Annotated in this window: 98 protein-coding genes and 2 pseudogenes (1 of these 100 only partly in view); 45 read left to right on the top strand and 55 right to left on the bottom strand. The window is 42.5% G+C overall.

Going from position 1 to position 115,343, the window contains the following annotated elements:
• Positions 1 to 104 precede the first annotated feature (104 nt).
• The 13 genes from rraA (at position 105) to HBH39_RS02155 (ending at position 11,833) form a co-directional block, all read left to right on the top strand.
• Positions 105 to 590 carry a ribonuclease E activity regulator RraA gene (gene rraA / locus HBH39_RS02215; RefSeq protein WP_167675209.1) on the top strand — a complete coding sequence of 162 codons (486 nt, stop codon included), beginning with the start codon at positions 105 to 107 and terminating at the stop codon, positions 588 to 590.
• A 93-nt stretch (positions 591 to 683) separates the two neighbouring features.
• Positions 684 to 1,718, top strand: a complete 1,035-nt coding sequence (locus tag HBH39_RS02210) for a formimidoylglutamase (RefSeq protein WP_167679927.1) — start codon at positions 684 to 686, stop codon at positions 1,716 to 1,718.
• A 280-nt stretch (positions 1,719 to 1,998) separates the two neighbouring features.
• The gene (gene ubiE / locus HBH39_RS02205) at positions 1,999 to 2,754 is read left to right on the top strand and encodes a bifunctional demethylmenaquinone methyltransferase/2-methoxy-6-polyprenyl-1,4-benzoquinol methylase UbiE (protein ID WP_167675206.1); all 756 of its coding nucleotides are present in this window, start codon (positions 1,999 to 2,001) and stop codon (positions 2,752 to 2,754) included.
• Complete coding sequence (locus HBH39_RS02200; RefSeq protein WP_167675204.1) at positions 2,754 to 3,374, top strand: ubiquinone biosynthesis accessory factor UbiJ; 621 nt, start codon at positions 2,754 to 2,756, stop codon at positions 3,372 to 3,374. Before ubiE ends, HBH39_RS02200 begins: the two co-directional genes overlap by 1 nt.
• Positions 3,371 to 5,020, top strand: a complete 1,650-nt coding sequence (gene ubiB / locus HBH39_RS02195; protein ID WP_167675202.1) for a ubiquinone biosynthesis regulatory protein kinase UbiB — start codon at positions 3,371 to 3,373, stop codon at positions 5,018 to 5,020. Before HBH39_RS02200 ends, ubiB begins: the two co-directional genes overlap by 4 nt.
• A 109-nt stretch (positions 5,021 to 5,129) precedes the next feature.
• The gene (gene tatA / locus HBH39_RS02190; RefSeq protein ID WP_167675200.1) at positions 5,130 to 5,360 is read left to right on the top strand and encodes a Sec-independent protein translocase subunit TatA; all 231 of its coding nucleotides are present in this window, start codon (positions 5,130 to 5,132) and stop codon (positions 5,358 to 5,360) included.
• A 6-nt stretch (positions 5,361 to 5,366) separates the two neighbouring features.
• A complete protein-coding gene (gene tatB / locus HBH39_RS02185) occupies positions 5,367 to 5,777 on the top strand; it encodes a Sec-independent protein translocase protein TatB (RefSeq protein WP_167675198.1) in 411 nt (136 codons plus the stop codon).
• A 3-nt stretch (positions 5,778 to 5,780) separates the two neighbouring features.
• Complete coding sequence (gene tatC / locus HBH39_RS02180) at positions 5,781 to 6,530, top strand: twin-arginine translocase subunit TatC (protein WP_167675196.1); 750 nt, start codon at positions 5,781 to 5,783, stop codon at positions 6,528 to 6,530.
• Positions 6,531 to 6,576: 46 nt separating this feature from the next.
• Positions 6,577 to 7,158: a hypothetical protein gene (locus HBH39_RS02175; RefSeq protein ID WP_167675194.1), complete on the top strand. Its 582-nt coding sequence runs from the start codon at positions 6,577 to 6,579 to the stop codon at positions 7,156 to 7,158.
• Between the two features lie 21 nt (positions 7,159 to 7,179).
• Positions 7,180 to 7,980 carry a TatD family hydrolase gene (locus HBH39_RS02170; protein WP_167675192.1) on the top strand — a complete coding sequence of 267 codons (801 nt, stop codon included), beginning with the start codon at positions 7,180 to 7,182 and terminating at the stop codon, positions 7,978 to 7,980.
• Positions 7,981 to 7,986: 6 nt separating this feature from the next.
• Positions 7,987 to 9,933 carry a sensor domain-containing diguanylate cyclase gene (locus HBH39_RS02165; RefSeq protein ID WP_244325721.1) on the top strand — a complete coding sequence of 649 codons (1,947 nt, stop codon included), beginning with the start codon at positions 7,987 to 7,989 and terminating at the stop codon, positions 9,931 to 9,933.
• Complete coding sequence (gene hemB, locus HBH39_RS02160) at positions 9,930 to 10,940, top strand: porphobilinogen synthase (protein ID WP_167675190.1); 1,011 nt, start codon at positions 9,930 to 9,932, stop codon at positions 10,938 to 10,940. Before HBH39_RS02165 ends, hemB begins: the two co-directional genes overlap by 4 nt.
• Positions 10,941 to 11,281: 341 nt before the next feature.
• Positions 11,282 to 11,833 (top strand): thioredoxin family protein, encoded by a 552-nt coding sequence (locus HBH39_RS02155; protein ID WP_167675188.1) that lies wholly within the window; start codon positions 11,282 to 11,284, stop codon positions 11,831 to 11,833.
• Positions 11,834 to 11,907: 74 nt separating this feature from the next.
• On the opposite strand, the gene HBH39_RS02150 is transcribed toward HBH39_RS02155, so the two are convergent.
• Positions 11,908 to 12,834, bottom strand: coding sequence for an exopolyphosphatase (locus tag HBH39_RS02150; protein ID WP_167675186.1), 927 nt, complete (start codon positions 12,832 to 12,834; stop codon positions 11,908 to 11,910).
• Entirely contained in the window at positions 12,835 to 14,142 is a 1,308-nt protein-coding gene (gene rhlB / locus HBH39_RS02145) for an ATP-dependent RNA helicase RhlB (protein WP_167675184.1), read from the bottom strand. It lies immediately after the preceding gene.
• A gap of 332 nt (positions 14,143 to 14,474) precedes the next feature.
• Here rhlB and trxA point away from each other — a divergent pair, with 332 nt between their 5' ends.
• From trxA to HBH39_RS02130, 3 genes are all read left to right on the top strand, one after another.
• Positions 14,475 to 14,801 carry a thioredoxin TrxA gene (trxA, locus tag HBH39_RS02140; protein ID WP_167675182.1) on the top strand — a complete coding sequence of 109 codons (327 nt, stop codon included), beginning with the start codon at positions 14,475 to 14,477 and terminating at the stop codon, positions 14,799 to 14,801.
• Between the two features lie 211 nt (positions 14,802 to 15,012).
• On the top strand, positions 15,013 to 16,278 hold the full coding sequence (gene rho / locus HBH39_RS02135; protein ID WP_167675181.1) for a transcription termination factor Rho: 1,266 nt from the start codon (positions 15,013 to 15,015) through the stop codon (positions 16,276 to 16,278).
• 312 nt (positions 16,279 to 16,590) lie between these two features.
• On the top strand, positions 16,591 to 18,318 hold the full coding sequence (locus tag HBH39_RS02130) for a tannase/feruloyl esterase family alpha/beta hydrolase (protein ID WP_167675179.1): 1,728 nt from the start codon (positions 16,591 to 16,593) through the stop codon (positions 18,316 to 18,318).
• 188 nt (positions 18,319 to 18,506) lie between these two features.
• Here the strand turns inward: HBH39_RS02130 and rhlP are convergent, their stop codons facing one another.
• The 5 genes from rhlP to HBH39_RS02105 all read right to left on the bottom strand — a co-directional run bounded on the left by rhlP (position 18,507) and on the right by HBH39_RS02105 (position 24,192).
• Positions 18,507 to 19,379, bottom strand: a complete 873-nt coding sequence (rhlP, locus tag HBH39_RS02125; RefSeq protein WP_432280133.1) for a rhombotarget lipoprotein — start codon at positions 19,377 to 19,379, stop codon at positions 18,507 to 18,509.
• A gap of 218 nt (positions 19,380 to 19,597) precedes the next feature.
• A complete protein-coding gene (locus tag HBH39_RS02120) occupies positions 19,598 to 20,338 on the bottom strand; it encodes a fumarate reductase iron-sulfur subunit (RefSeq protein ID WP_167675175.1) in 741 nt (246 codons plus the stop codon).
• On the bottom strand, positions 20,335 to 22,323 hold the full coding sequence (locus HBH39_RS02115) for a fumarate reductase flavoprotein subunit (RefSeq protein ID WP_167675173.1): 1,989 nt from the start codon (positions 22,321 to 22,323) through the stop codon (positions 20,335 to 20,337). Before HBH39_RS02115 ends, HBH39_RS02120 begins: the two co-directional genes overlap by 4 nt.
• Positions 22,324 to 22,343: 20 nt before the next feature.
• Complete coding sequence (locus tag HBH39_RS02110) at positions 22,344 to 23,087, bottom strand: fumarate reductase cytochrome b subunit (protein ID WP_167675171.1); 744 nt, start codon at positions 23,085 to 23,087, stop codon at positions 22,344 to 22,346.
• Positions 23,088 to 23,298: 211 nt separating this feature from the next.
• The gene (locus tag HBH39_RS02105) at positions 23,299 to 24,192 is read right to left on the bottom strand and encodes a LysR family transcriptional regulator (protein WP_167675168.1); all 894 of its coding nucleotides are present in this window, start codon (positions 24,190 to 24,192) and stop codon (positions 23,299 to 23,301) included.
• A 205-nt stretch (positions 24,193 to 24,397) separates the two neighbouring features.
• Here HBH39_RS02105 and prmA point away from each other — a divergent pair, with 205 nt between their 5' ends.
• The 3 genes from prmA to fis all read left to right on the top strand — a co-directional run bounded on the left by prmA (position 24,398) and on the right by fis (position 26,802).
• A complete protein-coding gene (gene prmA, locus HBH39_RS02100; RefSeq protein ID WP_167675166.1) occupies positions 24,398 to 25,279 on the top strand; it encodes a 50S ribosomal protein L11 methyltransferase in 882 nt (293 codons plus the stop codon).
• Positions 25,280 to 25,510: 231 nt separating this feature from the next.
• The gene (gene dusB / locus HBH39_RS02095) at positions 25,511 to 26,473 is read left to right on the top strand and encodes a tRNA dihydrouridine synthase DusB (RefSeq protein WP_167675164.1); all 963 of its coding nucleotides are present in this window, start codon (positions 25,511 to 25,513) and stop codon (positions 26,471 to 26,473) included.
• Positions 26,474 to 26,496: 23 nt separating this feature from the next.
• Positions 26,497 to 26,802, top strand: a complete 306-nt coding sequence (gene fis, locus HBH39_RS02090) for a DNA-binding transcriptional regulator Fis (RefSeq protein WP_011635942.1) — start codon at positions 26,497 to 26,499, stop codon at positions 26,800 to 26,802.
• A gap of 220 nt (positions 26,803 to 27,022) precedes the next feature.
• Here the strand turns inward: fis and HBH39_RS02085 are convergent, their stop codons facing one another.
• Both HBH39_RS02085 and HBH39_RS02080 read right to left on the bottom strand, forming a co-directional pair.
• A complete protein-coding gene (locus HBH39_RS02085) occupies positions 27,023 to 27,373 on the bottom strand; it encodes a hypothetical protein (protein WP_167675162.1) in 351 nt (116 codons plus the stop codon).
• Positions 27,374 to 27,453: 80 nt separating this feature from the next.
• Complete coding sequence (locus tag HBH39_RS02080) at positions 27,454 to 28,788, bottom strand: amidohydrolase (protein ID WP_167675160.1); 1,335 nt, start codon at positions 28,786 to 28,788, stop codon at positions 27,454 to 27,456.
• 234 nt (positions 28,789 to 29,022) lie between these two features.
• On the opposite strand from HBH39_RS02080, the gene HBH39_RS02075 reads away from it, so the two are divergent.
• From HBH39_RS02075 to HBH39_RS02065, 3 genes are all read left to right on the top strand, one after another.
• Positions 29,023 to 30,900 carry a mechanosensitive ion channel family protein gene (locus tag HBH39_RS02075; protein WP_167675158.1) on the top strand — a complete coding sequence of 626 codons (1,878 nt, stop codon included), beginning with the start codon at positions 29,023 to 29,025 and terminating at the stop codon, positions 30,898 to 30,900.
• Positions 30,901 to 30,994: 94 nt separating this feature from the next.
• Positions 30,995 to 31,630: a flavin reductase family protein gene (locus HBH39_RS02070; protein ID WP_167675156.1), complete on the top strand. Its 636-nt coding sequence runs from the start codon at positions 30,995 to 30,997 to the stop codon at positions 31,628 to 31,630.
• Between the two features lie 29 nt (positions 31,631 to 31,659).
• Positions 31,660 to 32,691 (top strand): phosphotransferase, encoded by a 1,032-nt coding sequence (locus tag HBH39_RS02065; RefSeq protein WP_167675154.1) that lies wholly within the window; start codon positions 31,660 to 31,662, stop codon positions 32,689 to 32,691.
• A 26-nt stretch (positions 32,692 to 32,717) separates the two neighbouring features.
• On the opposite strand, the gene HBH39_RS02060 is transcribed toward HBH39_RS02065, so the two are convergent.
• Positions 32,718 to 33,623, bottom strand: coding sequence for an AraC family transcriptional regulator (locus HBH39_RS02060; RefSeq protein ID WP_167675152.1), 906 nt, complete (start codon positions 33,621 to 33,623; stop codon positions 32,718 to 32,720).
• A gap of 201 nt (positions 33,624 to 33,824) precedes the next feature.
• Between HBH39_RS02060 and exaC the strand changes: the two genes are divergently transcribed.
• The 3 genes from exaC to ushA all read left to right on the top strand — a co-directional run bounded on the left by exaC (position 33,825) and on the right by ushA (position 37,809).
• Positions 33,825 to 35,345 carry an acetaldehyde dehydrogenase ExaC gene (gene exaC / locus HBH39_RS02055; protein ID WP_167675150.1) on the top strand — a complete coding sequence of 507 codons (1,521 nt, stop codon included), beginning with the start codon at positions 33,825 to 33,827 and terminating at the stop codon, positions 35,343 to 35,345.
• A gap of 90 nt (positions 35,346 to 35,435) precedes the next feature.
• A complete protein-coding gene (locus tag HBH39_RS02050; protein WP_167675148.1) occupies positions 35,436 to 35,804 on the top strand; it encodes a response regulator in 369 nt (122 codons plus the stop codon).
• A gap of 292 nt (positions 35,805 to 36,096) precedes the next feature.
• On the top strand, positions 36,097 to 37,809 hold the full coding sequence (gene ushA / locus HBH39_RS02045) for a bifunctional UDP-sugar hydrolase/5'-nucleotidase UshA (protein ID WP_167675146.1): 1,713 nt from the start codon (positions 36,097 to 36,099) through the stop codon (positions 37,807 to 37,809).
• Positions 37,810 to 37,875: 66 nt separating this feature from the next.
• Here the strand turns inward: ushA and HBH39_RS02040 are convergent, their stop codons facing one another.
• Positions 37,876 to 38,247, bottom strand: a complete 372-nt coding sequence (locus HBH39_RS02040; RefSeq protein ID WP_167675144.1) for a hypothetical protein — start codon at positions 38,245 to 38,247, stop codon at positions 37,876 to 37,878.
• Positions 38,247 to 39,833 carry a S41 family peptidase gene (locus HBH39_RS02035; RefSeq protein ID WP_167675142.1) on the bottom strand — a complete coding sequence of 529 codons (1,587 nt, stop codon included), beginning with the start codon at positions 39,831 to 39,833 and terminating at the stop codon, positions 38,247 to 38,249. Before HBH39_RS02035 ends, HBH39_RS02040 begins: the two co-directional genes overlap by 1 nt.
• A 152-nt stretch (positions 39,834 to 39,985) precedes the next feature.
• Here HBH39_RS02035 and HBH39_RS02030 point away from each other — a divergent pair, with 152 nt between their 5' ends.
• A complete protein-coding gene (locus HBH39_RS02030; protein WP_167675140.1) occupies positions 39,986 to 40,717 on the top strand; it encodes a sulfite exporter TauE/SafE family protein in 732 nt (243 codons plus the stop codon).
• Between the two features lie 14 nt (positions 40,718 to 40,731).
• Here HBH39_RS02030 and dgt read toward each other — a convergent pair whose 3' ends face one another.
• Positions 40,732 to 42,228, bottom strand: coding sequence for a dGTPase (gene dgt, locus HBH39_RS02025; protein WP_167679925.1), 1,497 nt, complete (start codon positions 42,226 to 42,228; stop codon positions 40,732 to 40,734).
• A 216-nt stretch (positions 42,229 to 42,444) separates the two neighbouring features.
• On the opposite strand from dgt, the gene HBH39_RS02020 reads away from it, so the two are divergent.
• The 3 genes from HBH39_RS02020 to HBH39_RS02010 all read left to right on the top strand — a co-directional run bounded on the left by HBH39_RS02020 (position 42,445) and on the right by HBH39_RS02010 (position 43,868).
• A complete protein-coding gene (locus HBH39_RS02020; RefSeq protein ID WP_167675138.1) occupies positions 42,445 to 42,891 on the top strand; it encodes a hypothetical protein in 447 nt (148 codons plus the stop codon).
• Between the two features lie 244 nt (positions 42,892 to 43,135).
• Entirely contained in the window at positions 43,136 to 43,549 is a 414-nt protein-coding gene (locus tag HBH39_RS02015; protein WP_167675136.1) for a hypothetical protein, read from the top strand.
• 67 nt (positions 43,550 to 43,616) lie between these two features.
• Positions 43,617 to 43,868: a DUF2999 family protein gene (locus tag HBH39_RS02010; RefSeq protein WP_167675134.1), complete on the top strand. Its 252-nt coding sequence runs from the start codon at positions 43,617 to 43,619 to the stop codon at positions 43,866 to 43,868.
• 119 nt (positions 43,869 to 43,987) lie between these two features.
• Here HBH39_RS02010 and HBH39_RS02005 read toward each other — a convergent pair whose 3' ends face one another.
• From HBH39_RS02005 to HBH39_RS01990, 4 genes are all read right to left on the bottom strand, one after another.
• Positions 43,988 to 46,018 (bottom strand): alpha/beta hydrolase family protein, encoded by a 2,031-nt coding sequence (locus HBH39_RS02005; protein WP_167675132.1) that lies wholly within the window; start codon positions 46,016 to 46,018, stop codon positions 43,988 to 43,990.
• 221 nt (positions 46,019 to 46,239) lie between these two features.
• Positions 46,240 to 46,920: a Fe2+-dependent dioxygenase gene (locus tag HBH39_RS02000; protein ID WP_167675130.1), complete on the bottom strand. Its 681-nt coding sequence runs from the start codon at positions 46,918 to 46,920 to the stop codon at positions 46,240 to 46,242.
• 14 nt (positions 46,921 to 46,934) lie between these two features.
• The gene (locus HBH39_RS01995) at positions 46,935 to 49,256 is read right to left on the bottom strand and encodes a TonB-dependent receptor (protein ID WP_167675128.1); all 2,322 of its coding nucleotides are present in this window, start codon (positions 49,254 to 49,256) and stop codon (positions 46,935 to 46,937) included.
• A gap of 296 nt (positions 49,257 to 49,552) precedes the next feature.
• Positions 49,553 to 50,755, bottom strand: coding sequence for an ammonium transporter (locus HBH39_RS01990; RefSeq protein ID WP_167675126.1), 1,203 nt, complete (start codon positions 50,753 to 50,755; stop codon positions 49,553 to 49,555).
• A gap of 393 nt (positions 50,756 to 51,148) precedes the next feature.
• On the opposite strand from HBH39_RS01990, the gene HBH39_RS01985 reads away from it, so the two are divergent.
• Complete coding sequence (locus HBH39_RS01985; RefSeq protein WP_167675124.1) at positions 51,149 to 52,819, top strand: SulP family inorganic anion transporter; 1,671 nt, start codon at positions 51,149 to 51,151, stop codon at positions 52,817 to 52,819.
• Between the two features lie 117 nt (positions 52,820 to 52,936).
• Here HBH39_RS01985 and HBH39_RS01980 read toward each other — a convergent pair whose 3' ends face one another.
• The 3 genes from HBH39_RS01980 to HBH39_RS01970 all read right to left on the bottom strand — a co-directional run bounded on the left by HBH39_RS01980 (position 52,937) and on the right by HBH39_RS01970 (position 57,172).
• A complete protein-coding gene (locus HBH39_RS01980) occupies positions 52,937 to 54,478 on the bottom strand; it encodes an NAD(P)H-hydrate dehydratase (RefSeq protein ID WP_167675122.1) in 1,542 nt (513 codons plus the stop codon).
• Positions 54,479 to 54,792: 314 nt separating this feature from the next.
• Positions 54,793 to 55,962: an MFS transporter gene (locus HBH39_RS01975; protein WP_167675120.1), complete on the bottom strand. Its 1,170-nt coding sequence runs from the start codon at positions 55,960 to 55,962 to the stop codon at positions 54,793 to 54,795.
• Positions 55,963 to 56,767: 805 nt separating this feature from the next.
• Positions 56,768 to 57,172, bottom strand: coding sequence for a hypothetical protein (locus tag HBH39_RS01970; RefSeq protein WP_167675118.1), 405 nt, complete (start codon positions 57,170 to 57,172; stop codon positions 56,768 to 56,770).
• Between the two features lie 226 nt (positions 57,173 to 57,398).
• Here HBH39_RS01970 and HBH39_RS01965 point away from each other — a divergent pair, with 226 nt between their 5' ends.
• Complete coding sequence (locus HBH39_RS01965) at positions 57,399 to 57,890, top strand: TIGR00645 family protein (protein WP_167675116.1); 492 nt, start codon at positions 57,399 to 57,401, stop codon at positions 57,888 to 57,890.
• A 163-nt stretch (positions 57,891 to 58,053) separates the two neighbouring features.
• On the opposite strand, the gene HBH39_RS01960 is transcribed toward HBH39_RS01965, so the two are convergent.
• The 3 genes from HBH39_RS01960 to HBH39_RS19730 form a co-directional block, all read right to left on the bottom strand.
• Positions 58,054 to 59,355 (bottom strand): anaerobic C4-dicarboxylate transporter, encoded by a 1,302-nt coding sequence (locus tag HBH39_RS01960; protein WP_167675114.1) that lies wholly within the window; start codon positions 59,353 to 59,355, stop codon positions 58,054 to 58,056.
• A gap of 153 nt (positions 59,356 to 59,508) precedes the next feature.
• Positions 59,509 to 59,850, bottom strand: a complete 342-nt coding sequence (locus tag HBH39_RS19735; protein ID WP_244325719.1) for a hypothetical protein — start codon at positions 59,848 to 59,850, stop codon at positions 59,509 to 59,511.
• A gap of 5 nt (positions 59,851 to 59,855) precedes the next feature.
• A complete protein-coding gene (locus HBH39_RS19730; RefSeq protein ID WP_244325718.1) occupies positions 59,856 to 60,488 on the bottom strand; it encodes a helix-turn-helix domain-containing protein in 633 nt (210 codons plus the stop codon).
• A gap of 619 nt (positions 60,489 to 61,107) precedes the next feature.
• On the opposite strand from HBH39_RS19730, the gene HBH39_RS01950 reads away from it, so the two are divergent.
• The 4 genes from HBH39_RS01950 to HBH39_RS01935 all read left to right on the top strand — a co-directional run bounded on the left by HBH39_RS01950 (position 61,108) and on the right by HBH39_RS01935 (position 64,903).
• Positions 61,108 to 62,085, top strand: coding sequence for a nuclease-related domain-containing protein (locus tag HBH39_RS01950; protein WP_167675112.1), 978 nt, complete (start codon positions 61,108 to 61,110; stop codon positions 62,083 to 62,085).
• Positions 62,086 to 62,139: 54 nt separating this feature from the next.
• Positions 62,140 to 62,730, top strand: a complete 591-nt coding sequence (locus tag HBH39_RS01945; RefSeq protein WP_167675111.1) for an excalibur calcium-binding domain-containing protein — start codon at positions 62,140 to 62,142, stop codon at positions 62,728 to 62,730.
• A 334-nt stretch (positions 62,731 to 63,064) separates the two neighbouring features.
• The gene (locus tag HBH39_RS01940; protein WP_167675108.1) at positions 63,065 to 63,715 is read left to right on the top strand and encodes a hypothetical protein; all 651 of its coding nucleotides are present in this window, start codon (positions 63,065 to 63,067) and stop codon (positions 63,713 to 63,715) included.
• Between the two features lie 150 nt (positions 63,716 to 63,865).
• Positions 63,866 to 64,903 carry an IS110 family transposase gene (locus HBH39_RS01935; protein ID WP_167675106.1) on the top strand — a complete coding sequence of 346 codons (1,038 nt, stop codon included), beginning with the start codon at positions 63,866 to 63,868 and terminating at the stop codon, positions 64,901 to 64,903.
• A 283-nt stretch (positions 64,904 to 65,186) separates the two neighbouring features.
• Here HBH39_RS01935 and tnpC read toward each other — a convergent pair.
• The 5 genes and pseudogenes from tnpC to HBH39_RS01910 form a co-directional block, all read right to left on the bottom strand.
• Positions 65,187 to 66,742: pseudogene (tnpC, locus tag HBH39_RS01930) on the bottom strand (IS66 family transposase).
• Positions 66,743 to 66,853: 111 nt separating this feature from the next.
• Positions 66,854 to 67,201, bottom strand: a complete 348-nt coding sequence (gene tnpB, locus HBH39_RS01925) for an IS66 family insertion sequence element accessory protein TnpB (RefSeq protein ID WP_167675104.1) — start codon at positions 67,199 to 67,201, stop codon at positions 66,854 to 66,856.
• Complete coding sequence (gene tnpA / locus HBH39_RS01920; RefSeq protein ID WP_167675102.1) at positions 67,198 to 67,524, bottom strand: IS66 family insertion sequence element accessory protein TnpA; 327 nt, start codon at positions 67,522 to 67,524, stop codon at positions 67,198 to 67,200. The genes tnpB and tnpA overlap by 4 nt, the downstream gene beginning before the upstream one ends.
• 294 nt (positions 67,525 to 67,818) lie before the next feature.
• Positions 67,819 to 69,459, bottom strand: coding sequence for a chaperonin GroEL (gene groL / locus HBH39_RS01915; protein WP_167675100.1), 1,641 nt, complete (start codon positions 69,457 to 69,459; stop codon positions 67,819 to 67,821).
• 57 nt (positions 69,460 to 69,516) lie between these two features.
• Positions 69,517 to 69,807 (bottom strand): co-chaperone GroES, encoded by a 291-nt coding sequence (locus HBH39_RS01910; protein WP_167675098.1) that lies wholly within the window; start codon positions 69,805 to 69,807, stop codon positions 69,517 to 69,519.
• Between the two features lie 229 nt (positions 69,808 to 70,036).
• Between HBH39_RS01910 and HBH39_RS01905 the strand changes: the two genes are divergently transcribed.
• Together HBH39_RS01905 and HBH39_RS01900 are read left to right on the top strand one after the other, a co-directional pair.
• Positions 70,037 to 71,404, top strand: a complete 1,368-nt coding sequence (locus HBH39_RS01905) for an MATE family efflux transporter (RefSeq protein ID WP_167675096.1) — start codon at positions 70,037 to 70,039, stop codon at positions 71,402 to 71,404.
• 62 nt (positions 71,405 to 71,466) lie between these two features.
• Positions 71,467 to 71,826 carry a hypothetical protein gene (locus HBH39_RS01900; protein ID WP_167675094.1) on the top strand — a complete coding sequence of 120 codons (360 nt, stop codon included), beginning with the start codon at positions 71,467 to 71,469 and terminating at the stop codon, positions 71,824 to 71,826.
• A 204-nt stretch (positions 71,827 to 72,030) separates the two neighbouring features.
• Here HBH39_RS01900 and ptsG read toward each other — a convergent pair whose 3' ends face one another.
• The 4 genes from ptsG to HBH39_RS01880 form a co-directional block, all read right to left on the bottom strand.
• Positions 72,031 to 73,773, bottom strand: coding sequence for a PTS glucose transporter subunit IIBC (gene ptsG / locus HBH39_RS01895; RefSeq protein ID WP_208764178.1), 1,743 nt, complete (start codon positions 73,771 to 73,773; stop codon positions 72,031 to 72,033).
• 56 nt (positions 73,774 to 73,829) lie between these two features.
• Entirely contained in the window at positions 73,830 to 74,957 is a 1,128-nt protein-coding gene (gene ptsP / locus HBH39_RS01890) for a phosphoenolpyruvate--protein phosphotransferase (protein ID WP_244325715.1), read from the bottom strand.
• Between the two features lie 8 nt (positions 74,958 to 74,965).
• Entirely contained in the window at positions 74,966 to 76,402 is a 1,437-nt protein-coding gene (locus tag HBH39_RS01885) for a glucose PTS transporter subunit IIA (protein WP_167675090.1), read from the bottom strand.
• Positions 76,403 to 76,699: 297 nt separating this feature from the next.
• Positions 76,700 to 77,269: an FxsA family protein gene (locus tag HBH39_RS01880; protein ID WP_167675088.1), complete on the bottom strand. Its 570-nt coding sequence runs from the start codon at positions 77,267 to 77,269 to the stop codon at positions 76,700 to 76,702.
• Between the two features lie 214 nt (positions 77,270 to 77,483).
• On the opposite strand from HBH39_RS01880, the gene cutA reads away from it, so the two are divergent.
• The 5 genes from cutA (at position 77,484) to HBH39_RS01855 (ending at position 83,898) form a co-directional block, all read left to right on the top strand.
• Positions 77,484 to 77,807, top strand: a complete 324-nt coding sequence (cutA, locus tag HBH39_RS01875) for a divalent-cation tolerance protein CutA (protein ID WP_167675086.1) — start codon at positions 77,484 to 77,486, stop codon at positions 77,805 to 77,807.
• Positions 77,804 to 79,651: a protein-disulfide reductase DsbD gene (locus HBH39_RS01870; protein WP_167675084.1), complete on the top strand. Its 1,848-nt coding sequence runs from the start codon at positions 77,804 to 77,806 to the stop codon at positions 79,649 to 79,651. The genes cutA and HBH39_RS01870 overlap by 4 nt, the downstream gene beginning before the upstream one ends.
• A 157-nt stretch (positions 79,652 to 79,808) precedes the next feature.
• Positions 79,809 to 81,455: a cation:proton antiporter family protein gene (locus HBH39_RS01865; protein WP_167675082.1), complete on the top strand. Its 1,647-nt coding sequence runs from the start codon at positions 79,809 to 79,811 to the stop codon at positions 81,453 to 81,455.
• Positions 81,456 to 81,639: 184 nt separating this feature from the next.
• A complete protein-coding gene (gene galK / locus HBH39_RS01860; protein ID WP_167675080.1) occupies positions 81,640 to 82,785 on the top strand; it encodes a galactokinase in 1,146 nt (381 codons plus the stop codon).
• Between the two features lie 84 nt (positions 82,786 to 82,869).
• Complete coding sequence (locus tag HBH39_RS01855; protein WP_167675078.1) at positions 82,870 to 83,898, top strand: aldose epimerase family protein; 1,029 nt, start codon at positions 82,870 to 82,872, stop codon at positions 83,896 to 83,898.
• Between the two features lie 350 nt (positions 83,899 to 84,248).
• Here HBH39_RS01855 and pmbA read toward each other — a convergent pair whose 3' ends face one another.
• Positions 84,249 to 85,607 carry a metalloprotease PmbA gene (gene pmbA / locus HBH39_RS01850; RefSeq protein ID WP_167675076.1) on the bottom strand — a complete coding sequence of 453 codons (1,359 nt, stop codon included), beginning with the start codon at positions 85,605 to 85,607 and terminating at the stop codon, positions 84,249 to 84,251.
• A gap of 169 nt (positions 85,608 to 85,776) precedes the next feature.
• On the opposite strand from pmbA, the gene yjgA reads away from it, so the two are divergent.
• On the top strand, positions 85,777 to 86,310 hold the full coding sequence (gene yjgA / locus HBH39_RS01845; RefSeq protein ID WP_167675075.1) for a ribosome biogenesis factor YjgA: 534 nt from the start codon (positions 85,777 to 85,779) through the stop codon (positions 86,308 to 86,310).
• A 260-nt stretch (positions 86,311 to 86,570) separates the two neighbouring features.
• A complete protein-coding gene (locus HBH39_RS01840; protein ID WP_208764177.1) occupies positions 86,571 to 87,464 on the top strand; it encodes a LysR substrate-binding domain-containing protein in 894 nt (297 codons plus the stop codon).
• A gap of 108 nt (positions 87,465 to 87,572) precedes the next feature.
• Here the strand turns inward: HBH39_RS01840 and HBH39_RS01835 are convergent, their stop codons facing one another.
• On the bottom strand, positions 87,573 to 88,742 hold the full coding sequence (locus HBH39_RS01835) for a BamA/TamA family outer membrane protein (protein ID WP_167675073.1): 1,170 nt from the start codon (positions 88,740 to 88,742) through the stop codon (positions 87,573 to 87,575).
• A 203-nt stretch (positions 88,743 to 88,945) separates the two neighbouring features.
• Positions 88,946 to 89,500 carry a phosphodiesterase gene (gene yfcE / locus HBH39_RS01830; protein WP_167675071.1) on the bottom strand — a complete coding sequence of 185 codons (555 nt, stop codon included), beginning with the start codon at positions 89,498 to 89,500 and terminating at the stop codon, positions 88,946 to 88,948.
• A 257-nt stretch (positions 89,501 to 89,757) separates the two neighbouring features.
• On the opposite strand from yfcE, the gene HBH39_RS01825 reads away from it, so the two are divergent.
• Entirely contained in the window at positions 89,758 to 90,261 is a 504-nt protein-coding gene (locus HBH39_RS01825) for a hypothetical protein (RefSeq protein WP_167675069.1), read from the top strand.
• A gap of 143 nt (positions 90,262 to 90,404) precedes the next feature.
• Here HBH39_RS01825 and HBH39_RS01820 read toward each other — a convergent pair whose 3' ends face one another.
• From HBH39_RS01820 to HBH39_RS01725, 20 genes and pseudogenes are all read right to left on the bottom strand, one after another.
• Positions 90,405 to 91,547 (bottom strand): ABC transporter permease, encoded by a 1,143-nt coding sequence (locus HBH39_RS01820; protein ID WP_167679922.1) that lies wholly within the window; start codon positions 91,545 to 91,547, stop codon positions 90,405 to 90,407.
• A complete protein-coding gene (locus HBH39_RS01815; protein ID WP_167675067.1) occupies positions 91,547 to 92,704 on the bottom strand; it encodes an ABC transporter permease in 1,158 nt (385 codons plus the stop codon). The genes HBH39_RS01820 and HBH39_RS01815 overlap by 1 nt, the downstream gene beginning before the upstream one ends.
• Positions 92,705 to 92,712: 8 nt before the next feature.
• Positions 92,713 to 93,693: an HlyD family secretion protein gene (locus tag HBH39_RS01810; RefSeq protein WP_167675065.1), complete on the bottom strand. Its 981-nt coding sequence runs from the start codon at positions 93,691 to 93,693 to the stop codon at positions 92,713 to 92,715.
• Complete coding sequence (locus HBH39_RS01805) at positions 93,680 to 95,122, bottom strand: TolC family protein (RefSeq protein WP_432280141.1); 1,443 nt, start codon at positions 95,120 to 95,122, stop codon at positions 93,680 to 93,682. The genes HBH39_RS01810 and HBH39_RS01805 overlap by 14 nt, the downstream gene beginning before the upstream one ends.
• A 257-nt stretch (positions 95,123 to 95,379) precedes the next feature.
• Positions 95,380 to 96,828, bottom strand: a complete 1,449-nt coding sequence (tldD, locus tag HBH39_RS01800; RefSeq protein ID WP_167675063.1) for a metalloprotease TldD — start codon at positions 96,826 to 96,828, stop codon at positions 95,380 to 95,382.
• Positions 96,829 to 96,852: 24 nt separating this feature from the next.
• Positions 96,853 to 97,707 carry a carbon-nitrogen hydrolase family protein gene (locus tag HBH39_RS01795; protein WP_167675061.1) on the bottom strand — a complete coding sequence of 285 codons (855 nt, stop codon included), beginning with the start codon at positions 97,705 to 97,707 and terminating at the stop codon, positions 96,853 to 96,855.
• Positions 97,708 to 97,743: 36 nt separating this feature from the next.
• A complete protein-coding gene (locus HBH39_RS01790) occupies positions 97,744 to 101,811 on the bottom strand; it encodes a YhdP family protein (protein ID WP_167675059.1) in 4,068 nt (1,355 codons plus the stop codon).
• Positions 101,811 to 103,301: a ribonuclease G gene (gene rng, locus HBH39_RS01785; protein WP_167675057.1), complete on the bottom strand. Its 1,491-nt coding sequence runs from the start codon at positions 103,299 to 103,301 to the stop codon at positions 101,811 to 101,813. Before rng ends, HBH39_RS01790 begins: the two co-directional genes overlap by 1 nt.
• A 77-nt stretch (positions 103,302 to 103,378) precedes the next feature.
• The gene (locus HBH39_RS01780) at positions 103,379 to 103,957 is read right to left on the bottom strand and encodes a Maf family protein (protein WP_167675055.1); all 579 of its coding nucleotides are present in this window, start codon (positions 103,955 to 103,957) and stop codon (positions 103,379 to 103,381) included.
• A 45-nt stretch (positions 103,958 to 104,002) separates the two neighbouring features.
• Positions 104,003 to 104,494, bottom strand: coding sequence for a rod shape-determining protein MreD (gene mreD / locus HBH39_RS01775; RefSeq protein WP_167675053.1), 492 nt, complete (start codon positions 104,492 to 104,494; stop codon positions 104,003 to 104,005).
• Positions 104,491 to 105,396, bottom strand: coding sequence for a rod shape-determining protein MreC (gene mreC / locus HBH39_RS01770; RefSeq protein ID WP_167675051.1), 906 nt, complete (start codon positions 105,394 to 105,396; stop codon positions 104,491 to 104,493). Before mreC ends, mreD begins: the two co-directional genes overlap by 4 nt.
• Before the next feature lie 81 nt (positions 105,397 to 105,477).
• Positions 105,478 to 106,527 (bottom strand): rod shape-determining protein, encoded by a 1,050-nt coding sequence (locus HBH39_RS01765; protein ID WP_167675049.1) that lies wholly within the window; start codon positions 106,525 to 106,527, stop codon positions 105,478 to 105,480.
• Between the two features lie 191 nt (positions 106,528 to 106,718).
• Positions 106,719 to 111,191: a DUF6701 domain-containing protein gene (locus HBH39_RS01760; RefSeq protein WP_167675047.1), complete on the bottom strand. Its 4,473-nt coding sequence runs from the start codon at positions 111,189 to 111,191 to the stop codon at positions 106,719 to 106,721.
• 145 nt (positions 111,192 to 111,336) lie between these two features.
• Positions 111,337 to 111,783 carry an MSHA biogenesis protein MshP gene (locus HBH39_RS01755; protein ID WP_167675045.1) on the bottom strand — a complete coding sequence of 149 codons (447 nt, stop codon included), beginning with the start codon at positions 111,781 to 111,783 and terminating at the stop codon, positions 111,337 to 111,339.
• Positions 111,773 to 112,606, bottom strand: a complete 834-nt coding sequence (locus HBH39_RS01750; protein ID WP_167675043.1) for a PilW family protein — start codon at positions 112,604 to 112,606, stop codon at positions 111,773 to 111,775. Before HBH39_RS01750 ends, HBH39_RS01755 begins: the two co-directional genes overlap by 11 nt.
• Complete coding sequence (locus HBH39_RS01745) at positions 112,606 to 113,133, bottom strand: type II secretion system protein (protein WP_167675041.1); 528 nt, start codon at positions 113,131 to 113,133, stop codon at positions 112,606 to 112,608. The genes HBH39_RS01750 and HBH39_RS01745 overlap by 1 nt, the downstream gene beginning before the upstream one ends.
• Positions 113,123 to 113,611, bottom strand: coding sequence for a prepilin-type N-terminal cleavage/methylation domain-containing protein (locus tag HBH39_RS01740; protein WP_167675039.1), 489 nt, complete (start codon positions 113,609 to 113,611; stop codon positions 113,123 to 113,125). Before HBH39_RS01740 ends, HBH39_RS01745 begins: the two co-directional genes overlap by 11 nt.
• 194 nt (positions 113,612 to 113,805) lie before the next feature.
• Positions 113,806 to 114,311: pseudogene (locus HBH39_RS01735) on the bottom strand (type II secretion system protein).
• A gap of 372 nt (positions 114,312 to 114,683) precedes the next feature.
• Positions 114,684 to 115,208 carry a type II secretion system protein gene (locus HBH39_RS01730; protein WP_167675037.1) on the bottom strand — a complete coding sequence of 175 codons (525 nt, stop codon included), beginning with the start codon at positions 115,206 to 115,208 and terminating at the stop codon, positions 114,684 to 114,686.
• A gap of 126 nt (positions 115,209 to 115,334) precedes the next feature.
• On the bottom strand, positions 115,335 to 115,343 hold the end of the coding sequence (locus HBH39_RS01725; protein WP_167675035.1) for a type II secretion system protein. Its footprint extends 504 nt past the window's final position; only the last 9 of its 513 coding nucleotides appear in the window; the start codon falls outside the window, past its right edge; the stop codon is at positions 115,335 to 115,337.

Here is a 115,343-nt window from a genome sequence, read left to right as displayed (position 1 = left end):
AACAATGTCGTGACGAATAACGCTGTTAATTTAATAAAAACCCCATATAATTCATTTAACTTTACGTTTATCAGCAATTAATTTGCAGCCCACAGGAGTTAACTATGGAATACAACACCTCAGAATTGTGCGATATGTATATAGATGTGGTCGATGTAGTCGAACCTATGTTCAGTAATTATGGTGGCTGCAGTTCATTTGGCGGCTCAATCAGTACAGTAAAATGCTTCGAAGATAACGGGCTAATTGTTGATGCTTTACAAGAAGATGGACAAGGTAAAGTATTACTGGTTGATGGCGGCGGTTCACTTAGACGCGCCTTAATTGACGCAAGTATTGCCGAGGTTGCCGTAGCAAATAACTGGGAAGGCATCATAGTTTATGGTTCAGTGCGCGATGTTGACACATTAGAAGAGTTAGATATTGGTATTCAAGCTCTGGCTTCTATTCCAGTCGGTGCGGATGGTAATGGCGTAGGTGAAGTTGAAATTCCAGTTAACTTTGGCGGTGTCACCTTCTTACCTGGCGATCATATCTATGCGGACAATACTGGGGTAATTTTATCGCCAGAACCACTCGACATTGACTAGGCTGTTACACTAAAACGATATCAGTATTTAAAGCCAGCATTGCTGGCTTTTTTATGCCAAAATTTCGCTAATTCTGTTTTTCTTGCAAAGAGGATCACCATGTTAATTCCATTTCATATCAATGATCTCAAGGCCATAGTGAATTATCGCCAAGGTGAAACAAAACTAGCGCAACACATGCAGTGCTTGTCATTTGAATCAGGTGAAAAAAACCTCGAAGCCGCATTGTTAAATGCCAAGCAGCATGGTGCAAAATTTGCGCTACTGGGAATTCAAGAGGATATTGGCCCAAGAGCTAACTTAGGCCGCGCTGGTGCCAATCAAGCTTTTAGTGCGAGTTTACGCCAATTCGCCAATTTACAATCCAATCGTTACTTGCAAGGCCAAGAGTGCCTGGTGGTCGGCCAGATAACTTTAGAAAATCAACTCGATGAACAAGCCGATCTTGAAACATTAAGACGAGCCACAGCAGAGTTAGACCATCACGTTATCACGATTTGCCAAGCGATTTTTAAAGTCGGCTTAGAGCCCATTGTGATTGGTGGTGGGCATAATAATGCTTATGGCTTACTCACTGCGGCCAAACAAGCTTTTAATAGCCCGCTTGCTGCGGTAAACCTTGATCCGCATAGTGATTTCCGACCAAGAGAAGGTCGTCATAGTGGCAATGGTTTTAGTTATGCTGCGGCTAATGGTGCCCTCAGTTATTATCATATTCTTGGTTTACATGAGCTTAAAAATAGTGAGGCAACATTAGAACAACTCAGCTTGTTTGGTGCTAGCTGGCATAGTTTTCAACAAATTTGGGTTCGTCGAGAAATCACCCTAGATGAAGCTATAAGTCAAATTTGCCAAAACTTAAATCACACTAATTTACCCGTTGGGCTTGAATTAGACGTTGATGCCATCACTAAAATGCCAAGCAGCGCTAGCTCATTCGCTGGCGTCCCCTTACTTGATGCCTGCCATTATGTGTATCAGCTAGCAAAGCAATGTGATTGCGCCTATTTACACTTAGCAGAAGCCGCACCACAGTGCCATGAAGCAGGTATAGATGCCGGCTATCGAGATGTGGGGCAAGGGATCAGCGAACTGATATACAGCTATATCCAAGGTCGATTAAATTAAAAATCTAGCACCAAGCTCGGCTAATGTTTGATACTTTGTCACAAGCTAAAGTGGTTATAGGCCTAGATTTTTATTGGTAAGTTATGCTCTAATGCGAAGCAAATTTTTGCACGCCGTAACCACATTATCTGCGCATGATTGAAGTGATCAAATTCATCTTTAGCGCGTATTCATTAAACATTGGCTTGATTGTTATCACACTCTTTGACTGAGTTGATATAGCAAGCTACGGCGTTGGTTTACACTAGCAATTCATAATCGCAATTATAGGAATATACCCATGTCTGAGGGCGAACAAAAAAACACCCATTTTGGCTACAAAACTGTTGAAGCTGAAAAGAAAGCTGACCTTGTTGCGGATGTATTCCATTCTGTTGCTGCCAAATACGATATTATGAATGACGTAATGTCATTCGGTATTCATCGTTTTTGGAAACGTCATACCATTGAAGTTGCAGCGGCTCGCCCTGGTATGAAAGTGCTTGATTTAGCTGGCGGAACTGGCGATTTAACCGCTAAGTTTTCAAACTTAGTTGGTGAACGCGGCCAAGTGATTTTAGCTGACATTAATGAGTCTATGTTAAAAGTTGGTCGTACCAAATTGCGCGACAAAGGCATAGTAAACAATGTCAGTTATGTACAAGCCAATGCTGAAGCTCTGCCTTTTCCAGACAATCATTTTGACATCATTACCATTGCGTTTGGGTTGCGAAATGTTACCGACAAAGACGCCGCACTTCGTTCAATGCAGCGTGTCTTAAAGCCTGGTGGAAAATTATTAGTGCTTGAGTTTTCAAAACCACAGCATGAAGTCATGCGTAAAGTTTATGATTTATACAGCTTTAAAGTATTACCTAAAATGGGTGCGCTGATAACCCAAGATGCAGACAGCTATGAATATCTTGCTGAGTCTATTCGTATGCACCCAGATCAAGAAACATTAAAACAAATGATGATTGATGCCGGCTTTGAACAAGTTGACTACACCAACATGACCGACGGTATAGTTGCTCTTCACCGAGGGTTCAAGTTTTAATGTCAGTAAATCACTTTGCTTTGCTAGCTTGTGCAGCCATTGAAATCGGTTTTAACCAACTGCCACCTAGCGCCAAACAAGATTACAACCGCCTTAAAAGTTTACATGGCAAAGTGATTTGCATTCAATTAAGCCAACTGAGTTGGCCTATTTACTTGATATTTGCTAAGCAAATTCAAGTGATGAGCCAATACGACGCTAAAAGTGATCTTACTGTTAGCGCCGATGTCTCAACCTTATATCAGTTACGAGAAGGCGCAAATCTCACCGAGCTTATTAAACAAGATAAACTCAGTATTGAAGGTGATACCCAGCTATTACAAACCTTCAGTCACTTTATGCAGCACATCGAATTTGATTTTGCTGAGCCGTTATCACGATATATTGGTGATGCGCCAACCCATAAACTGCTGAGCACAGGTAAACAAATTAACCAAGCGTTACGCAATGTTTTTGTTAAGACCCGTTCACACCTAGGTCAACTCACCACAGAAGAATACCGACTTGCCCCACATAAAATCGAATATGTGCATTTTCGTGATAACCTGCAACAACTTGTCACGCAAACCGAGCAAATCGAAATGCGTGTTTCCCAAATAAGAGACAAAATAACGTCATGACAATTGCTAGTATCAGGCGTGGTTACCATGTCATTAAAACCGTGCTTCAATTCGGCTTAGATGATTTACTCCCAAAACACAAAACGCCGTGGTACTTCAAATTACTTCGTGGCTGTTTTTTCTGGCTGCGCAATCGCCATAAAGATAAGAATCCTGCTGAGCGTCTAAAACTCGCCATGCAAGAATTAGGGCCTGTATACATTAAACTTGGCCAGATGCTCTCCACTCGTCGAGATTTACTTGATGATGAATGGGCATATCAACTGGCCATGTTGCAAGATAGAGTGCCTCCTTTTGATTCCGCCTTAGCTCGCATCGCCATTGAAGAAGCCTTAGAACAGCCAATTGAAGACCTGTTCGATAACTTCGACGAAACACCACTGGCCAGCGCATCTATCTCGCAAGTACACACCGCCACGTTAAAATCTAACGGCAAAGAAGTCGTGCTTAAAGTATTACGTCCTAATGTTGAAGCCAAAATAGAAGCCGACTTACAGTTGATGACCCAAGCCGCTAACTTATTGGAAATGTTATTAGGCGACGGTAATCGCTTACGCCCAGCTGAAGTCATAGAAGATTATCGCACCACAATTTTAGGTGAGCTAAATTTAAAGCTAGAAGCTTTAAACGCAATCAAACTACGTAATAACTTTTTGGATTCCGATGCACTTTATATTCCCTATGTATATGAAGAACATTGCTATAAACGCTTAATGGTAATGGAGCGAATATACGGTATTCCCGTGTCAGACACCGCTGCATTACGCGCCCAAGGCACCAACTTCAAATTACTGGCAGAGCGTGGCGTAGAGCTATTTTTTACCCAAGTATTTCGTGACAACTTTTTTCACGCCGATATGCACCCTGGCAACATCTTCATTAGTACCGACCATCCAGAAAACCCATACTACATCGGCCTTGATTGCGGCATTATGGGCACCTTAACTGAGGTAGATAAACGTTACCTTGCCGAAAACTTTTTAGCCTTTTTCAATCGTGACTATCATCGTATTGCACAACTTTATATTGAATCAGGTTGGGTATCAGAACACACAGATGTACTGGCCTTTGAGCAAGCCGTAAAAGCAGTCTGCGAGCCTATGTTTAACAAGCCATTAGACGAAATCTCTTTCGGCCATGTATTACTTGAACTATTTAGAACCGCACGTCACTTTGATATTGTCGTGCAGCCACAACTGGTGCTGCTTGAAAAAACCTTACTGTATATTGAAGGTTTAGGACGACAGTTATATCCCCAATTAGATTTATGGCAAACAGCCAAGCCTTTTTTAGAAAATTGGATGGATGAACAGGTTGGCCCTAAGGCTATGTTTAAAAAAGTAAAAACCAATGCGCCATACTGGGCTGATATGCTTCCTGAATTTCCTGAGCTGATTTACGATAACTTAAAATTAGGCCGAAAATTGCTCGGCAGTCAGCAACAAATGTTGGATAAATATCTAAGATACCAACAAAAATCTCACAAAAGTAATTATTTGCTGATCACTTCTGCCGTATTGTTGATCTGTGGCACAATATTATTCACCCAAAGCGTTACACTGTGGCCCGCCTACATTTGTATTGGTCTTGGCTGTATTTTATGGATAACAGGATGGCGATCTAGGCCAAAAAATCGCAAATTTTAGCTAGCACTAATTTATTAGAGGTTCATAATACTTAAAGAATTCGACGTTATGATGGTTTTTTAAGTTTTGTGAAACAAAACACCATTTATATTTTTAAAGAGGAAATCTCATGGGCGGCATCAGTATTTGGCAGCTTTTAATCATAGCTCTTATCGTTGTTTTATTATTCGGCACTAAAAAGTTACGTTCTTTAGGTGGCGATTTAGGCGGCGCAGTAAAAGGCTTTAAAAATGCCATGGCATCTGAAGATGAGAAAAAATCAATCGAAGATACTACTGCAAAAACCTCTGAACAGGCCGCTGAAAAGAAGCCTGAGTCTAAGGACAAAGAACAGGCGTAATTTATTATGTTTGACGGTATCGGCTTTATGGAGCTGCTGCTGATAGGTATCTTGGGGCTAGTGGTTCTTGGCCCCGAAAGATTACCAGTCGCAGTACGTTCAATTACAGGTTGGATCCGCGCGATTAAGCGTATGGCTAACTCTGTCAAAGATGAACTTGAGCAAGAGCTTAAGATTGAACAGCTACACGCTGATTTAAAAAAAGCTGAAAGCAAAGGCTTATCTAATTTGTCTCCGGAACTTCAACAGTCAATAGACGAATTAAAACAAGCTGCGCAATCAGTTAATCGGCCTTATCAAGTTGAAGATGTTAAACCATCGTCTGAAACCGCTTCTGATGCAGAATCAGCAATCGCAGATAAGGCGTCACAAACCGCAGACACCAACAACTCAAGTTCCACTAAATCCAACGGATAATTCATGTCGCAGCAGCAACCGCTTATTAGTCATTTGCTTGAATTACGTAACAAGTTACTCAAAGCGATTGGCAGTGTTTTATTAGTTTTTATTGCCACAGTGTATTGGGCAAATGATATTTATCACTATGTTGCCCTACCGTTAATGCAATCGCTTCCTGAAACCGGCAGTATGATTGCGACTGACGTTGCTGCGCCATTCTTCGCCCCTTTTAAATTAACCTTAGTGCTGTCGTTTTTTGTTGCGATACCTTATGTGTTATTTCAAATTTGGTCATTTGTGGCACCGGGTTTATATAAACACGAAAAACGCCTAGTTGTACCTTTACTCGTTAGCAGTACTTTACTATTTTATTTGGGTATTGCCTTTGCGTATTATGTTGTATTCCCTGTTGTATTTGGCTTTTTTACCAGCGTCGCTCCCGAGGGCGTTCAGGTCGCTACCGACATCAGTAGCTACTTAAGTTTCATCTTAAAACTATTTTTTGCGTTTGGTTTAGCGTTTGAAATTCCTGTGGCTGTTGTCTTATTATGCTGGGCCGGAGTCACAAGCCCTGACGAGCTAAAACAAAAACGCCCATATATTGTGGTTGGTGCCTTTGTGATTGGCATGCTATTAACTCCTCCTGATATTATTTCACAAACCATGCTAGCAATACCTATGCTGCTATTGTTTGAAGGTGGTTTATTAGCTGCTAAACTGTACACCCCAAAAGAAGAAGACGTGCCAGAGAATGAGCACGCAGATAGCTAATCGCTAACCTGCAAAGTGATTAGTTAACAATAACAAGGAATAAATCATGCGCTTAACTTGGATAACGGCTAGCCTTATTTTGGCTTCTACGGCTGTACAAGCCAACAATGGATTAGAACAACAATTATCATTATGTGCGGTTAAAGCCGATAAGCTTGACCGCCTAATGTGTTATGACGATTTAGCGGCCAACCTTAAATCGACAACTAGTGCCATTAAAGCCGAAGCCGTTACCACTCCTGTGATGGTATCAGCGCCAATAACTGCAACCTCTGTGCCTGCTGTAACAAAAAATACTACTCCTGCTACGTCTCCAATTTCCTCAGCAACTCAAACAAAAAACATTCAATCACAAAACTCTAGCCAAGCTGAATCCTTTGGGCTGCAAAAAAGAGTCGATGAAGAAGTGATTGAGCAGCTTTATTACCAAGTGGCAGAAGTCGATAAAGACCCTTACGGCGCGTTAATTGTTACTTTGACCAATGGTCATGTTTGGAAACAAACCGGTAATGAGCGTTATAAAGTAAAAAAAGGCCAAACTATCTTTATTAAAAAAGGGGCGTTGAGCTCATTTTTATTAGGTAGCGACGATCGCAACTCTACAACACGTGTTAAGCGTGTAAAATAGCTCGTTATCAAAACACCTGACATGATCCAGCATATTGATATTGCTGTTAATCTATTAAGTGCCAACTTAATAGACAACTGCCACGACATCATCCAACAAGCGGCGAAACAAGATGTTTCGCCTTTAATTGTTATTGGCAGCGAACTTGAAGAAAGCGCGCAAGCCATTAATGTGTGCCAGCAATATCCTCAACAGCTTTTTTGCACCACAGGCGTTCACCCTCATTATGCTCGTCACTGGAATGAACATAGTGCAGAGACACTGAAACAGTTAGCCAAACACCCAACGGTTGTTGCCATTGGCGAATGCGGTCTTGATTATAATCGCGATTTTTCTCCCCGAGACCAACAGCGTCATGCATTTGCCCAGCAACTCGACATTGCCTGTGAGCTAAACATGCCTGTATATATGCATTGCCGTGATGCGCACGATGATTTTATCGACATTGTAAATCGCTACCGCCAAGATTTACCCAAAGCGGTTTTACACTGCTTTACCGGGAATAAAGCTGAGTTAGACGCATGTTTAGCCGCTGATTTATATATTGGGATTACAGGTTGGATTTGTGACGAACGTCGTGGGCAGTCTTTAGCCGAGCTGGTTAAATACATTCCCAATAATCGGCTGATGGCTGAAACCGACGCCCCCTATTTACTGCCACGCAGTATGCGCCCTAAACCTAAATCCAGTAAAAATTTACCGGAATACCTACCCTATATTGTGCAAACCATGGCCAAACTTCGCCAACAAGAATACGCCGAGTTAGCGGGCCACTGTTATCAAAACAGTGTCGACTTTTTTAACCTATCAAGCCATGGATAAGGCCCAATGAAGAAAAGTTATTTTTGCTTATTGGTCGGCTTGCTGATCGCCATGTTGACGTTAGTCAACTCAGCACAAGCTAACTCAGAGGCACTCACAGCAAATGCGTCTACGCCACAAGTCAACGAGCAGCAAACTCCACTTCGTTTAACCAAAAGTTCAATTTCAAAAATTGATTTGTTCGATTGGCTCTATATTCAATCCCAGCGCAATATTAAACAACTTGAACAAGTAAAACTTCAGCCCAACCAGTCATGGCGAAAACTTTCAAAGCGCGATTTACAGTTAGTGGGTGCTAGCGATCTATGGTTAAGCTTGAGTATCTTTTCGCCGACAGACTACCAAACCAAAATTATCGCTCTGGATAACCCATTACTTGATAGCGCCGTGATCTACCATCACATTAATGGCCAATTAATTAAAACCACCAAATGGGGAGATACGTTACCCTTTTATTATCGACCATTAGAGAGCAACACCTTTTTGTATTCTTTTGATTTAAAACCGAATGAAATGCATCAGTTTTATATCAAAGTCGATACCCACGGCAGCCGACAATTGCCACTGACCTTGTGGTCGCCAAATGATTTAACCCAAATGATTGAAACCAAAAACTTGGGTTATGGATTACAAATTGGTTTATTAGTCGCCATTGGTTTATTTAGTTTATTTATTGCTTTAGCGACTCATTCTTACAGTTACTCTTACTACACGGGATATGTGCTTGGGTTAGCGCTGTTAATTTCAACAATACATGGTGTTGCCTTTCGCTATTTGTGGCCAAATATGCCCATGTTACAGCAAGTGATATCGCCCATTTTAATCCCATTTATTATGGGCTTTTCCCTCATGTTTACCGAAAAGGTATTACTGCTCAAATATAACAACCTATCTATGCTTAGGATCTGTAGAATACTTGCGGCACTATGCTTTAGCTTAAGTTTTATTTTGCCTTTTATTAATTACAACCTCGCTGTGTATATCCTTTTTGGGGTTATTACAATTGTTTGTGTCATGCTGGCGGTATTTTCAATTAGTCAAATGTGGGCAGGTAAACCTTATGCCAGATTGTATGGCTTAGGCAGAATAACCCTCTTACTCAGCTGTATCCTTACTGGCATGCTCTACATTGGCATGATCAATTTAAACATGGATATTCAAACCCCTGTCATGCTCGGTTTAACCGTTGAGGTTATTACCATGGCGGCAGTGCTTGCGATCCGTTATCACGATGAACGCAAGTCAAAGATGAAAATTCAACAGCAAGCATTAGAACAAGCTGAACGGCTTAGAGAAAGTCGTGAAGAATCTTTAAGGGCAGAAGCTGAAGCGAATGAACGCCTAGAACAAATGGTGCAAGAGCGTACATTAGAGCTAGAAATCACTCTACGTGAGCTAAATGAAGTGAATCAAAAACTCACTGAGCAAACCACCACAGATAGCTTAACAGGAGTAAAAAACCGTGCCATGTTTGATCGTCGTTTGATAGCCGAAGGCCGGATCAGTCGTCGTCAACAAACCCCTATGGCTTTGCTGATGATTGATATAGACAGATTCAAAAATATTAACGATAAACATGGTCACTTAGCCGGTGATTATGCTATTAAAACCATCGCGCACGCGTTATCTGAAAATTTAAAGCGCCCAACCGATCTGGTGTCACGTTTTGGTGGTGAAGAGTTTGCTATCATCTTACCTAATACTGATGAAACTGGCGCATTGCAAGTAGCTGAAGTCATTCGCAATGCAGTAGACTCATTTACAATCCATTGGGACAACAATGATATTCCTCTTACAGTCAGTATTGGTGTAAGTGTGGCAGTTATTGAATCAGATAAACACCCAACAGCATTATTAGAGCATGCTGACAAAGCCCTTTACCTTGCAAAACGAAGCGGTCGAAATCAAGTGTGTATGTACCAGCAAGAAACAGATGAGAATAAGATTACATGAATATAATTACTAGTGCTTTTCCACAGCGCAGAATGCGCCGCATGCGTAAACATGAATTTAGCCGTCGTTTGATGTCTGAAAATCAACTCAGCGTTAATGATTTGATTTATCCGATGTTTATTCTTGAAGGCGAGCAACGCACAGAAAAAGTCGCATCCATGCCAGGCATTGAGCGCTACTCTATTGATTTATTATTAAAAGAAGCGGCTGAATTAGTTGATTTAGGCATTCCATTAATCGCCTTATTCCCTGTAACACCAGCGGATAAAAAATCATTAATGGCAGAAGAAGCCTACAATCCAAACGGTTTAGTACAACGTGCTGTGCGTGAGCTGAAACAAGCGTTTCCACAACTCGGCGTAATGACTGACGTAGCGCTTGATCCATTCACCACTCATGGTCAAGACGGCATTATTGATGATACAGGTTATATCCTCAACGACATCACAACTGATATTCTTGTTAAGCAAGCCTTATCACACGCTGAAGCTGGTGCTGACATTGTTGCGCCATCTGACATGATGGATGGTCGAATTGGCGCAATCCGTGAAGCATTAGAAGCCGCTGGGCATGTTAACACTCAAATTATGGCTTATTCGGCTAAATACTCTTCCAACTACTATGGTCCTTTCCGTGATGCAGTCGGCTCTGCGGGCAACCTTAAAGGTGGCAATAAGCACAGCTATCAAATGGACCCAGCCAACAGTGATGAAGCGTTACACGAAGTGGCATTAGACATTCAAGAAGGTGCTGATATGGTCATGGTAAAGCCAGGCATGCCCTATCTCGATATCGTTCACCGCGTCAAAACTGAGTTAGCTGTACCCACTTTTGCTTATCAAGTTAGTGGCGAATATGCCATGCACATGGCTGCCATTCAAAATGGTTGGTTAGCTGAAAAAGCCATCGTGATGGAATCATTACTGTGCTTTAAGCGTGCCGGAGCTGACGGCATATTAACTTACTTTGCTAAGCGTGCAGCGCAATGGTTAAAAGAAGATAAGTAACCTGAATTACGCAGTTCAGATTTAGGCAGTATTTTTTATGACAAGGAAGCATAACGCTTCCTTTTTTATTGCTTCAATAATAACCACTTGCCAATCACAATAAATAAGTGGACAGGGATTGCGTAGGCAAAATGCGTGATAATAAGGCAGATTTTCGATAAGTCGTTATTCTACATTCTAAAAATCTACACTGGTATTAAGTACTAGTTCACAGTTTGCTAATAAATAAAAACAAATACGTGATCAGGATAACATCAACACATTCACTGACTTAACAGATTGACTATGCCATGATTGAATAGCCTCAAAGCTATCTTTTTCTATTTCTTTGAGGTCTTATCATGCACAATAGCGTAAAAACATTATTAGCCACTACGGCAATATTCTTTAGTAGCCAACTGGTCGTTTCTAACGCTATCGCTGACAGCGGTTGTAGCTTTGATGAAGCGCCACAAGGTTTTATGGCGACTTGCAGCGAGGAGAAAAAAGAAGTGATTATTACAGGTATCGTAACAACTGAAACTCTTGCCAAAGATTTACCAGGTTACAGTGAAGAATATCAACACTATGCAACAGATGCGGCGCAAATTGCGGCATTAAAAAATGTCACCGAGCCAACTGACATTGTTGTCATTATCGGTACTTGGTGCCCAGATTGTCACCGTGAAACTCCTCGTTTTATGCGCTTAATTGAAGAAGTAGCCAACCCTAATATCAAGGTGACCTATATTGGTGTTGATCGCAGTAAAGTTGACCCAGAAGGTTTAGCGGCTAAATATGAGTTCACTCGTATTCCAACCTTTATCATTCAGCAAAAAGGCGAAGAGATTGGTCGCATTGTTGAACGTCCAACTGTGAGTTTAGAAGCTGACTTGGTTAACATTTTAAAATAATTTTACCCAATACAGATAAAAAATAGGTCGTTAATTACGACCTATTTTTTTAGTTATTACCTTAAAACAACTCACTAGGCTTGCCTATTAGCCAGCATATGCAATACCCCTTCACGCAACGCACCGCCTGCTAGATTTAAGCTATTAATCGATAACAACTCAAACAAAGCCAGCAAAATAGCAACGCCTGAAGCAAAAGTAGGTGCCTTTTCAGCACTTAACCCCTTGATGCCTGATAAGCTTTGATCGGCTTGTGACAACACTTCAGCTTTAAGTGATTGCAATACAGCCAAAGTAATCACTTCAGATTGCTTACGATGCTGCAAAACAGAGACCACAGACTGCACTACGCCTGATGCACCGACTACACAATCCCAGCCATGCGCGATTAATTCACTGATGCTCTCAGTCAAAATCAACTCAACCGCTTGCTTTGCTTGTTCAAAATCAAGCATTTGATACGGTGCTCGATTAAAAAATTGCTGATTAAAAAGCACTCCACCAAAAGGCAAACTGGTTTTAAACAGCACTTTTTTACCTTCGCCAATAATAAACTCGGTACTGGCACCACCAATATCAATCACCAAACGCTTACCTTGGCCTGCGGTGGTAGCCACCATGCCCTGGTAAATTAATTCGGCTTCGCGCAAACCAGAAATGACTTCAATTGGATGGCCTAATATCGGCAGGGAGCGTTGATGAAACTCATCAACGTTGCTGATGGTTCGCAATGCTGCAGTCGCAATGACTGCCACATTGTCAGCAGTAATCTGATGTTGTTTTAGCATCTGAGCAAACATGCTCAAGCATGCTAACCCACGTTGCATCACTTCTTCATTCAATAGGCCGTCAGCGCCGATCCCTTCTGCAAGTCGGACCTTACGTTTGTATTTAGCAATAACATGAGGTTTGCCGGCTATGGTGGATGCCACCATCATGTTAAAGCTATTAGAGCCTAACGTGATAGCAGCATAAGGTTTAGAGGAAGCAAGTTGAGGCATTTATGAATGTCTTCGTGTGTTCGCTCTATGACGAGGAGGTCTAGGACCACCGCTACGATGAGCGCCTTTATTTGCACCATCACGGGTACGAGTTGTTGGATGCTTGCGATGAATGCGCACAGGTGGCGGTAGGTCATCTAACAAAGCTTCGCGGTCATAATTAGTCACCGGAATGGTGTGAGTAATGTATGTCTCAATTGCAGGCAGATTTAATGCATATTGCTCACAAGCAAAACTGATTGAAATACCTTTTTGACCGGCACGCCCCGTACGACCAATACGGTGAACATAATCTTCACAGTCATCGGGTAAATCATAGTTATAGACATGGCTAACATCGGAAATATGTAAGCCACGCGCAGCAACGTCAGTTGCAACCAAAATATCTAAATCACCATTGGTAAACTGCTCAAGAATACGAATACGCTTCTTTTGCGGAACATCACCGGTTAATAATCCGACACGATGACCATCACCTTCAAGGTGTGCCCATAAGTTTTCACAACTATGCTTGGTGTTTGAGAAAACAATGGCTTTTTCTGGCCAATCTTCTTCAATCAAAGTCAGTAATAAACGCATTTTGTCTTCAGTAGACGGATAGAAAATTTCCTCTTTAATATTTTTCGAGGTTTTTTCTAGCGGCGCTATTTCAACTTTTTCAGGATCATTCATATGATCGTAAGCTAACTCTTGCACTTTCATTGACAGCGTGGCTGAAAACAACATATTTAGGCGAGACTTAGCATCTGGCATACGACGGAATAAAAAGCGAATGTCTTTGATAAAGCCCAAATCGAACATCCGATCGGCTTCATCAAGTACCACGGCTTGAATATGATTCAAACTGATCACGCCTTGGCGCACGTAATCAATAATTCGCCCTGTGGTACCAATGAGTATATCGACACCTTTGTCGAGTACTTCACGTTGAGTTTCATAGCTTTCGCCACCGTAAACAATACCCACTTTTAAACCAGTATGCTTAACCAATAAATTAGCATCTTTGGCTATTTGAATCGCGAGTTCACGGGTGGGCGCCATAATAATGGCTCGCGGATCGGTTGATTTTCGACCTTCTGGCTCTGCAACGGATAATAAATGATTAAACGTGGCCACTAAAAATGCCATTGTTTTACCTGTACCAGTTTGCGCCTGGCCAGCTATATCTTTTGCTTGTAATAAAATAGGAAGAGATAACGCTTGGATTGGAGTACAAAATTCAAAGCTATTCTCGTTTAAAGCTGATAATACTGCGGGTTGCAGCGGGAAATCAGCAAATTTTTGTGTTGATAAATGTGTTTGGCTCATAGCACCAGCATACCTGTTGGGGTTGCAAAAAAAGATACGATCGTTTGAAATAGCTGCATTGTTTATCCGTTCATATTCATTATGCAACGTTCAGAGCATCTCACTGCTTAGCGTTCTTTATAGGATAATCAGTATGTTACCTAAAAACACTAAGCATTGAGAAGCCCAAAAATGCACATCATCATTAATAAAAGCTGATGATGCCCTGCACATAATGTCAAAGAATAGTGTGTGCGGATATTTACACGGTCACTTGAAAAGCTTTTCAACCAACCCAATATACATGGTAAGCCATTAATAAACTAGCAATGGAACCAAATCTGGAGAACAACATGAGCGATAAAATTGTATACCTAAGCGATGACAGCTTTGAAAATGACGTATTAAAGTCTAACACTCCGGTGTTAGTTGATTTTTGGGCTGAGTGGTGTGGTCCTTGTAAAATGATTGCCCCAATTTTAGATGACATAGCTGAAGAGTATGCAGGTAAGTTAACTGTTGCTAAATTAAACGTTGATCAAAACAATGGCTCACCTGCTAAGTACGGCGTGCGTGGCATTCCAACATTATTAATGTTCAAAGGTGGCGAGTTAGTCGCAACCAAAGTTGGCGCTCTTTCTAAAACTCAATTAAAAGAGTTTATTGACGCAAAAATCTAAAAATCATTATTTGATTATGATAAATGGCACAAGTTTTAAACAATTTGTGCCATTTTTCTGCTAAAAATCTGGACGTCATAACCAGATAGTGCTAATTTATATCTCAGATTTTTTCAATTAAACCTCTTCTCGTTTATCAATCATAAATTTTTTCGAAACCCTTACTGATTGGTTGCGGTAAGCTTTGTCATGTAACACAAGACTCCCACAAATGAATTTAACAGAATTAAAAGACACGTCGATATCCGACTTAGTTTCATTAGCTGAAAGCATGAAGCTAGAAAACATGGCACGTGCTCGAAAGCAAGATATTATCTTCTCAATTTTAAAAGCCCACGCTAAAAGCGGAGAAGACATTTTCGGTGGCGGTGTCCTCGAAATCCTTCAAGACGGCTTTGGTTTTTTAAGAAGTTCTGACGGCTCATACTTAGCCGGCCCTGATGATATCTATGTTTCACCGAGCCAAATCCGTCGCTTTAACATGCGCACCGGTGACACCATTTTTGGTAAGATCCGTCCACCAAAAGAAGGTGAAAGATATTTCGCTTTACTCAAAGTGTCAGAAGTAAACTTTGACAAACCAGAAAGCTCTCGCAACAAAATTTTGTTTGAAAACTTAACCCCATTACATGCAGAAGAACGTTTACGCATGGAACGTGGTAACGGTTCTACAGAAGACATCACCTCACGTATTCTTGACCTATGTTCTCCAATTGGTAAAGGTCAGCGTGGTTTGATTGTTGCACCGCCAAAAGCGGGTAAAACCTTATTACTGCAAAACATGGCGCAAAGTATTACCTACAACAACCCTGAGGTGGTGTTGATGGTATTACTAATCGATGAGCGTCCTGAAGAAGTGACTGAAATGCAACGCATGGTTAAAGGTGAAGTCATTGCGTCTACCTTTGATGAGCCAGCAAGCCGACATGTTCAGGTGGCTGAAATGGTTATCGAAAAAGCCAAGCGTTTAGTTGAGCACAAAAAAGATGTGGTCATTTTATTAGACTCTATTACTCGTCTTGCTCGTGCATACAACACGGTTATTCCATCATCAGGTAAAGTACTGACTGGTGGTGTTGATGCTAACGCACTTCACCGTCCAAAGCGTTTCTTTGGTGCTGCACGTAATATTGAACACGGTGGCAGCTTAACCATTATCGCTACAGCGCTGGTAGATACCGGTTCGAAAATGGATGAAGTAATTTACGAAGAATTTAAAGGTACGGGTAACCAAGAATTACACCTTTCTCGTAAAGCGGCTGAAAAACGTGTATTCCCTGCGATTGACTTTAACCGTTCTGGTACACGTCGTGAAGAAAAGCTAACCACGCCTGATGAACTACAAAAGATGTGGATTTTACGTAAAATTCTTAATCCTATGGATGAAGTGTCAGGTATGGAATTCCTTATCGATAAATTGGCAATGACCAAGACTAACGATGAATTCTTTACTGCAATGAAACGTGCTAAGAGCTAATTCTCTTATCGTTTGAGTACAGTAATCTGAATAAAAAATGCCGCTAATTTATTAGCGGCATTTTTTATTCAGCAGTATTCACTTTAATTTGATATCTCTCCCGTTCTAGGCCTCTTACCTACCAGAAACACCACACTTAATGAATACAAGTTGTTAAATTTGTGAGGTAACAACCACAAGTTAAAAACTTTGCGATCAAATTCCAACTTCAACCTCCATCACATTTACTCATACATTCAAACATAATACATTTAACCTATATTTATTGTATTTGTTTTGTAACAAATATCTTCACATAGGACGTACTCTACGATGAAATCAAAAAATATTTGGTTCCCCATAATCGCGACCCCTTTATGCATCACACTTTTTGGCTGTAATAGTTCATCCGATGACAAGTCACTGCCAATACTGGCACCTGCAACTCCAGCAACCTTATCTATGTGTAACGAGCTAGTTGAACAATTTATTTATTCCGACACCAGCATTACTAAAGCAGAACTCATTGCAGCGGGTGATGTTGAATATGCTGGCGGCGAAATTTATCCAGCCCCAACACATTGCTTAGTAACGGGAATAATGAATGAGCGAGTTGGATTAGTGGATAACGCCTCATATCATATTGGCTTTGAAATGCGTCTACCCGTTGATTGGACAGGCCGCTTTTACTATCAAGCTAATGGTGGACTTGATGGCGCAGTCAAAGAAGCGGTGGGCCGCTTTATGATATCTGAAGATAAAAATGCTTCTGCATTAAATAAAGGTTTTGCGGTGATCAGTTCAGATGCAGGCCATCAAGCCCCTACGCCAATGTTTGGTCTTGATCCACAAGCACGATTAGATTACGGCTACAACGCAGTTGCTCAACTAACACCTATGGCAAAATCACTGATTGAAACCGCTTATGGCAAACAACCAGATCGCTCATATTTTGGCGGATGCTCAAATGGTGGCCGCCACACTATGGTTGCCTCTAGCCGTTTTGCCGACATGTACGATGGCTTTTTAGTCGGCAATCCCGGATTTAATCTACCAAAAGCCGCTGTGTCTCAAATGTATGGCATCCAACAATATGCAACTCTGGTCGATGTCGATGCGGTAAATGTACTAAGCTCGCTTCAAAGTGGCTTTACTCAGCAAGAATTTGCTTTGGTGTCAGCCAAAGTTTTACAACAATGTGACGCTTTAGATGGCGCTAGCGATGGCATGATCAACGATCTTATTGGCTGCCAAGAGGCTTTCGATCTCAACCGTGACGTCCCAAGCTGCAGTGGTGAACGTGATGGCAATTGTTTAACGGATGCCCAGAAAACCGTATTAACTAACATTATGTCCGGCCCTCGTAACAGCCATACTGACGAAGCTATCTATAGTAACTTTCCTTACGACGCTGGAATGGGTACCAATGATTACTATGGCTGGGAATTTTTTATGGCAATGATGCGTGATCCTGGCGCAGTGGCTTTTATCTTCTCAACCTCACCAACGCCTTACGATGGTCGCACTGAAGCAGGTAGCTTTGAATTTGTTAACTCATTTAATATGGATACCGATATAGCACGCATTTATGCTATCGATGAAAACTACACTGAATCGTCTATGGATTTTATGACTCCGCCAGATGCGACTAACCTCAGCACCATGCGAGATCGTGGCGGAAAAATGATGGTGGTCCACGGTTCATCAGATGCAGTATTTTCACCAACTGATACCATTAAATGGTTTGAGGAATTACAAGATGCCAATAACAGAGCTGCAGATGAATTTGCACGCTTATATCTTGTACCCGGTATGAATCATTGCGGTAACGGTACTGCTACCGATCAATTTGATATGCTCGATAAACTTGTTGATTGGGTAGAGCAAGGTGTTCAACCTCAAAGCGTTGTGGCAGCTGTTCGTGCTGATAACACTGAGCTACCGAGCGACTGGTCGGTAACTCGCACGCGCCCATTATGCCCATTTCCACAAATTGCAACCTATAGTGGCTCAGGCAATATTGAAGAAGCAGCCAGTTTTAACTGCGTGGCCCCTAAATAAGCTCGCAGCTTAGTGAGATAACAAGCCCCCAACTTGTTAATTTTGTAATCTGATAAACCAAACTTCATCATCTAAGATTACGTCACAGGCCGCTAAGTTAGCGGCCTTTTTTTTTCAATTGAATCATAAAACTAAAACGCCAGAAACACAGCGACAATAGCGTTTAGCAAACAGAGGTTTAAACTAACTTAGCTTCTAGCACTATTAAAAAGCCATCGATAGCCCAACAACAACCCCATCAATAACATAAAGTCAAATAGCCTCACTGAACCTGCGCCACTATAGCCTTCACTGCGGGTGATTTTTACTTGTTCAGGATTTTCTTTTACCCGCTGTTTAAAAACAGCTAATTGAGTTTTTAAATTCTCAACCATATTGATCGATGCTTGCTCAAATCCTTTTAGACTATCAGCTCTTAACTCTTCAGCTAAATTAATCGGTGTCGAACGACCAGAGACTTGGCTTGTACCGGGAGCTCTGAACAACATAGATTGACTGGCTATATCGTAAACCACTGTATCTATTAAAGTATTGGTATCATTCTTCTCGCCAGAAACAATGTACGCCCCAACAATTGTCCAATAACTTAGCGATAAAACACTTTCGTCGGTAAATTGCACTTGATCATAAGAAACGAGTGCGATGACATCAATGCCATACATTGTTTTGATCTGAGAAAGATTAGCAAAGCTGCCTCCTGCAGTTAAATAAGCTGAAGGGATCACCTCAATATTGCTGACAAAATCTAAGCCCCTAAAATTGTCGGCAACATGCTCAAGAATCTCGGTTTTCTTCGCTTCAGTTAAGCCTCCAGCATAGCTTTGTCCACTCCAAAAGTTATTGGCATATGATCGAGAATCACTCACGGGAACAAAAGCCACCCCCACCCTCAGAGGTAAATTTAAGTGCGGGATAGTTGGGGAAACCTGCATATCTGCTGATTTTGGATATAAGTAATCCATTACGCTACTTTTGGTATTCACTTGTTGACTTGCACACCCACTTAAACACAAATTCGCTAATGCACATAACCCAAGTATGGTTATCCATTTTGTTTTCAAAGTCATATCCTTTCATGCCAAAATTCAAGTGACTAAAATGCCACTGTTAATTGGTTTTAACAATCTATGTTTGCCTTTTATTGTTTAGTTTGACTTTGAGTGGCTCATCGAGCCCAATAATGGGATTTATTCAAAACTTGTTAAATTCTATAAGATTTATTGGCCTTAAAAATAAAGCCGTCTAATACAATTAAACGGCTTTATATAAACTAAGGTGATCAACAACTGACGATGGTGTGTGCCATTTTTCGGCGTAAGTAGGCAATTTGTTGCATATGAGGTAAATCTTTTGGACAGGCATCTTGGCAACCAAGTAATGTCATACAACCAAATACGCCATCTTGATTACCTATGACATGATAAAAATCTTCTGCGGTGCGAGCATCACGACTGTCTAACTCAAAGCGGGCTATTTTCATCATGCCTACTGCGCCAACAAAAGTGTCTCGCATTTGCTTGGTAGCACACGCAGACACGCAAACCCCGCATTCAACACAGCGCTCAAGCTCATAAAGCTTAGCTGCCTCTTCGGGGTCCATTGGTTTTTCAATACGGTGAATATTACTCTCAACACCATCGGGTTGTAACCATAATTGCAGGCGTTCGGCCAGTTCACGCATAAACTTGCCCGTGTTAACCGATAAATCACCAATTAACTCAAACCCCGGCAGTGGCATCAGTTTGATGTTGCCATTAGCATAATTCGCGGTAAGTGTCCGGCACGCTAAAGTTGGAATGCCGTTGATCACCATCGCACAACTACCGCAGATCCCCGCTCGGCAGACAAAATCAAATTGTAAGGATGGGTCTTGGGTTTCTCGTAATTGATTTAAGGCAATAAAGACTGTCATCCCCGGCGCTTCCGTTACCTCATAAGTCACCATTTTGGGCTTATCTTGAGGGTCTTGCGGATCATAGCGAAAGATGTCAAAGCGAATTGTTCTAGGTGTATTTATCATGCTTTGTCTCCAAAAGCCGATAGGGTGTCAGATAATCTTTCATTCTTTGGACGCAAGGCTTCTGGTAGCTCAAACGGCATAATTGCCGCTTGTTTAGCATAACGATCGACATCCCCTAACTCAGCAAGAATGGCATCAATTTGTTGCTGACGTTTTTGCGTATCAGGATGCACAATCGCATTATCAACCCCGTAACCACGATAGCCCGGTGGTAATTCCATTTTCATCACATCTAAGGCTTCATAAGTCAGCTCAGGCACTAATGCATTACTATCAGGCCAACTCGATAAGGTGCGATTTAGCCAGTCTTTATCGTTACGTTGAGGATAATCTTCACGTGAATGCGCGCCGCGGCTTTCTGTGCGCGCATTCGCACCGCAGGCCACGGTTAGTGCCACCTTTAGCATTCTTGGCACCCGTAACGCTTCAACTAACTCAGGGTTTGCATGGCGCTTTTTGGTTTTGATGCCAATATTACGTGAACGGACTAACAAGTCTGATAACTCATCAACGGCTTTTTGCAGCTCATTACCATTTCTAAAAATGCCCACATAGTCCATCATGATTTTTTGCATTGCCAGCTTGAGCTCAAACGGATTTTCGGTGCCATCGCCATCAATTAACCGATCAATTTCCTTTTGTAACACTGTGCCAAATTGCTCGATTAATGCGGTATCAACCTCTAAATGATGTTGCTCACCATAATCAGCAACATATTTACCCACTATCATTCCGCCTACAACCGTTTCTGCCAATGAATTGCCGCCTAAGCGATTAAAGCCATGCATATCCCAACATGCAGCCTCGCCGACACTAAATAAACCAGATAACTGCGGGCTCTCGCCTGTGTGTTTGGTTCGGATCCCGCCCATTGAATAATGCTGGGTAGGCCGAACTGGGATCCAATCTTTGGCGGGGTCAATACCTAAAAAGTTTTCACAAATCTCTTTCACTTCGCGTAAGTTGGTTTCAATATGCTTGCGCCCAAGTAAGGTAATATCGAGCCATAAATGTGGCCCATAGGGACTATCTGCCCCTTTACCCTTGCGCATATGTTCGGTCATACGGCGTGATACGACATCACGGGATGCCAGTTCTTTTTTCTCTGGCTCGTAGTCGGGCATAAACCGATAACCGTCTTTATCTCGCAAAATTCCGCCATCACCCCGACAACCTTCGGTGGTTAAAATCCCTACGGGCACAATCGCAGTGGGGTGAAACTGCACCGCTTCCATATTACCTAAAGTGGCTACGCCAGTTTCAAGTGCCAATGCTTGGCCAATCCCCTCACAAATAATAGCGTTGGTTGATACTTCATAAATTCGGCCATAACCACCAGTCGCGATGGTGGTTGATTTAGCAATATAGGCGCGAAGCTCACCTGTAATTAAACAGCGAGCAATCACCCCGTGACAGCGCTTGCCGTCATGGATAATTTTTAAGGCTTCCATGCGTTCATGCACCGGAATATCCATTGATATCGCTTTATTATCAACGGCATATAACAAGGAATGCCCAGTACCATCAGCGGTATAACAAGTACGCCATTTTTTGGTACCACCAAAATCACGCGCGTTAATTAATCCATGGGCTTGCTCTGCTTCGGTTAGGGTAACTTTTTCAGCATTAACAATAACTTCACGGTCGCCTTTCGTAACTCTCGACCAAGGCACGCCCCAGTTAGCCAATTCACGCACAGCTTTAGGAGCACAATGGGCAAACATACGGGCAACCTGCTGATCGCAGCCCCAATCAGAGCCTTTTACCGTGTCTTGAAAATGGACATCCTCATCATCACCCATGCCTTTAACTGTGTTGCCAAGGCTGGCTTGCATGCCACCTTGGGCGGCAGCAGAATGGGAACGTTTAGCAGGGATCAGTGATAACACTAAGGTATCAAGACCCCGTTCTTTTGAAGCGATGGCGACACGCAATCCGGCGAGGCCCGCGCCAACGACTAAGGTGTCGGTGTAGATAATTTTCATTCTAGTTATACTCCAGGCGCTTACAGCATCGGCACGTATGGCACTACAGGTAATTCAAGCGACCGCCCAATGACAATATATGCCACTAGACTGGCCACACCAATTACCATTAAATAAGCCAACATCACTTTGGCAAATTTGAGTAATGCAAATCGGCGCTCAATTAAGCCCCACTTCACGACGACACGGTACAAACCAAATACCGCATGAATCACCACAGCGGGTAACAGCAAAATATATAAAATCCACACATTCTGAACATACACCCGCTCAGCTGACAGATGCGGGCCAATTTCAGGGTTAGTGATCATGGTAAAAATATGCGTTGGCACCAAAAAGAACAGTAAGAAACCGGTGATCATCTGCCAGAACCAAATTTTAGTGTCTTCATGGGGTAAAAAACGCATTTGATTTCTTAATGCACGCCATTGGCCAATTTGAGTAGGAAAACGTCGTAAAGCAAATGCCGCATGGAGCAATACCACAACGAGCATAAACCCAGAAAATATTTGTGTAAGTAGCGGATAACCGTGGCCGGTTTCACTGAAAATGCCGCCTTCAAGAAATTGCGCAACATGATAAAAGGCTTCTTTGCCTAATAAGATGCTAGATTCGAAATGCAGATGCATAATTAAAAACACTCCCAACAACACGCCGGTCATGCTTTGTAATCTATCTGCTCTTGCTGCCCAAATCGGATGAGAAAAACCTTTGGTTGTTTGTACTGTCACCTTTGGTTTTGAGGGCGTTGGAGTATCAGCCATCTATTTACATATCCTATGAGAATACCATTATGAATAGTGACCATAACAAGTTTTTAATATGTATCAATTAGCAACACTCAATTAATCAGCATGAGTCACTGACAATCAAATAGGACTTAGAGACTGATCACACTTTGAGCGATTGACCTTGAGAGCCAAAATAATCATTGCTTCGAGTACCAACCCCATCATACATATTGCAAAACAATCGCTACGCTAATAACTGTTGGCAATGTTGGCGTAATTGATCGCGTAATAGCAACATAGCAGGGGTAACATGATCACGCCCATGACAAATCAAGCTAAGGGGAACGGGCTCGCTGGTATAGTCGGTTAAAATGGCGACTAACCTGCCACTTTTTATATCATTCACCACATCAAGAGCCGCTTTAAACACAATGCCTTGACCAGCCACTGCCCAGCGCCTTGTGACTTCAGCATCGTTACTTCTACGATTACCACTAACCCGTACTTTATATTCTTGCTGATCTCGCCGAAAATTCCACAAGTCATAATCACGCTCATCGACTTTAAAAATAAGGCAATTATGTTGCGACAACTCAGCAACTTTTTTAGGCTCCCCATGTTTTGCCAAATACTCAGGTGAGGCACATAACACGCGCTGAGTATGGCAAATATTAAAGGCAACTTGATTTGAATCAGGCGGATTACCATAACGTAACGCCATATCAATTTTGTCATGTAAAAAATGACTAAGATTGTCACCAATATCCAGCTTTATTGATAATTCAGGATAAGCATTTAAAAAGTCATCTAACCAAGGTAACAGGACATTGCGACCAAAATCAGAAGACACCGAAATATTCAAGTCACCTGATATTTTACCCTTCTCACTCAGTAGTGCTTGCTGACCTAACAACAATTGGTCTAACGCTTGGCGGCAATGGATCAAATAACGCTCACCTTGTGCCGTTAACCGCAAACTACGAGTTGTGCGAACAAATAAAATGGTATCTAATTGTTTTTCAAGACGCTTTAATGCCGCGCTGGCGGCAGCAGATGAAATATCTAGCTCAATAGCCGCAGCAGCAATACTGCCGCAATCTGCCACGCGTACAAACAAATTTAAATCATCAGTCAACATATCAGCACAAGTTTGTTGTCAGTTTCCTTATTATTAACAAAATTTTTTTGATAAATACAGGTAGATTAATCTATACATCCACCCAAACAATTCATCGTAACTGACTTTTGATTTGTATCATCACGAAAACCTGCCACCACGCAATTGCATCGGCTATAATAGCGGCCAAATTATGTCTATTGTTAAAATCAGTTAGGAAAATCTCATGGCTTGGATCCAATTACGCATTCACACCCATCGCGATCATGCCGACATGCTTGGCGAGTTATTAATGGATCAAGGTTCAGTGTCTATTACCTATGAAGATGGTCAAGACGAACCTATTTTTGAGCCAAAACTCGGAGAAACTCCGTTATGGCAAGATACCGTATTAATTGCACTATTTGACGCAGGCACAGACTTAGCGCCAACCATTGAGTTTTTAGAATCTATGCCCTTTTTAGGTAAAAACTTTACCCATAAAATTGAGCAAGTCGAAGACAAAGACTGGGTTCGCGAATGGATGGACAGCTTCCACCCCATTCAATTTGGTAAGCGTTTGTGGATTTGCCCAAGCTGGCGTGAAATACCCGATCCACAAGCAGTAAATGTAATCCTTGATCCTGGCCTAGCTTTTGGTACGGGCACTCACCCAACTACCGCACTTTGTTTAGAATGGTTAGACAGCTTAGATTTATCAGACCAAGAAGTGATCGACTTTGGCTGTGGCTCAGGCATTTTAGCCATTGCCGCCATCAAGCTTGGCGCTAAAAAAGTCACCGGAGTCGATATTGATTATCAAGCCATTGATGCTTCAAAAGCCAACGCAGAACGTAATGATGTGGCTGATAAGCTGGCGTTATATCTTCCTGAAGATCAGCCCGCAAACTTACAAGCTGATGTACTGGTAGCCAACATTCTTGCTGGGCCACTAAAAGAGCTAGCCCCCTTAATTGCAGATAAAGTAAAAACCGGTGGCAAATTAGCATTATCAGGCTTACTACAAGAGCAAGCCAAAGAAGTGGCTGACTTTTACAGTCAATGGTTTGTGATGGACCCCGTTTGTCACAAAGAAGACTGGAGCCGCTTAACTGGTATCCGCAAATAACACATTTACATTCATAAAACACCTAATAACCGAGTCCACTACCTCGCTGCAACACGCACCAACACTCGAAAGCAATAACCAATTGGTCAATTTTGTAATAAATTGACCAATTCGTTGCCTAAGATCAAAAGTCAAGTAAAAAAGTTTTGTTTAGGTCATTTATTGACCTTTTCAAGCCCGTAAAAAAGGGCTACTATAGCGCCCCTTTGAAGAGCAAGGTGAAATAGCGCAATGCAAATTGGCCCCTATCAACTGTCAAATCAGCTGATCGTGGCACCAATGGCAGGTGTCACCGATCAAGCCTTCCGCAACCTTTGTTTACGTTATGGTGCAGCCTTAGCAGTATCAGAAATGTTGTCGTCCAATCCTGAGGTTTGGGATTCGGAAAAAAGCCGCGTGCGCATGGCGCACTCTGGCGAAGAAGGAATACGCTCCGTACAAATAGCCGGTGCAGATCCTGATTTAATGGCCAACGCAGCTCAGTTCAATGTTGAACAAGGTGCGCAAATCATTGATATCAATATGGGCTGCCCAGCAAAGAAAGTGAATAAAAAGCTAGCAGGCTCAGCACTAATGCAAAGCCCCGAGTTAGTAAAAGAGATTTTACAAGCCGTGGTCGCAGCAGTTGAAGTGCCCGTTACCTTAAAAATTCGCACAGGGTGGGATCCAGATAATCGTAATGGGATCCAAATAGCCCAAATTGCCCAAGATAGTGGCATTGCTTCGTTAGCGGTTCATGGCCGCACCAGACAATGCATGTATAAAGGCTTTGCTGAATACGACACTATTAAAGCAATAAAACAGAATATCTCGATTCCTGTCGTTGCCAATGGCGATATCGACAGCCCAGAGAAAGCCAAGTTTGTGCTTGATTACACGGGTGCCGATGCGGTGATGATAGGAAGAGGTGCACAAGGAAGGCCCTGGATTTTTAAAGAAATCCAGCACTACTTGGAAACAGGTGAGAAGTTAGCGCCAATTAAGGCAGAAGAGCAACGCTTAGTGATGCTTGAACACCTTAATAAACTTTATGACCTGTATGGCGAGTACAAAGGTGTCCGATTTGCCAGAAAACACATCGGATGGTACCTAAACCAAGAAGAACAGCGACAATTACGAGCTGACTTCAATCGGCTTGAAACCGCTGTCCAACAGCATTCCTTTGTGGAATGTTATTTTGAAGAATTAGTGTAGAATTACTTAAAGAGCAGAATAGAATGTTTGATCAGACAACTAACACAGAAGTTCACCAGCTTACCGTAGGCAAAATCGAAACAGCAAACGGCACTATCAAGCCGCAGTTATTACGTGACGCAGTAAAACGCGCCGTAACTAACTTCTTCTCTCAGTTAGACGGTCAGGAAGCTTCAGAAGTTTATGAGATGGTATTGTGTGAAGTAGAAGCACCATTACTAGACATCATCATGCAACACACTCGTGGCAACCAAACGCGCGCTGCGAACATGTTAGGTATCAACCGTGGTACTTTACGCAAGAAGCTAAAGAAATACGGCATGAACTAAGACTTAACGTCTAAGTGATTGTAATAAAACGGGCTTTCCAGCAATGGGGAGCCCGTTTTTGCTATCAGAATATGCATAGCGTCACACATGTTTTCACTGTTACGATTTTCAGCCCAATCCATCCTTTAGGGATGTTAAACAGCCTACATAGCAAGCTGTTTATGGTGGCTCTGTTGCGTATTCAGTTAAATACCCAGCATTGAAATTAACCCGTATTCCGTTAAAGCTGAGTACTATCTTGTGATTTTACTTCTGCTTGTTGTTTCAACTTTTCCGCTTTGGTGGCTTCAACTAACTCATTAAACTTAAGTTGCATATCCGCTATATCGATTTTAATCACATGCTGCCAAGACTGACCAAGGTCTTTGGTAAATACCACATCGCCTTTGTCACATAAAAAGTAAATCTCATCAACAGAAGAGAGTTGCGCTAACAAGGTTTCACATTCCGGCATGGCATGATTAACATCAAGTGATTTGTTTTTTTCAATTCGGGTATTATTAATTGTGCTGTTACAAGCAGTTAAAAACAGAACTGACATTAACAAAAATAATCTAGCTTGAATTTCCATTCCTTTGACAATAGACAATAAATAATGAGGCTGATATTAAGCCTCTTTTTGAACAACATTAGTGCTAACAATAATCGGGTTTAATGATTAGGGCTGTTAAATATATCCAGCGCAGCGCGGGTCATAGCTCGTACGCCAGTGCTGATCGTGGTGGGATAATCAGGAGCAAACTTGCTTGAGTGTAATGATGGCAAGGTTTGTCCATTGGTGACGCTATCGGCATATAACTGTGGCTCCACTGCACCCAACCAGAATAAAGTGATGGGCACGTTTTCTGCTGTGCGACCATATAAACCAAAATCTTCTCCCGCCATCACAGGCGGCGCAATTTGTACGTTATGTTGGCCTATTTCAGCCTCAATACTGGCCTGCACTTTAGCGGCTAATTCAGGGTTATTGTAGGTTGAGGGGATCGATTGATCAGCATGCACATAAACCTCTGGCATGAGATCGTCTGGCAACCCTGCACTCATAGCGATGCCTTTGGTAATACGCTTGATTGCAGCTATTTGCTGTTCACGCACCTCAGGATTATATGAACGCAGCGTTAACTGCAGCTGCACTTCATTAGAAATAATATTATGCTTTGAGCCACCATGGATTGAGCCCACAGTAACCACATTAGGCTCTAAAGGTGATATTTCACGACTGGGGATAGTTTGTAATGCCATTACCGTTCTGGCGGCTAATACTACGGGGTCGATGGTCGTATGTGGGTAAGCGCCATGGCCGCCTCTGCCTTTGATTTTAATATCAACCGAATCGACGTTTGCCAAGGCATAGCCGCTTACCGCCCCCACTTTTCCCGCAGGAATTGAAGCGCTGACATGCAAACCTAAAACCGCATCAGGCGTAGCAAATTGGCTATATAAGCCTTGTTTTAACATAGCTTTAGCGCCACCACCGACCTCTTCTGCAGGCTGTGCGACCATCATTAATGTCCCTTGCCATTGGGCTTTTTGCGCCACTAATTGTGCCGCGGTGCCAATCAGGCTTGTCATATGTATATCATGGCCACAGCCATGCATAATACCAACGGTATTATTATTAGCATCAAGAGCTGTCGCAGTGGATGCATAAGGTTTGCCCGTTTGCTCAATAATCGGTAATCCATCCGTGTCAGCGCGGATCATCACGGTAGGCCCAACGCCATTTTTAAACATTCCCACTACGCCATAGCCACCAAAATTATCAGTGACCTCAAAGCCAAGTGCAGCCAATTCTTGCGCCATACGAGCACTAGAATGTTTTTCTTGATAAGACAACTCAGGATGTTGATGCAGATATAAATAAAGTTGCTCAAGTTTAGGTAAGGCCTGCTCAACCGAGGCAGCTAATGAGCTTGCCTGACTGGCGATGGGGTTAAATAAACTAAAAGATAGTGATACCGCTAAAGCGAGTTTGGTGGCGTACATGGGCGTCCTTGTTATCCATTGGCTGCATCAAAGCAAATATGTGACTTCATCAAGCTACTGTAAACCAGTGCCAACCAATAAACCAGCATCGAGCATCAACATTAACGCAACACAATGCCATTATTTTACAAACCAATCATCAACATAACGCGCTAGCTCTGAAGCGATAAAACACCTATATTGAAGCAGTACTTTTACTATCAATATCCAATTTAGATCAAGGAAAGAAAGGCTATGCAGGCTTTTTGGAAAATGCTTTTTGCGGTTTTAATATTAACGTCAATCCAGATACAAGCAGCTGATGATATTAATTTAAAAAAGGTGTCAGAGGCTGAGCTACGCACCGAGGCCATTATTGAAGCCAAAACCAGTCAGCAATTTAGCCGTGAAGGTGAAACACCTCTGTCAACAATGATTGCGATCAGTGAGGCCATTCAAAAAAATGATTGGCAAAAGGCGAGTAGATTTGTTGATTTACGTTACCTGCCTGACAATATCCGCCAAGAAGATGCACCCGATTTGATCCGTAAATTAAACATTTTATGGAAAAAGAAAAATATTATCGATTTATCACAAATTAGTGACTTACCATCAGGCCATAGCAACGATAATTTACCCCCTTATCGTGATTTACTCGGGGTTTTAGAAACCGAAGATGGCCCAATACCAATCTACTTGCAGTTAGTTCCCGATGGCAAAAGCGGCAAAATATGGAAAATATCCAACGCGACAATCTCTAAAGTCCCTATGCTTTGGGAGCAATATGGCTATCCTCCACAGATAGAAGCGTTAGCGAATTTTTTACCCCAAGTGACCATTTTTCATATGGATAACTGGCAAGCGCTTATTTTCTTTATCAGTATTTTTTTAGGCTGGATAGTGGCAGGTTTTGTCAGTATGGCAGCTCAATCTATCGCCAAAATATTTGAATCAAAGCTCAAAGGAATAACTCAATTTTGTGGTCGAAGTCTGCACTGGTTTGTTTATTTAATGCTTTTGCAAAATATTGCACTGGCTTTAGGACTTTCAGTGCGAGCAAGAGTGTGGTTTGAAAATGGCACCTTGATATACCTTGCGTTTACCATTCTTGCTTTAGGGGTTATTGAATTATTTGCAAATTACAAAGCTGAACAATTTCAAACTAAAAAGAATAACTACAGCATTGCATTACTGCGCCCCGTGGTCGCTATTGTCAAAATTCTTATTATTATTGTTGGCATATTAATGTGGTTTGAAAGCTCAGGCTACAATATGGCGACCATCTTAACCGGCTTAGGTGTGGGGAGTTTGGCCATTGCATTAGCCGCACAAAAACCGCTCGAAAACGTGTTTGGCGCATTTACAATTTATGCCTCAAAACCCATTAATCCTGGTGATTTTTGCCGTTTTGGTGACGTTAAAGGCACAGTAGAAGAAATAGGCCTGCGATCAACAAGAGTAAGAAAACTTGATCGCTCAGTTGTTCATATTCCTAACTCGGTGTTTTCATCAAAAGAATTAGAGAACTTCTCGGTGATTGACCGTCGTCGATTCAAGCAAGATTTGCGTATCAGCTTAGCGACACCCAAAGAGCAAATTCAAGTTCTGTTAATTGAGCTAAGAAAACTACTCGCGGGCCATCCTAAAGTGCTGGACGTGGGTCAGCGCGCTCGTTTTCTTGCCATTGAACGCGATGCGTTTTTAATCAAAATTAACGCCTATATTGATACCGGAAATGTGATTACCTACTTTGGTATTGCAGAGGATTTAAACTTCCACATTTTAACCATTTTAACTGAGTTAAATATTCAGATTGCGCCTGCTGGCCAACATGTGGTGCTAACCCCTTATAATGAGCCCAATGTCGCCATACAACAACAGGCTGCAGCCACCATGGCACAAATGATAGCCGCAGAAGAAATGCCATTTCCTAACTTTAGTAAAGAAACCAAAGCCACACTTAAAGACAGCGTACAATACCCCCGGTTGGCAGTGTTGCTAATGCAGAGAAAAAAACAACCGAGCCAAGCGAAGATGCTAAAACAGTGCAGGCTAACACCGAAGAACAACAAGCCGCTTTATCTGAGATTGAATCCGATAATAATGGCGCTAGCAGTAGTAAGTCTTAATTAATCATACTGTTATTCAAGGGGATAAATCGAGTTAATCAAGATTGATAAAACGATTCCGTCCCCTTTAAAGCTACCCTTTTAAACTGGAGTTCCTGATGCCAAATGATGATCGCTACTTTTATCAACCTAGCCAAGGGCATGGCTTAGCGCATAATCCACTGAATGCCATTATCAGCCCGCGCCCCATTGGTTGGATTGCTTCAAAAAATAGCCAAGGTCAGCGCAATTTAGCCCCTTATAGCTTTTTTAATTGCTTTAATTACACTCCGCCAATTATTGGATTTGCCAGCACAGGCTGGAAAGACAGCGTGGCTAATATTGTTGAAACCGGTGAGTTTGTATGGAACTTAACCACTCGCGAGCTCGCTGAAAAAATGAATCAAACCTCGGCAGAATTACCCTCAGGTGAAGATGAATTTGTCTTTGCCGGATTAACCCCAGCACCAAGCCAAATTGTGGCCGTTGATAGAGTTGCTGAAAGCCCGGTGAATTTTGAATGCAAACTCAGCCAATGTATTCAACTTAACGATGCTCAAGGCAATAAAATTGATACTTGGCTAGTGCTTGGAGAAGTCATCGCGGTACACATTGCCAAGCATTTAATTAGCCCAGAAGGTATATATCAAACAGCTTTGGCACAACCGGTATTACGCGCAGGTGGCCCGTCAGCCTATTATGGTATTTCTGAAGATCATCGCTTTGACCTTAATCGCCCCATCATTAGCAAATAACACCATTTAGAGCGCCATAACCCAATAATATGCAAACTCTACAACTTAACAGTATTGCCCAAACCCTTAATGCCACCGGCGTCAAACGTGTTGAACCGATTCAATCCCTCTGGGGAGGCTATGGCGAACTAGTCAGAGTGTATTTACATGGCGGACAACACCAATCTGTGATTGTTAAACAGATTAAATTTCCCCAACCCACACATCACCCAAGAGGCTGGGCAACTGATTTATCGCACCAGCGAAAGCTCAAATCTTATCAAGTCGAAGCCTATTGGTATCAACATTATGCCAATACCTGTCGTGCCAATAATCGTGTGCCTAAATGCTTGTGGTTAAGTGCTAGCAGCACACTCAACCACATGACTGGTAATAAAACTGAGATAAATTCAGATGAAATGCTGTTGGTGCTGGAAGATTTAGCTCAACTGGGTTTTAGCGTAGTCAATAGTCATAGTAGCCCAAGCATTATTCAAGCCTGCTTAACGTGGCTGGCGCACTTTCATGCTCAATTTATGCAGCATAGCGCTGAAGGTTTATGGCCAATTGGCACCTATTGGCATTTAGCTACCCGCCCCGATGAGTTTAAAGCCTTAGCCGATAGCAGGCTTAAACAGGCGGCTTCAGCATTAGATGAACGGTTAAATACGTGCCGCTATCAAACCTTAGTGCATGGCGATGCCAAGTTGGCCAACTTTTGTTTTACGCCCGATGCTAGTAAAGCGGCAGCGGTAGACTTTCAATATATTGGCCGAGGTTGCGGCATGAAAGATGTGGCTTATTTTCTCAGTAGCGTCCTGACTTTTAATGCTCCCGTATCGCAAACAAACACGCTTGTTGAGTATTATTTAGCATATTATTTTGCTACCCTAAAACAAAGCCTCAAACAGCAGCAACCCAGTATTGATGCTAATGCGCTTATTCAAACGTGGCGGCCATTGTTCAGTATCGCTTGGGCTGATTTTCATCGATTTATCAAAGGTTGGAGCCCCGAGCATCCCAAAATTAATGCTTACTCAGAAGCGCTTACAGCTCAAGCACTAAAGCAACTGAATGAATAACCTAGGCCGCTTAAGCAAAAACTGGCTTAGCTGTGCATGTGACGAGATTTGTATTCTGTTGGGCTGATGCCATAAAACTGCTTAAACAACCGACTAAAATGGCTAGCACTGCTATAACCCAGCGAAAAACAAACTTGAGTAATTTGCTGACCTTGTGCAATTAACTCGGCGGCTTTTTTTAATCGCATTTGTTGTTGATATGCCATCGGCGTACACCCCAAATGCGCTTTAAATTGATTAAAAAACTTACTGCGGCTCATGCAAGCTTTTCGGCAAATAGCATCAATATCTAGCGTATCTGTCATATTTTGTTTGATGTACTGCAGTGCGTGATTTAAGCCATTAAACTCTGGGTCTTGTTCGCTATGATGCAATAGAAAATCACGGGTTTGATCACGCAACAACCGCACAATTAATTCCGATACCGCCAAATCAATTAAATAGCTTCTGTCTTGATGATTTTCAGTAAAAATGCCCACTATGCGTTCAAGCAAAACTTGGGTTTGTTGATTATGGTGGGTGTGCAATAAGCTTTGCTGATATTGCCAATCGCCATATTGCTTGTCTTTTGGGGTAATTGCATTCAGCTTTTTCGCCACCTGTTGCACATGCTCAGGGGTTATTTCAATCGCTAAGCACCGTGTTGGCTGATGAAGCTTTGCCTCAGGAAAATCAATCTCTACCGCTTGATTTGGTGCCATCACAAATGATTCATGAGGATAAAATGCCGCCTGGTAATCATCTTGACTGTGCATCACCTTTTTACCCGTCACCATGCTGCAAAACAGCATTTGGTCTGATTTTAGCGCCACCCGACTGGCTTGTTCGAATGTATCGTAAATACTTAACTCAGTGTCAGGTCCGGCAAAACTTATTTTATTCTCAACCAGCACTTTGGGCTCAACGCCCGGCTGTAAAAATCCTTTTATCATACTTGTACCTAAATGGTTATGTGACTGACAGATCCCGTACCACAATCCATCTCAATACTGTCAGTTCACTCCCCCCGCAATCTCGCCAAGTAGATAATTTGTACTGTGAGTCAACAGCTGTGGATTTTCAGAATAGTTAAATTTTCAATATTTGAACTAGGTTAATTAGACATCCAAAAAATACAATTAGAGGAAAGTCTTATGATCTACGCAGCACCCGGCCAAAAAGATGCCATTATTAACTTCAAACCTATCTATCAAAACTATATTGGCGGCCAATGGGTCGAGCCCGTCAATGGCCAATATTTTGATAATATCAGCCCTGTTAACGGCCAAGTTTTTTGTAAAATCCCCCGTTCTGACAAACAGGATATTGAACTAGCACTGGATGCAGCCCACAAAGCGAAAGAAGCATGGGGCAGCACATCAGCGGCAGAGCGTTCAAATGTATTATTGAAAATAGCCGATCGCATTGAAGCCAATTTAACCTATTTAGCCGTTGCCGAAACTTGGGATAACGGCAAAGCGGTGCGCGAAACCTTAAATGCTGATATTCCATTAGCGGTGGATCACTTTCGCTACTTTGCAGGCTGTTTACGCGCTCAAGAAGGCAGCGCTGCTGAAATTGATGCCAAAACAGTGTCATACCATATCCGTGAACCATTAGGTGTTGTTGGGCAAATTATTCCGTGGAATTTTCCGCTATTAATGGCGGCGTGGAAATTAGGCCCAGCATTAGCGGCGGGCAATTGCGTGGTCCTAAAACCTGCTGAGCAGACACCTGCATCAATTCTAGTACTGCTAGAGTTAATAGGCGATTTATTACCAGCAGGCGTATTGAATGTAGTTAATGGATATGGCGCTGAAGCAGGCCAAGCCCTTGCCACCAGCACCCGTATCGCCAAAATTGCCTTCACTGGCTCAACGCCTATTGGCTCGCACATAATGAAATGCGCTGCTGAAAACATTATTCCTTCAACCGTTGAGCTAGGCGGTAAATCACCCAATATCTTTTTTAATGATGTGGTTAATTTTGAAGACGAATACTTAAGTAAATGTATTGAAGGCGCTGTGTTGGCATTTTTCAATCAAGGCGAAGTGTGTACCTGTCCATCACGCTTGTTAGTACAAGAAGATATCTACCCGCAATTTATTGAAAAAGTCATTGAGCGCTCAAAAGCCATTAAGCGCGGTAACCCGCTAGACACTGAAGTCATGGTTGGCGCACAAGCCTCACAAGAGCAATTTGATAAAATCATGAGCTACATCGACATTGGTAAAAATGAAGGTGCCGAAGTGATTATCGGCGGCGGGGTTGAGCCCGTCAGCACAGAGTATCAACAAGGCTTTTATATTCAACCCACCCTATTTAAAGGCACTAATGATATGCGAGTTTTCCAAGAAGAAATTTTTGGCCCCGTTATCTCTGTCACCACCTTTAAAGATGAGGCCGAAGCCTTAGCATTAGCCAACAACTCAGAGTTTGGTTTAGGCGCGGGCGTGTGGACGCGGGATATTAATTTGGCCTATCGCATGGGGCGAAAAATACAAGCAGGTCGAGTTTGGACTAACTGTTATCACATGTACCCTGCCCATGCGGCATTTGGCGGTTACAAAAAGTCAGGTGTTGGCCGTGAGACTCACAAGGTTGCATTAGACCATTACCAACAAACCAAAAACTTATTAGTCAGTTACGATGTGAATCCGTTAGGCTTCTTTTAGTTTACAATTAATCTTCTTTTAAAATCTGCGCCTCGCTTTTAGTTTAAAATTGAATACAATGTATAAAACGATTTTAAAAACGAGGCGACATTGGACAAAGCAAAAATATTAGTCATTGATGATGACCCCATTTGTACCGGCATGCTTTTGGCCATTTTAGGTGATGATTATCAAGTTTTGTCAGCTAACTCCGGATCTGGCGCACTTGATCTATTATCAAGCGTAAAGCCCAACCTTATTTTGCTCGATATCACCATGCCAAACATTAATGGCTATCAGGTGATAAAACACTTAAAGGGCGATCTGCGAACCAGCAATATTCCTGTGGTGGTGATTAGCAGCTTAGTCGAGAAATCAGACCAAGATTTTGCCATCAACTTAGGCGCGGATAATTACTTAACTAAACCCATCCTTCCTAATGACATCCAAGCGATATTGAATAAATATCTCTCCCTCTAAGTATTCTTATCTTGTATGAAACACTGAGGGCTGAATCAATTCAGTCCTCAATTTACCCATAGACACTCGCCCAAAAAACCACGACTCAATCCTCTTCTGGCTAGACAAAGCACCACACCTTTTCAAAAAGGTTACGCCAATAAAGACAAACAGTTAACCGCCTGTAACCAAATGGTTACATATAGTTTTTATTCATAAAACCTTCATAGTAAACACTTAATTTTTGCTACTATTCGCCAGTAAGCTCAACAGCTTATACATTATAAAAAAAAGATAATAATTAGGGGTTTATATGAGACATAGCTTATTAAAAGGCTTAGTGGCATCAGCCGTGTTAGTAGCATTAACTGGCTGTAATAGCGACGACAAAAAAGATCTAAGTGCATGTGAAGCCGCAGGTGATGCATGTACTCGTTTTACTGTGATCCATACCAATGACAATCATGGCCGTTTTTGGGAAAACAATAACGGTGAATATGGCATGGCGGCTCGCAAAACGGTCATTGAGCAGATAAGAACCGAAGTCGCTCGCGCTGGTGGTGACTCTATTTTACTGTCTGGCGGCGACATCAATACCGGTGTACCAGAATCAGACATGCAACAAGCCATTCCTGATTTTGTCGGCATGAACATGCTAGGTTACGATGCAATGGCGGTGGGTAACCATGAGTTTGACAACCCACTTAACATTCTACATATGCAAGAAACCTTAGCAAACTTCCCCATGCTTGCCGCCAACATTTATGATAAAAACAGCAACACTCGCTACTTTGAACCCTACCGCGTATTCGACATCAACGGTTTGAGTGTGGCCATTATTGGCTTTACTACCGTTGATACACCAAAAATTGTTAACCCTGAGCACGTAGAAAAACTCATCTTTACCGATCCGCAAGCCGAACTGCAAAAAGTGCTTAACGAAATCGACGCGAATGAAGATGTTGATTTAGTGTTCGCCGTGACTCACATGGGCCATTACGCTGATGGCAACCACGGCACTGAAGCTGCTGGCGATGTGATGCTTGCTCGTTCAGTTGAACAAGGCCGACTACAAGCCATTATTGGTGGTCACTCACAAAACCCTGTTTGTATGGAAGGTGATGACTACGCTCAGTTCCAACCTGGCGATGACTGCAAACCGGATCAGCAAAACGGTACCTATATTATGCAAGCCCACGAGTGGGGTAAGTATGTGGGTCGTGCCGATTTTGAATATATTGATGGCGAGTTAACCTTAGCCAATTATCAGCTGATCCCCATTAACTTAAAAGCAAAAAATGCGGATGGCGAATTAGAGTTTATCACTGAAGAAATCACCAAAGACCAAGCCGTTTACGACATGCTAAAGCCTTATCAAGAGCGCGGCCAAGAGTTACTTGATGTGGTCATTTCGTATACCGATGGTCGCTTAGAAGGCGATCGCGAAGTTGTGCGCGTACAACAAACCAATTTAGGTCAGTTAATCACGACCGCTTATTCTGAGTTTGTAAGCAAAAACTTTAACGTCACCGCTGACTTTGGCGTGATGAATTCAGGTGGTATTCGCGCTTCAATTGTTGAAGGTGATATTACTTATCGTGACGTATTAACCGTTCAGCCATTTGGTAACTTCGTGTCTTATGTCACCATGACAGGTACTGAAGTTGCGGATTATTTAGCTGCCATTGCCGTTAAAACCGGTGGTGGATTCCCACAGTTAAATGACGTTGCAATGGCGGTAGATTGTGATGCGGGTACCGTAGAGATTGCTAGCCTAGGTGGCCGTGCATTTGATGAGCAAGAAAACTATACCTTCTCGTTAATTCACTTCAGCGCAGGCGGTGGTGATGGTTATCCTGTTATCAACCAACACCCTAATTATATTAATACCCAACTTATTGACGCAGCCGCATTCCGTGAATACTTTGTGGCTAATCCATCCATTAAAGCTGAAGATTTTGCGCCAGTTGAAGGTCAACTTACCTTCACCAAAGCTGGCACCATTGTGGGCAGCTGTGCAGGCTAATCATTAGCTGATTGTTAAAGTAAAAAAGGTAGCGCAAGCTACCTTTTTTATAGGTATTACATAATATTACAATGCTTTGCAGGTTACATTGTTCAACTGGCGCGACTGAGCTTTGTTATCCACTATCACAAAGCATTTCCCTTGTTTGATCATTAACTGAACAGTTATCGGCATCTCATGGCTTCGTCCCATTATTAACTTACCTGCGCTATCTTGATGGGCTGTACGCTCAAGGGTTATCACACTGGTGCCACTGAAAGCTTGATCGCTTATTTGCACCGAGTCCATGGTAAGTAAACGTCCAAGCGCTGAGTTTAGCTCAGTAAAACTTGCTGGCGTTGGCGATGTCATCACAGCCGGCACGGCAACATCGTCTATGTCGGCACTACAACCGGATATGCTCAACAGTGTCGCTATACCAACAAATAAACGAACCATTATTTTGTCTCCCCCATGGTGACAATACGATTGGTGTTTAATAGATTTTGTTGACGAGTGTCTTGTAACATAAAGCCTTCATCAACAAATTGCGCCTGCACCCTTTTACGGCTTGATGCCATGGCAACCGCTGGGCATTGATTATTATCACGATAATATAAAGCCGCACTTAACAAACGCTCGTTACTATCACCTAAAGCATGGTTAAAGTCATCTTCTAGCTGACAACCCATTATTTCACTGTCTAAGGTTGGGTTAAAGCTAGGTACAAAACCATCAGAATAATCTCCAAAGCCTTTATCATTTACACCTTTAAATTGAATCGTAAAATAGGTCATGTCGCAGTTTGGCGTTGGGTAAAAACCATAAGGTTTACCGCAAGTTGTCGAGCCTAATTGAATAACCTCAATATCAATGCCGCGTAAACTATTCATTAATGCTTCGCTGGCTGAGCAAGTATTGTCTGTGGTTAACACATACACTCTATCTAAATTCAAAGTCGGTAATGCCATGCCAGCACTAAGCAGACTTGGGTTAAAACCAATAGACTCAGGAATAAACGGCATCGGCGTTAATGCTTCACCTGTAACCGGGTTAGTATTTGGGTATTTATCATTAAAACTGGTGCGTTCAAATACTTTATTATTGGTCGCATCAGCACCGGCAATCATATAACCTAACTGACTTGCTAACGCTAATAGCCCACCACCGTTGTAGCGTAAATCTAATACTAAATCGTCAATTCCCGCTTCACTCAAGCTAGTCATCGCATCAAACAAGCCACGTTCAGCCGTCGCAATATGCGAGTTAAATTGTAAATAGCCAACTTTACCGTTTGCGGTATCAATGACCTTAGTGTTTTGTACTGGGGTAGAAACCACTGTTTTGGCGGTTAACGTGACTTCTCTATCCGTTGCAGCATTTAAATCTCGAATAGTAAAAGTCACTGGCGTGCCCGCAGCACTTGGAAATAAGCCATTATTTAATACATCAATACTGGCACTATCATTGGCATTGGCCACATTCACACCGTCAATCGCCACAATAATGGCACCACGGCTAATGTTTGCATAACTCGCAGGGGTGTTAGGATCGGTATAGGCGATAGTAACTTGACGTGAAACCCCAGGTGCCGCGTTACGAAGATGCAGGTTAAAGCCATAACCGACTGAAGCACCAGACTCACTCAACTGCTCCCATTCAACTGTCGACATTTGAAAATGGTACTGATCTTTAGGATTGCCTGTGTCTGATAATTCCTCGGTGCGCAGTAACTCAAAATAGTCGGCCACAGAATAAGGCGCAGGATCACGATCAAATATTTCGTCATACCACAGGTAAGTATCATTGCTCCATGAGCGCAACCACAGCTTTTCAGCTAAGGCAGAACCAGTTTGATCGGCAGCACATTGATTAGCAAACGATGCGTAATCGTCAAATTGACCTTGGGTCCATTTAAGGGTTGGTGTCCCTGTTATTGGCTGCTGAGTTTTATCACCACTAGAATCAGAACCGCCACATGCACTAAGCCCTAAGCTAGCGGTAATAATCACTGGTATACATAAACCTTTATGAAATAACTGCATAAATATTCCTTTATTTTACTTTGTGTTAGTCATCATGATTGCAACAAAATAAGGCTACCACACAAATATATAACAAAAGAAATAGTTTCTTAACCAAACAGGCTAAGTCTGATATTTTAGTTTGTCACTCACCTAAAACGTTCAGGCTTTGCGTGTTAACTGATCCTTTATTTTGGCTTGTTGCCATTCCAGCAGTGTTAATGACTGGCATTTCTAAATCGGGTTTTGCTGGCGGCGCAGGTGGTATTACAGTGCCGTTACTGGCATTAGTGATTAGCCCTATTGCTGCTGCGGCAATTATGTTGCCGCTACTGATTTATATGGATTACCTGAGTGTAAGATCTTGGTGGGGACAACATAATTCTCGTCAACTGTGGATTTTATTACCGGCAGCCATTATCGGTATTGTGGTGGGTTATCTGCTATTTGATCAATTAAATGAGCAATATGTTCGCGCAATTTTGGGGACGATTTCACTTGGTTTTGGTGTGTATGGCTTAACCTTAGGTCAAACGTCAACAGCCACCCCCAACACACTCATTGGCCAAATTTGCGGGGCAATAGCCGGTTTTACTAGCTTTGTAGCCCATGCTGGCGGCCCACCATTAAATGCCTATTTGATCCCGCTTAAGTTGGCGAAGTCAGAATTTTTAGGAACTGCGGTGGTATTTTTTGCGGTAATTAATGCGGTTAAATTAATTCCTTATAGTCTGCTAGGACAAATCAACACCAGTAACTTAATGCTTTCAGCCATGCTCGCCCCAATTGCGTGGTTTGGCGTCAAACTTGGTTTGCGTTTGCAAGCTAATATCAATGAGAAATTATTTAAGCAAATTATCTTATGGTTGATGATTATTGTCGGGCTTAAACTCTTGTTGGAGTGAGTTTAATGCGTTAATTAAAACTCATCGATTACATGAAATGCACGGTACTCGTCATAAGCAAATTGATCTGTCATACCGCTGATATAATCAATCATCAGCCGCGATCTAAAATAAAATTCTCGACAAGTTTCATCATTAAAATACTTAGCTAATTGCTGACTTTCCATTGCCTGCTGATAAGCTGCTAAATGCTTTGATGACAGCTTTTTAAATAATCTTTTAGGGTATATAGGGATTGCAATTTGCTGTTGGGCTGGAGTGGTTGCGCCATGCAACAAAACTTCAAATTGAGCCGAGCTAAGCTCAAGCAAAGGTTTATAGCATTCCATTAACCCACTTATTACTCGATAACCTTGTAATTCGCGCGCTTCAACTTCAGGGTGACAAAATGCTTGCTCAAGCGCCACCAACTTGAAGGTTTCCACTATCATGTGATTCACGCTGTTATCTTCAATTAAGGCACTATTAAAGCTGCCATTAAACACGGCTTCAATATTATCAATAAAACGTTTCTGAGCATGCTGCGGCAAGCGGCCATTTACGCCTACCCGTAAAAAAACGAAAAACATACTGTCATTGCCTTTAGCGCTTTTGCTCGCTCGATCTAAAATAGCAGACATAACCGTTTGATCTTGAGTGCTTAACCCCGCTGACAGTAAAGCAAACTTATCTAATAAAGCCTGCTTCATTTGCTCAATGGTTAATACGCCCTTTTCAACGGCATCTTCTAAATCAGCAATGCCGTAAGAGATATCATCAGCGGCTTCCATTATGTAAGAAAATGGCGAGCGGCAAAATTCATCAATACTTAGCGCTTGTCTCAGATCGTTTATGTAGTCAACTTCACTCAGATAAAAGCCGACCTTTTTCTTTAAATAGCTATGAGGATCGCCACTGTGCTTAGCCGGTTTTAATTGAGTACCACAGCGGGTGTATTTCATAATGCCTGAAGCTTGCGAATAGGTAAGATTTAGCTTGAGTAGCGTATGAATTAATCTAATACCTTGAGCATTGCCTTCAAAATGAATTAAGTCTCGAGCCACATCCTCAGGTAAATCTTTGCCCTGATGTAGTTGATATATTTTATTAAGATTATTTTGCAACCAGTCGATTAAAGCTGCCTCACCAAAATGGCCAAAAGGCGGGTTACCAACATCGTGCATTAAACATGACATTTCAACGATGGTTTCAAGCTCTCTGGCCAAGGTTTTTAGGCCAAAATGTTGTGTATCAGCATCATACTTAGCCAAGTCATCACAAATTAACTGGCAAATATAACGGCCAACTTGCTGCACTTCTAATGAATGGGTTAAGCGGCTGCGCACCGCGGCATTGCGCTCAAGCGGGAACACTTGGGTTTTCTGTTGCAGTCGCCTGATGGCCGCCGAATTGATAATACGCCCTCGATCACTTTCAAACTGCCTTAATAACTGACTCGTGGGCGAGCCATAGCTAAAAGGTCTATCGGTTTTGATTTTAGTGTTGAAGTGTATTTTATGATTGCGGAGCATAGCGTTACCGTATTTAGCCTGTTCGGCAAATGAATTATTCACTCTACCTAGCTAACAACTATATTTCAATTAGTTAGAGTTATTCCCCACAAAACATTTGATAATTATCAACTAAAACTTTTCATAATCAATCCGCTAGAGATATAAACTAGCCTTTACTATATATTTGTCGATAATATCAATCGTCTTAAGTCATTTACGGAAACCCGTTTAGCCATGGTACGCAACAACAAACATCGTCCTGCTTATCGCCAGTTTATGGAGCAACAATCTCGGCTTGCTTATGAAGAGTTGGTGCGAAAACAATGCACAAAAAAAGCAATTATTGGCGCGTTACTTGGGGCGGCATTAGGGCTAGTGACTTTCTATTATCTAAATGAACACAATATAACTTCCACATGGATGCTGTTTGCGCCAGCCGCATTAGTGGGCGGGTTATCACGCTTATTAGGCCGCAGTTATCAAACTAAATATGCCATTTTTTGTGGTTGTCTTGCCAGCCTTGTCCATTTAGTTGGCATCATTTATATCTTTCCATTAAATATGCTTGCCATATCAACGCTACCTGTCAGCTTTATTATTGCCTTGTACCTTGGCAAGGTTCATCTCAATGAAATCCAACAACGGGCTTTATGGCGTAAAAAAATTGGCCAATTAGACTAGGCGTTAATTAAGCCAGAATCGCCGCCCTATCTCACTGATTATTTTCTCTCAGCAGTTTAGGAGGCTGACATTAACCGAATTCAAAATCGCAAAACAATAGTAAACTTATGGTGCAATCGCTGGAGCAAGGAAGAAGTTTTTAAGGTTAATGGTTGTCCGAGATTAAATCATGTTTAAAACTGATCCTCTCACGCTTAACTCTGCTAAAATATTGTGATTCATTCTATAAGTTTAAGGAATCCCCATGCGCACATCATTAACCCTAGCGGCTTCACTAGTCACTTTATTATTAGTGCAAGGCTGTAATGAACAAGCCCCGGTAAGTGAGCCTGCTCCAGCGGTTAAACCCGCAGTACAGGCACCCAAAGTGGAGGCTGCTAAGCCTGAAGTTTCACCGCAACAAGAGAGCACTATGCTTCAAGGTACAGTTAGATATATGAGTTTTGAAGGTGGATTCTGGGGCATTGAAGCTGATAACGGCCAACAGATTTTGCCAACAAATTTGGCTGCCGAATATAAGAAAGATGGTTTACGCATCAGCTTTAAAGCCAGCCCAGAAACAGACATGATGTCAATTCAGCAATGGGGCACGCTATCAAACCTAAGTGATATTGAAGTGATTGGCCAAGTTGAAAGCAAAGGCGATCCACGTATTTAAATCTGATTTCAGTTTTTGTGGTAAAATCAGCGCCAATTATCTTTCACTCAACCATTAAGGTATCGCAATGAACCCTATTCTTGCCATCTTAAAAGAACACAATATTAGTGACGCAAAAATCAATGAGCTATTTCAAACATTAACAGAAAATCCGTTAATGGCGATGAACGTTATCACTCAACTTGGTATCCCAGCTGACAAGTTACAACAGTTGATGGCGATCGTAATGCAAAACCCTGCATTGATTAAAGAAGCGGTAACAGAGCTTGGTTTAGATTTCGCTAAAGTGGAAGCAGCAAAAGCGCAATTGCAGCAATAAGGCAATTGAAATTGCCTATTTGATGCGATGGTTTATCCACGCTGATAACAATAAAAGGCGGTTGCAGAGTACTCTGCAACCGCCTTTTTTAATGGCTAAACTTAGTTTTCAGTAAGCCGTTACTTCGCTCCAGGCTCTGCAAAGCGCGTCATCCATTGCTCAACTTGGTTATACCAATAAATTGAGTTGTTCGGCTTCATGATCCAGTGGTTTTCATCAGGGAAGTAAATCATCTTCGACTCTACACCACGGGTTTGTAGGGTACGAAATAGCTCAAACCCTTGACCAACAGGCACACGGTAATCAAGCTGACCATGAACCACTAAGGTTGGAGTGTTAAAGTTTTCAGCATAATAATGCGGTGAAATAGACTGATAGATTTCAGGGTTATCCCAGTAGTTACCAAACCGTGGGCTGTGAACCGAGAAATCAGCCGCCATTTGCGAGTACATGTTATATACCGCAGCGTGGATAAATAATGCATTAAATGGCTGCTCTTTTTGACCTAAAATAATCGAGGTTAAGTAGCCACCATAGCTCGCGCCACCCGCCACTAAACGCTCGTTATCAATCCAATCTTTTTGCTTAAACCATTCAGTCGCTTTAAAGACATCTTCCAATGACTTGTTTTTCCAGTCTGGATTGATGCTATCAGCGAAGTCTTGACCAAAGCTGTTTGAGCCATGAAAGTTCGGCCACGCCGTCACATAACCCCAAGACGCAAAGGTTTGCGCATTCCAGCGGTAATGAAATCCATTAGAAATCGCATTATGAGGACCGCCGTGGATTAGCATCATTAATGGGTATTTTTTACTGCGATCAAAACCCGGTGGATAATGAACCCACATTTGAATGTCTTGATCGTTATACCCTTTATACGTCACCGACTCATAGGTGCCCATGTCGATATCCGCTAAAATCTCATCATTAAAGCTATCTAAACGAGTGCTACTGCCATTGCGTGAATTGATTTTTACCAAGCGTGCTGGGTAAGTAAAACTGTCATTCGCTGCAACTAAGGTGCCATCATTAGCTAATGCTGGCTTGCCAAAGTTAGTCTCTTTGGTTATAGCTTTCACTTTGCCATTTTTAGCATCGATATGAAAAATACGGCTTGTTGCTGCATCATCAATGGCAGCGTAAAAACCTTTGCTATCGGGTGTCCATACAAAACGCGATACGCTGCGATCCCAATCTTTGGCGATAACTTTTTCACTGCGCTTATTCACATCAAGCAAGATTAATTTGGCTGTGTCAGCATAAAAACCTTGAATACTTTGGCGGGTAAAGGCCAAGGTTTTACCGTCTGGGCTAAAGGTTGGGTTTGCATCTGGCGCTTGATTGTTTGGGGTTAAGTTTTCAACCTTGCCACTACCAATTTTTGCGAAAAAGATATCAATTTTGGCATCAACTTGGTTATCCCAACCATTGCTATTAAAAGCAATAAAACGCTCAGCAGGATCGATGTCATAACTAGATGCACTTTGCGATGAACGTGGTAACTGCTTGTTTAGTGGCTGAGTGATTGGCTCAATGTCGCCACCTTTAGCTGGAATACGAAATACATGAGCTTCACGGTCTTCATCTAACCAATGGTCAAAGCTTGAATAAGGCAGTGCATTCCATTGATGTGCTGACACTTTATTGTCTTTATCTGCTTTTAGCTGCTCGGCTATTTCATCCCAGTTTTTGCCCGGAAATACAGAGCTGATAAAGTAAATGTGCTCGCCTACCCACTTTAGCCCAAAAGCGCCACTTGGCACATCCGTTAAGCGCTGCGCTTCACCTGGGCCGTTCATCGGTAATAAATACACTTGGCCCGCTTCGTCTTTATCACGCTTACTAATAAAGGCCAAAGTATTGCTGTCTGGTGAGAATGTTGGCTCACTCACTCGCATACCTTGGGCGGTTATCGGGCGCTGGCTGTTGCCCTCTTTATCAAATAACCATAATTGAGTTGAACCTTTGTCTTCAGGCACATCATAGGTGGTTACAGGGGCAATAATGTAATCGCCATTTGGCGAAATAGTGGGGTTACCTATACGGCTCAGTTGCCACAATACATCCACTGACAAAGTTTTAGCTTGTTCAGCAAATGCAGTTGCAACTGGCATAATCATACACAGCAGTATAATGCCGACTTTTTTCACAGGTCGTCTCCTTAACTTTATAATTATTGGTTTTGCTTCAATGACAGGTGTTTCGCTTCAATGACAGGCATCATTTTGATCTAATCCCCATCATCGGGGTTAACACTTAAATAAAACTTAAACGAGAACTAGATAGGCTAAATAAAAACAAGACGCCAATCTTAAAGATTGACGCCTATAGTAATGACACATTTGTATCGTGATTACGCCAACAACTCAGCTTATAGCTGAGTGAATTGACGGATCAAGTTATGATACACATTATGCAGTTGATCTAACTCGCTACGCGCGGTGTTACCTTGGCTAATCAGTTTTTGAATGGTTTGATCCAGTTGATACAGATTTTGCCTTAAACTGCCATCAGCCACCATGCTTTGCATCCAAGTAATGGCTGCGACTCGTTCGCCACGGGTCACTGCCGTCACCTTGTGCAAACTGCTAGAGGGATACAATACCGCGTAACCCGCAGGCAGCTTAATTTGCTGCTCGCCAAACTCGGTAGCAATAATTAACTCGCCGCCGTCATACTCATCTGGCTCACTTAAAAACGTGGTCATCGACATATCACTTCTTAGCACCTCATTGGTACCCGGAATGCGCATCACTGCGGCATCTACGTGAAAACCATATTCTTCAGATATACCATAGCGATTAAAGCAAGGCGGAAAAATTTTATGGGGTAAGGCCGCCGAAACGACCTTTGGGGTGCTACCAAACTTAGCTAATAAAGTATTAGCCAGTTGGCGCACCACATCATCATTAGCATCAGCTTGATTGTTATTTTTAACTGACGCCGCCATGCCCATGGCAGTTTGTTTACCATCTAACCAAGGTGCGTCAGCTAATTGCTTCCTGAATAAACTCACTTCTTCAGTAGTCAATATTCTCTCAATAACAATCATGATAAACCCTTTAATTAAAATTCAAATGTTGCCGTTAAATTAGCGTTTCTCGCATCGCCTAAATACATAAATGAGCCTGAACGATAAGCTGCTGTCCAGTATTCTTCATCAAGTACGTTACCCACATTCAAGCGGAAGGTTAAGGCTTCTGTGGCATTGTAGTTCGCGAATAAACTCACCACTTGGTAAGCTGGCACCACTACACTGTAACGGTCATTTTCATTATCATAACCTGCTGCAGTATCAGGTTGTCCACCGTACATTTCACCTTGGTAGGTGTAACCGCCGCCGATGACAAACATGTCATTAATCTGATAACGAAGTTGTAAGTAAGCACTTTCGTCAGCAAAGTTACTCAATTTTTTACCAATATAGTCCTCATTAAATGAAGCCAGAATTTCTGAGTCCATTAATGACGCTGAAAGCTGAATACTAAAGGCATCAGTGATATTACCCACCATACCAATTTCAATCCCCTCAACTCGGTTCTTACCGGTATTGAGACTGCCTAAGGTTGAATAGCTGTCACCGACACTTTCCATCACATCATTTTTGGTAATTTGGAACACCGAGGCCGAAAACATTACGCTGTCATCAAACAACATCCATTTGGTGCCAAGTTCAATATTTTCAACCAACTCGGGATCTGCTGCCAGTACTTGCTCTGGTGTGCCACAAAGTCCACCATAGCCACAGCTTGCGCCAAGGTCTGACTCACCGCCGTTAATGTTAGTCGCGGTACTGTAACTTGCATATAGGTTGCCCGATTCAGTCAAGCTATACACTAAGCCTACGTGGCCGTTGTACATGCTGTCAGAATATTCATATAGCACATCGCCATTGCGGCTACTTGAGGTGTCGTTACTGTAGTCGAAGCTGTCGTATCTAAAGCCAAAAAATAGCTCCAAATTATCAGTAAGATTGACAGTATCCATAAAGTAAGACGAGATGGTTTCGATGTCATAAATGGCGTCTGACGGCCCTTTGGAATAAGTACGGCCCATCAGTTTGTCAATATTATCAATCGCTTCACCATTTCCATCCAGAATACAATAAGCGGGTGACTCGCCACGCCGGCCATTGATGATACAGTTAGTGGCGTTATTATTGACGATATCATAAACGCCGTTATCCACTGATTCATCGGTATATTCAACGCCAAACACCCATTTATTTTCCATTCCTAGAATATTCACATTCCAAAACAGGTTAAATTGTGTGTTCCAGTATTCAACATCTTGACGACCATTGTGGGTACTCAGCCTCAGGGTTTTAATGCCAGGCACTTCTGGGTCAGTCTCTGCGCGGGTGGCACCACTCATACCCGTGGTGATGTAGCCATTCTCAGTACGCCCCACACGAGTGGCATTGTATAAGGTTAAACTATCTGAAATCTGGTATTCGGTACGCAAAGTAAAGGTGCGTACATCTGAGCTTAAAAAGTCAGAGTCTTGGGCATAAACCGGAATATCTTCGATTGGTTTACGGGTGTCTTGGTCAAAGTAGCTACCTAAGTCCGCCACATCATCGGCTTTCATGTAGTAACCATCAAAAATAAATGACAACACATCAGATGGCTCATACACCAAAGATAATTGTGCACCTTTTCTCTCTGCGCTAATGCCCTCACGACCCGGCTTATCTTCATCTGCCAAAAGGCCATTAACACGCAAGGCCACATCCTCAGCTAGAGGCACGTTATAATCTATGGTAAAGCGGGTGTGATCGTCAGTGCCGACTGCGGCATCAACACGGCCAAAGTCATAAGATGTTGAGGCTTTTTTGGTTACACTGTTGACCGCACCACCCGATGAACCACGTCCCGCAAAAGTTGAACTTGGGCCTTTGGTAATTTCAACTTGTTCAGTTGCAAAACTCTCGCGAGTGGTCATGCCAGGATCACGAAGACCATCAACAAACACATCGCTACGCGCTTCATGGCCACGAATAATATAGCGATCACCGAAGGCATTACCGTTTTCACCCGTCCCCAAAGTCACACCCGCTTGAGAGGACAGAATGTCTTTAAGGTCGGTTAAACCAGATTCTTGAATTTGATCTTGCGTCAGAACGGTGATCATCTGCGGAGTATCGACTAGCTCTGCCACTCGGCGCTTATCACCGGATTTGTCATAAAAGTAGACTGAGCTTTTTACACCATGTACGGCGATTCGCTCGATGGCCTCTTGAGACTTATCTTTCTTACATTCGACATTTTCACTTTTAGTACAGACCTCAGTGTTGGCATCGGCAGCATACAAAGGAGCACTTAGCGCTAATGCTGTCGCGACGGCTGTTGCGCCCAAAGAGAATGGAATGGGTTGACGAGATTTCATTGGGTAAATAATCCTTTTTATTAGAGCCTAGTAAAGTACAGGCAAATCCTAACAAAAAGATTTAGATCGCGTAAATGATAACTATTATTATTTACATTTGTAAAGGAGATCACAAAAATTGCATAATTTATATTAATTGGGCATTAAAGATGATTGCGATTAAAAATAAAAACGAGGTCAGCAATAAAAATGGGCAAACAGAATTGCCTGCTTGCCCATTGGTAAATAGTATTTATCTAAGTCACTTTTTCATTCAGTAACAAATCTCATCCATAACATGCCGTGATCACAGGATGTTATTTATCTGAGTTAGTTGAGCCAATTTTATGGATGGACAAATCGGCACCAATAAACTCTTCCTCTTGGCCCAAGCGTAAACTGGCAATTTTATTCACCACACCATAAACAATAATGCCACCAATCAGTGCCACAGCAACACCAGCAACAGTGCCAACCACTTGCGACATTAAACTAACGCCACCTAAACCGCCCAGTGTTTGTTGACCAAAAATACCGGCAGCGATTCCGCCCCACACACCACATAAACCATGCAGTGGCCACACACCTAACACATCATCAATTTTGCTATTACGTTGTAATTGGGTAAACACAAACACAAATAAGCCCCCTGCTACCGCGCCAACCACAAATGCCCCAACAGGGTGCATTAAATCAGAGCCAGCACATACCGCCACTAAGCCAGCAAGCGGGCCGTTATGAATAAATCCGGGGTCATTTTTGCCGACAATCAAAGCAATAATCGTACCGCCAACCATCGCCATTAAACTGTTTACTGCCACTAAACCACTAATACCATCAAGAGTTTGCGCTGACATTACATTAAAACCAAACCAACCAACAATTAGCACCCATGACCCTAGCGCCAAAAATGGAATGTTAGATGGCGCAAACGCGACTCCCGGTTTACGACCACGGCGAGAACCCAACAAATAAATGGCCACCAGCGCTAACCAACCACCCATACCATGCACTACAACTGAGCCAGCAAAATCATGGAACTCAGCGCCAAAACTCTCATTTAACCAGGCCTGAAAACCAAAGTTGCCATTCCAAATCATCCCTTCAAAAAACGGATAAACAAAGGCAACAATTAAGGCTGATGCAAACAAGAATGGTCTAAAGCTACCGCGTTCAGCGATACCACCAGACACAATGGCAGGAATCGCAGCGGCAAAGGTGAGCAAAAAGAAAAACTTCACTAAGTCGTAGCCATGATTAGCCGTTAACGCTTCGGCACTAAGGAAGAAATGGCTGCCATACGCGATTTGGTAACCAATCACAAAATAGGCCACCGCCGAAAAGGCAAAATCCGTTAGAATTTTCACCAGCGCATTGACTTGGTTTTTATGCCTTACTGTCCCCACTTCTAAAAATGCAAAACCGGCATGCATTGCCAGCACCATAATTGCACCAAGTAAGATAAACAAGGTGTCCGCACTTTGTGCAATCACACCAATTGCATCACTAATGTTGTTCATGCCTGTCCCCGAAAATTATTCTTTCATTTAATTCAGTACCTTATAAAAGCAAGAATTATTCCTTTGTTAAAATAATTTATCGTTTTTTGTACCAGATTGGTGCAAGGGATTGATGGTTATGATGAATTTTTTTAGCAAAACAGCCAAATGCGGGAAAAGGAAGGCGATAAACTGGCTATAAAAAACCATTAGCGTGCTTTTACTGCACCATTTTGATCCACTGCTTCATATCACGCCTTCAAATGGTGCGCGCCTATAACGGCTAAATTTGTTGTGTTCGCCAATCTGCCACCATGGGATTGTTACAAATATTGTCACTGAATAAGCATTCCTGTACAAAACTGTTAAATATTTGCTAAAGTCACGCCAAATTTAATTTGGGAGGGGATTACTTTGTTCAAAGAACGCTTTAAGGATGTCAATCTCAAAGGAGATTTGTTTGGGGGTGTCACCACCGCAATTATTTCCTTACCTTTGGCTCTGGCATTTGGTGTTGCCTCTGGTGCCGGTGCAGAAGCTGGTCTCTGGGGTGCTATTTTAGTTGGTTTTTTTGCGGCTTTATTTGGTGGCTCATCTACCTTGATCTCTGAGCCTACCGGGCCGATGACAGTGATCATGACCGCCATTTTAACCACCATGGTAGCTAAATACCCTGAGTCTGGTATGGCGATATCCTTTACCGTTGTCATGATGGCCGGTGGCTTCCAGTTTTTAATTGGCACCTTAAAGTTAGGAAAATATGTCACTTTAATGCCATACAGTGTGGTATCAGGTTTTATGTCTGGTATCGGGGTGATTTTAATCATCTTGCAGCTATCACCACTATTAGGCCATGCCGCGCCCTCAGGTGGGGTCATCGGCACCTTATCTGCCCTACCAGATCTTCTGACAAACATTAAATTGAGTGAGCTATTATTGGGTTTGCTCACCTTAGCCACCTTGTTTTTATTTCCAAAAAAATACCGTAAATATGTACCTGCTCAGCTTGTTGCCTTAGTGGCAATCACTCTTATCTCGGTCATTTTTTTCGACACAGAAAGCATTCGCCGCATAGGTGAAATTCCTGCGGGCTTACCGTCTCTGGTGATTCCTCATATTAACGCTGACATCTTTATGACCATGGTGATTGACGCACTCGTATTAGGCACCCTAGGTTGTATCGACACCCTCCTTACTGCGGTAATTGGCGACTCTCTCACCCGTAAAGAACATGACTCAGATAAAGAGTTACGTGGTCAGGGGATAGCTAACATGATTTCAGGTTTATTTGGTGCGCTTCCGGGTGCTGGTGCCACTATGGGTACAGTCACCAATATTCAGGTAGGGGCTCGATCACCTGTATCAGGTATTACCCGCGCAGTGGTACTGGCGTTAGTGGTGCTTGTTGCCGGAGGCTTAACCGAACCCATCCCAATGGCGGTATTAGCGGGTATTGCGGTTTATGTCGGCTTTAACATTCTTGACTGGAGCTTTATCCAACGGGCTCATAAAGTCAGTGTTCAAGCTATGGCCGTTATGTATGGAGTAATGATATTAACAGTATTTGTTGATTTAATTATCGCAGTAGGCCTTGGGGTGTTTATTTCTAACATCTTGATTATTGAACGCTTGAGTCGAGAACAAGCTCGACAGGTCAAAGCCATCAGTGACACAGACCAAAACGTAGTTCCGTTAACGCAAAGCGAACGCGGCTTACTCGATCAAGCTAATGGCAAAGTGTTGTTTTTCTATCTATCTGGGCCGATGATTTTTAGTGTGTCGAAAGCCATTTCACGCCAACACACCAGTATTGCCGATTATGAAGCAATGATCCTCGACTTAACCGACGTGCCTATGATTGATGTCACTGTAGGATTAGCACTAGAAAATGCCATTAAAGATGCCCAAGATGCTAATTGTGAAGTGTTTTTACTTTGCCCGAATCTACACACAAAAGAGCAACTGCAAAAGTTTCATGTGATAGATTCATTACCCATAGAGAACACCTTTTTGTTCCGTTATGAAGCATTGCAAGCCGCACTTAAGCACGTTAACACTAAAACCGAATCAAACCTGCTAACCTGAACCGAGTAGCACAGCATAATCAATAAAACAGCAGACCATAGTATGTTAATACTATGGTCTGCTGAAAGTTGCTATAACCCCCTCTTGTTAACCCGCCTTTCTAGCAAGCACACCCTCTTAAAGTGGGGTGAGTTTCAGTTGCTGGCAAATATCACTCGCCAGTACAACCCGCTGAGTTTGCGCAAGTTGATAACCCACTGATGCATGCCAATTAACAGCGGTAATCGCAGCGTCGACAGCTGACAAACCTTGGGCAATCAGTGCCGCAATCATGCCAGCTAAACAATCGCCCATTCCCGGTGTTGCCATAGCAGGTGTTCCCGCATGACAAAAGTTAACGCCCGCTTGATGCGCCACTATGGTGCCTGCGCCTTTTAACACCACCACAGCTTGATATTTTTCATATAACGCCAGCGCAGCCACAAGCCGATTAGCCGTCACTTCGGCAGCGGAAATGCCTAATAAATCAGCCGCTTCAGCTTCATGTGGGGTGATTACCCAATTGGCAACGGTTTGCTGGTGCTTAGCCAGATAACGCAATGCGTCGGCATCTAACACACCTAAACCTTGCCGATTGCAGTGCATAGGATCAAGTATGCTTGTCATCACCCTTCGCGCATGTTCGCTACGCCCAAGGCCCGGCCCCACTACCAAAACCGCCTTACTCGCTAATACACTATGAATGTTGTCAGCAAACATAATCTCAGGCGATTGGGCTAAAGACGCAGCAAAATGACTGGGGTCACATTGCAAATACACCCGTCCTGCTCCCGCATGCAGGGCCGCTCGGCTAGCAATTATCGCCGCGCCCGCCATATTGCCTATTCCCGCAATAACACTGACATTGCCATGGCAACTTTTATGGGTATTGCCAAAACGACAAGGCAGACGAGTAAAACTGGGATCATATTGCCAACGGCTTGTCTTCGGCGCAGCACTACTTGCTTTATCGTCAGTAGCCAAAACAACATCGGTCTCAACCCCTAAACTATCTAACGACAATTCACCGCAATTTGCAGGGCCATTTGCCGTCAGTAAACCGGGTTTGTAGGCAATAAAACTATGGGTTGCAGTGGCTTTCACGCAAACAGGCATTGGCTGCCCCGTATCGGCATCTAAGCCACTGGGGACATCAACGGCATACACCTGCTGAGCATTCGAGTTAATAAAATTGATTATGTCGATACCCGCCTGCGACAACGGTCGGGCTAAACCACTACCTAATAGTGCATCAATAACCACTGGGTAGGTTATTTTGGCTGTAGGGGAAAACTGATAAGAAAGAGTCTGTAAACCAACAAAAGCCTGAGTTAACTCAGCTTGAGTAGCATATATCTTGCCACCCTCAGCAAGGTACTCATGCATAGCTTGAGCAGCATCTAAGCCTTGTTTGGGCAGGCCAAAAGGAGCAAAAACTAAGACTGGCTTACCCGCTTGTTGCAATAATTTAGCAATATAATACCCATCGCCGCCATTATTGCCCTGACCAGCGACAACAAGGATCGGCTGCCTGATATTAAAGGCGGCTTGATAGCGATGCACAAAACTAGTGGCAGCACTAACCATCAGCGGCCAAGTGCTACCACCATGGGTTAACGCCCACAGCTGTTCAGCTTCTCGAACCGTCTTTGCTGATAAAACCGCTGGATAAGTCGCCATAAATGCTGTCCTTGATACCTAACTTAAGAGTTAAACCAATCACGATAAGTAAGTGATCAAGAATAGCGTAGGAATAACGCTGTTATCGAGTGTTTTAACAAGCTAGGGTGATCAGTTATTTATTACGATTGGTATTAACTATACAAGAATTTTACCGCCATCATAATGATGATAACGAGGTTATAGGCACTTATGGCGTAGTGGGATAACTCACTACACTCAGCGATGAAGGTAAAAGGGATAAATATCAAATCTATTAACATCGATGACTTAATAGCATTGATTTACCAAAAAACCATAACAGCACTGAGCGATTAACCCGTAATAGGCTTTTGTCCTGAAGAAATAGACGCTGCACTTTTTATCAGCATATAAATACTGGTTGCGGTTAAACACACACCTAGATAAACCACCAGCGCATCACTGGCATCGCTAAATGAGGTTGCCATTAATGGCCCTAATACCGAGCCAACGCTATAACACAACAGCATAAGCTCGGTCACTGACACCATTTTTTCGACAGGCATAGTATCTGAAGCCAAGGTTATGGCGACCGGATACAGAGCAAAACTGCTGGCACCTAACAGCAATAAACTCAGCGCCATTAACATTAAGCTTGATGACTCAAGCAAGCCCACTACCGCCACACATCCCAGCAAACAAAAAACCGCCATTAACAAGCTTTTACTCATGCGGGTTGAAAGCGCACTTGCAAATGGTTGCACAGCCATCCCCCCTAAAATCACACTGGCCATCAATAGCCCTGTGTGTTGAGAAAAGGCCGTGGCTTGCGATAAATACAAGGGTAAAAGCCCGTAAATAGGACCTAATAATAACCCTGATACAACACAGCCCATAATCGCTGGACGATTAATCAGCTTAAGCTCTTTACGATTAATGGTTTGTAATTCATGACTAATGGGTTGGCCGCCTTTTAGCAATAAAGGCGCTAATGTCGCTAAAAATAACAACATTAATACTGCCATATACGGCACCATGCCTTGGGTGCCAAACACTGAAATAGCCAGCTGTCCTGCAGCACTGCCGCCATAAAGCGCGATCATATAAAGTCCAAGACGCTTGGCACGCTTTTTAGGGCAATCGGCCATTAACAACCACGACTCTACCACCACAAAAACCCCAGCAATGGCTAAACCCGCAACAAATCTAGCCGCCAACCATATAAGACCATTAGGCAATAACAGCATGACAACAACGGTTAACGCCACCAGAGTTAAAAACAAAATAAATGCCCGTCGATGCCCCATAAGCTTTATTACCCGTTGAATACAAGTTGCACCAATTAACAGGCCAAAATAAAACACGCTGGCTAACCAAGGTGCTAATGACTCACTAATAGCAAAATAAGCTAAAGATAACGGAATAAGGCTCATTAAAAAGCCAGAGGCTACAGCAAAAAAAGTTAAGCCAATAACTGGCGTAGCAATACTGCTTAGTGCACTTTCAGAGGTGATATTTGACAATTTCAGACAACTTAAATTGAAATTTTGACGGGTTGATATGCGCTTGTCGGCTAAGAGGCTAAAATCCCCAAAGACTTTCGGCGGCGAATGTAATATTGACCACAAATTAAGTAAAGCGAAAATAGGAGCAAAAGCCCATAATTGGCGTAAAATAAATCAAAAATGCAGAATAGATCAAATTTACAGGCCATATTTACAGCAATAAATAAAAAATAAAACCTCTAAAAAATGAGTTCATGTCTTTTTACATGAATAAAAAATTACACTTAACTTACATAAATCAGCCATAAAATGCAGAGTTAACTGCCAATATTAGCAACTCAAGCTAACTTTAAAAGCCAAAGCTTTAATAGACCATGTTTACTCTTCTGATTATTTACGTAAGAGTCAATTCCCAATGATTCAGTAAGCAATTAAAGCTGTGCATACTCAACAAGCATGAAACACCAAGACGATGCCCGACACCACCAGCAGGTAGCTAGTTCATCCCCTAAAATAGTCTCAATGACAGTAAATAAGCGATGAAAAAATTACGAAGTAAAATACATGATCACAAGGTAGATTTTTATGATAAGTCGTTATTCTACAATCTAAAAATCAAACGCTGTTATCGAGTCTTTCCTCAAGCGAGAATGAACAGTTATTTATTACGATTGCGATAACCATAACTAAAACTAAAGAAGGGTTTAGAGAACCAAAATACCTGTTAATAATCACAAGAAACCGATTATTAACAGGTCAAAGGTGAGTGGTGATAAGCCAAAGATCAACTAACCAAGGTTGCGATTAACTGAACCTCAGTAATCTAGCGCACCCAGCGCATAAGCTCATTAGCATCACTGACGGCAAATTTTCTTTTAATCAACTTGCCTGAAGGATCAAACAGCAATAGTTCGGCAGAGCTGGCGCGATAGTTAGCAATTAGCTTGTCGCCATCAGGCGTTCCGGCTCTAGCAAGCAAAAACAACACGTTATCACCAAGGTGTGCGCGCGCCTCATTCATTTGTTCAGTTTGACTATTGCTCACCGCAAGCCCTGCATCATAAACAAATACAACCGCAGGCTTACCTTTACCTATGTCTTCATGAGTGGTTTTAAAGCCCTTTGGCATAACCATCACAACTAAGCCAATCACTGCCACTATAATGGCAATAACACTGATAGCAGCCAAGGGCAATTTACGAGCCGAGCTTGATTGAGGTGTATCCATAATGAGTCTCTTTTTACCTGTTGAAATATAAATCAATTATACGAGTGTAATGAACAAACCTGAGGCCGAGATTAAAAATGACGCTAATATACCCAAAAATGAATCCGTCAGCCATCAACCTACTTGCCAGTCAACGTTAGCACAGTTAAAGTGCATGCTGTTTTGGTTTGGCGAACATCAGCCTGTTTTGTTTTTAGCGTATTTAATTTAAAGGTTAACTATTTTTATGGAACAAGTGTTTGAAAAATTAATGTATGCATCACGCTGGATCATGGCACCTATTTATTTAGGCCTAAGCCTTGTCTTATTGGCGCTAGGTATCAAATTCTTTCAAGAGATTTTTCACATCCTACCCATGATCCTAGAAATGAAAGAAGTTGACCTGATCCTTATTACCTTATCACTAATCGATATTACGTTAGTGGGTGGTCTTTTGGTGATGGTGATGTTTTCAGGCTATGAAAACTTCGTCTCACAGCTTGATGTGGGTGAAGACAATGAAAAACTCAGCTGGCTAGGCAAAATGGATTCTGGTTCATTAAAAAACAAGGTGGCAGCGTCCATTGTGGCCATATCGTCAATTCATCTACTTAAAGTGTTTATGAATGCCGAAAATATCGATAACGACAAAATCATGTGGTACTTACTTATCCACATCACCTTTGTATTATCAGCCTTTGCGATGGGCTACTTGGATAAAATTAGCCGCACAAAATAGCAATGCTTATACCTGTTAAGTTGACTTAACAATCTAAATAAAAGCCCCAATACCATTAAGTATCGGGGCTTTTTTTATTTGCTAGCATGTAGACATTAACCAGCTCTACAAAACAGCTTGTACTCTAGCCTCAAAGCAAACCATAGCTAGCAGATAATGACAGTTACAAAATCATCTCAGCCAGCACAAATCCGATTATCACTGAGCTCACAATCGACACCACACCGGGTATCACAAAAGGATGATTAAATACCCAATGGCCAATACGGGTTGATCCTGTGTCATCCATTTCAACTGCCGCCAGCAAGGTGGGGTAAGTTGGCAATACAAATAAAGCACTAACCGCAGCAAAAGATGCTATAGCCGCCTCAGGACTCACCCCAAGCATAAAGGCCGATGGCATTAACGCCGCGGTCGTTGCTGCTTGTGAATACAGCAACATGCTTGCTAAAAACAAAATAATCGCCAACATCCACGAGTGCTCTTCTAGCAAACCACCCGATAACGCTTTAATTTCTTCTAAATGACCTGCAACAAAAGTGTCACCTAGCCAGGCTACGCCCAAGACACAAATACAGGCACTCATCCCCGACTTAAACGTCGCGGCATTAAGCACCTCGGCTGTATCAATCTTACAAAACAGGGTAATCGCCGTTGCTGCCGTTAACATAAACACCATAATGGCTTCATTGCGTGGCAATGTTGGATTATCAATCAGGCCGACAGCATCACTTATCGCGGTTGCATAAAACACCACCGCCACAATCGCCACCAAAAACACTATCACCGAGCGCTTAGCCCCTGCAGGTAACTCAGTGTTAGTGCTGTCGCGCTTGCTTACTAACCCGTGGGCTAAACGGTCTTGATAAACAGGATCATCTTGCAACTCTTTGCCCATAAATTGGGCAACAAACGCACCAATCATACAAGCAATAAAAGTAGCGGGAATACAAATCATCAATAAACTGATATAGCCCACGCCTTTGCTTTCAAGCATGCCGCTCATTAGCACCACCGCAGCTGAAATAGGTGAGGCTGTAATCGCAATTTGAGAGGCAACAACCGCAATACTTAATGGGCGCGAGGGACGAATCCCTTGCTCTTTGGCCACCTCAGCAATAACGGGTAAGGTAGAAAACGCAGTGTGTCCCGTACCGGCAAACAATGTCATGGTATAAGTGACAATCGGCGCTAAAAAAGTTACCTGCTTTGGGTTTTTACGCAAAACACGTTCTGCAATATTGACCAAAAACTGCAAGCCACCAGCCACTTGCATGGCCGCAATAGCTGCAATAACAGACATGATGATCAGGATCACATCAATTGGAATGGTGCCCGGTGTCATCCCTAAGCCAAGCGTTAACACCAACACACCAAAGCCACCAGCAAAGCCAATTCCAATGCCGCCAATTCGTGCACCGATAAAGATGGCAACCAATACCACCAGTAACTCAATTGATACCATAAATCCTCCAAAGCCTTAATTGCGGCGCACTTTACTGCAAAACCAATATAAGCAATAGATGATTAAATCAATAAAAGATCAATTTACAGAAGAGAAATCCATAATTGTTAACTTGAACAGGTTTCATTATCCACAGATGTTACAGGCCTAACATTAGGGGGTGTCTTTATGAAGTAATTCCATCAACCCCACTAATGCGCCAAACAGTACTGCGCCAACAGGCCAAACAATCCAAGTGATATCCCACGCCATTGTCCAAAAGCTCCAACCAAGATAAATAGCGGTTAACAAGGGCCAATAAAACTCAGCCAATTTCTCGGCTCGTTTAGCTCGTCTGCTGGTTTCTGTCTCTTTAACGGCTTCTTTTAAGACATTGCTATAGGCATCATATTTTGCTGACACCGGCAAAATAATGAATAAACCTGTGGCAATCATAAAAAGCAGTACATCGATCATTAATAAAACAATGTCTTGCTCAAAAGATAAAATACTCACACACATCAGCGGAAAAAGCTCACAATAAAACAAAAAATACCCACAGATAGGCGTAGATTATAAGTCGGTCTAAACTGTTGACGTTTTTCATGAAACACACTGTGAACCCCATAGGCTAGTTCAAATGGAGCCTCTTCAATCGTTGATATTTCATCTTGATACTGGTTTGTTTTAATAAAAAAACTCACCCCAATTGCCACAAAAATCAAAATACAGACAATCCCCAGCACCGCAGCAATATCACCCGTCATATTAAATCGATTCGTTTCCGCCATCGCCATAAAGAAAAATAACGGCATCACTGAACACACACACAAAACCACGCCTTTTGTGATGTCATTGGTCATGGCGATTTTATGCTCAACATACTCAGTTGCTTGCTCTAGGCTGATATGATTAATACCTGGTTCTTTGGCTTCATGAACAGTCGCAAACTCCTCATGATCATCCTTTAATAAGAAGTCGGTAGACACATCAAAAATCTGTGAAAGCATAATGATTTTATTCAAATCAGGAATGCTATTGGCCCCTTCCCACTTGGAAACAGACTGACGAGAAACATTCATTTTCTCCGCCAATTCTTCTTGCGACCAGCCCAGTTTTTTCCTTAATCTAATAATCTTTTCTGCAAGTATCATTAGTGAATCCCTTTAATTAATAATTGAGCAGCAAGCATAAGAAATCAGCCAGTTGCTCACTAGCAAGCCAGCTTGTTAATCTGTCAACCAGCAGTTGCGATATGGATTATTAAGCCATAATTTGGCTATTTTTTATATTTAATCGCTACATTAGCACATCAATTTTGCTGATTGAGGGAAAACACCAGAGGAATGAATTTAATCAGTAACCCGATTTGATATGGTTTAAAAAGTTGAGACAAATACAATTAAATTGATTTGTATCTGCTCACCATGGCATTTACTCACCGACACGCCGTAAACTCATCCATGAGGGCTCGAACATCCCGTCCATGGGATGAACGGTCGTCTCGCTAATACTCATGGTTCACCTGTTGAGTATCAGTCTACCCCACAGCCTTTTAACACTTTCAGCAAAAATACCAAAGTCAGTAAGCACAAAGCCCCTGACCTGAACAGCCAAGATTATGGCTGTATTTAAGTGTTTGATTGAGGAAGTATAGAAAATTTACTCTGACCCAATTTTCCAGCTTTATAAAATTAACACTGGCTTTTTTATCTGCATAATAGATATTATGAGGTTGATTTTTATCAAATTATGAATGGATGCTGTTGATAAATGATTCTTAAAGGCAAAACACTGCAAAACCCCACTTCACCGCAAGCCTCCGCAGGTCAAAAACAAGAGCAAAACGTGGCTTTCTTCTTACGTCGCGCATTTAAAGACAACCCTGAAATACTGGTGATCAATGATTTCAAATTCACTTTCAATGATGAAACGGCGCAAATCGATCATTTAATCGTTTATCCCTATGGCTTTGTGTTACTTGAATCAAAAAGTATTAAAGGCCATATAAAAGTGAATCAACAAGGTGAATGGACTCGAAGCTATAACAACCAATGGTCAGGCATGCCATCGCCCATTAAACAAGTTGAGTTACAGCAAGCCTTGCTTAAAAACTTATTAGCCCACCATAGACAGGAAATTTTAGGTAAATTCTTGGGTATTAAACAAGGATTCGGTGGACGTTGTTGGGATCATATCTGCGTGGTATCAAGCGATACCGTTATTGATAGAAACACTATGCCGAAAGCGGTATCCGACAAGTTGGTAAAATCTGAGTTTTTAGTCGATAAGCTTCATAAAATAATGAAGCTAGGAAATAAGCTTTTACGCAAAGTTAATGTATATGACACCAGACCTTACTTCAACCAACAAGAACTCGACTCAATAGGAGACTTCATCCTCAGTCAACATATCGATGGCAATCGCCAAATAAGTGAAGAAGTCAACAAAGCGCCAGAGCCGATACAGCATTCGCAAACTAATACAACAAGTAACAACAGTGTTCCTATAGCCGAGACGCAACCAACAGCTCAAGCGAATCTAAGCTGCAAAAATTGTGTTGAATCAACAAATTACACCCCAATGTACGGTAAGTTTGGTTACTACATTAAGTGTAATCACTGCAGCAAAAATACGCCCATGAAACAAAATTGCCCGCAGTGCCAAAGTAAAAATACCAAAGTACAAAAGCGCAAAGAGACTTACACCCTACACTGCCAAGATTGCAGCGTAGAAAGTCAGTTGATTTAGCAGACAGCAAATTCGATTAGATTTTTAGAAAGACACACTAAGGAAACGGAATTCATGGAAAAAGGCAATCTTGTACGCTGGAACGATGACAAAGGGTTTGGATTTATCAAACCCACAATGAACAGTGATAAAACGGATGTGTTTATTCATATTTCAGAACTAAAACACATGGCAAGGAAACCCAAAGTCGGTGATGAAATTCTATTTCTACGTGAGCAGCAACCCGACGGCAAAGTGAAAGCCATCAAAGCCAGTATTGAAGGTGTTGCTATTGTTGCAAGTGCCAAACCCACTCGTACTAGTAGTAGCAACCAAGCATATAAGAGCCGCCAGCCTCGTTCATTTCTTTCAAAGCTTATCCCACTTGCGCTGGTTGTTACCGCAGTGTTTGGTTATTCAAAGTACCAGCAACTCAATGAGACGCCCGTTCTGACAAATGAAGATATTGAAAACATGCAGTGGCAACCTACAGCAAGCCCAATCAACTCGATAACCACGCCATCATTTCGCTGCGAAGCAGGAAAAACACACTGTAGCCAGATGCGCTCTTGCGAAGAAGCTACCTTTTACATTAGAAATTGCCCAAATACCAAAATGGATGGAGATGGTGATGGTGTTCCGTGCGAAAGACAGCTGTGTAATTGATTTGTATCAGCTCACCATGGTATTCACTCACCGACAGGCCGTAAACTCATCCATGAGGGCTCGAACATCCCGTCCATGGGATGAACGGTCGTCTCGCAAATACTCATGGTTCACCTCTTGGGTATCAGTCTAAACCACAGCCTTTTAAGACTTTCAGCAAAAATACCAACGTCAGTCAGCACAAAGCCCCTGAACAGCAAGATTATGGCTGTGTTTAAGTGTTTGATTGAGGAAGTACTGAAGTTTACGCTGCCACATTTTTCACGACTTGCCATTTGTATAGATGGTTGTTTAGACTAAAAATCTTACTTGCTATTTTTTAATGGACTAAAAATTGACTCTACTTTTTAAGTTTAAAGAACTTTCAAGTTCAACACTATCCTTTCTGAATACTCCCGAAATGATACCTGTCTTATCCGGTGCATTAATTGGTGCAATTTCTGCTGGAGCAGTGACATTACTTATTAATTTCATTTCATCATGGTTAAGAAAAATAGAGATCGATAACAAGCTAAGAAGTGTTATTCGTTCATCTTTAGAAAACAACAAACTCATGTGCGAGAGTAACTTAGGGATACTGAAAAATGAAATAGAAGGGATGAATGAAAGAAGGCGATTTACGATAAATCCTTTATTTAGATTTAGAGGTTCAGGTGCTGAGTTAATTTTTTCAAACAGTAAACTTTCGAGATTTGAAGTTGAATATTTATGGGGTAATTTATCAAGTATTGACGCTATTAATAATCAGTTAACTGCTATGATTCAATCTCGTCAAACATTACAAATAAAAATTAGAGGTGAATCTAATTCAACTATTGAAAGTGAACTTTCAAGCCTCTTAGTAGAGTATGATGGTCATTTAATTGAACGCCATCAAGAAGCACTAAAAAATATTATTTCAGCACTAAAAATATTAAATATGTCTTTTTTAGAAAGAAATATCTTAAAATTCAGGCATAAAAATGTAAATGACGCAGATGTCTAAATATAGTTACTAGTCAGAATTAACTTAACTAAAAACTAGATTCTGCCCCAGTACATCGTAAGCAATGGGATGGACTCCTCCTCAACTTGAATTGTTGACCTTTTTTTGGTCAATATGATGAGTTACCAATATTCAAATCAGGAGAAGCCCATGAGTCAGATCACTAGAGTCGGTGTTGATATTGCAAAGTCTGTTTTTCATGTCCACGCAGTTGATAGATTTGGAGAACGGCAGTGGAAAGGTAAATACTCTCGAACCAAGTGGCTGAATGCCATCACAGACAAAGTGCCTCAAGGTGCAGAAGTTGCGATGGAAGCGTGTGGTTCGTCGCACTATTGGGGAAGAGAGTTACAAAAACGGGGTTATAAAGTCAAAATTATACATGCTCAGTTTGTTAAGCCTTATGTAAAGAGCAATAAGAATGATGCGATTGACGCAGAGGCAATTTGCGAAGCCATGAGCCGCCCGAACATGCGATTTGTATGTGTAAAATCAAATCGGCAACAAGACATTCAGTCTATGCATCGGATCAGGGATAAACTGATGGTGCAAAAATCCTCCAAAGCAAATCAAATACGTGGTTTGGTCAGTGAATATGGATTGGTTGCGCCAGTAGGTATCAATAAGCTGAGAGAAGCGATCCCTCTTTGGCTTGAAGATGTCGAAAATGGTTTGTCAGCACTATTTCGTTCGTTGCTATTAGATTTGTTTGATGACTTACGGCGACTTCAAGAGCGGGTAGATAAACTCGACAATCTAATTCAGCAAGAAGTTAAAAACGACCCAGTTGCACGTTCACTACTTGAGTTGAGAGGAGTGGGAGTTTTATGTGCTAGTGCTTTATCTTGTGCAATAGGAGATGCTAAAGGTTACAGGAAAGGACGAGATTTTGCAGCTTCTATTGGGCTCACGCCGAGACAACATAGTACAGGCGGCAAGCCAAGATTGCTAGGTATCAGTAAACGAGGCGATGGCTACTTGAGAAAACTATTGGTTCATGGGGCCCGCTCTGTCATCAGGCATGCTCATCGACATGATGACAATCTGAGCAAATGGATAGCAAAGCTGTGCGCTTACAAGCATGTGAATATAGTTATTGTTGCACTAGCAAACAAAACGGCACGAGCAGCTTGGGCGATGGTAAATAAGAGTGAAGGTTATCACCCAGAATTAATAGCAAGCGCATAGACGAGTTTATAAGTAAAAATGTTCATCCCAGTTGCAAAGTAAGATGTGAGATGGCTAACAGGTAAGACCGACACTTGAAAAACCTTACCTAGACGTAGAGCTTTAAAGCTCGTGTAAGCGTTAAGGAGCAAGTGTGCGAATAGCCCATAGAGGTTCGATGCAATAACAGAAAAGCATCATTAAGAAACCGGATACACGTTGGCAATCATACCTAAAGTTATTGAACAAATTACTTGCAAAAGAGGAGGAGTCCATACACGTCTAGGCAAATACACCTAGCCATTTACCTTTGCTTGATATTCCACGGTAGTAAAGACTCAACGTCACTTGGGTTATCCGCCAAGCCTTGCAGGCAATTAGCGATATACTCATGTACGACTAGGTCGTTGGCCTTCGCTGTTTCGATGAGACTGTAAAGGATTGCGCTGGCACGTGCACCATGCGGTGTATTTGAAAATAGCCATGCCTTGCGACCTATCACAAAGGGTTTTATCGCCCGTTCGGCGCGGTTGTTGTCGATACTTAATCGGCCATCATCTAAGTAGCGCCTGAACTTTTCAAATTGATTCAGCGCATAAATGATGGCTTTACCTAATGCCATTTTCGGGGGGATTTTATCTTGATGCTGTAATAGCCATTGATGAAGTTCATCGATGATAATCTTGGATTTTTGCTGCCTTATGGCATATTTATCATCAGCAGATTTACCTTTAATCTGTTGCTCTATGCCATAAAGTTTACCGATAAGGTTTAATGCTACATCAGCTTTGCCTGTTTTTTTGTTATTCCCTTTAGCTTCGATAAATTTACGACGAATATGCGCCAAACAAGCTACCAAGGTCGCATCGGTTTGGGCGTAGGCTTGATAGCCATCCACTTGTAAATAACCGGAAAACCCTGCTAAAAAGTCAACGGCACATTGGCCTGCACGGCTGTTGTGATAATCATAGAGTACTATGTTAGTGTTGCCCTTGGGAGCATCATCACCACAGCAATATAACCACATGTAGCTAGTCGGTTTATCGGCTTTTAATACCTTAAGCGGGGTTTCATCCGCATGGATAATGTCTTGCGCTAGTAAACTGACTTTCAGGCGTTGATATAAAGGCTCAAGTAAATCGGCACAGCGTATCATCCAACTCGACATGGTCTTGCGATTGAGCATAACACCAATATCAGAAAATAGGGTTTCTTGGCGATATAAAGGCAAGCCAAACTGATATTTGCAGGTGATGATATGACTAAGCAAACTTGGCGTTGCCATGCTTTTTGGGATAGGCGTTGCAGGCATGGGCGCAGTTTTTATCGCGACCTTAACACCTTGCTGCTCACATTGACGACAAGCATATTTCGGTCGAATGGTTTTTATTACCTTGATGTGCGCGGGGACAAATTCCAGCGTCTCGCTACAACTTTGCCCCATTTGATGCAGCGCCCCTTGGCAACAATCACAGTATTTGTCGGCTTCATCAATATCAACAACGACCTCTTCACGAGGAAGTTCAACTGGCAATGGCTTTCGCTTGGGTTGCTCTAATGATTTATCAAGCGTCGGTAGCTCAGTAAGTAGCGCTTTATCTTGCGCATCAAGGGTATCGACTTGTTCTGTACCTAATTCAGCTTCTGCTTCATTAAAGACTTCCCCGCGCCAGGCAGTTTCTCTGATTTTTTAGCAAATTCTCTGGCGAGCTTAGCGTTGTATTGGACTAGTAAGTCATGAATTTGTGCACTTTGCTCGGCAATCAGGGCATCTTTTTCGGCCAACGTTTGCTGCAACTCAAGCAGCATTTGCTTGAGTTGTGCTGGGTTGTCAGGTAATTCATGGGGCAAGGTTTTCATGCCCGCAGTGTATCAGAAATAGCAAGCCAAATAAGGGGTTAAGCATTAATCCATGTCAGGGGTAGTGTCAACGATCCTTCACTGCAAAACGATCGCCCTTATTTGTCTCATTTAAGCTAAAGATTGATAGTTAAGTGATTGATGCCCAATCACATCAAAGCCTGATAACAACCATGAAAGCTGCTGCTCGGTTAAGCTGTAGGCTTGGCGGTCAACTTTACTGGGCCATTTAAATCTTTGCTTCTCCAAGCGCTTATACCACAGGGCAAATCCCGTTTTATCCCAATACAGCAATTTGAGTTTATTTTTAGCCTTATTACAAAACACGAATAGTGCGCCAGTATAAGCATCATGGGCGAATTCTTGTTCAACAATCGCCACAAGGCCATCAATGGATTTACGAAAATCAACGGCATCACGATGTAAATAAATGGCAGGTGGGTCGATAAACATCTTCATGGCGCAAGCTCTCGCAATAATTGCGCAAGAAAACTCGGCGAGACTGAGTGAGGCAAGTGCAATTTGGCATGAGCGAGTTCTAATGTGATAGCAACGTTTGGCGGCGCGAGTTCGAGTTGAGTCACTTGATGCTCAATGACTTTATGTTGTGAGATTTGGGCGCAGACGAAAGCGCCCTCAGTTGATGCCAAGCGCTTTTTGTGGGCATAAAAGCTCGATGTGGATAATTTATGTTTGCGGCAATAAGCACTGATATTTAAGCCGCTTTGCTGCTGCGCAAGAACGAGCTCTTGCCACTGCTGTTTATTACGAAAGGTTTTCATTATGTATCTCCCAATAAAACATGGGAACAAAATAAATCAACAGCATAGTAAGCGGTATGTGCCTTTGGGCAGACGCTTACAGTACATCGCCATAATGACGGCAAACAAAAAGCCCCGATACCGTTAGGTATCGGGGCTTTCAATTTTTTAGTGTCTAAGCTTTTAGGCTAGAGACCAACATAAGCATCTAACGCAGGATAAATCGGGTTAGAACAAGGCGCTTTACCACGACGTTTAGCTTTTCATAAACGAGTGGTGAAGCAACCCAGTTATCACCGATTTAGACCAGTTAGATTACATCATGCCGCCCATTCCGCCCATACCACCCATGCCGCCCATATCTGGCGCTGAGGCTTCTTGAGGGATCTCACCAACCATGGCTTCGGTGGTGATCATTAGGCCTGCAATAGATGCTGCATATTGTAACGCGCTACGAGTTACTTTAGTTGGGTCTAGAATACCCATTTCTAACATGTCACCGTAGGTGTCGTTACCTGCGTTGTAACCAAAGTTACCTGTGCCGTTTTTAACTGTGTTTGCAACAACTGAGGCTTCTTCACCTGCGTTGGTTGCAATTTGACGTAAAGGCGCTTCCATAGCACGTAGGGCAATCACCACACCGTGTTTTTGGTCTTCGTTTGACACTTCAATGTCTTTAATTTTGCTTGCTACGCGTACTAGTGCAACACCACCACCAGCTACAACACCTTCTTCAACCGCTGCGCGAGTTGCGTGTAATGCATCTTCTACGCGAGCTTTTTTCTCTTTCATTTCAACTTCAGTTGCTGCGCCAACTTTGATTACTGCAACACCGCCAGCTAGTTTAGCCATACGCTCTTGAAGCTTCTCTTTGTCGTAGTCAGATGTTGACTCTTCAACTTGTTGCTTGATTTGAGATACGCGAGCAGAGATTTGCGTTTGCTCACCGTTACCGTCAATGATGGTAGTGTTATCTTTAGTGATGATAACGCGCTTAGCTGTACCTAAATCTTCTAGGGTTGCTTTTTCAAGCTCTAGGCCGATTTCTTCAGCAATAACAGTACCGCCAGTTAGAATTGCCACGTCTTGTAACATTGCTTTACGACGATCGCCAAAGCCTGGTGCTTTAACTGCAGCCACTTTAACGATACCGCGCATGTTGTTTACTACTAGCGTTGCTAATGCTTCGCCTTCAACGTCTTCTGCAACGATAAGCAATGGCTTACCTGTTTTAGCTAGACCTTCAAGAATTGGCAATAATTCACGGATATTAGAGATTTTTTTATCTACTAATAAAATGAATGGGCTGTCTAGCTCAACGCTGCCAGTTTCTGGCTTGTTGATGAAGTATGGTGATAAGTAACCACGGTCAAACTGCATACCTTCAACAACGTCTAATTCGTTTTCTAGTGCTTGACCTTCTTCAACGGTAATCACGCCTTCTTTACCTACGCGCTCCATTGCTGTTGCAATGATTTCACCGATTGATTCGTCAGAGTTAGCAGAGATAGTACCCACTTGCGCAATGGCTTTAGTGTCAGCACATTCTTGAGAAAGTAGCTTAAGCTCAGCAACCGCTGCAATAACAGCTTTGTCGATACCGCGCTTAAGATCCATTGGGTTCATGCCCGCTGCAACAGCTTTTAAGCCTTCAACCACAATTGATTGCGCTAATACTGTTGCAGTAGTCGTACCGTCACCGGCTGCATCGTTGGCTTTAGAAGCAACTTCTTTCACCATTTGTGCGCCCATGTTTTCAAACTTGTCTTCTAGTTCGATTTCTTTAGCAACTGATACACCGTCTTTGGTGATCAAAGGTGAACCAAAGCTTTTGTCTAAAACAACGTTACGACCTTTAGGGCCTAAGGTTACTTTTACTGCGTTTGCTAATACGTTCACACCTGCAAGCATTTTTACGCGTGCGTCGTTACCAAATTTAACTTCTTTTGCTGCCATTGTTTGATGTTCCTTTAAATTAATTGTTTAAGTGGAAAGTCGATTGATGGGTGAGGCTTAGCCTACTACTGCCATCAGGTCAGCTTCTGACAGGATTAATACTTCTTCGCCGTCAATTTTTTCTTTTTTCACGCCGTAACCTTCGTTGAAGATCACCACGTCACCCACTTGTACATCAAGTGGCTTAACTGTGCCATTTTCTAAAATACGGCCGTTGCCCACTGCAAGGATTTCGCCGCGAGTTGATTTTTCAGCTGCACTTCCTGTTAGTACAATGCCACCTGCTGAAGTTGACTCAACTTCTAAACGTTTAACGATTACGCGGTCATGTAATGGACGAATATTCATCTATGAACTCTCCTAATGATTTGATGCCCAAAAAATCGAGGCGGATTTTAGTTAATTACCTAAGTTGCCTTAGGATGGGGGCTTTTGCCCTTGATGCTAGATATATGGGGTGGTTGATCACAGTTCCAAGGGCTAGTGAAAAAAAATCTACAGTTTTTTTAAGACGGTTTTATTACTGGGGACTGAATTCCTGATAGAATTCGCCTCCTTTCCACTTTACGATGTTGCCATGAAAGATAAACACGGGTTGCTTAGTGCGCCAATCGGTCGTGTTCTGTTAAGCATGACACTCCCTAACCTAATTGGCATTATGACCATTTTGGGTGGCAGCCTTGTAGATATCTATTTTATTAGCCAGTTGGGTACACAAGCCCTTGCCGCAGTCAGTTTTACCTTTCCGGTGACGTTAGTCATTAGCAGTATTGGCATCGGCATTGGTGCGGGCGTCTCTACCAATTTAGGTCGCTTAATTGGCTCAGGCAATGCCGACAAAGCCAAGGTATTTTTGTTTGATACCTTAATACTTACCAGTCTGATTATTGTCAGCTTATCGATAATAGGCAGTGTATCGATTGCCCCATTATTTAGCTTGCTGGGCGCCAATAATGCTAGCTTGCCGTACATTCAGGATTACATGTTGTATTGGTACTTGGGCGCACCGGCATTGGTACTGTTAATGGTGGGCAATCAAGCGCTGCGGGCAACTGGCGATACTCGTTCGCCAGCTAAAATTATGATGCTGGCGGCCATTGTTAACTTGGTGCTCGACCCACTGCTGATTTTTGGTTTAGGCCCGTTTCCCCGTTTAGAAGTACAAGGGGCCGCTATTGCCACGGCCATCTCATGGTTCATCGCCTTTGGCTTATCAATTAGATTGCTGGTGTTTAAGCGTAAATTGTTACAGCGCGCAGCATGGGTAAAAAAACGTATTATCGCCAATTGGCGGGCATTAGCGCACATTGCTAGACCAGCTGCATTAATGAATTTAATTAACCCTGTTGCTAATGGTATTTTAATGGCAATGCTGGCACGCATTGACCACGCAGGTGTGGCAGCATTTGGTGCTGGTATGCGTATTGAGTCGGTGCTATTAATTGTGGTGATGGCATTGTCTTCCAGCTTAATGCCGTTTATTGCGCAAAACTTAGGTGCGGGACAACATCCAAGGGCCAAAGATGCATTATTGAAATCATTAAAGTTTGTATTGGTATTTCAAACGCTACTTTATATTCCTATGTACTTTTTTGCCCAGCCGCTCGCTGAATTGTTCAGTAATGATCCTGTGGTCCTTGATTGGTTAACCTTTTATATTATTGCCTTACCTGCTGCCTATGGCCCATTAGGTATCGTGATTATTTTTGCCACTAGCTTAAACGCTTATCATCGCCCAATGAGCTCATTAATAATCAACTTGTGCCGTTTAGTGTTGTTAATGTTGCCGCTAGCTGCACTCGGCTCATATTTAGGTGGGGTAAAAGGATTAATGCTCGCATTGCCTATTACTAATACCTTAATGGGCATAGCTTGTTATTACCTTGCAACCAAAATATCAGAACCTCAATTAAAACCTTATACGTCTGCGGTTGTGGTTGATTAGTGATTTAAATATCCCTATATTTTGCTCAATTATCATTTTAATACATTGGCTACAGGCGTTTCATGGACAAGCAAAAACAGCCCGCATCACAACATAATCAGCCAGCGTCTTTATCTCGCGCATTTAAAGCATCGCTGATGTCGGCGCTAGTGTTCCCCGGTAGCGGCCAAATGTGGCTAGGTAAAAAATGGCAAGCGATGGGATTTATTACAGTCGCAACCATATGTCTTTTTGTGCTGGTGAAATATAGTATCGAACAGGCTCAAATTGTTACCGATAAAATACTGGCAGGCGATGTAGCATTAACGTTAGATGCTATTTATGCAGAAATTAGTCAGGCACCAGAATCAACCTTGACGAGTGTCGTGGGGTGGATATTTGTGATTAATTGGCTTGCTAGCATTGTGCTAGCATTGTGCTAGCTTGGGTGATGGCTAAACAAGCTCAAAAGTAATACCAATCACGATAAGTAAGTGATCAAAAATAGCGTAGGAAAAACGCTATTATCAAGTGTTTTAACAAGCTAGGGTGATCAGTTATTTATTACAATTGGTATCATTCCCAATCAATTGAAGATGGATGATGTAATCACACACCTTCAAATTGATTGGGCACTGTCATTAACCTTATTCAGTCAACGCTGCTGCTAAGCCTGCGGTATTATCTGCAAATATTAGCTGTACCACATTAGGTGCTAACTCAATCACATGTTGAACACCAATTGCCGATAAAGCATCAACATCCAACTTTTGCGCTTGAGTAAACTGTAAACGTAAGCGGTTATCAGCAACCGACTGACATGATTCAACATTCGCAACAAGCGCTTTAAGATGCTTGGCTAGTGCTTTGTCATTAGCTGATGCCTCAACCTTCTGTGGCGCAACTTGCTGGGTTGATGACGCTTGTTGGGCAACATAGCCACCTGATGCAAGCATTTCATCAATTTCAGTGCGGGTCACTTCGGCAATCGTACCCACAATGGCTTGCACCGCATTACCAGAAACTAATACACCACTGGCACCTAACTGCTTTAACCTTGCCTGATCCACTTTACTGGCATCAACCACGTCCATGCGTAAACGCGTAATACATGAATCAACATTAGCGAGGTTCTCTGGGCCACCAAATGCTTCAATAAAGTGACGCGCTCGCTCTGTACCCTCACCTACCGCAATTGTTTCTTCAGCATCAGCGCGACCAGGTGTTTTAAGGTCAAATTTGACAATCAAAAATCGAAAGACAACATAGTAAAGCGCTGCATAAACTAACCCTAAACCCAGTAATAAACCGATTTTTTGTGAGTTGCCAGACAAGACTAAAAAGTCAATTAAACCGTGCGAGAATGATGTGCCATGTACTACGCCAAGCGCATTGACGATGACATAAGCAAGACCTGCCATTAGTGCATGCACGACATATAACAATGGCGCCACAAACATAAATGCAAATTCAATCGGTTCAGTGATACCAGTTAAAAATGAGGTTAACGCGGCAGATACCATAATACCGCCAACCAAGGCACGGTTTTCAGGGCGAGCACAATGCCAAATAGCCATTGCCGCTGCAGGTAAACCAAACATTTTAAATAAGTAACCACCAGCGAGTTGCCCAAAGCCATTACCCGCAGCGCGGCTTACTTGATCTGCTTGTAAGTAACAGGTTAATACGCCATTAGCGGCTTTACCGGTACTGTCGACACATGAACCCGCCTCAAAGAAAAATGGTACGTTCCAAACATGGTGTAACCCAGCTGGAATTAACGAACGCTCTACCACACCATAAATACCAAACGCCAATGTTGGGTTTTGGTTTGCAGCCCAATGAGAAAAATCAGCAATTAATGCTCCAATAGGTGGCCAAATAAACGATAATGCAATACCTGCAAAAATTGCCCCAAATCCGGTAATAATGGGCACACTACGCTTACCAGAAAAGAAACCTAAATATGATGGCAGCTGAATTTTAAAGAATCGATTAAACGAGTATGCCGCAATAGCCCCCGCTATCATGCCACCGAATACCCCCACATCAGTACCAGGCGACATAACACCCAAGGTTTTAATCATAATGGCATAACCCACAAGGGCTGCCATGGCTGCCACGCCGTCATTTTTGGCAAAACCGAGCGCGATACCAATAGCAAACAATAACCCCATGTTGCCAAATACGGCTTCACCCGCTTGTACCATAATGGTATTGACTACATCTGGAAAAATGCTAAAACCTGCGCTACCTACACCAAGGAAAATACCGGCGACAGGTAATACCGACACAGGTAACATGACCGATTTACCCACTTTTTGTAATAACGAAAATGCGCCACTAAATATGGCTTTTTTCGCTGCTGGTTGATCTACTTTTGTTGTCATTTTTATTAAACCTTTACTAATTCAGGAGACTGCTATGTCTTCAAGCTTGAGCCGCATTAACCTTTTAACGCCAGCAAGGTGTTTTCATCACGCATTAAGTGGCGCACATCTTTAGCGTCAGCACATGCCATTGCCTTAGCAGCAACCTGCTTACAAGCCTGTTGACTCAGTTGACGAACCTGATATTTAACCTGTGGAATACTTGGCACACTCACCGATAACTCATCAATACCAAGGCCAACTAAAATAGGCACGGCGTCTTTCTCTCCAGCTAAACCACCACACACACCAACCCACTTGCCTTTGGCATGAGCCGCTTTGGTTGTCATATCAATTAAGCGTAATACCGCTGGGTGTAATCCGTCTGCAATCGCTGCCAATTTAGGATGGCCACGGTCTATGGCTAAGGTGTACTGAGTGAGGTCATTGGTACCAATAGAGAAAAAGTCCACATGTTCGGCCAATACATCAGCCATAACTGCCGCAGACGGCACCTCAATCATGATACCGATTTCAATACTACTAATATCAATGGCCAGTTTTTCAGCTTCTTCGCGCAATACTTGTTTGGCCAGCTTTAGTTCAAATAATGATGCAACCATCGGGAACATAATGCGTAAACGCCCAGCATTAGCCGCTTTCAGTAACGCCCTAATCTGTTGGCGTAAAACGGCTGGTTTATCTAGGCCAACTCGAATACCGCGTTCACCTAAAAATGGGTTATCTTCTTTAGGTAATGGTAAATAAGACAATGGCTTATCGCCACCTACATCTAATGTACGCACAACCAGTGGTCGCTCACCTAAGGTTGTCAGTACTTGGCGATAAGCTTGCTCTTGTTCATCCTCACTTGGGGCGCTGGCTTGGTCTTGGTATAAAAACTCTGAGCGTAATAAGCCGACTGCCTCACCGCCCATGGCCACTAATTTTTCAGCCTCTTTGACTTTAGCAATGTTACCTGCAATTTCTATCTGCACGCCATCTAGGGTGACAGCATGTTCATCTTTTGCTGCCATAGCCAAAGCAGCTAATTGGTCACTGGCTTGTTGCTGCTGTGCAAGCTCGCTGATTTCTTCCTCAGTTGGCGCTAATAATAAGTAGCCTTTGCTGGTATCAAGTAATGCTGATTGTCCATGCAAACTCAGCACTTTGTCTTCCACACCAGCCATAGCGGCAATGCCCATGGCTCGGGCTAATATTGCACTGTGACTTGAAGAACCCCCAAGGTCGTACAAATGCCAATAACGACATCAGTATTGAGCTGGGCGGTGTCTGATGGCGATAAGTCTTTAGAGACTAAAATGGTGTTTGGCGGTAAATCTGTTGGAATGGTGTCTTGTGATAAACCAGCAAGTATGCGCGACACGCGGTTACCCACATCGATTAAGTCACTGGCACGTCCTGCCAGTAATTTGTTATCCATTGCAGCAAGCTTATCTGACTGACGGCATAAACATTTATTCCATGAATACGGTGCCGATTTGCCTTGTTGTAGTTCAATAAGGCATTTTTCGTAAAGTTCAGGATCGGCTAACAGCTCTTGGTGGGCGATAAAAATATCCGCTTTTTGGCCCATGTTTTTATCACGAAGATCTTTTACTAATTGTACTAGGGTGGCATTAGCCACACTAATGGCATCATCTAATTTTTGTTGCTCTGCTTGTGGGTCTTGAGCAAAGGTTTCAAACTTAGGTATTTCGCTGTTGATAACATATAACACACCTTGTACCTGGCCTGGAGAGGCTTCAGTGCCAGACACTTTACGCGGGTCTTGACTGGTTTGTAATAACAATGACGCTTCAGAAAAAGGGTCAAAGTCATCAGTTACTGGGGTGGTTGTAGAGGCATTTGCGCCTTCTTCACCTAAGCCGGTACTGATGGCGTGGGTTAATTGCTCCAAAGCTTGTTGCTGATCATCCCCACGCGCCCAAATCGTGACGTTATCACCAAAGCCAATATTTAACCCCATTAAGCCGACAACACTTCTTGCGTTCGCCTTTTCACCCGCTTTTTCTAGCATCACATCACAATTTAAGCCTTTAATTGCGGTCACGATGGCTGCGGCTGGACGCGCGTGTATACCTGTAGGATTTATAATGCGAATAGGGTCTGAGCAAATCATATCATCTGATGCGACGACAGTTTTTGCTGAAGATGTCACCTCGGCTTCAAATAATAAGTCGCCAGCATTTAACACGTTAGCAGATGTCGGCGTTAACTTAACGATACGGTCTTGATCGGTAATAAGCACCACGGTGCGAAGGCTTTTAACTTTATTCGCCACAGTGTCTAAATCAATTTCGATAAGCGGATCTTTGGCTTTTACTTCATCACCTACATTAACAAGCGCAGTAAATCCTTCACCTTTTAATTTAACCGTGTCGACACCAATGTGGATCAACACTTCAACACCAATCGCCGTTGTGAGTGTAATAGCATGCCTCGAAGGATGAATTTGGGTAACTTTTGCAGCGCAAGGTGCATATAACTTTGATTCAATTGGGTCTACTGCATAACCATCACCCACCATTTTGCTAGCAAAAGCGGCATCAGGCACTTTAGCTAATGCACAGCTAATGCCTGAAAAAGGTGATAATAGTTGAATATTTGTGGTTGTATTTTTATTCATTTCCACTCCGTAATTGGCGCACCCGTTAGATATTTTGACGCCCTACTAATGTCGATTAGGATATTGCTTTGGTTTTATAGTTACTATGATGTTTAAAACAGTAACTCCTCGCTCATCTTTCCCCTGTTATACCATAGAGGGAAATAGTTAACGTACCAATCATTTCATTAACGCATACGATTGCAATCATTGCGGACTAGAAAAAAAATCATGTTCAAACCTTATACGTTTGTCTATTAATAGCTGTAAAAAAAAACGACCTCAACAATTGAGGCCGTTTTTTTTGATTATCAAAGTTTATTTGTCTTTATCGCGAGGTGGCACATCATCTTGTGGCGGAACCTCAATTTGATGAGTTTCAGGACGAGGCTCATGCTTGTGCTCAAAATCCCCTTCAAATACGTTGCCATCTTTATCGCGGTTTTCAAATGGGTTTTGCCCAAAAGGACTTTGATTAAAGGGCCCCTGATTAAACGGCCCTTGCTGACCAAAGCTACCATTTGCCACTACGCGCATTTGCATCCGTTTATACATAAAGGCGGCGATAGGTGCGCGAGTAATAGGCGTAAGTAAAAGCAAGCCAATAAAGTCGGTCACAAAACCGGGAATAAGTAGCAACACCCCAGCAACGGCGAGCATCATACCTTCAACAATCTCTTGGCCTGGCACTTCACCACGAGCCAATTTTTGTTGCACACTCATTAAGGTATTCAGGCCTTGGCTTCGCACTAAAGACACACCAACAATAGCGGTAAAAAACACTAAGCCGATTGTTGGCCACACGCCCAGCGCATCACCCACTTGAATTAATACCGACAGTTCCATGGCAGGTACAATGATAAACAGCAAAAATAAAATAAAAAACATGTAAACCTCGGTTAATCAAGGACGCAGGCTAGAGATAAACACCACGGTCGATGAATTATATATGGGGATTGTCCGGTCTAATTTCAAGACACTTCACGAATATCAAACATAACCGTGAAATCTGTTGCCAAAAATCGTACAGTAGGCACCGTTGTAAACTGTTACCTATATTAACTTTATTAGCTTAAGCTAACTTTAAGAACGCAAACATAGAATGACATCAAACTATTTAATCATTTTCACCACATGCCCTGATAAAGCCGTAGCCGATACCCTTGCTCGTGCGTTAGTGAATGCCAAATTGGCTGCTTGCGTGCAAATAAGCCAAGCAGTGGAGTCAGTTTATATGTGGGATAACCAAGTATGTCAGTCGAAGGAGGTACAGTTGCAGATTAAATCCCTTGCGGTTCACTATCAAGCAATTGAGCAAATGGTGATCCAATTGCATCCTTACGAAGTACCAGAGTTAATCGCAACGCCAGTCACCCATGGGTTTGCACCTTATTTAACATGGATAGAAGAAACCACTCAATCATGAAAAAACTATTCGCCCTTGTTTTAACCTCTTTGCTATTAGTCGGCACGATTGCCATTACGCCAAGTGCCCACAGTAATAGTAAGTTTAGCTTTTTAAGTAATGAACCAGAGTTAATGCCCGTTAATGAGGCATTTAATTTTGATTTTAGTCAGCAAGATAACCAGCTAAAAATCAGCTGGGTGATTGCTGATGGCTATTACATGTACCGCGATAAGTTGCAATTTAGCGCTGACGGCGCCGTGATTGGTGATATTGATTTACCTCGCGGCAAAAGCCACCAAGATGAATATTTTGGTGAGCAAGAAGTGTTTTACAGCTTTGTTGAAATTCCAATTGGAATAAAAGAAGCCAGCAAAGAAGGCACCTTTAAAGTGACCTTTATGGGCTGTGCTGAAGGCAAACTGTGTTATCCGCCAACCACTCGTGAAGTGATTTTGTCGGAAGTGGCAGCCAATGATGGCAAAGTGGCTGAGTCTGCTAAAGCGAAAAAGGTCATTGGTGCACCGCAAGCGGATGATAACAAAGCCAGTTCTGCGCCTATTACACAACAAGATACCCTAAGCCAAATGTTAGCTAACGATAGCTTACTATGGACCTTGGCGATTTTCTTTGGCTTAGGTATAGGCCTTGCCTTAACGCCTTGTGTGTTTCCAATGTACCCTATTTTGTCGGGCATTATTGTTGGCCAAGGGCAAAAGCTGTCAACCGCCAAAGCCTTCACCTTGTCAATGGCGTACGTGCAAGGTATGGCCATTACTTATTCATTGCTGGGCTTAGTGGTGGCCTCAGCAGGCATGAAGTTTCAAGCGGCATTACAACACCCTGCCATTTTGATTTTCTTAGCCGTGATGTTTGTGCTGTTAAGTTTATCCATGTTTGGCATGTACGATTTAAAACTGCCATCAAAATGGCAAGAAAAAATGAACTCACTGTCGAACAACCAAAAAGGCGGCAACCTGATTGGCGTATTCTTGATGGGGGTGATTTCAGGATTAGTGGCTTCACCTTGTACCACAGCACCTTTATCAGGCGCATTAATCTATGTGGCGCAAAGCGGTGACTTACTGCAAGGCTTTTTAGCGCTTTATGTATTAAGCATGGGCATGGGCGTACCGTTACTGATCATAGGAACCTCTGGCGGTAAAATTCTACCTCGGGCAGGTGCGTGGATGGATATTATCAAAACCATCTTCGGCTTCTTGCTAATTTCAGTATCAATTATGATGCTTGGCCGTATTTGGGTGGGTTTAGTATCTGATGTGTTGTGGTCAATTTGGGGTATTTGTTTAGTGGGCTACTTGATGCATCAAAACAAGTTAACCACCTTTAACTGGAAACAAACTGTACGCAGTGTGTTACTGATTTTAGCCCTGCTAGCCAGCTTCTCTTATGGCTTCCAAGCGGTGATGAGTCACTTTGGTATGGCAACCCCAGCCATGTCAGTAAACGGCACTAACAATCAAAACGCCGCGGCTGAGTCACACCATTTTATTAAAATTAAATCATTGGAAGATTTAGAAGTTGAGCTAGATAAAGCCAGCATCAGCGGCAAAACCGTGATGCTAGATTTATATGCTGATTGGTGTGTTGCCTGTAAAGAGTTTGAAGCCATTACCTTTGCTGATAGCCAAGTGCTTGAGCGTTTAAATCAAATGGTGTTATTGCAAGCTGATGTCACCAAAAGTGATAAAATTGATGTCGAATTACTTGAGCATTACGGCGTATTAGGTTTACCAACACTGATCATGTTTGATGAAAATGGCACTGAACGTAAAGATTTACGTGTAACGGGTTTTATGGGACCTAAAGATTTTGCTAATCACTTAGATTTACTGATCAAATAGTTTATTAGCAATTTCTTAAATCATGAAAACAAGCGACTTTTTTTTAAAAGTTGCTTGTTTTTTTATATAAACAGTCATTTTCATACAAAACTCATGATTATCTTATACAATGGCTAAGTTGACCTTGTTTTAAATTAGCACCATTACTAGGAGTATCATGGAACCCGCCATTTTAATTATCACCTTACTTTGCGGCATGTTAGTTAGTCGTATTGGGTTACCTCCATTAATTGGCTACCTAGCAGCAGGCTTTGTACTGTTTACCTTTGGCATTGAAGATCACAGCTTACCTTTGTTGCAACAACTGGCTGATTTAGGTGTCACCTTATTATTGTTTTCGATTGGTTTAAAACTAGACCTGAAAAGCTTATTTAAAGCTGAGGTTTGGGCAACGTCAAGCCTGCATCTGGTGGGCTCTATTCTGTTCTTTTTACCCATTTTAAAACTGCTGGGCATGATAGGAATTGAGCAATTAGACGGCTATAGCCTTAATCAACTTTTATTAATTGCATTCGCGCTCAGCTTCTCTAGTACGGTTTTTGCAGTGAAAGTGATTGAAGACAATGGCGACATGAAGTCGCTATACGGCCGGGTCGCCATTGGTATCTTGATTATGCAAGATATCTTCGCCGTAGTGTTTTTAACTATTTCCAAAGGTGATATGCCATCAGTTTGGGCGTTAGGCCTATTATTGCTTCCGTTTACCAGACCGTTCATTTATAAAATTTTCGATCGTGTAGGCCACAGCGAAATGCTGGTGTTATTTGGTTTGGTGATGGCATTAGTGGTTGGCGCATGGTTATTTGAAACTGTGGGCTTAAAACCCGATTTAGGTGCCTTGATTATTGGTATTTTATTAGCGGGCCACGCTAAAGCCTCTGAACTGGCTAAATCAATTTATTATTTTAAAGAGCTATTCTTAGTCGCATTTTTCTTAACTATTGGCTTAAACGGTTTACCAACATGGTCTGATATTGGTCTTGCCAGTATTTTAGTGGTCCTCATTCCTGTCAAAGTAGCGATGTTTATCTACCTACTAACCCGCTTTAAGTTACGCTCGCGTACTTCGCTACTGGCCTCGTTCAATTTAGGTAACTACAGTGAGTTTGGTTTGATTGTTGCCTCGGTTGCCGCTTATAAAGGCTGGCTACCTTCGTCTTGGTTAATCATTATTGCTGTCGCATTAAGTATTAGTTTTTTATTTGCTGCGCCTTTAAATGCCAATGTTGGCCGCATTTATCAGCGCTTTCATCGCAATTTAATGAAGTTAGAAAAGCACCCATTACACCCTGAAGATCGTCAAATCAAAATTGGCAATCCCCGCTTTTTGATTTTTGGTATGGGCCGAATTGGTAGTGGAGCTTACGATGAATTACGTAATCGCTTTGATGGGGAAATTTTAGGTATCGAACACAAACAAGAATTAGTCGATTACCATCGCAGTCAAGGTCGAAACGTGGTGCTTGGTGACGCTGGCGATACCGACTTTTGGGAAAAACTTGAGCGAGCGCCCAATCTTGAATTGGTGTTACTGGCTATCCCTAATCACGTGGGTAACCTGTTTGCGGTTGAGCAACTTAAAAAGCTGAACTATGAAGGTAAAATCAGTGCCATTGTGCAATACACTGAAGATGCTGATGCGTTAATCGCTGCTGGTGTTGATAGTGCTTACAATCTTTATCAAGCTGCGGGTGCGGGTTTTGTTGATCATGTTGTCAATAAATTACTGACACCAGAGCAGGACCCCAGCGCTGAGAAACAAGAAGTTAAACTCCACCAGCAAAAGGCAACTCCGCCAGCCTAAACTGTCGATCATCAATTTGGCTTAGGTAAATAATTAACGCCTCGATAAACATCGAGGCGTTGTTGTTTCTGTGGGCGCATTTTTAATTTTGTTCAACATCAAAAATCTCAGTTACAGTCATAGCTAAGTCATGTTATAAATCAGAATATTAACTAGCTCACTCTTTGTCGGAATTTTTTGAAGTATGTCGATCCCAGCTCAACGTGCAACCAAATTATTTGTGCAGACTTTTGGCACAAAAGCAGATGATTTATACCAAGCACCAGGGCGGGTGAATATTATTGGTGAACATACGGATTATAACGAAGGCTTAGTACTGCCAGTTGCCATTAACTTTCATACTGTGATTGCCGTTAAACATCGTGACGACCATTTATTTCGTGCGGTAACCGACGCTTTTCCTGGGCAAATTAAACAATGGCAATTTGGCGAAGAAGGTGACATTAGCTCTAACCATGATTGGGCCAACTACTTAAAAGGTGTCACCAAGGCAATGCATCACTCTGGCTTACAAGCCAAGGGATTAGATTTAGCCATTGTGGGCAATGTGCCATTAGGTGCAGGGTTATCGTCATCTGCGGCATTAGAAGTGGCTTTTGGCACCGCCATTAGTTACGCCAGCCAATTGCACTTATCCCCATCTGCTATTGCCCAATTAGCCCAGCGCGGTGAAAGCAAATATATGCAGCAAGATTGCGGCATTATGGATCAAATGATCTGCGCGCTTGCCCAAGAAGATCACGCCCTACTAATTGACTGTTTTGAACTCGAAAGTGAACCAGTATTGATCCCAGAGCAATTAAGTTTAATTGTGATTGACCCTAAAATTGATCGCAAAGCCTTTATTGATCAATTTGAACAACGTAAACAAGAATGCGCCGCTATGGCCGAGTTACTTGGGCTAGATTCATTGCAAGACATTTCATTAAGTTATATCGATCAATACCGCAATATTTTATCTGATGTGCAGCTTAGACGCGGTCGCCATGTGGTCACTGAAAATATCCGCGCCAGCAAAGCAGCCCGTGCCTTACAAGAAAATAACATTCCTCGTTTCAGTCAGCTTATGGCGCAATCTCACCAATCACTTCGAGAAGACTTCGATGTGATCCCCGCTGAAGTGGATATTTTGGTAGACATGATCCACCAACTCGTGGGTGAGCGTGGTGGTGTGCGCATGAGTGATGGTTGTGTCGTGGCATTAATTGATCATGATTTAAATGATGCTGTAATTAACCTTGTTGAACAGCAATATAAAGCTAAAACAGGATTAGAGGCGACCATCCATTTATGCCATGCCAGTGGCGGGGCAAGCAGAATTACTAAGTAACCTTAACCCTAAACTTGGCCTGATATTAAACAGGCCGCTTATTTTACAGTTAATCATTCCAATACTTTTGACAGAGAGGCCCTAATGGTACGTTTTAGTGTGCTTGAACCTTGGCAAGATCCTCGTGGTGGTGAAGTTGAACGTGTGCGTATCGACAATGGTACTATTGCAATTGAGGTGTTAAGTTTAGGCGGCATTATCCGCTCATTATGGGTACCGAATGCAAAGGGTGAGCGAGTCAACATTGTGTTGGGCTGCGATAGCGTCGCCGATTATCTTGAACAACCCGCTTACCTTGGTGCAATTGCAGGGCGTTATGCGAATCGTATTGCTAACGGTAAAATCAGCCATGACGGTGTTGAATATCAACTTAGCGTCAATCAAGCCAGTAACTGCTTACATGGGGGCGTTGAAGGCTTCCATCGTAAACAATGGCAATTAGGTACAACAAATGATGGCGTGCGCTTAACCCTATTAAGCCCAGATGGTGACATGGGCTTTCCCGGTAACTGTAAAGTACAGTTAGATTACCGTTTAGTGGGCAGTAACTTATACGTTGAAATGCTCGCCACGACCGACAAAGCTTGCCCTATTAGTTTAACTCAACACAGTTATTTCAATTTAGATGCTGGCAGCAGCAATACTAGCCATGATATTCAAGTGGATGCGAAACACTATTTAGCCATGAACGAGGTAGGCATCCCAACGGCCATGCTACCTTCGGCGGCGAGCGACTTAGATTTGGCTAACACCACCTCAATGTCAGTTCAAACCGAACGCCCAGCATTAGCTGCCACCAATGGTTTTGACCATTGCTATGTGATGGACAATGCTGACGGAGAATTGCAGCGCTTTGGTAAACTATCAAGTAAGCAAAGCGGCATAAGCATGACGGTTTACACCAATCAGCCAGGTGTACAGCTGTATGGGGCTAACTTTTTACAAGGTACAGTGGGTAAAAAACAGCAAGTGTATGCTAACCACCAAGCGGTTTGTATTGAACCCCAAATGCTACCAGACTCCCCCAATCAACCCAATTTACCGGGCGATGCCTGGTTAATGGCGGGCGGAGTTTATCATCATATTTCACGTTATGAATTTTCAATAGAATGAACGCTTTGCAATCGATAAAAACAAACAGGGGTAAGTTTTCACTTACCCCTGTTTGTTTGACATCTGCTTGACTAAGCGTTGCCTTAGACAACAAATAAAATGCTTAGTTAACCTGAGCTGCGGATAAGAGATTAGCTAACACACTAATTTATTGAGATTTACTTTAGGAAAGATTTCTAGAGAGATATTTTTGCTTAGAACAAGGCAAATTTGTGCGTCAATAGCTGGCCTCGGCTTTGGTTCCAACGTCGCTCTACCTCCCCCATCCATGGGGTCGTATTGCAAACAAATTTAACGCAGTTATCAGTAAAAATAGCCTCTAGAAAGCAAGTTGTTATCCGCAGCTCAGGTTAGTTACCTGCTATTTTCATCTCACTCAATAAAATGCCGCCTGTGCGGATCGATGAGCGCAAATCACGATCTTTACCCACACCTTGAATTCCCATAAACATGTCTTTTAAATTACCCGCTATGGTGATTTCTTCAACTGGGTATAACACTTCACCATTCTCGACGTAAAAACCTGCCGCACCACGTGAATAGTCACCGGTGACGCCATTGACGCCTTGTCCCATCACTTCGGTCACAATTAACCCTGTTCCCATCGCCTTGATTAAATCATCAAAGGTTTGATTAGTATGACTTAGCGTCCAGTTATAAATGCCTCCAGCATGGCCTGTGTTCGTTAAGCCTAACTTGCGTGCTGAATAGCTGGTTAACAGGTAGGTTGCTAAGTGGCCATTATCAATAATTTTACGCTCTTGCGTTGCCACACCTTCGCTATCGTAGTTTGCTGAAGCTAACGCACCGAGTAAATGAGGTTGTTCTTCAATGCTAAACCATTCAGGAAAAATCTGGGTATTAATTGAGTCCAGTAAAAAGCTTGATTTACGGTAAAGGCTACTCCCACTAATCGCACCAATTAAATGTCCCATTAAGCCAGTGGCAATTTCTGGGGCAAATAATACCGGTAATTTTGCCGTGGCAATTTTGCGTGCATTTAAGCGACTTAAGGTTTTATTCGCCGCTTGCGCGCCAACGGCTTGCGGACTGAGTAAATCGGCATATTTACGTGCAACAGTGTAATCATAATCACGCTGCATATTGCCGTCAGACTCTTCACCAATGGCCACACAACTTAAGCTGTAACGTGAGCTGCAGTAGCCATGTAGAAAACCATGACTGTTGCCATACACTTTGGCAGAGGTATGAGCATTTGCCGTTGCGCCATCTGAACTTTTAATTCGGCTATCACTTGATAAACAAGTCTCTTCAGCACTAATCGCTAATTGTGCTAACTCTTCTGCACCTAACTCTTGTGGGTGATAAAGCTGTAAATCACGCATAGTTTGCGCCATTAATTCGGCATCAGCTAAACCACTAAAAGGGTCTTGTGAAGTATATTTGGCAATATCATTCGCTGCTTTTACCGCTTGCCTGATGGCTTCAGGGCTTAAGTCTGAGGTTGATGAATTACCTTTGCAACCATCACGGAACACGGTAATACCTAATGCACCGTCTTTATTAAATTCAACGGTTTCAACCTCTTTATTACGGGTAGAAACCGATAAACCTTGTTGCTTGCTAATCGCCACTTCTGCGGCGCTAGTGCCTAGTTGTTTGGCATATTCAAGGGCAACACTGACGGCATGTTTTAATGCAGGAAGTTCACTGTCTATTGTGGCCGGAGCGGCAGTATTAGAAGTCACAAATATACTCTTAAATTGTCTAAATTAGCGTTAGCATAGCAAATTCAATTCGCTATTGATAACCACGAATGTGTCATAAATCACTAACACCAAATTCATGGCGATAACTGCGCTCACATAAGGCTAAATAATGCTATCATTAGCGGATATTTATTTGAGGTTTAAGATTATGAAAATTGTTGGTGATTCAGAACACTTCCAGCAGCCGTACGATAACGATGACGACTACATCAGTCGCACCGAGTTCAAAAAAGAAAGTGAACAAGCGCAAGCCTTAGGTTTGCGATTAGTTGCGTTAAGCAAAACACAGCTAGATAAAGTCGGTCTAGATGAGTTTTTGTATGATGCCATATTAAAAAGTAAATTGATTAAGCAGAAAACAGAGGCTTATCGTCGTCATTTACAATATATCGGCAAGTTAATGCGTAGCTATGATCACGAGCCAATTATTGCGGCACTGGATAAAGTTCTGAATAAAAACAATAATGAAGCGGCTCAAGTACAAATATTTGAAAAAATGCGTGAGCGTTTATTAGCCAATGGTGACAGTGAAATTCAAGCGTTATTGGATGAACATCCTCAGTTGGATCGCCAAAAACTGCGTCAATTGGTACGCCAAGCCAATAAAGAGCTAGCCAAAGGGCCTGAGTCGAAATCCGCTAAAGAACTGTTCAAATATTTGCGCAGTGAGATTAAAGATTAGTCCTCGCGTTACGTCACTTTCCTTTAAAGAAGTTACCTTCATCATTTGGGGCAATACTGACGCTTTGGCAAAATCGTTACAACAGGCTTTAATGGCATTTCAGTCGCACCACCATGGTGCGACAAGCCATAAAGGTTCAATAAAATCCTCGCCATGCAATTGTAAATCGCGATATGTAGCTGTTTTATAAAAACATTAATTATTGGCTCGTAGTTTGCTTGCTAATAGTTGTCATTCGCAGTTTTTGATATGAGTACCCCATGATCCCCTTACATACCTCTATGCGCGGTTTGCGATGCTTTTGTGTTGCGGCCGAGTGCTTGAGTTTTAAAGAAACCGCCAAGAAGCTTTATTTAACCCCTTCAGCGGTAAGCCATCAAATTAAGCAGTTAGAAGAAACCTTAAATCAAACCTTATTTGAGCGCCAAACCCGCTCGATTGCCTTAACTGAAGTAGGCGTGAGGTTTTATCAAGCCGTTGAGCCTGTGATGCAACAATTAGTCAATACGATTAGCGAGTTCAATCAAGCTGAGCGCATGCAGGAAGTCAGCATTTCAATGCCAGAGTTTTTTGCCAGCGAACTGTTTATGCCTAAATTAATTGGTTGGTCGTCAAAATACCCCAATATTAATATAAAACTAGAGACCATTAAGTCTCGCTCTGATCACGTGACTCATACTGATGTATCGATCATTTTATCGGGCAAACAGCAACAAGATAGTCATGTGTATGACTTATTTCCTATTACCTATATTCCGGCCTGTAATCCTGAGCTTTTTAATCGCTTAGCTGCACAAGGTTTTAAAGCCTTAACTCAAGTGCCTTTAATACTGCACAAGGCTAGACCTTATGCTTGGCATCAATGGGCTGAAAATGTCGGCTTTGATGGATTTCAACCCAAGCAAATTATTCAACTTGATAGCATGTTTAGTGTGGCTCGGGCAGCCGAGCAAGGATTAGGCGTGGCGTTAATTCCACTGCCAATCAGTCAAGCTTGGTTTGATAAAGGCATGTTAATTCCATTATTTTCGCACCCACTGTATAGCCATGATCGCTATTATTTAGTGCGCCATACTAATGAACAACATAGGCCTGAAGTCAACTTGCTGATAGATTGGATTTTGCAGAGTTTTCAAGAAGAGCTAGGTCAGTAGCTTGATTAATTCGTTAGCACACAAAATAACCCGAATGAAATAGCTTCAGGTTTAGCCATTGCCATCTAAGGTGTATAAAAATGGCTAAACCGATAGCGAAAACCGAGACTAAAAACCTGAGCCTACTTTAAAGTAGAGTGCGCTATCATCATCACTTTTTGCAATATCAATTCCCATATGAATACCGTAACGTCGGGCAATTTGATATCTAAATCCAACGCCATAAGCATTCACCGAATCGGTTGTGTCGCTAATCGATTTAGTATCAGTTTGGCCATATCCGTAAAAAGTGGATACCGTCCAACGGTGGTCAAAGTGATACATTAACTGTGCTTGTAATGTACCCACTTGATCGCCTTGATATCGAAACGCTGATACACCTCGCAGCTCAACATAAGGCTTAGTCGTTGGAGAAAGCTTAGTATCTTTTTCATAGATTTCGTCATAGCTTGCCGCTACGGCAAACGTCCATTTATGACTGAGAGGAAAATACGCTTCACCATTTGCGCCTAAGGTCGCATAGTTAGTATCGGAACCGATGGCGTCATCATAAACCATGTATTCAGCTGAAAACTTATAACCATTTTTAGGAAAAAACAGGTTATCACGGGTGTCATATTCTGCCACTAAACCGAGTCCTGAAGTCATAGTATTTTCACCCAATAACGCTTGCAGAATTCGGTCAACAATTAAGTTAGATGAAGATATTTCTGACTGAGCCCAAAGCTGCTGCATACCAAGCATTAACGGAGTGTTTGCAACCCGAAACTGGATTTTTTGAAACGCAAAATACGCTTGAGTACTGGTATCAAATTTAAAGGTGTTATCAACTGGTAATAAACCACCCAAATTAGTGTAAAGATCAAGATTTCCTCTTGCCGCGCCAGCTGCACCAGTATAACGGATAGTATCCTTTAACCACGAATGTCTGTGGCCGGCAAACGCAAACCAAGTGCCATTTTCAGTGCCACCACCACCCACTAAGGTCATTGCGGCAGGAACTAGCTGTGCGCCGCCATCAATTGACTCCAATGCTTTTTTCTTGCGTGCTTGTTTTTCTTGTTCGGTTTCATGTAAAAACAAACCCATCAAGCCACCACCATAACCTACCGCAGGCTCGGTTATAATGACAGGAACGGGTAAAAAGCCATATGCATTTTCAGCAAGGTAATAGCCAAGATCAAATTGACCATCTTGCTCATCAATAAAATGAGAGGGGTTCGCCATTAGCGGTGTTGAGGCCATCAGCAATAATGCAATTGATATTTTTTTCAACATAGAATAACCCCAATCAGAATAAGTTTTAGCGCCACATTGACATCCTCTGTTGATGCGATGGGATAATCAAATCAGTGCTGAGCGTTTTATATGAAATACATTATTGCTTAGTCAAAGTCACTTTTCGAATCACATTTGGAGGATTGAATCATTCAAAAAGCTCACAGAATAAATGAGCCTCAAGCGCTAACGGCCAACATAGATCAGCATAAAGACAAATCTAACATAGCAAGCTCGTCACTGGTAAAGCTCAAAACACTTAACCTATTGTCTTGCAATAAACCAAAACTGGCAGGATAGTCGTTACGTGGAATCGCCACTGAACCGGGGTTAAAAATAATATAGTCCCCTTGCCATTGCGCCACAGGCAAATGAGTATGTCCCGATGCAATGATATCGCCTTTACGTAATGGCGGCGGGTTATCACCATTGTAAATATGACCATGGGTGAGAAAAATCCGCTGCCCTGTCGGCAATAACACTAGGTTATAATCTGCCATCATGGGAAAACTCAATAACGCTTGATCAACTTCACTATCGCAATTACCTCTGACAGCGATGATCTTATCTGCATATTGATTAAGTAACTCAGCCACTTCCATAGGTGCATACCCTTTGGGTAGTGGGTTTCTAGGGCCGTGGTTAAGCACATCCCCCAGCAATAACAAGTAATCAGCAGCGCTTTGTTCAAAAGCGTTTATCATTCGCTTAGCACTAAATAAACAGCCGTGAATATCAGAGGCAAAAAATAATTTCATAGGTCCAATCGAGTTATTTCACAATGACAATGGCTAATATTAGGCCATTTTTGTTGAATTTTCTGTGAAGTGACGCTTGTTAACCTCAAGGTCTAATGACATCAAGATGGCCTGAATACCCCGGCAAACTACCTCTTTTGATATAGATGAATTTAATTCACTCAACAGATTTTTTTTTATCGTTTGTCGCCAATAAATGATTTAACTAAAGTTGCCCTGTAGCAAAAACGCTACATCTAAATTGAAGGAGCAACATCATGAAAGCATCAAAACTTACAAGCGTGACTAAGCTAGCTAGCGCATTAGTATTGTTAACCACATCAACGGTAGCACTGGCTGATGTAGCAGATAACACAGCTTATAAAATGGTATTAATTGAAGATGTACCCGGCGTGAATGAATTGCAATCAGGTAATATCATTGAAGGCTTAAATGAAACCTTATCTGCCAGCAAACTTGAAGTCGATTCATTTTCAAGAAACATCAACTTATGTGTGGGTTACACCAAGCTATCAGAAATTGAAAAAGCAGAACAAGCCTGTACTGCAGCGGTAAAAAGCGCTCGTATTGATTCAACTATGGGAGAAATGCGTGCTTATGCTTATAACAACCGCGGCGTCGCCAAACTAATGGCTAAAGATAACTTAGGTGCGTTAGAAGATTTTCGTCGCGCCGCTAAAGTGACCAGCAACAGTATTTATCAGCACAATCTAACTCGCTTAGAAGCGGCTTTAAACAGTACTGATAATGGAATACTTTAATTGGACTCAGACCAACAAACGGTTACCGTTAACTCAGCCCTTATCACTATTTTTAAAGTGATAAATTACGTATCGAAGATACAAATACAATAGGCAGCCGATTCCTCGATGCTGCCTATTTTTATGCCTTGCGTTTTGGCTTGTTAATCCGAATTAACTTGTTGCTGCCTAACGCTAATACCAAGCCATGCTAACAGTCCAAACACAACAAGCATCAGCCATAACTGCATCCATTGAGGAAAAATGACGGCCCAATCAGCGCCCATCTGATTAAGACTTAGCATGCCACTAATAGCAGGTACGGCAGGAATAACTTGTGATGCCATCACTAATGGTTCAGGGATCAGCGCCAGCGGCCACACAAAGCCTGCCACAAACAAAATAGGCATTGAGATAAGCAAGAAAAACTGTGTCGGTAAATCGCGGCGATTAAACAAGCTACTCACGGCCACACCTAAGGCTGCAGTAGCCAGAATAAACGGCACCATAAATAAGCCAACTTCAGCCATAGTCGCTAATACGCTAACATTGTAAAAGTAAAAGCAATAACCCAAATAAAGTGCCGCAAACAAAGCATAAATAGTACTAAATGTCAGAATGCGAGCCGACACTAATAACAATGGTGAAACCTGTTGCCAGTAGCCAGGTTGGCGCCATTGACCCGCTCCCAATATGCTAGTGGCAATCAGTAATGTTTGGTGTAACAGCAGCAAAAACAAGCCCGGAACAACATAAGGGGTATATCCCAAACTGGGGTTAAATGCTGGCACTGAGTTGATGGTCACTGTGTCTAACGCCTTTTCAACTTGGGCTGCAGTTTCACCACGAGCAAGTAAACCCACCATTTGAATTTGCTTGCTGGCATCCATACCTGCAACCACTAAACCTTCCACAACCGCTGAATAAATTAAAAAATAACTCGCATCACCGCCATAGCTTAAAGTGGCGCCTTTACCTAATAATAAATTCCGTCTAAAACCTTCAGGGATCACCAATAAACCATGGGCGTCACCACGGGTTATCCACTGTTTAGCTTCATAAACACTGGGCAGTTGAGCCGTCACCGTAATTTTAGCACTGGCATCTGCGTGGCGGATCACCTGACGACTCAAGGATGAATTATCATGGTCAACCACCACAATATTTTGCTCTGTCGGCACTTGATTCAAATAAGGTAATGGATACAACACTGAGTAAAACAGCATGGCTCCAAAAATGGTCAGCACTAAATCTTTATCGCTTAATATCGCTTTAAAATCTCGCCACATCACTTGCCATAACGTCATCATTTAACCTCCTCAACTAATAGAGATTGAGGCTCAATAACATAGCGTCCAACAAAATAAATAACCGGAATGAGTAATAAAAAGCCCCAGTAAGCAGTCAGTTGCGTGAGTAACTGCGCCCAGGTTTCACCATAACTGACAATACCAACATGGGACTCAATATAATGACTCGATGGCATAATAACCCGCCACCACTGTGCCAATAATGGCATTTCATTCACCGGAAAAGTAATCCCCATAAAGGCAAAGGCAGGGGCAAACCATGCGGTGCAGACACTAATACAACTGGCTTTGTCACGTAACACTAAAAATACCAAGCAGGCGATTAACCATAAGGCAAGTAGCATTACGGCTTGGGCAATGATCAGTAATCCTATCGAGCCCGCCATAGGTAAATCGATAAAAAGATACACCCACACTAAAATAAAACAGCCATGTAATAACATAATAGGGGTGAACACCATCACTTTAGCCATCACTTGTTGCCAAAAGTCATGGGCTAAAATTTGTTTACCTTCTTGCGGTTTTAACTCATCGTTGAGTGAGTTCATAAACACGAAAATCGTTAATAATTGCCACAGAGCAACTAACACTGGCGGAACTAAAAAGCCGACATAGTTATTATTTCGATTAAATAATGCCGTTGTTTGACTGGTGACTGGCGATAAACTCACTGCGATTTGAGCACTATGAGTACCATTAAGTAATAGCTTTTTTGCCCCTAGTGTCATTAAACCACTGCCTAAGCTCATTTGCAGTTGGCTGGATAACAACTTACCCACTAATAAAAACTGGCCGTTGTAACGAATATCAATAATAGGCTTTTTACTGGTTACCAAATCTTTATTCATGCCTACGGGAAACACCACCATGGCATACACTTTAGCTTGGCGCATATCCGCTTCAGCATCGGTTAAATTGGCATAAGATTGCGGTGCAATAACTGAATTGGCTTGCAGGTTGCGCGTCAACATGCGCGATACCTGACTGTTATCTTGATCCACCACGGCAACCGGCAACTGTCTTGGCAAACCCGCACTAAATAACCACCATAAGCACAACATCCCAATTAACGGGATGTAACTCACCATTGCAAGCTGCCAAGGTGAGCGCCAAAGACGGTTTAATTCAGATGAACAGCGCTGCTTAATATTCATAGGCAGAGTTATTTTGCCGCTTGCTGATATAAAACCGACATACCAACACGTAAGTCTGCAATAGGTTGGTTAGGGTGCAATAACACTTCAAAAGTACGCATATCAAAGTCATGACCACTTTCGGTTGAGCGCCATGTGGCAAAACTGCCCATTACGCTAACGTATTCAACTGTAAAATCAACGGTTTGATCTAAAGCAGGAATGCGCAGTGCAACCACTGTACCTTGCTTAAACTGAGCTAATTGGTCTTCACGAATTTGCATCACTGCCCATGCATCATTCATATCAATTAAGCTAACCACTGGAAAACCGCTTGGGGCAAGCTCACCAGCTTGAAGCAATACTTCACTCACTTCGGCATTTTTAGGCGATCGCATTTGGCTGTCTGCTAAAATTGAGCTGACCTCTTTTACTGCGCCCTCAGCCATGCGTGCATTACCTTCCGCTGCGGCTTTAGTTTCTACTCGCGCGCCCTCTTGCGCCATTTGATACATGGCATAAGCGGCTTGATCGGTATATTTAGCGGCTTGCCATTGAGTATAAACCTCATCCCGTTTTTGTCTTGGCACGACACCTTCGTTAAATAAGTTTTCAATGCGTTGATAGGTTTTTTGCATCAACTCTGTTGCCGCCTTTGCCTTTAGCCATTGCTCTTTGGCAGCGGTAATTTGCTGTTGTCTGGCACCGTTATCCGCTTCTAACTGTAATGCTTTGGCTGCATCACGGCCGCCTTCAGCTTGCATTAGCTTGGCAGCTAACTCTGGGCTGTCGATAGAAAACAAGATGTCTCCTATTGCGACTTTATCGCCTTTACGCACCATGACCTGTTCAATTCTACCGGGAACTTTAGAGGAGATATTGTATTCTCTGGCTTCTATTTGGCCTTGTAAGAATACTGGCTGGGGAGCAAAAGCTAACTTCACACCATAAGCTAAAATCGCCACTAAAATTAACAGTGCTAGCACTGCTAAGATTTTATTTGCTCGCATGTGAAATCTCCTGCTGCTGAGTTCGTCCAATAAATTCATCTAACTGACCACTTATTGCCATCAACTTGGCATAAGTCTGTAAATAGCGATATTTTGCCCCCAATTGCTGGGTTTTAACGGCATTAAGTTTTAATTCTGCATCCACACGATCAACCGATGTTGATAAACCTTGATTGAAGGCTAACTCACGCAAGCGTAGGTTCTCGGTTGCTAAAGCCAGTGATGTATTAAGTGCTTCCACTTCTTCATGGGCTTGTAATAGTTGTCGGTAGTGTTGCTCAACCAACAAACCTAAATCCTGTTGGGTTTGCGCTTTAGTATGACGTGCTTGCAATAAGGCACTTTTAGCCGCTTTCACTTTCCCGCTATGGCCATCACGACTGAGTAATGGCACCTTAACACCCACGCCAACCATCCAATCGGGTTCAATTTGCGAAAACAAGCTATCGTCTTCATACAAGGTGTAATTACCGTATAAAAATACCGTTGGGTAATAACCTCCTTTTTCTAAATCAACTAAACCATTGGCTTGAGCTTCTTTGGATTCTAGCAACTTAAGTGCAGGATGTTCGTTCATGGTTAACTGACTTAACTGTGACAAAGAAGGCTGGCTGTTGAGCATAAATAGCGGTGAAATAGGTTCAACTTGGCTGAATTTCAACATGCGACTTAAGGCGATGCTGGCCATTTCGTTCTGCCTTTGGGCGCTACGCTGGGCCACTTTGGCATTTTCCAGTGCCACCTGTGCATTCAGTCGCTCAACGCTTGCTATTTGACCTTCTCGTTCAAGTTTTTCGGCATGATTTACATGTAAGGCAAGCGAATCAACAAGTTGCTGCTGCGTCTCAGCCAGCACTTTTGTGACACTAACTGCATAATACCTATCAACCAATGTCGAAAATAAATCACGCTGAACCAAGGCGAACTCTTGTTCCTTTTCTGCTACTTGCGCAGCTTTAATACCTTGGGCTGCAGTAATTCTGCCTCCGGTATAGATTGGCCACATGGCTTGTAAACTGGCGCGAAACACATCTTGCTCAGTAAATGGGGTAATAAAAGCCGACCCAGGAATAGCGCCAACGAGTTCGCCCAATAATGGCGGCAAACCACTAGGATCGATTGAAGCCAGTGGGTTTAAGTCTCGTAAATCTAGCTCTATGGGCTTTTCAAGCCGAGTGTAACTACCGCCAATATCAATGGCGGGATAATACAATGACTTGGCAGAATCTTGCTCGGCTTGAGCTCGGTTAACTTGCTGAGTTTCAGCTTTTAGCTTATCACTGACTTGTTGAAGCTGCTGCCACGCCTGCGCAAACGTCAACGATGCGGTTTGTGCTTGGCTATATTGCTCTGGGCGCGGTGTGGCATGAGCCTGAATAGGTGTGAGTAAACTCATACCCATAGGTATAGATGCCATCATACACACCATCGCTCGTGTCGTGCGCAGGACTAAAGGATTAACTAACTGTCGTGAAAACGATAATTGCATGCCACCACCAATAAATAGGGTCTTTAGCCTAATTTTGCAAAATGTAACTGACTGGGCTCTGAATAAACAGAAAAGATGTCTATGTTATCAATACATAAGATTGTCATGAGTTCAATCTCACACAGTGATAATTCACTTAATCTCAAGCTAAGCTTAACCCCAAACTATCATAGATTGAGGTTAAGCCGATGATTTTCTTAGGCCGTACCGCCTACCGTCAATTTGTCGATTTTTAATGTTGGCTGACCAACGCCCACAGGAACACTTTGACCATCTTTACCACAAACACCGACGCCTTTATCTAACGCGAGATCATTACCCACCATGGAAATTTCGCTCATGGCTTCAGGGCCATTACCAATTAGGGTGGCACCTTTGATGGCCTTAGTCACTTCACCGTTTTCAATCAAGTACGCTTCAGATGCCGAGAACACAAATTTACCAGAAGTAATATCCACTTGGCCGCCACCAAAGTTAGGTGCATAGATACCTTGCTTCACTGATTTGATAATGTCACTAGGATCTGATTCACCCGCTTCCATATAAGTATTGGTCATACGCGGCATGGGTAAATGCGCATAAGATTCACGACGACCGTTACCCGTTGGCGCTTGTCCCATTAACCGTGCATTGAGCTTGTCTTGCATGTAACCTTTTAAGATGCCATTTTCAATCAAAGTGGTCTTTTGAGCCGCAACGCCTTCATCGTCTACCGTTAATGAGCCTCGACGATTTTGCATCGTGCCATCATCGACAACAGTAACTAAACTTGACGCCACTTGTTGACCTACTTTGCCACTAAAAGCACTGCTGCCTTTGCGGTTAAAGTCACCTTCTAAACCATGACCAACCGCTTCATGAAGCAGTACACCCGGCCAGCCATTACCTAACACCACGGTCATTTCCCCAGCAGGCGCATCAACGGCATGAATGTTAACTTGCGCTTGACGCACGGCTTCGCGGGCAAACTCAAAACTTAGCGGTAAACCAGCATCATCAGTGGCTAAAAATACGCTATAGTCATGTCGGCCACCGCCACCAGCACTGCCACGTTCACGCTTGCCGTTTTCTTCCAAAATCACGCTACAATTAAAACGCACTAACGGACGCACATCTGCAGCTAAAGTGCCATCACTGGCAGCAATTAAAATTTCTTCATGGACACCCGATAGGCTTACCACCACTTGAATGACTCGGCTATCTAGGCTGCGAATGTAAGCATCAGCTTGCTTGAGTAAGTCAATTTTTTTCACTTCATCCATGGCGGCGATAGGATCATCACTGGTGTAAAGCTGCGTTGCTTGAGTACGTGAAAAAGCTTTTACTTTATGTTGTTCACCTGCCACGGCAATGCCTCTCGCAGCACGTGCGGCTGCATCAAGGGCCTGTGGCGTGATTTCATCTGCATAGGCAAAGCCGGTTTTTTCGCCAGTAATGGCTCGCACACCTACGCCTCGCTCAATGTGGAAGCTGCCTTCTTTGATAATGCCATCTTCTAACACCCAAGATTCATGACGACTGCCCTGAAAGTACAGATCAGAATAATCAATTTGGTGTTGATGAATAATGGTTAAATAGTCTTGCAGACCATCTAAGGTTAATCCACCTTGTAATAAGCTTTGCTCAACTTGTGATAAAAAAGGCATTCAAATTCTCTTTATTAAATCTAATTAGTCCGTCTGGCGAGTGTTTGTATCGGCCAGTACGGGGGCTATAAAACGATTATGCCCTAACACGGGCATTTGTTGGCGAATTTTTACAATTTGGGCCACATCTATTTCCGCTTGCACCCAACCTAACCCCTCATCAAGTTGAGCAACAATCTTACCCCAAGGGTCAACTATCATGCTGTGGCCCCATGTTTCTCGGCTACCTTGATTATGCTGCCCCCACTGGCCTGCTCCTAACATATAGCACTGGGTTTCAATGGCTCGCGCTTGCAATAACACTTGCCAATGCGCTTCACCGGTCACTTTAGTAAAGGCCGAAGGCAGGGCGATAATATCAGCTCCCGCTAAGCGTATCGCACGAAATAAATCGGCAAAACGAATGTCGTAACAAATGGCTAAGCCTACTTTACCAAATGGGGTATCGATAACGGTAATACGTGAACCAGGATGAAAGGTGTCACTTTCTCGGTAAGTTTTAGTGCCATCGGCAACATCAACATCAAACAGATGCAGCTTGTCGTATGAGCCTAAAGTTTCACCTTGATCATCAAATAAGTAACTGCGGCTGTAAACCCGTTGATCATCTGCACGCATTGGGATGGTGCCGGCGACCATATACACTTGATGTTGTTTAGCCAAAGCTGCGAGTGCCTGCTTTAACTCGCCATCATCATCTGTACCCGCAAATTGCAGTTGCTGTGATTCATGCCCGCCAAAAAGCAAACAGCATTCAGGGAGAACCACAAGTTGTGGTTGATTTGATTGACGGGGTAATTCACTAAGTTGGCTACTGATAAATTGCAAATTGGCCTGAACATCACGACTACTTTGGCACTGTAATAAACTGATTTGCATGCTTCATCCTATTAACTTACGTGTGTGATAACCAGATTAGTTTGGTGATTCAACATTAGTTGTGCTGCTATCGGCAGAAACTGACGTTGGAATTGTCGGCTGAGGAGCTACTGAAGGCTTCTTTTCCACTAACGGTTCTTCGTGCGCTGACGGTTCTGTCGGTAATCCTTCTTTAGGCAAAGGTTCAATACCATTTTCACGTAAAATGGATTCCGGTATTTCTATTTCTTTACTCTTACGCTCTAGCTCTTCCATTTGCGGATTAGCCATAGTGCCAGTAAGTCGAAAACGAATTTCTGAAATCACTTCAATGACAGGCTCAAGCACTTTGGTTAAGGCAAATGCGCCAATGCCTAATGTCCATGCACTGGTACTTAGTAGCACCACAGTAGGTACACTGGAGGCCAATTGCGGCAAAAAACGAATATCGTAATTGAGACTTTGGGTAGTAAGATCAGTATAACCTCTTACTTTCATGCTACCCGCAAGGGCGTCCATTTCAGTGTCTGTGGTTTTCACCACGCCGTTATCAATAACTAAACTACCCTTGAAACTATTAAAATAAAGCCCTTTACCAAATACGTCTGAAAAATCAAAAGACAGCTTACGAACAATAGAATCAAGACTAAACAGTGAAAACAGTCTTGCTCCTTTGTCACTAATTTCGGATAAATGCCCCTTACCAAAATCAAATTTCAAATCACCGTCAAGGGTTTCTAATGAAAAATTATATGGGCTATTTTGCCAGGATATTTGCCCAGTTAAATCCAAAGGCGCATCTTGTAAACCAGGGTTAATACCTAAAACATCCGACAACTCATTAAACTTATCAGCGTGTAACTTGATATCAAACTGAGTTTGCATACCGTCTTGCTCTGTCAACCAAGTCCCGTTAGCTTGTAAACTCATATTGCTGTTTGGATGAGTTAATGAAACCGTTTGAAATCGATAGCCTTTATCCGTTGGATTGGCTTGCATTTGCAAATGACCTAAGGACTTGCCATAGAATTTAAAATCATCAACATCAACCGCGAGTGGCGGCAATCCTTGCAAGATTTCAGCTGGAGAAAACTGAGTTTCGTTAGGCTTTTTGGGTTCAAATGATAAATACAGCTTATCTGCAACTACTTTTAAACCTTGCTCACGCCAACTAGGATAGAAATCAACTCGGCCATCAAACTGCTCAGAAGTCACATCAAAGCGCCAAACATGCTCTTGTGGTGTCGCACTTAAATTAAGCTTATTAAAGCGTTGTCCTAGTAGCTCAAACTCAGCAATTTTGGCATTGATTTTCGCTAAATCGGGAAACAACCGATTTTCAGTTTCTGCATGATCCGCACTAATTTCTGCTGCCGCTTTGGCAGTAAAACGATTAATAATTGGCTGCCAATCTGCTAAATGGGCCTTCTCAAAATCAATGTAAATTTGGCCACCTTGTTTAGTGAGTTGATCACCTAGCTTAAAATGACGTCCAAGCATTAGCTCATAAAACTCAAACAACTGATCGCTGTCTTGACTAAACCCAGCCCAAAACTCGGCTTGATCGGCCAGTTTAACGCTCAATGACGAGGCTTTATTGTCACCGATTAACTCGGCTGTGAGGCGTTTTTTATCTTTTGCTTGCTTGGTATAAGGCAATGGTAAGGTTAAGGATACCCCTTGTAATTCTGACTCGGCCTGAGCCCGTAAACTGTAGCCTTGATCGCCAAACATCATCATCAATTCCCCAGTCCAATCAAACTGCCCTTGATAATAGTCACTCAGTGGCGTAGTAAAGCTGGCGGGAAACTTATCTATGTCCCAACGGCCCTCAAAATCAACATCTAATGCCAATTGGCCACTGCGGTTGGTGGTGGCAAAACTAAATGATAGGGGTTGTTTAAATAGCTTTGCGGTTAAATCTTGACCAGACACGAGATTATTGATGAAGCTGATTTCACCGCTAACTTGGTTCAATTGAACACCGGGTTTAGTGATATAAACAGGGTTTTGATTAAAACGTACCGTCCCCTTTGATAACGGCTTATCACCTTCATATAAAGGAATGGCTAAATCAAGTTGAGTGTTGATGGTTTTGCTAATGTTAACCACAGCGAGTGTTTCACCCACTGAGTCTTTCAATGGTGAGACATTAATGACCTGCACGGCATATTTAGCATCTGTGGTAAGGTCGGCCTCAACTTTTAATAATGATTTAGCCCCAAGTTCAGGAATAACCACCTTTGCCCCATCAACAGCAACTTGCCCAAGCTTGCCTGATAGAATGGTTAAATCCATTAGCTTGTTTTCAAATAACGCATGTAAATCTAAATTTGTGACAGCAGGCCAATCAGGCTGAAACTGAAATTTACCTTCACTAATAATGAAGTCAGCTTGAAACACACCATCAGACTCAACATAAGGGTACCGTTTAAAAAGCCCGTTCCACACCACTTTAGCATCATCAATACGACCAGCTTGCAGGCCAGCTTCTAGGTAATCAACCAAATTTGGCGACATGGCCATAAGGGGAAAGTAATCCCTCACATTAGCCACATCCTGAATACTTAAATTAGCCGCTAATGCCATGTGAGTGTCAGGCACAAAGCGTAAATTTAATCCTGCTTGTAAATGAATATCGCTATTGGCAAAAGCGATATGAGGCGCCATCAATTGTCTATCAGCAACATCATATTGCAGCTGCATTCCTTCACCGCTTAATTGTAATGGTGCTTTAAAACCACCAGCAAAATCAATGTGGTACTCTTGTGCTGGCAAGGTTAATATCGCTTGTTGGCCATTCCAAGCTAACTGCATATCAATGGGTTTTAAACCTGGAACATGTTGAATGGGTCGCCATTGAAATTGACTGACTTCAACGCGGGCTTGCCAAGGTTTATGGCTTGCTTTGTAAACTTGCAGCGGCCCAATATCCCCTTGCAAGTTAATATCATGCCAAAGCTGTACCTGCTTGCGCCCCAAATTAGGTATTAGTGGCAATAAGGGTTGCAGCATTTGCGCATTAATAAGATTCATGCGCCCAAAAAGTTGCTCATTTTGATAACCAAATGATACGTCTAACTCCGGCAACTGCTGCTGATTGGATTCAATCACTAACTCGTGACTTTGAATATGCCAGCCGTTGGCAATATCTTGCCAAGTTAATGCACCAGATCGTATTTCAAAGCGCTGAAAGCTCGTACTCGCCTTAGCCGTATCGATAGGTGAAATGACACTGGGTTGACCCGTTACAGGCGGGCTATCAGCCCATTGCAGCCAACTCGGCTTAAATTGCAATAAACCATCTTGAATATTTCTATTGGCAAAGGTGAGCCACGCATCAAAATTGACCACGCCTTCAAAGTCAATTTGATCTTGATTGATCATGGGGTTTGTTCGTCTTGATGCCCACTCGCCAATGTCTAAGGCCGCAGCATTGAGATAAATTTGACCAGCGATTGATTCGGGCTGATAACCATTTCCTTCTAATGCTATGCGTAATGATAAAGACTCATTTTCGGAGGCATCATTATCAATATAAAGCAGTCCTTGCGCACGATGTAGATTGTCTTGGTTCAACCAATTTAAGGTTTGTATATAAATAGGACTAAAGTCATACTCGGTACTAAGTAGCTGAATAGTCACATCGTTTATTTCAAAGTGTTCTAACTGCTCCAGCAACAGCGCATATAACCAATCACTACTCTGTGGCTGATTACTAGTTGATGACCCATCAGGAAATTTATCGAAATGAATGGCAATATCAACTTTATCAAAGCTGACTTTTTCAATTTGCAAAGACAAGTTGCGTAACGACTGCCAAAAATCGAGCTTGATACTCACTTGCTTACTGATCAAGGTCATTGGCAGATTATCTTGCACAGGCAAAACCAAGTTTTCAACCGTTAGCGCAGGCCCATAAGCTTGCCATTTAGCAGACAAGCTACCAATTTGCAGTTTAACGCCATAATTTTGCTGAACATAGCTTAGCAACTCTTGGCGCACTTCAGGCACATGCGGTAGTAAGCCTCGAATAAGGCTTACACCGAGGGCAAATAACACCAGCAATATTGCCAGTATTTGCCAGATAATTCGCCCTAAAGTGGCTAAACGTTGCCCTGACACTACATCATCACCACGTCATATTTATTCTGCGCGTACATCGCTTCGTTTTGCAGGCGGATACGCTTACCAATATAAACTTCAAGCTCAGCTAATAAATGTCCTTCATCACCGCTTAGACTGTTATACACCGCAGGCGAACAGTAAAGCAAAAATTCATCCGCTTTATAGGCTCTATCTAAGCGAATGATTTCACGGAATATTTCATAGGAAACCGTTTCAACGGTTTTCATGGTGCCGGTCCCTAAACAAGCCGGGCACTCGCTACACACCACATGCTCAAGACTTTCGCGGGTGCGTTTACGGGTCATTTCCACTAAGCCTAAACCAGAAAAACCGCTGACATTGGTTTTAACTCGATCAAGGGATAACGCGGCATTTAAGCTTTCAAGCACGCGGGTTTTATGCTCATTATTTTGCATATCGATAAAGTCGATAATAATGATCCCGCCCAGATTACGTAACCTTAACTGGCGAGCAATCGCTTGAGTAGCTTCTAAATTGGTATTAAAAATGGTTTCTTCTAAGTTTCGATGACCAACAAATGCGCCGGTGTTGATATCGATAGTGGTCATGGCCTCGGTTTGATCAATGATCAAATAGCCGCCCGACTTCAATTCTACTTTACGACTTAAAGCTCGTTGAATTTCGTTTTCAACATCGTACAGTTCAAAAATTGGCCCTGGTCCTTCATATAGCTCTATTTTGCTAGCAGCTTCTGGCATGAACTCTTGAGCGAATGTTTGCAACTCATTATAAGTACGACGCGAATCAACTTGAATGTGATCGATAGGCGTGCCAACAAAATCACGAATAATACGTACCGGTAAGGCTAAATCTTGATATAGCAAACTGGTGCCTTTGCGCTTGCGGCGCTCACTGACCTTTGCCCATACTCGACGTAAAAATGCTGCATCTTGAGCTAATTCATCTTCGCCAACGTTTTCTGCTGCGGTGCGAATAATAAAGCCACCATCTTCATCAACGTATGGCAAAGTGATATTTTTCAGGCGGGCGCGTTCTTCTTCTAACTCAATGCGTTGCGATACACCAACATGGCTTGAGCCCGGCATAAACACTAAATAACGTGACGGCAAAGTAATGTCGGTCGTCAAACGTGCACCTTTGGTACCCAAGGGATCTTTAACCACTTGTACCATGATGTCTTGGCCTTGGCGCACCAGCTCAGCAATATCACGCACCACAAAGTTGCCCTTTTCAACATCGGCGACACATTCAGTGTGCGGCACAATATCTGAGGCGTGTAAAAATGCGGCTTTTTCTAAACCAATATCCACAAAGGCTGCCTGCATGCCGGGTAACACTCGGCTGATTTTACCTTTATAAATGTTACCCACTAAACCGCGTTTCATGCGACGTTCTATATGCACTTCTTGCAAAACACCATGCTCAACTAAGGCGACTCTTGCCTCTGTTGGCGTGACATTAATTAGTAATTCCGATCCTTTTTTACGCTGAGCTTTGCTATTCATAAGCCACCTGTATATAAGGTTTCACCCACTTGAGTGAAGTGTTACTCACTAAATGGCATGATAATTTTAAAATTCATTTATTCGAATAATTGCATTAACTGTCGCGTTTGAACTAGAGGTAAGCCGACAACCGCTGAGTAACTGCCTTGAATTGATTCAACAAAACAGCCACCAATTGCCTGAATCCCATAAGCACCAGCTTTGTCCAAGGGTTCTTGAGTGGCAATATAAGCCGAAATATCGGCATCAGTTAACGCACAAAATGTCACATCGGTAATACATAAACGCGTGAAAGATTGATGACCATCTGTTATTGCGACCGCAGTCATTACTTGGTGAGTGTTTCCTGATAACTGACGTAAAATACGCATCGCATCTTGTGCATCTTGTGGTTTACCCAAAATAACACCATTTAATACGACCGAGGTATCAGAGCCCAACACTTTAGGGTGACTAAAAGCCTGAGATAATGCTAAACCTGCTTGGGCTTTTTCTAACGCTAAACGCACCACATAATCTGCTGCGTCCTCATTGGTTAATGGCGTTTCATCAATATCTGGTGCCACTTGTTCAAACTCAAAACCTGCAGTTGCAAAACCGGCTTGCGCAAATAACTGTTTACGTCGAGGTGAAGTTGAAGCTAAAACCCAAGTCATGAACAATGCCTATAATAATTGTTTAACCGATAACGAAATTGCGGCCTACCTAACTTTGTATCGGCGGCGAATATTTCGCAGCACCCAAAACACCCACCACCAAATCGCAATACTTGATATTGCGGGTAAAAACATGTCTGAATTAAAAGGCGAAGCGCCTGCAACAACATATTCAACCCAATAGATAACTAGATGATAAATACAAATAAAACAAGCAACTAAAATGCTTTGCTGCCAGCGGGTAAAGTTGCGCAATTGCTGAAACTGCAATACCACAATGTAGATCACTAATGAAAATGCTAATGCCCGAATACCTAAGGTTGCCCCAAGCATGACATCAAGCAGCACGCCAAGCAGCCAAGCCGTTAAAATACTGTATCTATGTGGCAATGCCATCGCCCAATAGATCATGACCATCAATAGCCAGTCAGGCCGCCAAGCATCTACAATTTTTGGCAATGGCATAATTTGAAACATCATCGCCGTAAATAGGGTAATCCAAACCACTAGTCGGCCATTGGCAACATGCGAACTCATTGGATTTCCTCGTCACTGATTGGAGATGCAGCATCCGATCCAATCGGCTCACTAGACAGACCTTCAATGGGGACAAATTCTGTATCGTCAGGCTCATCTGGCCAAATCAATAATACATAACGAATACGGTCTAATGCAGCTAATGGCTGCGCACTAATCACCGCATAACTTTGCCCATCATCCCTTGATACTGACATGACTCGGGCCACGGGATAGCCCTCAGGGAAACGATCGCCTAAACCTGAGGTCACTAATAAATCACCGGCTATAATATCGGTACTTTTGGCGACATGCCTTAGCTCTATTGCATCAATATCGCCGGTGCCATTGGCTATGGCGCGAACATCATTACGCGTTACACGCACAGGGATCCCATGACTGGCATCTGACACTAATAACACTCGACTCGTTAGCTCGTTTACCTCAACCACTTGGCCGACCACCCCTTTGGCATCCACCACTGGTTGGCCTACATATACCCCTGTGCGCGCCCCATGGTTTAATACCACAAGTTGACGGTAGGGATCACTGGACACCTCCATGACTTCAGCAACAACTTTGCGAGAGTCCATATGCACAGGCGAGCCGAGTAACGCCCGCAAACGCACGTTTTCTTGGCGTAAGTGCTCAAACCGCTGCAAGCGCTCAGACATTAATAGCTGTTGATTCATTAACACTTTATTTTGCGCAGCGAGCATATTACGAGTCGCCAATGCTTCAGCTGCTTTGTCCAGCATCACACCCGGGACATTGGCTAAATATTGTAAAGGACTTAACAGTGAAGAGAGTGATTGACGCACAGGTTCAAGGCGATCGTTAGCAATAAACAATACCACCGACAATATAATTGCCAGTGTTAAACGAAATTGATGGGATATTCCACGTACAAAAATTGGTTTCATAAAAAATTACGCGGCGAAGCCTGATAGTCTCAATTGCCAAAGGCCAAGAGCTAGCAAACTTCACCGCCTAATGAAGATGATTTAGTTCTCTTCAGAGAACAAATCACCACCATGCATATCAATCATTTCTAATGCTTTACCACCGCCACGAGCAACACAAGTTAATGGGTCGTCAGCAACCATCACTGGGATCCCGGTTTCTTGCATTAATAAACGGTCTAGGTCACGTAGTAACGCGCCGCCGCCGGTTAACACCATGCCGCGCTCAGAAATATCTGATGCTAATTCAGGTGGAGATTGCTCAAGAGCCACCATTACCGCACTAACAATGCCTGATAAAGGCTCTTGTAATGCTTCTAAAATTTCATTGCTGTTTAAGGTAAAGCTTCTTGGCACACCTTCAGCAAGGTTACGACCACGCACTTCAATTTCAAGTACTTCATCGCCTGGATAAGCAGTGCCAATAGTGTGCTTGATACGCTCAGCTGTCGCTTCACCAATTAAGCTACCGTAGTTGCGGCGCACATAGTTGATAATCGCATCATCAAACTTGTCACCACCAATACGAACCGAAGATGAGTAAACCACGCCATTGAGCGAGATAATCGCCACTTCTGTCGTACCGCCACCAATATCAACAACCATTGAACCAGTTGCCTCAGATACGGGTAATCCAGCACCAATCGCAGCAGCCATAGGCTCTTCGATTAAATAAACTTCACGCGCGCCTGCACCCATTGCTGATTCACGAATCGCACGACGCTCAACTTGAGTGGCGCCAACAGGCACACACACTAATACCCGTGGGCTAGGACGGAAAAAGCTATTGTTATGCACTTGCTTGATAAAGTGCTGTAACATTTTTTCAGTGACATAAAAGTCTGCAATCACACCATCTTTCATCGGACGAATGGCTTGAATATTACCCGGTGTACGTCCTAGCATTTGTTTTGCATCGGTACCCACCGCTGCAACTGATTTTTGACCGCTGCCACTGCGTTCACCACGAATAGCTACCACTGAGGGCTCGTTAAGCACGATGCCTTCATCGCGAACATAAATAAGAGTATTTGCCGTACCTAAATCAATAGATAAGTCATTAGAAAAAATGCCACGCAGCTTTTTGAACATTTATCAGGCCTGTTAGGAAAGTATCAGAAAAAGAAAAATCAGCTAACTTTATCAATCACTCCCCAGTTCCACAAGACCGAGAGGGTTAACAATTGCTAATCTGACGATATTTTTGCAAAAAGGTTACATAAAAAACAAAAACGGCCAGTTAAGCACTGACCGAATATCTTTTAAACAACATTTAGGAAACGCTATTGGCGAACCTCTTGCCAATAAATCACTCTATCATGGCCGCGATATCGACCAAAAAAAGCACTACCTTGTGGATTCACTAACAAGTTAGGCATGCTAGTGTCGTAGTTCCAATACCATTGTAACCATGTATCGACACCCAGGGGTGCATTCACTTGGCCTCGATAATTATTCGTCCCTGTATTTTGCCAAAGTAGCAACATTTTCCCTGATGCTATTTGATTGCCGCCATTGCTACGGATCACAGTTTGACTCATGGTTTTAGCAGGTGTGTAAACTTCACTGCCATCTAATGCCGCTGCTACCACGGTACAATTATCATTTGGATTAACAACCCAGCTACTACCATCCCAATATTGGGCAAATGTCGGCATACGTAAGATTTCGTTTTCAGGACCATAGGTGTTATCCATCATCACTCTGCCGTGGCGAACATCTTGAATAGTGATTCTTTTTGCATTGCACCCGGATGATGCCGTGCAATCACCCGCTGTATCAGAGCGCATATCAGGATTGGCAACGCCAGCAAAATTACCATCATTGTCAAAAACCTGCACACCAATGCTTAACTGTTCAAATGGACCATCAACGCTAGGGGCGGCGATGCGCGAGAAATTGGCTCGATAATTTGCATCCACAGTAGCGACCCCTGCTACCCATGATCCCGAGCTAACTGGCAAGCTCGATAAGCGAGTGCTTAGATCAACCCCGTCATTATTATTTTCACCCACTAAACTAGCGCTACCTTTAGCAAAACCATCAAAATAGTTTTGAGTTACGCTGGTAAAGAGGTTATATGCTGAAAGCTTCATTGCCATAGGAAAAGCTTGATCCATATAGCTAAATGATCCACATGCAGGAATAACACTTACATCACTAACCACAAATCGGTCTGGCACAAAACGCCCAATGTTAGCGGAGCGTGCTAAAGGAATATTATAAAAGCTTGACCCTAAATATGTTGTTGGCGCTTTAGCGCTAAAGGTAAACACCCCAACTTCGCTAATGGATTGCGACACCGTATTGGTGTTGGTCGTCTGTGCCACATGGTTATAGCTGGTATTAGATATCACCCCTTGCACACCACCTGCACTGGCCGAAGGCGCAACAAGATTACTTCCAAGAGTCATTCCTCCATGGACATAATTTGGCGTATTGCTGTTGTCGCAATAATTACTGTCGCCATCGGCTTGCCATGCTTTACCTTGAATGAGTAAATCAAAGGATTCACCCGCTTTTTTGTACACATTACAACTACTGTTACCCGCTGCACATAAGCCATTGCTATCTTTTGGGGTAACACATAACCCTACAGGGAAGCTAACAAATTGATCATTACCTTGCATGACTAAGCCCTGCTCATCCCCCGTGCCGGTATATTGTGCATCTAGCTGTAATTGGCCTGCATCAGGATAATTAACACTAATATTGGCTTGACCTTGAGCATTAAAAGCCAAGGGGATCGTCGTTGCTGCCGCGATAGACCGCCCTATTGGGGTTGCGTTAACTGTCATCGATTGAGGATTAATCATTGCCGAAGAAACTGGATTGACGTATGAACTCCAAAAGGCGACATTTTTGCTGACATTAGCAAAACTTGGTACACATTGCTGACTGTTATCATCTTTGCGCACAGCGCTAACCACCACATCGGTTTGTGGTTTATTCGCCAGTTTATCTGGCACATCAAAGACAAAACCGCTATCAGCAAAAGTTAAGGTACAGTTAGCTTTGCTCGCAGCTCCCCCTGCAATACGACACAAGGTAGTACTAAACGGCTTGGCGCCTGGAGTTGAACCAATGACATCAACAGTAACCGCACCTGGGGTATTACGGCGTAAATCAACAGTTGTTGATCCACCACTGAAGCTCACTGTGTTACCTCCCACCCAGCCACCACCGCCTGTCACAGTGGCAGGGCTTAAGGTAGCAGTAATAAAATCGGGCACTGTCTGACTACAATCTGCATTAGCGCAAGCTTTGAGGGTTAAGGTTTCTGCGCTACAAGTTAAGCCTGAACCAGTATGGTCAAACTCGAAATGATCAATCACCACACCCACAGGGGTTGAATCTAAAGCACAGATTTCAATGTTATCGATTTCATGATTATTATTTAATCCTCCTGTAGATCCTGTAAACGATAAAAGAAAGTCTTTAGGGATTGCTACTTGAGATGTAATTGCCGCAGCATCAAATGATGGAATAATATCAATAAACCCAGCCCCGGTATTACGCTCAACTTTTACCCAAGATTGACCTACAACTTTAGAGTCAATGGTAATGCGATAACGATGAACTGAACCTGAGTTATTTTTATCAATAGTTGGTGAAAGGCAACTATTGGTATTATCGGTACCATTGTTACAAGCCCCTTTTAAATAACGATAACCATCACTGCCAGATCCAGAGCCTCTTATCGCAACAGATTGAGGACGACGGCCAGGTCCATCAGGTCCACCTTCAACAGAATAGTTACCATATTCATCAATACCAAAACCTAACCAACCGCCAGCAAATCCATTAATCCCCGGTTTAACTCCATAACCCAAAGGCCCCCCAAAAGCACCAGGTTGAGGTGTTAAAGATGCATCCGACAGCACAAATGCAATACCATCAGCACCTATACCATTCCCACCATAAGCAAAGTGGTCGAACTCTATCTCAACAAAGTTATTTTCAGCAGGGAATAGACGCTGATAAGTTACTGATGTTGCCTGATTATTTTTAGCCTCAGTCAATTTCAAGCGATTCGCCACTATCGAAGGCGTAAACTGGCCACTTGATCTGGCAGCAATCCAATTATCACCAACATTAGTGCGATCAAAGTTATCAGCAAAACAAGTTAACACTCTGTCCGCTTTTTCAATGGCGACAAAGCTATAGTTTTCCCGAAAATGTCTTCTCTCTGAGTTGCCGTAGGTATCTTCATCAACCACCATGCTCACGCGGTCTTTGGACAATTGGCATCGGCGCAACCAACCACCATCATCACCACGGCGACTGGTTTTGCCTGCCACTAAAACAGGTGCATTACTAAAGCCTGTTAAGGGCGTGGTAAAATTACACTGGCTGCTTAGATCTAATGTTCCATCAGAATCAAAGGTTTGAGCATTACCAAAATGAAAATTAGTATTTTCGCCATTTAACACCATAGGCCCACTGCCTGCTGCGACAGACAAATAAGCGATGGTCTCATTTTGAATTGAACCATTGGCTAAATTCCCCGGTTGGCAGCGATTATTACTACTTCTGACCTCCGAAGTATCTAACGCAAATTGAATGCCTGTTGAAGTAAACTGCGATGTGCTGGTAAACCAACAATTATTATTGCGAGTTTGCAGTTGATTTAAAACAACGTTTTGACTTGCAGGCAAGGTCACGGATATGTAAGGGGAGTTTGAACCAAACAACGCCTGACTATAATCCACCGCACCAGCAATAAGTTGTGAACCATTTGGCAGATCATGAGTCCCCTCTGTGACGGCAATCCAATGCACCTCTGGCATAGTGTTTGAGGCAAGATAACGGTTTGTTGGGGAAGGCGGTTCTTGCTGCTGCCAACTAAAGCCGCTTTTACTCACACTGTTTGGCACCACAAAAGCAGATGCAGGACCATCGCTGTTAGTATTGGTTTGCGAAATCGTTGGCATTATAAAGATCAACGGATTGGAGCCTGTTGGAAACGGAGCATCAAATACAACATTGGTTGAAGTGGCTTTACCGTATTGAATATGGAAAGGCGTGACAGGCTTTGGTGAAGTATCGCAATTAGGTACAACATTAATATTGGCAGCGGAATTTGAAAAAGTTACATTTGAATTACCTTCTAAAAAAATATTCTTACCTGTCAGAGCCCCTATTAAATTCGCACTACTTGAGATAACAGCCTTATTCTCAGATACAACATGACCTGTTAACTTTGCCCCATCATTTAAAGTAAAGTTGCCGTAGTTATATAAAAGGAAGCGATCTGCATTATCAATCAAACTTAAGTTAAAATGAGTATAATCATTTTTAACAAAAAAACTCACTATTCCTGTATCGGGAAAGATAAGCTCTACACCATGTTTTAAAAATAAAGTTTCGATCCAATACTGCCCTGCAGCCAATTTGATTTTTCCTGAACCAATATTTAAACTTTTTATCTTATAGACTCCTGAAGTATTATCAGAAGTGAACTCGATTGTATGAGTAGACCCAAAATCAAGTTCAATATCTTTGTATTCTCCATCAGTAACAATTGTAGAGGTCTCTTCCCAAAGGGGCTTTACATTGATAGAACTAGATGACTCACATTGTGAAAACTCAATTCTATCTGCTGGTAGAATTGAGACATATCTACCTTCTTTACAGTTTTTAGCAGCCTCATTTGTAGAAATACAACCTTTAAATTTACTATCACCATTTTGAATATAGTTATAAGTCGGAAGTTGGCCATTAATTGGCGCATTCGTAATTGTGGCGGTATTCAACGAAATAGTCCCTGAGGGACTATAATTATTAACTCCTTCAATAAAAGTAGAACTCCAATCAGCATTGGCGCTATATATTGGCATGCACACAAATAACAAAATACTGAAGATTCGTATAAATAATAAGGAGCACTTTTTAACAACATTAATCACCACGCGCTTCTACCTCAACTTGTCGGTTCACTCGCAAACAATTGGTGCTGCCATCCGCGCCACAAGCACCGGTTTCACATACCGCATTGCTGTTTATTCTAAACTGAATCACGCCGCCTACGGATGCTGAGTTACAACTAATAGCAACACTGCAGCCATGAAACCCAACCGTATCAGGTGGCGTCCAACTGCTACTTACATTAGTGCAATTTCCCACACTGCCATTAAGCGGAAATAACTGGGCTAATGCCGCATCTGCGCCACTATTAGCACTATTCAATGCCCTTGCCCCCCACACTTCCATCGAAATGGCTTCATCACCATCTTCCACAATGCGTAATAAACTGGCCGCCAGTAAAAACATGACTATCAGTACGAATATACCAATAACTAATGCGCTGCCGCGCTGCTGACGAAAGTGCACTGTATTAAGGGACATTGATCACCTGCACTTGATGCTGATATTTAAAGGTTTCACCATTCACCCTGAATCGAGGTTCAATATGGATCATCGCATTGGTGATCAAACTTGATGGTGTTAACGTTATGGCTGGTTCAATCAATAAGTTATTCACTACATTTTGCGCCATTAATACCCCATTCCCCATAGTTGCGGGAGTGGGCTGGCTTACCTGATAACCATAATTGGCATAACGTTTTAAATCGACTGAACTGCCATCAACAGTTTTTTCAAAACAATAACTAATCGGCTGCTCAGCAAAAAACATTCGCTTCAAAGGCGACTGCTCAGTAAATCGGATTGCTGGGCTAAAATCTACATTCACTTGATCGCCCACCACATCTACAGCAGCAATAACAAAGCGTTTAGCGGTTGTACCAATTGGATTATAAATTTCTGCTGCGGTGAGCGGATAAACAAAAGCCCACTGTCCTGCGATGACATCTTGATTGGTTTTAATCACACTTGCTCGAGTGTCCACAGGATCCGGCGCTACTGGCGCCTGAATATAACTGGTACTGGATGCAATAGGCACAAATTCAATACATTGATAACTACCATCAATGGCAGTGGATAATCTTGCGGAATTAGGTAAGGCGCCACGAATATCTCGGGTGATGCGTTCAACCCCAAATCGGCTTTGGCTGAGCACCTGATCGACTGCACTCGACTCAACAAAAATACGGGTCCCAAAAATCACAAAACTGCTAACACCCACCACTACAATCCCAAGGATTAGAATAACGGTGACCATTTCAACTAAAGTGAAACCTTTGCGCTTGCGATGAAATAATGCAGCCATTAGTAGTTACTCCTTACCGCTTGGTAAGTGATCACTTCGCTACTTGGAGTGGTGACGTTAACAGTAATGAGCTTGGCCGCCTTAGTGGTGACATCGAGGTATTCTACCGTCACTTCTAAGTCAAAATTAGGATATACCGAGGCATAGGTTTGAGTGGAGTTGAACATCAAATCATTAATGCCCAGACCATGATAATCATCAACATCATTAAAATTGTCACGGCTTTCACCATTAGGACCTAATGCAGTTGAGCAAGGCAAGCCTAACGGACTATTACATGCAGGTACGCCGCCATTAGGATTAGTATTTTGATCATAACGTTTACCCCAAATTTCATTCATCACTGAGTGCGCAAGCTCAGCAGAACGCACACGATGTAGCGACTCAACCGCACGATTAGCTTGGGGAAAAAACATTGAGGTTAACATGACGATTGCAATACTAATAACCATCATGCCAACCACCAGCTCAATCAAGGTAAAGCCCTTTATTTTGCAGCTAGGTTGAGTTAAAAGCTTACATGGCATGAATATAGCCCTCTGACTCAACGGCAACCACTAGGGTGTCATCGGCAATAATATTAAAACACGCTCCACTGCAAATTGGCTGCAATAAGCGCCCTAAACTATCAAAGGTCACGGTAAAGTTTTGACTACCTCCAGCAAGCAAACTCACATAAGCACCACCTTGAAACTCTTGTAATAGCTCGGTTCGCAGCAGCGTGCCACTACAGGCATTACCATTACGTGCAGAGTAATGCCGCAACTGATAACCCGCAACAGTCACATTAATATCATAGCAACGGTCGGTATTATTTAAGGCGCGTAACTGGCCTTGGCGTAGCTCGGCAATAAACTCATTGCGTAACGCATAGGCACTATAACTTGAATCAGAAAAAAGCCGCGGCAACACTGTTACCGCCAAAATACCAATCAGTAAAATGGTGGTCACAAGTTCTACTAACGAAAACCCATTTTGCATTTGGGTTGAGTGACAGCTTTTCATCTAGAGTATTGATGCCTTTGGCAATAAAATCTTATTAGAGTATGGCAAAATATATCACAAACGTCTTGATATCCTTTAACAAATATCCTTTGAAAGTCTACTGAAATAATGGCCAGTTTGTGCTGCTACAAGCCAAGCTTGTCATTAAGAATAAAAAAACCTGCAAATGCAGGTTTTTATCATTAAATTACCGCTTAGCAATTAGCGGCTGTTGGAAAAGGTAATGGAGCATCATTTTCATCTAGTGCATCTGAAGTGAAAGTCGACACACTTGTTGCGGTCGCTTGATTATACTTAATATTACACGTTGCTGGTGCACCTTTTTGCTGAATAGTTACCACACCACCAGTATCCGTTATATTCCATTCATCAGCAGATAAATCTGTAGCATGCAAAATAGCAGCACTTGTGCCAGCTAAGTAACCATAGACAACGGCAACTGATGTACTCGGAGTTGCAGCACCATCACCGATACCAATATTGGCTGTCTCTGAAGCATCTTTTTCTTTACCTGCCAATGACGCTTTAGAGTACACCAAGCTATTCGCACCCTGAATAGCCCCTTTACACCTTGCAAGGTTGATACACGTGCATCGCCTTGTAAATTGATAAATTTAGGCGCTGCGGTAACCGCTAAAATACCTAGAATAATAATCACCACAACTAATTCGATTAAGGTGAAACCTTGTTGTTTTTGCATAAATACGACCTATAGATACGACAATATAAAATATGGATGCTTTTTTCCAAACTTGCTGCATTTTAGTAAAGCAAGGTAAGTGGCTAAGCAATGTTCTCGCGTTAATCCTTAACGGCGAGATTTGTTAAATAAACAACCTTTACCTAACAAGGGCGTCAATTATCTCACTTAGTCAATTTTCTGTCTTGCATAACTCGGTATCAGTTTGTATCAATCATATTTAAAACAGATATTTAACAACATCATGTTTGCTACAAATTAGCTGTTCTGAGCTTCTAGCTAAGGTTATTTGTAAATAGTGGCAGATAAGGGCTTAATTACGAAAAAACCTGCAAGATGCAGGCTTAGGTGAAGGTGACTGGCTAATGATTATTAACATTTACTTGGGTCTGTCTCTATGTCATAGGAGGGTAGTTTACCCTCTTCTGATGCACTTTTGTAAATCAATACACAAGAGTCAGTTGGCTCTCCGTCAAATGGGGAAGGGGCACCTCGCTGCCAAATTGCAACAGAAGCTGCTGATCCTTGTATTGTTCCAAACTGCACAATAAGCCAATCTCCATTGCCAGTCTGATTATTAAAATCATCAAATTCAGCCCCCAAGGCATCAACCAAAGATTGAATGTCTGCACTTATATATCCAAACTCAATGTTTACATCATTTGCAGCACCAATATCTACCGTTTCTGTAGCAGCTTTTTCTTTACCTGCGATTGCCGCCTTAGAATAAACTAGAGAATTAGCACCTTTCAGTGCAGCCTGCATTCCTGCTAGTGCAGACACTCTTGCATCGCCTTGAAGGTTAATAAATTTGGGGGCAGCAGTAACGGCCAGAATCCCTAAAATAATTATCACCACAACCAATTCAATTAAGGTAAAGCCTTGTTGAGCTTTCATAAATACCACCCTATTAATTCGACCAGCTACTCTTTACATCATTAAAAGTAGAATTTACTTAATGTCATTACAATATAGCAAACATAAAAAAACCTGCATGAAGCAGGCTTTTAGAAAAAAAATTAATTAACAGTC

It is taken from the genome of Shewanella aestuarii (assembly GCF_011765625.1).
GTDB lineage: Bacteria > Pseudomonadota > Gammaproteobacteria > Enterobacterales > Shewanellaceae > Shewanella > Shewanella aestuarii_A.
The sequence above is the reverse complement of the archived record's forward strand: the minus strand, read 5'-3'. Positions and strand labels throughout refer to the sequence as shown.

Excerpts from the sequence above, each read along its gene's own strand:
- rraA (WP_167675209.1), top strand. The coding sequence starts at position 105 with ATGGAATACAACACCTCAGAATTGTGCGATATGTATATAGATGTGGTC.
- ubiE (WP_167675206.1), top strand. The coding sequence starts at position 1,999 with ATGTCTGAGGGCGAACAAAAAAACACCCATTTTGGCTACAAAACTGTT.
- HBH39_RS02200 (WP_167675204.1), top strand. The coding sequence starts at position 2,754 with ATGTCAGTAAATCACTTTGCTTTGCTAGCTTGTGCAGCCATTGAAATC.
- ubiB (WP_167675202.1), top strand. The coding sequence starts at position 3,371 with ATGACAATTGCTAGTATCAGGCGTGGTTACCATGTCATTAAAACCGTG.
- tatA (WP_167675200.1), top strand. The coding sequence starts at position 5,130 with ATGGGCGGCATCAGTATTTGGCAGCTTTTAATCATAGCTCTTATCGTT.
- tatB (WP_167675198.1), top strand. The coding sequence starts at position 5,367 with ATGTTTGACGGTATCGGCTTTATGGAGCTGCTGCTGATAGGTATCTTG.
- tatC (WP_167675196.1), top strand. The coding sequence starts at position 5,781 with ATGTCGCAGCAGCAACCGCTTATTAGTCATTTGCTTGAATTACGTAAC.
- HBH39_RS02175 (WP_167675194.1), top strand. The coding sequence starts at position 6,577 with ATGCGCTTAACTTGGATAACGGCTAGCCTTATTTTGGCTTCTACGGCT.
- HBH39_RS02170 (WP_167675192.1), top strand. The coding sequence starts at position 7,180 with ATGATCCAGCATATTGATATTGCTGTTAATCTATTAAGTGCCAACTTA.
- HBH39_RS02165 (WP_244325721.1), top strand. The coding sequence starts at position 7,987 with ATGAAGAAAAGTTATTTTTGCTTATTGGTCGGCTTGCTGATCGCCATG.
- hemB (WP_167675190.1), top strand. The coding sequence starts at position 9,930 with ATGAATATAATTACTAGTGCTTTTCCACAGCGCAGAATGCGCCGCATG.
- HBH39_RS02155 (WP_167675188.1), top strand. The coding sequence starts at position 11,282 with ATGCACAATAGCGTAAAAACATTATTAGCCACTACGGCAATATTCTTT.
- HBH39_RS02150 (WP_167675186.1), bottom strand. The coding sequence starts at position 12,834 with ATGCCTCAACTTGCTTCCTCTAAACCTTATGCTGCTATCACGTTAGGC.
- rhlB (WP_167675184.1), bottom strand. The coding sequence starts at position 14,142 with ATGAGCCAAACACATTTATCAACACAAAAATTTGCTGATTTCCCGCTG.
- trxA (WP_167675182.1), top strand. The coding sequence starts at position 14,475 with ATGAGCGATAAAATTGTATACCTAAGCGATGACAGCTTTGAAAATGAC.
- rho (WP_167675181.1), top strand. The coding sequence starts at position 15,013 with ATGAATTTAACAGAATTAAAAGACACGTCGATATCCGACTTAGTTTCA.
- HBH39_RS02130 (WP_167675179.1), top strand. The coding sequence starts at position 16,591 with ATGAAATCAAAAAATATTTGGTTCCCCATAATCGCGACCCCTTTATGC.
- HBH39_RS02120 (WP_167675175.1), bottom strand. The coding sequence starts at position 20,338 with ATGATAAATACACCTAGAACAATTCGCTTTGACATCTTTCGCTATGAT.
- HBH39_RS02115 (WP_167675173.1), bottom strand. The coding sequence starts at position 22,323 with ATGAAAATTATCTACACCGACACCTTAGTCGTTGGCGCGGGCCTCGCC.
- HBH39_RS02110 (WP_167675171.1), bottom strand. The coding sequence starts at position 23,087 with ATGGCTGATACTCCAACGCCCTCAAAACCAAAGGTGACAGTACAAACA.
- HBH39_RS02105 (WP_167675168.1), bottom strand. The coding sequence starts at position 24,192 with ATGTTGACTGATGATTTAAATTTGTTTGTACGCGTGGCAGATTGCGGC.
- prmA (WP_167675166.1), top strand. The coding sequence starts at position 24,398 with ATGGCTTGGATCCAATTACGCATTCACACCCATCGCGATCATGCCGAC.
- dusB (WP_167675164.1), top strand. The coding sequence starts at position 25,511 with ATGCAAATTGGCCCCTATCAACTGTCAAATCAGCTGATCGTGGCACCA.
- fis (WP_011635942.1), top strand. The coding sequence starts at position 26,497 with ATGTTTGATCAGACAACTAACACAGAAGTTCACCAGCTTACCGTAGGC.
- HBH39_RS02085 (WP_167675162.1), bottom strand. The coding sequence starts at position 27,373 with ATGGAAATTCAAGCTAGATTATTTTTGTTAATGTCAGTTCTGTTTTTA.
- HBH39_RS02080 (WP_167675160.1), bottom strand. The coding sequence starts at position 28,788 with ATGTACGCCACCAAACTCGCTTTAGCGGTATCACTATCTTTTAGTTTA.
- HBH39_RS02075 (WP_167675158.1), top strand. The coding sequence starts at position 29,023 with ATGCAGGCTTTTTGGAAAATGCTTTTTGCGGTTTTAATATTAACGTCA.
- HBH39_RS02070 (WP_167675156.1), top strand. The coding sequence starts at position 30,995 with ATGCCAAATGATGATCGCTACTTTTATCAACCTAGCCAAGGGCATGGC.
- HBH39_RS02065 (WP_167675154.1), top strand. The coding sequence starts at position 31,660 with ATGCAAACTCTACAACTTAACAGTATTGCCCAAACCCTTAATGCCACC.
- HBH39_RS02060 (WP_167675152.1), bottom strand. The coding sequence starts at position 33,623 with ATGATAAAAGGATTTTTACAGCCGGGCGTTGAGCCCAAAGTGCTGGTT.
- exaC (WP_167675150.1), top strand. The coding sequence starts at position 33,825 with ATGATCTACGCAGCACCCGGCCAAAAAGATGCCATTATTAACTTCAAA.
- ushA (WP_167675146.1), top strand. The coding sequence starts at position 36,097 with ATGAGACATAGCTTATTAAAAGGCTTAGTGGCATCAGCCGTGTTAGTA.
- HBH39_RS02040 (WP_167675144.1), bottom strand. The coding sequence starts at position 38,247 with ATGGTTCGTTTATTTGTTGGTATAGCGACACTGTTGAGCATATCCGGT.
- HBH39_RS02035 (WP_167675142.1), bottom strand. The coding sequence starts at position 39,833 with ATGCAGTTATTTCATAAAGGTTTATGTATACCAGTGATTATTACCGCT.
- dgt (WP_167679925.1), bottom strand. The coding sequence starts at position 42,228 with ATGCTCCGCAATCATAAAATACACTTCAACACTAAAATCAAAACCGAT.
- HBH39_RS02020 (WP_167675138.1), top strand. The coding sequence starts at position 42,445 with ATGGTACGCAACAACAAACATCGTCCTGCTTATCGCCAGTTTATGGAG.
- HBH39_RS02015 (WP_167675136.1), top strand. The coding sequence starts at position 43,136 with ATGCGCACATCATTAACCCTAGCGGCTTCACTAGTCACTTTATTATTA.
- HBH39_RS02010 (WP_167675134.1), top strand. The coding sequence starts at position 43,617 with ATGAACCCTATTCTTGCCATCTTAAAAGAACACAATATTAGTGACGCA.
- HBH39_RS02000 (WP_167675130.1), bottom strand. The coding sequence starts at position 46,920 with ATGATTGTTATTGAGAGAATATTGACTACTGAAGAAGTGAGTTTATTC.
- HBH39_RS01995 (WP_167675128.1), bottom strand. The coding sequence starts at position 49,256 with ATGAAATCTCGTCAACCCATTCCATTCTCTTTGGGCGCAACAGCCGTC.
- HBH39_RS01990 (WP_167675126.1), bottom strand. The coding sequence starts at position 50,755 with ATGAACAACATTAGTGATGCAATTGGTGTGATTGCACAAAGTGCGGAC.
- HBH39_RS01980 (WP_167675122.1), bottom strand. The coding sequence starts at position 54,478 with ATGGCGACTTATCCAGCGGTTTTATCAGCAAAGACGGTTCGAGAAGCT.
- HBH39_RS01970 (WP_167675118.1), bottom strand. The coding sequence starts at position 57,172 with ATGGATACACCTCAATCAAGCTCGGCTCGTAAATTGCCCTTGGCTGCT.
- HBH39_RS01965 (WP_167675116.1), top strand. The coding sequence starts at position 57,399 with ATGGAACAAGTGTTTGAAAAATTAATGTATGCATCACGCTGGATCATG.
- HBH39_RS01960 (WP_167675114.1), bottom strand. The coding sequence starts at position 59,355 with ATGGTATCAATTGAGTTACTGGTGGTATTGGTTGCCATCTTTATCGGT.
- HBH39_RS19730 (WP_244325718.1), bottom strand. The coding sequence starts at position 60,488 with ATGATACTTGCAGAAAAGATTATTAGATTAAGGAAAAAACTGGGCTGG.
- HBH39_RS01950 (WP_167675112.1), top strand. The coding sequence starts at position 61,108 with ATGATTCTTAAAGGCAAAACACTGCAAAACCCCACTTCACCGCAAGCC.
- HBH39_RS01945 (WP_167675111.1), top strand. The coding sequence starts at position 62,140 with ATGGAAAAAGGCAATCTTGTACGCTGGAACGATGACAAAGGGTTTGGA.
- HBH39_RS01935 (WP_167675106.1), top strand. The coding sequence starts at position 63,866 with ATGAGTCAGATCACTAGAGTCGGTGTTGATATTGCAAAGTCTGTTTTT.
- tnpB (WP_167675104.1), bottom strand. The coding sequence starts at position 67,201 with ATGAAGATGTTTATCGACCCACCTGCCATTTATTTACATCGTGATGCC.
- tnpA (WP_167675102.1), bottom strand. The coding sequence starts at position 67,524 with ATGAAAACCTTTCGTAATAAACAGCAGTGGCAAGAGCTCGTTCTTGCG.
- groL (WP_167675100.1), bottom strand. The coding sequence starts at position 69,459 with ATGGCAGCAAAAGAAGTTAAATTTGGTAACGACGCACGCGTAAAAATG.
- HBH39_RS01910 (WP_167675098.1), bottom strand. The coding sequence starts at position 69,807 with ATGAATATTCGTCCATTACATGACCGCGTAATCGTTAAACGTTTAGAA.
- HBH39_RS01905 (WP_167675096.1), top strand. The coding sequence starts at position 70,037 with ATGAAAGATAAACACGGGTTGCTTAGTGCGCCAATCGGTCGTGTTCTG.
- HBH39_RS01900 (WP_167675094.1), top strand. The coding sequence starts at position 71,467 with ATGGACAAGCAAAAACAGCCCGCATCACAACATAATCAGCCAGCGTCT.
- ptsG (WP_208764178.1), bottom strand. The coding sequence starts at position 73,773 with ATGACAACAAAAGTAGATCAACCAGCAGCGAAAAAAGCCATATTTAGT.
- ptsP (WP_244325715.1), bottom strand. The coding sequence starts at position 74,957 with ATGGGCATTGCCGCTATGGCTGGTGTGGAAGACAAAGTGCTGAGTTTG.
- HBH39_RS01885 (WP_167675090.1), bottom strand. The coding sequence starts at position 76,402 with ATGAATAAAAATACAACCACAAATATTCAACTATTATCACCTTTTTCA.
- HBH39_RS01880 (WP_167675088.1), bottom strand. The coding sequence starts at position 77,269 with ATGTTTTTTATTTTATTTTTGCTGTTTATCATTGTACCTGCCATGGAA.
- cutA (WP_167675086.1), top strand. The coding sequence starts at position 77,484 with ATGACATCAAACTATTTAATCATTTTCACCACATGCCCTGATAAAGCC.
- HBH39_RS01870 (WP_167675084.1), top strand. The coding sequence starts at position 77,804 with ATGAAAAAACTATTCGCCCTTGTTTTAACCTCTTTGCTATTAGTCGGC.
- HBH39_RS01865 (WP_167675082.1), top strand. The coding sequence starts at position 79,809 with ATGGAACCCGCCATTTTAATTATCACCTTACTTTGCGGCATGTTAGTT.
- galK (WP_167675080.1), top strand. The coding sequence starts at position 81,640 with ATGTCGATCCCAGCTCAACGTGCAACCAAATTATTTGTGCAGACTTTT.
- HBH39_RS01855 (WP_167675078.1), top strand. The coding sequence starts at position 82,870 with ATGGTACGTTTTAGTGTGCTTGAACCTTGGCAAGATCCTCGTGGTGGT.
- yjgA (WP_167675075.1), top strand. The coding sequence starts at position 85,777 with ATGAAAATTGTTGGTGATTCAGAACACTTCCAGCAGCCGTACGATAAC.
- HBH39_RS01840 (WP_208764177.1), top strand. The coding sequence starts at position 86,571 with ATGATCCCCTTACATACCTCTATGCGCGGTTTGCGATGCTTTTGTGTT.
- HBH39_RS01835 (WP_167675073.1), bottom strand. The coding sequence starts at position 88,742 with ATGTTGAAAAAAATATCAATTGCATTATTGCTGATGGCCTCAACACCG.
- yfcE (WP_167675071.1), bottom strand. The coding sequence starts at position 89,500 with ATGAAATTATTTTTTGCCTCTGATATTCACGGCTGTTTATTTAGTGCT.
- HBH39_RS01825 (WP_167675069.1), top strand. The coding sequence starts at position 89,758 with ATGAAAGCATCAAAACTTACAAGCGTGACTAAGCTAGCTAGCGCATTA.
- HBH39_RS01820 (WP_167679922.1), bottom strand. The coding sequence starts at position 91,547 with ATGACGTTATGGCAAGTGATGTGGCGAGATTTTAAAGCGATATTAAGC.
- HBH39_RS01815 (WP_167675067.1), bottom strand. The coding sequence starts at position 92,704 with ATGAATATTAAGCAGCGCTGTTCATCTGAATTAAACCGTCTTTGGCGC.
- HBH39_RS01810 (WP_167675065.1), bottom strand. The coding sequence starts at position 93,693 with ATGCGAGCAAATAAAATCTTAGCAGTGCTAGCACTGTTAATTTTAGTG.
- HBH39_RS01805 (WP_432280141.1), bottom strand. The coding sequence starts at position 95,122 with ATGGTGTGTATGATGGCATCTATACCTATGGGTATGAGTTTACTCACA.
- tldD (WP_167675063.1), bottom strand. The coding sequence starts at position 96,828 with ATGCCTTTTTTATCACAAGTTGAGCAAAGCTTATTACAAGGTGGATTA.
- HBH39_RS01795 (WP_167675061.1), bottom strand. The coding sequence starts at position 97,707 with ATGCAAATCAGTTTATTACAGTGCCAAAGTAGTCGTGATGTTCAGGCC.
- rng (WP_167675057.1), bottom strand. The coding sequence starts at position 103,301 with ATGAATAGCAAAGCTCAGCGTAAAAAAGGATCGGAATTACTAATTAAT.
- HBH39_RS01780 (WP_167675055.1), bottom strand. The coding sequence starts at position 103,957 with ATGACTTGGGTTTTAGCTTCAACTTCACCTCGACGTAAACAGTTATTT.
- mreD (WP_167675053.1), bottom strand. The coding sequence starts at position 104,494 with ATGAGTTCGCATGTTGCCAATGGCCGACTAGTGGTTTGGATTACCCTA.
- mreC (WP_167675051.1), bottom strand. The coding sequence starts at position 105,396 with ATGAAACCAATTTTTGTACGTGGAATATCCCATCAATTTCGTTTAACA.
- HBH39_RS01765 (WP_167675049.1), bottom strand. The coding sequence starts at position 106,527 with ATGTTCAAAAAGCTGCGTGGCATTTTTTCTAATGACTTATCTATTGAT.
- HBH39_RS01755 (WP_167675045.1), bottom strand. The coding sequence starts at position 111,783 with ATGTCCCTTAATACAGTGCACTTTCGTCAGCAGCGCGGCAGCGCATTA.
- HBH39_RS01750 (WP_167675043.1), bottom strand. The coding sequence starts at position 112,606 with ATGGCTGCATTATTTCATCGCAAGCGCAAAGGTTTCACTTTAGTTGAA.
- HBH39_RS01745 (WP_167675041.1), bottom strand. The coding sequence starts at position 113,133 with ATGCCATGTAAGCTTTTAACTCAACCTAGCTGCAAAATAAAGGGCTTT.
- HBH39_RS01740 (WP_167675039.1), bottom strand. The coding sequence starts at position 113,611 with ATGAAAAGCTGTCACTCAACCCAAATGCAAAATGGGTTTTCGTTAGTA.
- HBH39_RS01730 (WP_167675037.1), bottom strand. The coding sequence starts at position 115,208 with ATGAAAGCTCAACAAGGCTTTACCTTAATTGAATTGGTTGTGGTGATA.